Origin of the sequence: Enterococcus sp. DIV1067f, from assembly GCF_050543505.1 — a bacterium.
In the GTDB taxonomy this organism is placed as follows: Bacteria; Bacillota; Bacilli; order Lactobacillales; family Enterococcaceae; genus Enterococcus_D; species Enterococcus_D entomosocium.
The window spans coordinates 1,463,700-1,579,042 of record NZ_CP172940.1 but is presented as its reverse complement, the minus strand read 5'-3'; the positions used below and the strand labels follow the sequence as shown (position 1 = coordinate 1,579,042).

Sequence of the window (115,343 nt, the reverse complement as noted above, 5' to 3'; positions counted from 1 at the left end):
AAAACGCCCTGTGATCGATTGGGTCGGCACAAAGTTAATAAACGCATTGCCGTCTGCTTCTAAAACGGCTTGTTCTAAATCGTAGATCTCGTAGCGGGTCACGACCATCATGATCATATTGCCTGGTACGCCTGAATACCCTCCGACTGAGGGGAACAAAGTCATGCCACGAAACACATGCTTAGAAATATTTTTCCCAACAGCTTCCGCATTTGTCGTAATAATCATGGCCGTTACCTTTTGATGACTTGTGTGCAGCATGTCCACAACGTAGCTCATTGCGAAAATCGAAATGATCGTGTACAACGCACTTTCCCAAGAAAAGACGAAACCTGAGACCATGACAATGATGCCGTTTAAAATAAACATATATTTACCGACCGTTTTTCCAGTCGTTTTTGATAATATCAACGAAAGGATATCCATTCCGCCGGTGGTAAAACCCATTTTCAGTGAAAACGCAACGCCGACGCCTAACAGTACGCCACCGAGCAAAGCGTTAACCAAAATATTGTCAGTGATTGCTCCTTGTGGAAGGATTATCGTTAAGACAGAAACGACAACGACATTGATAAAGCTCAATAGTGTCGATGATTTCCCGAGTTTGATGAACCCGAGAACAAAGATAGGCAAGTTTAATAGGAAAATAAACAGCCCTGTACTAAGGTGAACGCCAAAATGTTCCAAGGCAAGTGCCACGATCAATTGGGCGACCCCGTTCATCCCAGCAGAAAGAACGTTTGCGGGAATCAAAAAGAAATTTAAAGCAATGGCTGCGGTGATACCTGACAGCAAAATAACCCCTATTTTTTTCAATCGTTCTGATTGTTCGTGCTTCGTTAATAACTTACTCACAATGATCTAGCTCCTTCACTAAAAATCTCCTTCCAAAGAATAGCAGTTTGTGTGAAAAAATGAAACAATTATTTGCAAAAATTTACTTTTGATTCCCGCATCGTTCGCCTCCATGTTAAAATCATAGGTAAGAGATGAGAGGAGTGATTGATTTTGGCAAAAGAAGCAAGTTTTGATGTCGTATCTGAGATCAACACGGAAGAAGTGAAAAACGCCATTCAACAGGCGGAAAAAGAATTGAAAAACCGATTTGATTTTAAAGGCTCCACGGTAGAAATCAAGATGACTGAGGGCAAACTGACGATCGTTGGAGATGACGAATTTAAGTTGGAGCAAATCAAAGATGTGCTCTTTGCGAAGCTGATCAAACGGAATGTACCAACGAAAAATATACAATTTGGCGAAACGGAGCATGCCTTGGGAGCAAAAGCTCGTCAAACAGCAGAATTGATCAATGGCATCGATAAAGAAAACGCCAAAAAAATAACGACTGCGATCAAAAACGCCAAGCTAAAAGTTAAAACTCAAATTCAAGACAATCAAATTCGGGTAACCGGCAAAAGTCGTGACGATCTGCAAGAGGTGATCCAATTATTGCGTAAACTGCCTTTAACGATCGATTTACAGTTTACAAATTATCGCTAATCAAAAAAACTAGAACAGAGTCTAACGTGTTGGTTAGGCAAAATCAGCTTTATCTGCTGATTTTGCACAACCTCTCCTGAAAGCTCTGCTTCTAGTTTTTTTCTTGCCAAAAATGAGTCAATGCCTTTGATAACTCTTGCGGCCGACGAATGTTTAAGGCATGCTGCCAGTGCAGTGGGAAAAGTTCTTGGTAACGCGGTGTCCGAAAACGTTGATCCAGCAATAACACCACGCCGCGATCGCTGACATCCCGGATCACTCGACCGGCTGCTTGCAGGACTTTATTCATCCCGGGCAGCTGATAGGCATACGCAAAGCCAGCTGCTTTTTTCTCATCGTAATATTCCCGAATCAATTCTTGCTCGTGATTGATTTGCGGCAGTCCGACTCCTACCACTGCCGCACCGATCAAGCGATCGCCTTTCAAGTCGATCCCTTCAGAAAAAATTCCACCAAGGACACAAAATGCCACTAATGTTTTTGGCTGGCTCTCTTGTCCGTCTTGACTTGTTTCTAGCAAGGATGATCGTTGCCGCTCAAGAGATTGAAACTGTGCAAGAAACGCCTCGCGCTCTGCTTCGTTCATGGCTGTCCCCTGAATCAAGACCTCCACCTCTGGCGCCTGTTGGGAAAATGCTGCCGCCACATCATCCAAGTAACGATAAGAAGGGAAAAAGACCATATAGTTTCCCGCTTTCGCTGCGGTCATTTGCTTGATTGCATCAACGATTGCAGGAGTGCTGGCTTCACGTTGGCGATACGTTGTTTGGATATAGTCTGCAATAAAAATCCCCTGATTTTTCGGATCAAAAGGACTTGGCAGGCGATAGCGCAAAGCTTCATTGCCGCCTCCTAATACCTCTTGATAATAGGACAAAGGAGTAAAGCTCGCAGAAAACAACAGGCTGGCCTTGCCCTTATCTAGCACAGATTCCAAAAATGGCGCTGGTTCGATGCAAAATTGCCGTAGTTTGATATCATAGCGGTCGATCTCCACCGTCGTTTCGTAGTGATCATCATAAAATTCACTGATCTTCAAATAATGGTTAGCTTCAAAATACACTTGCAGCACTTCTTCTTGCAATTCATGCTCAGGATTTGCCGGCAACCATTCCTTCATCAATTCAGCTACTTTGTAGAGCTGATTGACCATCGTTTCATGGGGAGCTGCTTGATGGTGGTATTCCCACTCTTCCTCTTTTGCTATTTGAGCAATAGCCGCAAATTCTTTGTCAACTTTGTTTAGGGCGTGTTTTAATTTTTGCTGGTCATTGGATAGTTTCTTCTTTAATTCCTTAAATGGCTGCCGGGTAATGGTTGCCGAATACATTTCTTTGGAACGGTTGACTAAGTTATGGGCCTCATCCACTAGAAAGAAATATTCTTCATCCGGCTCCTCAAAAAATCTTCGCAAATAAACGGTGGGATCAAACAAATAATTATAATCACCAATAATGACATCGCAAAAGACACTGACATCCAGTGAAAGCTCGAAGGGACAGACCGTATGTTTCTTTCCGTAGGTCTCGATCACTTCTCGGGTTATTTGGTTCTCGTGATGCAACAGATCCCATAATGCTTCATTGATTCGATTGTAATAGCCTTGCGCATACGCACAGTGTTCTGGCGTACAGTTTCGTTCATCTAAAAAACAGATTTTGTCTTTGGCGGTAATCGTGACACTTTTGGTTTCACTACCGTTGTCTGCTAACTTGCTCAGTGCATCTTCGGCCACTTGTCTGGTGATCGTCTTCGCCGTCAGATAAAAGACCCGATCAGCCCCTTCTTCCCCTAGCACTTTTAATGCGGGAAACAGCGTTGACATGGTTTTTCCAGTTCCAGTTGGCGCTTCCGCAAAAAGTCGCTTGCCATTTTTTAGTGTTTTATACGCCGCTGCTGCTAACTCTCGCTGCCCTTTGCGAAAGGTTTCAAAGGGAAAAGACAGCAGCTGCAAAGACGTATTGCGGACACGGCGCCAATTCTCTTGAAAAACTAACCATTTATGATATTCCTGAAGTAATTCTTCATAAAAAACAGCTAATTCTGAAAACTGAAATGTTCTTCTCGTACGGGTGGTCAGCTTTTCAGTGGTTTGATAATAAGTCAATTGTACGGCGATTCGATCGATGGGTCTCTTCGGATCATTACCTTCAGCAGTAGGTTCTGCTTCTGGTTTCTCTTGATTTTCACTGTCACTAAGCGCTGCTTGTTCATTTACTTGTAGTAAAAACAAATAAGCATAAACCATTCCCTGGGCAAAAAACAAATCGATTTGATCTTCAGGGATATCTTCGAACGCTGGTTCTGAAGTTTTGATCTCATCGATCACCCAAGAATTAACAGTTGCATCAAAAAAGAGACCATCGGCACGTCCTTCGACAGTGATCGAATCTTTCTCAATTTGGCTTTCTCGTTTGAAAAAGACTTCTTTTTGATACGCATCCCCAGCCTCTTTTTGTAGTTGGCGATGGATACGGGCGCCTTCTTGCGCGGTATGATTACTGACTTTGCGGCTATCAATATCGCCTCGGCGCAAAATAAATTCTACGATTTTTCTAACCGCAACTTTTCCTTTATACACGTGTTCACCTTCTCGTTTGCCATTATAGCGGATAGATTACTTTTGGAAAAGCGAACAGAAACAGCTTTTCATCCTCTGCTGAGAGTATCCTATCCAAACAGGTTTTATCACCATGAAAAAACCACTTGCAACAAAACACCTACTCATCAGATAATTGACTTCATTTTTTCTTCCAGAAAATGGGTTTGGCGAAGGATTTACAAAAAAGCCTACTCTACTCACCTAAGCAAGTAAAGCAGGGCTATTTTTTGAAAGATATTTATTGATCGACTTGAATATCATAACTGACACCATTTTGGTCAAAAGCTTGTTGATTGTCTAGATCTAAGGTGAACTCAAAGGTCCGTCCATCTGCTTTGATCGTCAAATGCTTCCCTTCAACCGTGTATGATGCATCTTGATAGGTGATCTCATAAATTTGATAAGGGTCGTTGGACAACTGTACCTCTGAATGGGAAAAATGACGCTGAAAATCACTTTCGATTTGTCCTTCATACAAGGCAACATCACTAAAGCTGGCTGAACTATCTTCTAAATCTGCCATCGGCAAATACTGCTTAACGATCGTCAACTCATTCTCATGAAAATCATAAACCCCTTGGCTTTGCGGAAAGATGACACTCTCATCTTGGATCAGCATCAAATCAAGGTCGCCATTTTCAACCGTTTTTGAGGCGGAAGTAACAGTTTCAGAAACTTCTTTCGAATCGTTGATGGTTAGCTCCTCTTGGCCACAGCTCACTAAAGCGAGCGCGGCGAAGCATAGAGTGAAAAAAAATTGCAGGGATTTTTTCATAAAAACACCTTCTTACAAAGAGTTGAGGTATACCAATCAAAACTAACGCAAGATACAGATCACACACTTTCCTCGAAGTTGGTCACGAAGAATGTTCATGCTTTCGTCAAAAACTAGACCCGTTTCAAACGAATCAACGCTTTCTTATTTTAATTAGTATAACAGCAGTTTTTTGCTAATGCGGTTTCTTAGAAAAATTTTCGAATTCCCACAATAATTCTAAGCTTTTCTCTCATCAAACTATTGGTTATCCTTATCACCTGCCTGCCAAAGGTTGATCACAGCATCTTCACGAAGTAAAGCCTATCCGTGCCAAGCACAGGTGTATCCGTAAGCACAGCAAACGGTTCGAAGCCGACTGCTTGGTAGAATTGCGGCGCTTGGTAGTCTTGGGTGGTAACCGTCACGGAACGACACCCCGCTTTTTTACCGTGATCAAAAAGTGCTTTTATCAATTGTTTCCCGATCCCCTGATTCTGATGGCTTGGATCAACTGCTAACAATTGAATATGGATCGTATTGCCTGTCCGTTTTCCAATCACCCCACCAAGTTGATCCTGATTGTCAAAAAAAGCAAATGAAAGCTGCTCTTGATCGGAAAAGGCACTCACTGCCTCTGTTTTTTTCGTTGAATGATTTAGCCATTGACAGACTGCCTGACGATTGTCTTCTGCGTTTATCGTTTTTATCATTAATTTTTCACTCCTAAAAACCTTTCTTTGTTTCCTCTTATACTTTAAGCTATACTTATAGTCAGACACAAGTATTTGTGATCCTAGGAGGTTTTAGCATGAAAATCATTGGTTTAGTGACAGGACCCGTTCAAGAAAATTGTTACCTAATTTGGAAAGAAGATGTTTTGTTGATTATTGATCCTGGAGCAGAAGCAGCGAGATTGATCGCTGAGATCGAAAAAACAGGCGCAAAACCAGCAGCGATTTTATTGACCCACACTCATTATGACCATATCGGCGCAGTTGACCATTTGCGGGATTATTATCAGATCCCCGTTTACGTGAGTCCGCTTGAGCAAGGATGGCTAAGTGATCCTATGAAAAACCTTTCTGGCCGTCATCCTGAATTAGGAACCATCACCGCACGTCCAGCTGAATTCGAGCTAGAATTGAAAGAGTACGAGATAGCTGGCATGTCCTTTAAGGTTGTTGCAACCCCGGGTCATTCCATTGGTAGCGTCAGTTTTATTTTTGACAATTTTGTCGTTTCCGGAGACGCCTTATTTAAAGGTAGCATTGGTCGGACAGACCTGCCAACCGGAAATTTGGAACAATTGCTGGCCAGCATCCAAACGCAACTCTTTGTTTTACCGAATCAAATGGCGGTCTATCCTGGCCACGGAGAACCAACAACGATCGAAATTGAGAAACGGACCAATCCGTTTTTTAACGCATAAACGTATGACGAATCAAAAGGAGGAATAACTAGTTATGGCAAAGACGGAATTGTATGTCGTGCGTCACGGAAAAACAATGTTTAACACATTGCAGCGGGTGCAAGGCTGGTGTGACACACCATTGACTCGAACCGGTGAACAAGGCATCCACTATTTAGGCCTTGGGTTACGCGATGTGGATTTTGTAGAAGCAGTATCCAGTGACAGCGGTCGAGCGATTGAAACCATGCGTCTGATACTGGGTGAACATGTCAGAGGACCGGAGATCCCTTATCACATCGACAAACGGATTCGTGAATGGTGCTTTGGCTCACTTGAAGGGGCCTATGATGCAGAAATGTGGGGCGTTCTGCCGCGGATTCTTGATTTTCCTGATTATGATGAGATGATTGCTAATCATGTCACGTTTGAGGCGATCGCCAATGCGATCTACCACGCCGATACAGCCAATTGGGCGGAAACCTTTGATGTTTTGACCGAACGTGTCAAAACAGGGTTTGAAGATATCGCCTACCGCGTTGAGAAAAAAGGCGGCGGCAATGCGTTAGTTGTGTCTCACGGCTTAACGATCGCTTTTCTTTTGCATCTGATCAATGATGAGAACAATGTTCGTATGGATATTGAAAATGGTTCGGTCACTCGACTGATCTACGAAGACGGCAGCTTTACCATCGCCGAAGTTGGTAACACAGAATACATCAAAAAAGGCTTAGCGCTCTCTCAAGAGCTTTTGTCCTAAGAGAAACCTCTGACGGCTAATCAATTTCTTCAAGAAAGGAGCAGTTTTTGTTTTAAAAACTGCCCTCTTTTTTTAGGAAAAAGATTGGTATTCGAATCAGGAAACGGTATACTAAGAGTTGTATTTTGTCATAGAAAGGACTGGACCAATGTTTTTTACAAATTTTATAAAAGCGATTTTATTTGGGATCATTGAAGGGATCACGGAATGGCTGCCAATTAGCAGCACTGGTCACTTGATTCTTGCCGACGAATTTATCGGTTTGAATGTTACCCCCGAATTTATGACGATGTTCAATGTTGTCATTCAATTGGGCGCGATACTAGCGGTCGTCTACTTATATTTCCATAAACTGAACCCTTTTTCCCCACAAAAAAATGAAATAGAGAAAAAAGATACGTGGACGTTATGGTTTAAAGTTATTGTTGCGGTCTTGCCATCGGTTATTATCGGATTGCCGTTAGATGATTGGTTAGATGCGCACTTCTACAACTTTTTCTCCGTTTCGATCGTCTTGATCGTTTATGGGATCGGCTTTATCGTAGTTGAAAAACGAAACAAGAATAAAGCACCGAAATGTACCGATTTGAACAAATTCACCTACAAAGCGGCCTTGATTGTCGGCATGTTCCAGGTATTGGCATTGATCCCAGGAACTTCTCGTTCTGGTGCTACTATCTTAGGTGCTATCATGATCGGCGCTTCTCGTTATGTTGCTGCTGAATTTTCATTTTTCTTAGGTATTCCCACCATGTTTGGTGCCAGTGCCTTGAAAATCTTCAAGTTTTTGAAAGATGGCAATGCCTTTGATTTCCAAGGAACCGTCATCTTATTAACAGGAACCATCGTCTCATTCATCGTTTCGATCATCGCGATCCGTTTCTTGATGAACTACATCAAGCGTAACGATTTTACCGTATTTGGATGGTATCGTATCGTTTTAGGAATCATTTTGATCGGCTATTGGCTGATCCAATTATAAGCAAAAAGAGCAACTCTTGTGGCACTTACCTGCCCAAGAGTTGCTCTTTTTTTGTTTGAAAGGTCTCTAGTTCCTCACGTGTTTTTGATTACCATACCGTCAATAATATCCACCGCACTTTCGGTGTCGTTGATAATTGATTCAAAACGATCATAAACATCTTTCCATTTAATGATTTCAAGAACGTCCGTTTCGTCTGTGAATAACGCTTTTTTCATTTTTGAATACAAACGGTCTGCTTCTGATTCAATCGTATTCACATCATTAATCATTTGACGCAATGTTTTTGAATTTTTGAACTTAGGAAATTCTTTTAAGGCCGTTTCAACGCCTTGTGTCGCTTGAACGATCATTCCAGCAAATAAGTTGGTTTCAGGGCGGATCTTCGTAATGACCAAATTCTCAAATAAATAAGTCAGTCCCATAATGCCATCCAAAATATCATCTAGACGCTCTGAAATGACTAGGATGTCCTCGCGATCGATAGGGGTGATAAATGAATCATATAACTCATTGGTTAGCTCAGCGATCACTTTATCCCCTTCTTTTTCCAAAGCATGAATCTCAGCTGCTGCTTCGGTCAATGCTCGTTCAGAATAATCGTTGATCAAAAGCGAAAAACGTTTGGCAGCTAAATGGCCGTTCGTCGCCAACTGCTCCATTGCTGCAAAATAATCGAATCCTTTTTTTCGTGCCATTACTTTCTCTCCTCACAAAATTAGCAATAAAAATTTGACCATTAGAAACGCAATCAATCCACAGCCAGGAAAGGTTAAAATCCAAGCATAGATCATTTCTTTTACAATGCGCCAATCAACGCTAGAAAAACGCCGAGACGCTCCAACGCCCATGATAGCGGTCGTTTTCGTGTGCGTTGTTGAAACTGGGATACCAAATACGGAAGACAAGAACAAACAGATTGCTGCAGTAACATCTGCAGAAAATCCTTGGTATTTTTCCAGTTTTACCATATCCATCCCCACTGATTTAATGATCTTCATCCCACCGACCGATGTACCGATCCCCATGGTCAAGGAACAAAGAACCATCACCCACAGTGGGATGGCAAAGCCATTGCCGGTCTTTTCAGCAAGATTGTTGTAAAAAAGGCCTAACATGAACACACCCATGAATTTTTGTCCATCTTGGGCACCATGCAAGAAGGCATTGGCACCAGCCGCGATGGCTTGACCAACCGTAAAAATTTTGTTGGCTTTTCGCCGTTGGGTATCGCGAAAGAGCCATACGATCAGTTTCGTGATCAAAAATCCACCAATAAACCCCATTAACGTAGACACAACGAGACCGATTAAGACTTTCATCCATTCTTCACCGTTGACTGCATGTAAACCACCCAGAGCCATGGCAGCCCCTGTCAATCCCGCAATCAATGCGTGAGATTCACTGGTTGGGATCCCAAAATACCAAGCTGCGACCGTCCAAACAACAATTGAAAACAAGGCAGCGGCTAATGCGATCTGTGAGACCCGAAAACTCCCGCCTGAGTCAAAAGTCACAATATTACTGATGGTTTCTGCAACTTGCGCATTAAAATACGTCATCACCAGCACACCTAAGAAATTCATGACGACTGCCATGCCAATGGCGATATTCGGGCGTAAGACTCTCGTGGAGACAGCGGTTGCAATAGCATTCGGCGCATCCGTCCACCCGTTGACGAAAATCACCCCTAATGACAAGACAATCGTTAGAAACAAAGCGATATTCACATAGATTCCCCCATTTAAAAATTCCGAAGTAATCATAGCATAGAAAGCTCTTTCTGTGTAAACTTTTTATAACTATTCAGTAAAAAATGTGTAAAGAAGCATTTTTCAAAACCATAAAGCAAAAAATAGCACGGCCAAAAAACAAATTTTTGTGTTAAGTAAAATTTCTTTACAACTTTTATTGCAATCACTCTTGGCATTAGGTATAATGACTAGTGTTGATTTATACGTTTTCTAAACGTAATTGAACTTTTTTTTCGGAGGTGAAATACATGCCAAACATTGAATCTGCAATCAAACGTGTTCGCACAAGCGAAGCGGCTAATGCTAAGAATTCATCTCAAGTAAGCACAATGCGTACAGCAATCAAAAAATTTGATCAAGCTGTTGAAGCTGGTGCTGATAACGTAGATGCGTTATATAAAGATGCTGTTAAAGCAATCGATATGGCTGAGACTAAAGGATTGATCCACAAGAACAAAGCTAGTCGCGACAAATCTCGTTTAAGTAAAAAAATTGCAAAATAAGCAAATTAAGAAAGGCGCAGCAATCATCGATTGCTGCGCCTTTCTTTTTGACTTACTGTTTGCCATGTTTTAAAACAAATAGCTGGAACAAATACTCTTTGTCCATCTGGCCACTTTTTACTAAGTAATCATTTTCGATCAATTCGTTATAGAGCGCCGCTAATTGCTTTTCTCCAAAGCCTCGCGCTTGCTGCATCGCTAACTTCACTCGGTACGGATGAATCCCCAACGTTTCTGCGATATTGGCTTGCTGGTAGCCAATTTTCATCAAAATCGCCGCCTGTAACAGCAGACGGACTTGGCTGATCAAGATAGCATTGATCTTGATCGTCTCTTCCCCTTGCAATAATAGATCGTCATACAAGCGCAACGCATCCGATACGTTCCCCTTTAAGACATCACTGGTTAATTCAAAGACATTATGTTCCAACGTCTTAGGGATCAACTGCAAGACGATCTCTTTCGTGATTTTATTGCCGTTTCCTGCATACAATCGTAGTTTCTGTAACTCCTGCATCGCTTTTGATAGTTGCAGATCCGTTAACCGTAAAAACAAATCAAACGCCTCTCGGCTCATCTCGATGCCATCATTGGCCAACGACTGTTGGAGATACTGACGCACGTCGGCTTCTTTCATAGGTGCGACATCAATCACAACTGCGGCTTTCTTCAGCTGCTTAGTAATTTTTTTCCGTTCATCTAATTTATCGACATCTGCAAAAATCACCATTACCGATGATTCCAATGGGTCTTTGATGTAATTCAAAAAATCATCTAGGTCATGCTCAGGTGCATTGCTCTTTTTTTCAGCCGTTAAGAAAAATGGCCGCTCAACGAAAAGTAATCGCTGATCGCCAAAAAAAGGCAACGATTGAGCTTCTTGGATCACCATATCAAGGGGATCTTTCTCCATGTCAAAGGAAGCAAAATTCAGATCATCTTTCCCAACGGAAAAACGCTCCAAAAAGGCCGTGCGAACTTGCTCTTGTAAAAACATTTCACTGCCGATGACTAGATAAATCGATTGCAACTCCTTGGTTCGAATTGCTTGCAACGCTTTTTGTAATTCCATCGTTCCCCCCGCTTTCATTCTTATCCTACCATTAGTCAATCGGATAGTCTAGCAGCGTTTTTATCAAAAATGATTGTTGTTTTTCAGACCAAATAAATTGGATCATGCCTTGCTGATCGGTTCGCAAAACGGTCTGATTTACCAACGTTTCAAGCACCTCTTCATGAGGATGCCCGTACCGATTGTTCCGTCCACTTGAAACGATCCCGAATTGGGGATCGATTGCCGCAACAAACTCAGGTGCCGTCGAGGTTCGACTGCCATGATGCCCTAGTTTCAATACATCAACTTTAAGATTCGGATAATCATGAATCAACTTTTTTTCCCCTGCTTGTTCGAGATCGCCAGTAAATAAAAATGTTTTATCCCCTACCTTGGTTTTAATCACCAGCGAATCTTCGTTTTGTCCTGCACCTGATTCTGGTGCCAATACTTGCAACTGAAGGAAATCACCCACTACTTGGCCAACCGTCGTCCAAACAACGCTTGTCTGCTTAGGCAGTTCGTTTAAAAGCTTGGCGATGCGGTGATCTTGTTCACTTCCTGGTACGAGATATAACGTTTCAACGGGGATCGCCTTCATCAATGCTAGCGCATCTCCCATATGGTCCGTGTCGCCATGAGTTAGAAACAAACCGGTGATCTTCCTGACTCCCTCCCCTTTCAAAAAAGGAATCAATGTAGATTCCCCAGCAGCTTGTCGTTTGCGCTCTTGCCAGTTTTCTTTCGGAAAAGACAGAGAACCTCCAGTATCGATCACATAAACTTCGCGATTTTTTTCTGCCTGCAAAACGATACTATCGCCTTGACCAACATCGACATAACTAATGGTGGATAAAACGCGATTCTGCTGAAAGACGATTGGTACAACAAGCGAAAAACAGATCACCAGCAGCCACCTTTTCTTTTGGTAAAAGAGCATGCTGAACAAACAACAACTGCCAGCCAATCCTGCAGGAACGACACCCACCGTTATCGATACGCCTCCTACAGCGCCCACGACAACTTCCATAAGCAGCAAAAGCCCTTCAAAAAGTGCAATCAGCCCACTGATGGTTGGAAAAAGAGTCCCAGTAACGAACATTAAGAAACAGGCTGGCAGCAAAACCATTTGAAAAAATGGTAAAAAGACAAACGTCAAAAAGCCCCCAAATAATGGGAATTCATAAAAGAGCGAGGCAATGACAGGCGCAGCCAGCACCGTGAGGAACTGACTACGCCAAAACCACGTCAATTTGATCGGTTGCTGCATTACTATCAGGAAGGTCATCAAAAGACTTAGTTGCCCCGATGTTTGAAGCAATACTTTGGGATCAACGAATAAAAGAGTCGTTAAGACGATCCCATAATGATCACTTGCCGATAGCCGTTGTTGATAAAGAGTTGTTACTTGAGTAACCGATAATGCCAAGACAGCACGCCAGACACTAGTGCCGCCGCCACAAAGACCAATTACGGCTAAGAAAAAGACCCCCATTGGCAACAGCATCTCTTTTTGCGTAAACCCCAATCGGCAGAAGCATCCGCGAAACCATTTGAAAAATAAGACGACATGCATTCCTGAGATCGTAAAGAAATGCAATAAGCCACTAGCATGATACATTTGACGTACTTCTTGAAAGCTATGGTCTTTAAAACCAAAGAGCAATGCATTGATATAGGCAGCTGAGCGTTCAGGAAAGATTCGTTGAACAGAAGAAATAACCTCTGCTCGAACTTTTGCAAGTGAAAAGCCTGCATCTGCTTCTTCCATACCTACCATTTGCTCGATATGGACTGTGCCAATAATTGATCGACTAGCCAGATAGGCAGAATAGTCAAATCCATGGCGGTTTCGTGGTTTTTCAGGAAGAGAAAAAAATCCTTTCACCAGCAGCTTTCTCCCCCAATCGGATCGATCCTGCCATTGCTGTTTTTCAGTCTCTGAAGAAATTGTGTAACGGCCAATCACTTTACCTGCAGAGGATTTTGCTTCAAATGTAAGTAGATCGCCATTGATTTTGATCGTGTCTGGCAGCACATTGACTACCCCTTGATACTCACCTTCTTGTATGTTCCCAGTCCGAGAAAGAGAAACGCGGACACTTAACAGCAACAGTCCGACAAAACAAATCATGCACAAAAATGCTTGTCGTTTTAAGACAAGCATCCCGAAATAATAAAGTGCAATGAGTCCCAGTAAGATGGACTGCCGATAGTAAGCAGTCACCGAACAAGCAAAAATAATACTAAGAAATAAAAATGAATCAGTTCTTTTTTGTTGGTTGTGCATCATTCAGCACACCAAACGAAAGTTTTTCAAAATACACCGGATCGAGTTCAACTTGGTGGACGGAAGCACCTACTTGTTGAATCAGTTCCATTGCATACTGATTGTTGCGATAGTCATTCAAATAATGGATCTTTTTGACCCCTGCTTGCAAAATTGCTTTCGTACAGGGAAGACAGGGAAAATGCGTCACATAGATTTCCGCATTGTCTGTTGACACCCCTAATTTTGCACATTGCAATAAGGCATTCATTTCTGCATGAATCGTCCGAATACAATGGTCATCGACAACATAACAGCCATCGTCAATGCAGTGTACATCGCCACTGACGGACCCGTTGTAGCCTCCAGCGATGATTCGGCGATCTTTGACTAATGTAGCGCCGACTTCAAGTCGGGAACACGTACTGCGTAAAGACAGTAATACAGCTTGTGCCATAAAATACTGGTCCCATGGAATTCTCGTATTGCTCATTCGTTTGCTCCTTTGTCATTGATTAGTTCTATTCTAATCGAATTTCTTGAATTTTCAACCGTCATTTCTTAGTATTTCTTACATTTATTTGGTTCAGTCCGCCACTGTAATCATCTCTTTCAAGGACTCAAAGGTCTTCTCTCCGATGCCTGTGATCTTTTTTAGGTCATCAATCTGTTTAAAAAAGCCATATTCTTCTCGGTAAGCGATGATTGCTTCTGCTTTTTTGGCACCCACACCTGGCAGTTCTTGCAGTTGCTGCGCATTGGCTTGATTCAGATTGATTTGTGTCACTGCTGTTTGGCTGCCACCTACTCCTGAAGCATTCATCTCCATAAACGCTTGATCCTCTTTATGAGGGACGATCACCATCTGTTGATCTTGCAGCACTTGTGCTAAGTTTATGGCTGTTTCTAACGCCTCTTCTGTCAGACCACCTGCTTGTTCGATCAATTCATACATCCGCGCACCTGATTTCAAGCGATAAATTCCCGGTTGGTGCACTTCCCCTTTGACATCTATAACGATCTCATACTCTTCATCGTGAAGACTATCTTCTTGAAGGGCTCCACCTTCCCCCATTTCAGACGATTGACCTGCTGCATCTGCCATTGAATGCCAGTTTGTTTCTTTTTTTTGCGAGAACGGTACAAACCAGATGATCAGCAACACCATCAAAACAGCACCACCAACTGCAAATCGCCAATAGTCTTTGAACAGCTTCCATCGATCCATATTCACCACCTCATAGATGAAATACGCAAAAGATAGTAAACGACAGAAAAAAAGTCAACACTTTCCACGTGTCGACTTTTTCACTAGCTAAGTAGTAATCGTATATAGGCAGGAAACTTTTTTTCGCCCCCCCTCATCTTCTATTTTCTCACTGACTATTCTAAAACCTTTCATCTGACTGATTTCATAGCCACATGTTCGTGGCAACTCCACCGTTAAGCGAACGGTACGATCAGTCTTTTCCCAGCTTAAAGCTACTAATCCAAACGTACTTTGTAAGGAGCCTTTGACATGGGCTATAGGTACATCGAAGGCTGGTTGTATCAGTATCCCAGCGCTTGTCATCTGAATGCCTAATAAATGACGGACAAACCAATACCCATAAGAAGCAAACATGGCATGATTCAACGAACCCTCGTAAGTGGCTGAATGTTGCGGCGTTGGAAAATGTTCCATCAAAGTGCCGTTTCCGCTTGCCAGCATTGCTGCATAACTAGGCGCAGATTTCCTCGTTAACCAATCAAAAATAATATCATTATAGCCAGCTTCAGCCAGCAACTGATAACTCCATGCCATCCCGAAGATGCCGAAAGAGAAAATACCCTCTTGCTGCTTGATCCGTTGTACTAGTTTTGGCAATATTCGTTTTTTCTCACTGAGTCCTGTCTTCATTGCAAAGATCATGCTAGACAAGGTGCCCGCACCGTATTGCTCATTTTCTTTAGAAAACTTCTGTTTGATTTGCAGTGTCGTGTACTGGATCGCTGCTGTCACTCGCTGACAATAGTCCTCTTTACCAATGATCCTCAAGTCGATCAATTCTTGGTAACGCTGTAGTAAAAGCAGATACATGCAGGCAGAGCAAAAGGACTGATCTGGCGAAGTAATAACCCCGTTTTGCTGAGTTTCATCAATTGCTCCCCAATCGCCGAGACAGCACTGGGCGATATAATCAAAATCAAAAGCGAGTAAATAGTTGAGATGCCTTTCCAACTGTGGACGCAGCTTGGCAACCGCTGCTTGTTTTCCATAGGTCTTCACCAAGGCCAAAGCAAGCTCTGAAACTACCAATTGCCACCCTAACGCACCACCACCATTTGATGGACCATTTGTCATGATTCCTACAAATGGCGCAGTTGCAGTCATTGCACCATCCGGTCGTTGGTCGTAGGCAAAATCCCACAACACTTTTTCCAACAACGGCTCAATCGCCAGATCTGCCATCTGCGTTGGTAGTAACGCAACGATGTCCCCACCATAACCAAAGCGCTCACGAGTGCAGTCCTCAAAATACGAGTGGATGTTGTTCAACCGCGTGGCTTGTCCAACCGCCCATAACTGATCCAAGAAAGGATCGGAGGTTTCAAGTGTCACCAACGATTTCACATCCGTATGCAAGCGATAGGCTTTGATTGCTCCTACAATCGATTGAAGGTTGTCAGCAGGTTTCGTCTCGATCAACGCATAGCGAAAGGAATGATACGTGTAGCGGTTTTCAAAAACGAACGTCTTCGCTGCCGTTTTCTCAATGATGTCTCGTTGAACGATAGGATCATCTGGCTGCTTCCCTTCATAGGGATCGTAGACGCCATAAGTTCCACTGATCGTAGACGTATAATCAGGGTTGCCTTGCTCGTCTAATGTTTCTGCATAGCTGATTCTGATCTGACCAATGAAATCTTCCTCAAGAGTACAAGCAAATTGACCGCTGATGATTTGACCGAAGTCAATGAGCAGTCCCGCTGCAGTTTCGGTCATTTTTTGGGGAACGATCGATTGTGTGCGCTTGATTTTTGGAATAAAGCTTGGCTTAAAACGTCCCGCGGGTCCAGCAATTTGTACCGTTTTTCCTTCTGGACGAGGATCAGGTACATCGGTAACGATTTCTCCTATATAAAGATTGTTTTGCAAATAAGGCCCAAAACTGCTTTGCCACTGATTGTCTGAGTAAATGTAGCGATTCTCTCCTCCATCATTTAACTGAAGCTCCCCCCAGAAACAGGGTTTGCCGATCGCTAGTTGTTTGCGAATGTTATACCGACCTAAAATCTCAATCGGAGCAGGGTTGTACCAGCCATTCGCAAGTTCAACTTCGATCCGATTGTCTCCCTTCTGTAAAAAATCAGTTAACTCATAAGTATCATAGTAGACGACTCGATCATAGTTCGTTACATCACTGTTTAAATGAACATCTGATACCGTTTTTCCATTAACTGACAAGCGATAAAAACCAAGCCCGCAGCAATCAATCACTGCATAGGAAGGACACTTTTCCAGTGTGAAAGAGCGAGACAAGCAGCTATTTTTCTCTTCTGAAAAGTAAAATCGTTCTTTTTTAATGGGATCATCTAAGCGAGTGATCCACTTGCCCATGGTTTCTTTAGGTTTCTCACGCTTTGCTATCGTGAAAAACACACTACAGTAACTGGTGACATCGTTTCCTGCTCCGGCGGTCAATTTGACTTGATATTTTTTTCGCTGCGGATGCTGTGGCAAGTGGACCGCCATTTTATTCTCAGAAGCGGCTATGTTGGAAACGTCATACACTGCTTGCTGCTGTTCATTGAAAATTTGCAATCGGTAGCCTTGGTGATTGGTCATCGACCATTCAATAAGGATCGGATCATTTAAATCCACTGTTAATGGCTTTGTCATTCCGTTGATGGTTATCGTTTCTTTCATAAGCTGCTCCTTTCGTGGGTTATTGTGCTTCTTCAACACAGATCTGCTTATCAGCAACTTTGATAAATGGCAACCAAATCATCGTTGCGATCACGATCAAGACGATTTGTAACAATGCGCCCATGATACTACCAGTGACAAAATAGCCGCTAATGATCGGCGGAGTCGTCCACGGAATTTGCGCAAGCCCAGTTGGGATCGGGACTAGCCCGAAATAAAAAGCAAAGTAAGCGACGATCGTTGTGACGGCATTTGCAAAAACAAAAGGAATGATAAAACTGAAATTCAGCATCAACGGTATCCCGAACAACGCTGGTTCACCGATATTGAAAATATAAGGAACACTAGCAATTTTTCCAACCTCTTTGTACTGTTTACTTTTTGCTACGATCAAAATAGCAATGATCGCACCAACGACGCCAATCGAAGCAAAATGATTCCGAAAACTCATACTGATAATATTCGTTGGAATCTCTCCCGCCACTGATGCCACACGATTTTGGTCTTCAAGGACTTGATGGATTGGGTCCATCACTGCTTGAATGATCGAGGTTCCATGAAGGCCAAAAAACCATAGGAATTGCTCGAAAATTTTCACAACGACCATTCCAACTAGGGAGCCACCTAACATAGTTAATGGAATCCCAAGGGTCCCATTGATCAACGTCATGGCATCACTGTTAAATAAGGCTTCGATGATGAGTCGGATGACCCAAATCGTCGTGATGACAAGAAAAGATGGAATCACCGATTCGAATGGACCAGAAACAGCTGGTGGTACCGCTGCTGGCATTTTGATTTTGATTCCTTTACCCTCAATTTTTTTATAAAGAACTGTACTAAAAATACCGACAATAATCGCTAAAAACATCGATTGCGCGCTAACGCGGGTGATATCTAAAAAAGTCCCTGCTTCCATTGCATCCAACGGTGTTAATAGTAAAAAGGAAACAAAAGCAGTTAAGACACATTGCAAAACGTTTGTTTCAAGTTTTTCTGCGAGTGATTTTGCGAGGGAAATGACAACTAGCAAACCACCGATTGCGAGTGTGGCATTGTTGACATAGAGCAATTTCTCTTGCCAGACACTAGCATCTTCTGTTCGCAACACCATAGTAATAAAATCGGTCACTTGTTGGATCGGAAAAAAAGCAATAATTAAAAAGATCGACGCAATAAAGGTGAATGGCATGTAAGCTAACATTGCATCCCTAACTGAAGTAATATAAATATTCCCATTAACTTTACTTGCAAATGGACCAAGGGTACTTTGGATCTTATCCCCTAATGATGGTTTGTCGTGGTTCATGGTGATTCCCCATTTCTTTCGAATTTGCTGGTACTATTGACTATTATTATCATCCGGATTATGATAATTGATAACGCTATCATACAAGTATTATATACTATCTCTACCTGTCTTCAATGACGATACTCTACTATTTCATTGACTATTTTTTACCTAAGGAGAAAGCGATGGATAAACAGAACATTCTGCAGCAGTTACAACAATTGACGACTACCGAAGAAATAGCCCTTAAAAAGACGCAATCCCTTCCATACAATTATGAGGATTTCAAGAAAGTCTACACTGAGAAAAATGAGCCAATTTACCAATATACATTCGAAAAACACCTTTCTCGTCTCATACGAAAACGGCCGCAAGATAGCGGATTTCTTAAGACAAGCCAGCTTTTGATTTTAAAACATGCACGCTTTTCTTCTACGCCGCTACATCAGCATGATTTTATCGAAATGAATTATGTTTTTTCTGGAACAGTCACGATCATGATCAATGAGAAAAAAGTGATCCTAAAGGCAGGTGACTTTTGCTTACTAGATACTGGGGTGATCCACCAAATTATCGAAACAAATCAAGACGACATTGTTATTAACTTTTTGATCAGCAAAGAGTATTTTTCTACCCAGATGCTCAGTCGGTTGGCATCCAATAGCATGATCGCCGACTTTGCCATCAATGCGTTATCTGAAAGTCAAAAGCACAATCAATACCTAGTGTTTGAAACGAGTAACAACGACTATTTGATTGATGCGATTTTCGGGGTCTTGGCCCAGTTCTTCAATCCCTCCTTCGGTTCTCATGAGGTCATCCATTCCTATATGATCATTATTTTTTCCGAACTCGTTCGTAACTTCCAAGAAAAACAACGGATCGAGTCGCAAAAAAGTGACCAACTGTACCTCGGAGAAGTGTTGGACTATCTGGAGAAACATTTCGCTACTTGCACACTAGCTTCGGTTGCGGAGGTATTTGGCTACAACCCGAGCTATTTGAGTCGCCGTATCAGTCAGCAACTTGGTCGTTCCTTTGTGACGATCCTTCAAGAATTAAAACTCAATCAAGCCAGTTTATTGTTGAGAAACTCTCCCCTACCTGTGGAACAAATCGCACACCAAGTCGGCTATAAAAATGTCTCATTCTTCTATAAGCTGTTTCAAAAGAAGTATCAGTGCTCTCCTCATGCCTACCGTCAAAACTAAACAATACTGCTGCACACCATTTTATCGACAAAAAAACACTACTCACTTGATGCTGCTAACGCAGCAATCTCAAATGAGCAGTGTTTTTTAACTAATCAGTTTCAAGCAATTCAGGAATTCACGACGCTGATCCTCGGTGATACAACGTTGTATAATATGGCTGTTCGCTGGTATCGATCGCAATACCGATCCCGAGAAATTGATACTCATCGTTTAGAATCGTTGCCCGATGTCCCTCTGAATTCATTAAACCTTGATGGGCGTAAATACTGCTGGCTTGGCCAAATGCCAAATTCTCCCCTGCAGCAGTGAAGCTGATTCCGTCTTCTTGCATCCGATCAAATGGAGTCGATCCATCTAACCCAATATGGTCAAAGTATCGATGTTCTGCCATATCTTGGCTATGCTTGACGGCAGTCTCACTGGTTGCTTCACTGAATCCAAGGGGCGACAAACCAAATTTCACTCGGGTGGCATTCGTTAATTCAAATAACTGTGTTCGTAAGCCGCTTAAAATGGCGGCTTGATTTTGGCGAAAATCATTCGCATGGCGTGTTTCTAGCGAGCGATTGATGATTTGAATCGCAGTCACTGTATCTTCGGCATGAACATCATAGAAAAAAGTAATCAATTGATCGTCTTGTAAGAACAGATCATAGTCGGCATCGGAATCGATGCGATACCGTCTTGATCCTCGTTGTAGACTTTCTTGGCGCGTACCCATCTGATTACGAACGCTTGCTTTTGAAGACCCGATACCTAGCGTGTCATCGATAAGAATCGTGTCTTGATTCGTATAGATCCCTTGCGCAATATCATGTTCATCATACATCACCATCATGAAGTTACGAAAATCATCGTGATAGGAAGTCCAGTTCAGTCCATATCGATTCGCTGATTCATTGATCGCTTCTCCAAAGGTTTCTTCGATCACTTGTCGTGATTCATTATATAAATATGTCTGGACAGGTGTTTCTGCCGCTGGCCTGGCTGAAGTGTCTTGTGAAGGAGAAAATTGGGACGAGAGAGATTGAGTGATCTCGTTGAGTCGAGCATCCCGAAATGCCAAGCGCCCGTCTTGCCATGTAATCATCTGGCTTACAAAATAAAGAAGCCCGATGAGAAAAATGCTTTTGATTAAGAATTTTATTTTTTTCATATGACACCTCCGTCAATGAATCATTATGTGTTAGCTGTAGCGCGATCGTTTATCCACTCATTCATCCCTAGATTGGATCGCTGATAACCCGTCCTGCCTTTTCTAAAGACTATCATTCCTGTGGAAAATTGACCAGCTGCAGCATGAAACTTCTTAGATGGTCTATGTCTTTTTAAGCTCCTGTTAAGAAACTTTTTTACTCACGAAAACTTTGCAGCGCCATCGAACGCTCCATCAAAGGATTGGCAATTTTAGCTAAGGTATGACGATCGTATTCTTCTGGTCGCTTGATAGTGAGGTAAAGAATAAACTGTGGATCATCCGTTGGATAGATCGAGACCGCCGAATAAATATAATCAAACTCTCCTGTCATGTAACCTTGACCATTCTCATTGGCGATCTGAGCAGTCCCAGTTTTGACAGAAATCTCATGGTTCGTCAGTTGGTATACATCATAAGCGGTGCCATAGCGTTCATCCGTCACAACATCGGTCATGTATTCCAATACAGCATCAGCCGCTGTTTGTGAAATAGGCTGAGAAACGACTTCTGGAAAAACTTGGGTCTCTTCTCCCACTTGCCGAATCAATTGCGGACGAATCATCTCGCCACCATTGGCAAATGCGCTAAATAACTGCATCATCTGCATCTGATTGACCCCAATCGCATGGCCATAAGAACTCATGGCATAATCCACCCGATTTCTTGAAGGTAAGATCCCAGGCACTTCCCCAGGAAGCTCACTTCCGGTAACTTTCCCTAGTCCAAAATCAGTTAAATACTGTGCCCAATTATCAAAACCGATCCGTTGCTGAAGTCGAACCATCCCAGTGTTGCTTGACCAAGCTAACGCTTGCCGCATCGTCAACTCACCATTTGCTCCTGAGTCGTGGTCATTGATGACTCGATCTTCAATCTGCATACTCACAGGATTGTAGCGTTCCGTCGGATCAAAAACACCTTCATCAATAGCGGCCGAAACGGTTGCCAGCTTCAAGGTCGAACCAGGTTCATACATCTCTTCCGTAAAAAGATTACGCCAAATAAAGTGTTCATCCGCAATTCCTTCTTGGGTCTCTGGATGAAAACTAGGTCTTTGAGCCATCGTTAAAATCTCCCCAGTTTTCGCATCCATCAATAAAGCCGTTAGATTTTCTGGTCGTGTTTGTTCCATAACTTCATCCATCACTGATTCAGTGAATAACTGCAGATGAGCATCTAATGTCGTCCAAACATCATTCCCATCTACTCCTTCTTCTACGGTTTGATTGGTTGCGGGAACAGGATTCCCTGAAGCATTGACTTGAAAGGACTCTCGCCCATTTTGATTCTTCAAAAAGTCGTTTAGTACATATTCTAATCCAGAAACTCCGACTCGAATCTCTTCATCATCTGACGTTGTCCCTATCAAATGTGAAGAAAAGATACCATTCGGATAACTGCGACTTGAACGAGCATCGAAATAGATACCGTTGATTCCAGCTGCATCAAACGCCGTTTCGATTTGATTTCGAGTAGTCACACTTAGACCACTGCCAACATTGCCAAATTCCACTTGAAAGACAGGCGGATCTGTTTGATTCGCACCATCTGACAAGATTGACAAAACTTGCTCGTTAGAAATAGGTAAATACTCCGAAAGAATCGTTGCGGTCTCCTCAAAGCGCGCTCTGTCTAGATACATGGGTCGTCCATTGTCAATGTAATCTTCAGAAAGAACCGCTCGAACAGTATAGGAAAGAATATCTTGTGCGATCACTGTCCCCTGCCGATCAAAAATCGCCCCTCGACTTGTTTCGATCGATCTTGAACTATAATACAAATTTTCTATTCTTTCAGACAAAGAGACGCCTGCGATCACGCCGACTTGAACAATGTAAATCAAACGTGCAGAAAACCCCATAAAAAGCGCAAGACTGATTATGTATAACCAATGACCGACTAGCTTACGATTTTTCTTTGCTTTTTTCTTTCTGACCATATGATAGTCATACATCGCCAAAGCGCTCCTTTCGATTGAATATACCTCTATAGTATTGGGTATTTGTGATGATCTTGTGAGGGAAAGAACAATTATTTTTCAAAGAGTCATTTTCCTATTAAATCAGCGATTATGCTGTGATATACTTTAAAAAATATAAATTATTTTTAAGGATGTGAATAAATTTGCAAAAAATATTGATCGTTGATGATGATACTCATATGCGTGCCTTAGTGAAAACTTATGCGGAGATCGAAGGCTATCTATGTTTTGAGGCAGCGGATGGAAAAGAAACTTTGGAAAAATTAACCAATCATTCATTCGATTTGATCCTCCTAGATGTCATGATGCCGGGAAAAGATGGCTTTCAGACGCTTTCGGAAATCAGAGGCAGCTGTAACACGCCAGTCATTATGATTACCGCTCGAAAGGAAGAGTATGACAAACTCTTTGGCTTCAATCTTGGTGCCGATGATTATATTGCCAAGCCATTTAGCCCTAAAGAGCTGATGGCTCGCATCAAAGCTGTGTTGAAACGAAGCAGTCAGTTTCAGTTCGAAAAGATCGTTTTTGGTGATCTCGAAGTCAATGTTTTTTCTCATACTGTAATGATCAATGGGAATCCTCTGCCGCTTACGCCAAAAGAATTCGATCTGCTGGTCTATTTGACGAAAAATAATCATATCGCTTTGAGCCGAGAATCAATTTTAGAAGGTGTCTGGGGCTTTGATTATTTCGGAGATACCAGAACAGTGGATACACACATCAAGTCCTTGCGAGAGCGTCTAGGGGATTACCGAGAGTTGATCCAAACGGTTTGGGGAGTTGGGTATAAATTTGATTATGAAGACTAGTCGGTTAGGTTTTACTTACATCAAAAGTAAATTACTCGTGCGGCTTTGGTCCGCCAATATGCTGCTGGTCATCATTGGCATCGCTTTTTTGTGGACTGTTCAAATTTTGCTCTTTGAACCAAATTATATCAATGTAACGAAAGAATCACTTTTAGAAACAGTTCAGGAAACAGCTGCCGCTATTGAAGAAATGGCAGTAGATCCAGATGATTTACCAGAAGAGCCATTACTTTTCCTCAGTAAAACGATCGTTGGGACTCTTTTCTTAGTCGACGAGGATGGCGAAATTCTGGCGGCATTTAACAATGGACAACAATTAAACATAGATGGGTTGAGCAACGAATACAACTGGTTGTTATCTCACGCACCAACTGTCCTTGATGGTGAGAGCCTGAGTGCTGTAGAAGACTTTGAAAAGTCTTCTGCCATTCTTATTGGCGTTCCTACCACTCTTTTCCAACGCCCAGCTGCCCTTTTGCTCTCCAATACGATCACTCAAATCGAAGCGCTTCAAAGCTTGAATCGACAGCAACTCTTTCTATTCACCATCATATTAACTATTTTTGCGTCAACGATTTCCTTTTTTTTAGCACAGCATTTTATTCGCCCGATCAAAACCATCAAAGAAGCCATCATCCGCTTAACCAACGGCGAGCTTTATTCCGTACCCAAACTTAAGCGTAGTGATGAATTAGGTACACTTTCTGAATCGGTTGCGGACTTAAGCACAGAACTTCAGCGAGTAGACGTCTTGCGAAAAGAAGTGATTGCCAATGTTTCTCATGAACTACGCTCCCCCCTCGCGTTGATCACGGGCTATGGGGAGATGGTACGTGATGTATCTGGAAGCGACGAACGCCTTCGAAAAGAACATATGGAACTAATTATCAGCGAAGCCCACCGTATGAGTGCCATGGTTGATGACATCATGGATTTCTCTATCATGCAAGCAGGCTATACACAGCTTAAAAATGAAATCTGGAATACATACGAGGTGGTTTCCTCCGTCGTTGCCTACGCAAGAGGGATCGCCAATCAATATGACATCACTGTCGATTTTGAAGCAGATAGTAAGAATGGAATTGCTCTTTTTGATCGCATCAAAATGGAACAGGTTTTGCGTAATTTAATAAACAATGGCATCAACCATACACCTAAAAACGAGCGTCTTTTGATCAAATTAACGAATACATCTACAAGAACAAAAGTTGCTGTCATCAATCCCGGAAAAGATATCCCTCCAGAACAACTCGAACTCATTTGGGAAAGATACCAACGCGTCCAACATCAAGCAGGACATAAAGAAGGAACCGGCATCGGCTTAGCGATCGTGAAAACCATTTTGACTTCTCACGCCTTCGATTATGGCGCTGAGTCGAAAAATGGCGTGACTTCTTTTTGGTTTGTTGTGCCGAGACTAGAAGACCAATGAGAACCACGTTTATACCGTTCATCATAAGTAATGAATGTCTTACTTTCTTTGCACAAAAAAAGCCTTGATTTCTCAAGACTTAATGATTTCTTGTATTTCAGCCATGGATTGGACGGTATGGTCGGCGGATACATCTTTTAAGATACCTTCTATATCATAAAATATCGTCTTGACACCTGCTCCTTGTCCTGCAAAAACATCCATCGTACGATCGCCGATCATGACGGTCTGATCTTTGTCTAAATGATATTTTTCGACAAGATAAATCAATGAAGTTGGATCAGGTTTACGGGGAAAGTTGTTTTCCGGTCCTACGATCTCAACGATCAGGTCTGCCATCTGTTCTTTTTCTAACAGCTCTTTTGTTGAAACGACATCGCGGTGGGTCAAAATGTAGTTCTTGCCACCAGCAGCAACCACGGCTTCTAATGTTTCTTTGGTTCCTACAAAGGAAAGCGGCAAACGATCATCCAGCGCTTCATTTGCTTTGAATGCTTTAGTGAACTCTTGAAAATCTAAGTTGTATTTTTCAGCAACTTTTTTGGAAGATGAATCTTTCAATATATAATAAATCTCCGCTGGATCTGGATCGAAGCCATACTCCTTCAATGTCTTAATAAAAGCTTTTAACATGATTGGGTAGCTGTCGTAAAGTGTTCCGTCAAAATCCCATATGTAAGATTGGTACATGATATCCCTCGTTTTCTCCCTTTTTCAAATGAATGAAAGTTCCATTCATTTTCTGTAACTCTAAAAAGTTTACCACACTTTGTTTGGTTTGTCTTATTTATCAAGGGATTTCCTCCACAAGAAAAAAGCCATTAACCTTGTAACAATTCCATTTGCACAAACCAAAATACAAAGGAATATGTTACAGGTTAATGAACGTTCATCTTTACTAAAAAAGCATTTGAAATAATTACCAGCTACCAGAAACACCGCCACCGCTGCTACTTCCTCCGCTAAAACCGCCAAAATCATTCGAAGAACTTTGTGTATCGGCAATGACTTGTTCTTGATGGGACACGTGATTATTCATCATCACAAAGAACAACGCCATATTCATCCCATGCGGGTCATACTCTTGGCGAGCATTATTTAAAACTGCTGCTCGATCAGAAGCATCAAATGAGGATAATTTGTTTGCTAAATCTGGGTGATTTTGATAAACCTGTTTCAAGTCAACTTGGAACAAGGCATCTGTTTTCACTTCCGCTAGAACATTAGAAACTTCTTTCGGAATGGCTTGTACCATCTCAGCATAGGTCGCTTTTTCCGTCACAAGTTGCGCTAAATAACGCCCCTGCTCATTGCGTCTTCTGATCTCTTCTTTGGCTTGCTTAGCTATTTCTGCTCGATACGCATCTGCTAAAGGCAAATTCTCAGGTAACACCGCATCAGATAAATCATAGTCTGCCATCCGTTCAGACACTTCCCTGCCTAATTGGGCTTCATAGGTTTTTAAGGTGTCATGTTGTGTAAGGATCACCTGACCGAAATGTTTGACCGTGGTTTTTTTCTTCATCAGCAAGTTTGAAAAATAAGAGCCAATTGCTGGATTCGTCAAGGCATGTTGGATAACTCGTTTATCCGCAGTCGACAATCCGGTGATCGAACTCAATTTCGCTGGCACGTAAGTACTCGTCACATACTGCGTAAATGCTTGTTGACAATCTTTTGCTGTCTGATACTGATGGTAACGCTGATAGTTCTTTCTATTGCTAGCCCATTTCAAGAAATCTTTCTGTTGGAAGTAACTATCTTCTAACAGATGTTTCGGCAACGGCAGGTGCTCTTCAAATCGCCGTTTGGTTTTAAGATGGCGAAAACTGATGTACCCGACAAGGCCTGCAGCTGCTGCCGCTACGACACCACTGACGATTTTTCCAATAGTGAACCACATTTGCTTAGTGGCTTCTGCTTCTTGTGCCTGTTTTTCTGCTAACATTTGATTGCCATCTTGATAAATCGTCCCTAATCCAATCGTTTCATCCGCTTCTTTCATTCGCTGATAGACTTCATTAGAAGCTGCCAATATCGCTGTATCATAATCTTCATCTCGTAATGCGTCTTTGGCATCTTCATCCACTAAATCATCTTCCGATAGCTCACTGAAGACATAGGATAGTCCATCGCCATAACCCAGACGAAACTCACGATCATCAATGGCAAAGAGAAACAATAGTCCATTATTGTCCTCTGGATTCCCTAAACCATATTCATTGAACAGTTCCAAATTACGCTCTTCAATCGATTGCCCATCTAAGGAAGGGATCGTGATCACAGCATATTCTGGCGCGCCAGTCAATGATTGGAACCCCTCTTTATTCAAGGCATCGATCTGTTCGATCGTCTCTTGTGAAAGGACCCCGGCATCATCGCGAACAAATGTCTGTCCAAAGGCAATTGATGGTTGAAGGACAAAAAATCCCATCAAACCAACAAAAACCAACATCCCAAGTTGGAAGATTTTCTTCATTTTACCACCCCTTTTTATCGTGTTATCTTTCATTGTATTCGATTCCAAACAAAAAAACATCCGCCTTAGGAATGAAAAAAATAGTAACAGGACCAAAAAACCTTTAAAAGACAGCATTCTGATTAGTCTTTTAAAGGTCACTTTATCATATTTTCTTACAAAATGAACACGAGCTAGTTTTTAAATGAATGGATCGGTGCGGGAATACGGCCGCCACGCAAAATGAAATCAGTAGACTTCGCAGGATTGGTTTTCATCACTGGCGCTGTCCCTAATAAACCACCAAACTCGATGCGATCGCCGATTTCTTTGCCTTTCGCTGGAATGATTCGGACAGCTGTCGTCTTGTGGTTGATGACACCGATCGCTGCTTCATCCGCGATCATTGCGGCGATCGTCTCAGCCGAAGTATCTCCCGGAATCGCAATCATATCTAAGCCGACAGAGCAGATCGCCGTCATGGCTTCAAGTTTTTCTAAATTCAATAAACCAGCTTCTACTGCTTTGATCATTCCTGCATCTTCAGAAACGGGGATAAAAGCACCCGACAGACCACCAACATGGTTGCAGGCCATTACGCCGCCTTTTTTGACTGCATCATTTAACAATGCCAAAGCAGCTGTCGTTCCGTGGGTACCGACAGATTCTAAGCCCATTTCTTCTAAAATCAATGCCACACTATCGCCGACTGCAGGAGTTGGCGCCAGCGAAAGATCGACGATCCCGAATGGAACGCCCAAGCGCTCTGAAGCCACGCGCCCGACCAATTGCCCCATCCGCGTGATCTTGAAAGCTGTTTTTTTGACTGTTTCCGCCACGACATCAAAGGACTCGCCTTTGACTTTTTCCAAGGCACGTTTGACGACACCAGGTCCGCTGACACCGACGTTGATTTCCACATCAGCTTCACCGACCCCATGAAAAGCCCCCGCCATAAAGGGATTGTCTTCCACTGCATTCGCAAAGACGACGAGCTTCGCACAGCCCATATCTGATGCCTCAGCCGTCTTCTTGACTGTTTCTCCCATCAGACGTACTGCATCCATGTTGATCCCAGCTTTCGTTGATCCAATATTGACCGACGAACAGACAAAATTGGTTTGAGCCAAGGCTTCTGGAATCGATTCGATCAATGCAAGGTCGCCGCCTTGATAGCCTTTTTCTACTAGTGCGCTATAGCCGCCGATGAAATTTACTCCGACTTCTTGCGCCGCTCGATCCAAGGTCTTCGCAACTTTGATACAGTCTGCGGGTGTCGGCTGGCAAGCTGCCACTACGATCGCTACAGGGGTAACCGAAATCCGCTTGTTAATAATCGGAATGCCATATTCACTTTCGATCTCTTCGCCGACTTTGACAAGATCTTTCGCTTTTGTTGTAATTTTTTGAAAAATTTTCTCACAGGTACGATCAATATCGGCGTCGATACAATCCAATAATGAAATCCCCATCGTGATCGTACGAATATCTAAGTTTTCTTCTTCCACCATGCGAATGGTTTCAAGTATTTGATTTGTCTCCATAGTGCCTCCTATAATTTATGCATGGTATCAAAAATCTCTTGATTTTGAATGCTGATTTTCACACCTAATGCCTGACCTATTTGGTGAAGCTCCTCACGAACACCGTCAAAATCCTGATTGGCATCCATGTTTAAAAGCATCATCATCGTGAAGTAATCTTCCATGATCGTTTGGGACACATCTAAAATATTGATTTCTAATTCTGCTAATTTCTGGCTGACACCGGCGATGATCCCAACCTTGTCTTTTCCAATAACGGTTAATACGGCTTTCATATTCTCCCGCCTTTCATTAAATTTTTCTTATTATAGCACAACAAAACCACATTTTCGATGTAACATCAAACGAAAATGTGGTTTATTCTTCAAATGTTCGTTATTACGCCCGTTCAATCAAGTTTGCTTGGCTATCAAACTCATAAATGATCGGCTGTGCGTTAGGAATATCGATCGTATCCATGTCATCTTTGGGCACGTCCTCCAAGTATTTGACTAACGCCCGCAAACTGTTCCCATGACCAGTAATGAGAATATTCTTATGATCTTTAAGTAACGGAACCACCTGATCTTGCCAAAATGGAACCACTCGGGCCACGACCATTCCCAGATTTTCTCCCTTAGGAATCAAGCGAGGATCCAAAGAATCGTAGCGTCGATCGAAATCATTTTCCTCCACATATAAAGGCGGTTCATCATATCCTCGACGCCATTTTTGCACCTGTTCTTTTCCATATTGTGCCACCATCACATCTTTATTGACCCCAACCAGTTGCCCATAATGACGCTCGTTTAAGCGCCATGTTTTGTGTACAGGGACCCAAAGCTGATTGCTAGCTTCCAAAACGGCATCACACGTGATGATCGTTCGTTGAAGCACAGATGCAAAGGCAAAATCAAAAGTAATCCCCATTGCTTTGATCTGTTCCCCTGCTACCCATGCTTGTTGCCGGCCTTTCTCGGTCAGCGAAACATCCAGCCATCCTGTCCAATAATTTTCGAAATTTGCTTCACTTTCTCCGTGTCGAATCAATACGACCTTCATCCTACCGCCTCCTCTTCACTTTTATTATCGCAAGAAATCAAAAAAATGTCTTATGTTTCGTTTTTTTTGGCTTCTTCTGAGACCATTTTCCATTTGTTCATTCAGTGTGGTCACATTGCTCTTGGTTGGATTGCAAAAAAATTGAATAAATGGTTTTACGCTCTACAACATTTTTTGACTTTTTTTCTCTGACTTATTGACTTCAACTGATGTTATGCTATGATAGTTTCTATCACTTATATGTATTTTTATACATTTATTAGTTATTATTTGCATTTTTAATAGATGCGCAGAAAAAGTTAAAGGGGCGTTTACATGAAAAGGTTTAGTAAGGGTACTGTTTTATTAGGGATCATCACAGCATTGCTGCCGTTTTTCTTTGTCGGACAAGCACATGCAGAAGAAACTGATCCAATCTATGAAAAAGTCAAAGAAAATGGTGTATTAGTCGTGGGTTTATCTGCCGATTATGCACCTTATGAATTCCGTGCCAATGTTGACGGAAAAAATGAAATCGTGGGAATCGATATTTCCATTGCCCAAAAGATTGCAGATGACTTAGGGGTCGATCTGAAAATCGAGGAACTTGGATTTGATGCGTTGTTAGGGGCGTTAAAAACAGGCAAAATTGATGTCGTCATCTCTGGGATGGCTGCTACGGATGAGCGCCGCAAAGAAGTCAATTTCACTGACACCTATATGGAAGTCCAACAAACTGTTCTGGTTCGAGCGGAAGACGCGGATCGTTTCCAATCGACGGCTGATTTTGATGGTGTAGCTGTCGGTGCACAACGACAAACCACCCAAGAAGAGCTGGCAAATACAGAATTGACTGGCGCGACTGTCACCTCTTTGCAAAGGGTGCCTGATTTGATCACCAATCTAAAATCACGCAAGATCGATGCGATCGTGATGGAAGGTCCCGTTGCCGAAGCATATGTGACGGCGAATGATACATTGGCATTAGCCGAAAATGTCACGTTTGAAAACGGTGTGAAGGAGACCGCCATCGCCATCTCGAAAGAAGCGCCAGTTTTACTGGAAAAACTCAATTCCTCCATTGAAACCATCATTAGTAATGATCTTTTAAGCCAATACAAAGAAGATGCCTATCGATTGATGTTTACCGAAGATGGCACGATCGATGAAGAGCAAAGCTTTTGGGAAAAATATCTGCCTTTTTATATCACCGGAACTGGCTATACCATCTTCCTAGCCTTGGTTGGGGTATTATTCGGCTCTATCGGTGGCAGTTTGTTAGCCTTTATGAAGCTTTCTAAATCAAAAGCACTGAAAGTCATTGCCGCTGTCTATATTGAATATGTTCGAGGAACACCTTTGTTAGTACAAATATTTATTGTATACTTTGGAACAGGCGTGTTAGGCTTAGAGCTTTCGAAATTAGCTGCCGGCTGTATTGCCTTAGCACTAAACAGTGCCGCCTATGTGGCAGAAATCATTCGTGCCGGGATCAATGCCGTCAACAAAGGACAGCTGGAAGCCGCTCGTTCATTAGGAATGAATCAGATCCAAGCGATGCGCTTCATCATTTTCCCGCAAGCCATCAAAAACATCTTGCCTGCTCTAGGAAATGAATTTGTCACGGTCATTAAAGAGTCTTCGGTCGTATCGGTGATCGGTGTGTCTGAACTGATTTTCCAAACAGGCGTCGTTCAAGGGGCCAGCTTCAAACCGTTTTTACCATACGTTATCGTATCATTGATCTACTTTGTATTGACCTTCGCCCTCTCACGTCTCTTGGGTGTTGCTGAAAGGAGAATGAAAACTAGTGATTAAAGTTGAAAAATTAGTGAAAACATTTGGCGAGAATACCGTCTTAAAAGAAATCGATCTTGAAGTGACACCTGGTGAAGTCGTTGTGATCATCGGACCATCAGGAAGTGGAAAAAGTACTTTCTTACGCTGCTTGAACCTTCTTGAACAGCCGACCGGCGGGAAAATCACCTTCGAAGGCAATGATTTATTGGCAAAAGGTGTGAAAATCGATCAGATTCGTCAAAAAATGGGAATGGTTTTTCAAAGCTTCAATCTATTCCCTCATAAAACGGTGTTAGAAAATCTGACTATCAGCCCGATCAAAGTCAAACAGCAAGAGCAAGCCGCTGCCGAAGAGACAGCGAAAGGATTGCTGGAGCAAGTTGGCTTAGCTGAAAAAGCGGATAGTTACCCCTCTAGCCTTTCTGGCGGGCAGCAGCAACGGGTCGCTATTGCTAGAGCGTTGGCAATGGATCCTGATGTAATGCTCTTTGACGAACCAACATCGGCTTTGGACCCAGAAATGGTCGGAGAAGTGTTGACGGTCATGCAAGCTTTAGCAGAAAAAGGCATGACGATGGTGGTCGTTACCCACGAAATGGGCTTCGCTAAAGAAGTTGCCGATCGTGTCATCTTTATGGCTGACGGTATCATTCAAGAACAAGGAACACCCGAACAAATCTTTGAGCATCCGCAAAATGCGCGGACACAGGATTTTTTAAGCAAAGTTTTATAGAAATTGGAGATGACAAAATGAACCGTCCGTTGATTGCAGAACGTTTTTTACAACCAGAAGAAAATCTTTTAATGGAGATCGCCACTCTTGCGAAGAAAACCCCAAATTTGATTGATTTGTCGATTGGTGATCCTGATTTGATTACAGATGCGACGATCATTGAAGCAGCTTTTGCTGACGTCAAAGCGGGTCATACAAAATACACCGCTTCAGACGGTAGTGCTGATTTTATCCAAACTGTCGTTGATTTTTATCAAAAGCAATACCAGCTTACTTTTTCTCCTAGCCAAGTACGAGGAACTGTCGGTGCATTGCATGGCATGTACTTAGCTTTGGCTGCCATCATTGATCCTGGTGATGAAGTGATTATTCATGAACCATACTTTTCACCTTATAAACAACAAGTCGAACTAGTCGGTGGTGTGCCGGTCTTTATCCCGACCTTTGAAAAAGATGGCTTTCAAATCGATGTCGAGGTCTTAAAATCCGCCATCACTGAGAAAACTCGGGCGATCATCATCAATTCACCAAACAATCCTACCGGTGCTGTTTTTTCTCCAGAAACTTTTGAAAAAATCGCAGCAGTTGCCATTGACCATGACTTGCTGGTCCTCTCGGATGAAGTCTATGAAGCCTTTTGCTTTGATGATACCTTTGTACCGATGGCAGCCTTCGCACCTGAGAACACCATCACATTCAGCAGTTTCTCAAAAGCCTTTGCCATGACTGGCTGGCGGATCGGCTACATGATCGCACCTGAATCGATCAATCTTACGGCAAAACTGATCAATGAGGCGATCGCCTATTCGGCACCAACCCCTTCACAACGGGCAGGTATTTACGCATTGAATCACTATGATACCCTCGTGCCGCAAGTGGTTGCTGTCTTTAAGGAACGACTGACTTACATTGAACAACGGGTTGCTGAGATCCCATTCCTTTCCTTATCCCCTGTCAAAGGCAGCATGTATGCCTTCATCAACATTGAACAAACAGGGTTGGACTCTGTCAGCTTTGTCGAGAAATTATTAAAAGAAACCAGTGTGCTGATGATCCCTGGGAAAGCCTTTGGAGAAACGACCGGCGATGGCTATGTTCGCTTAGCTGCCACCCAATCGTTGGACTTGTTAAAAGAAGCTTTCGACCGGATTGCCGCGTGCTCATTTGAATAAAGAAAATCCCACTCACTACTAGTGTGTGGGATTTTTATTGTTGATGGACACGACCAACATTTAGCAGCTGTTTCGCTAAATCACAAGTTTCATGTAGAAAAAGGGACAGAAGAATCCGATTTGATTCTTCCATCCCATGACTATCTACTCGTTTTTACTTTTTTGCTTCTTCAAGCAGTTTTGCCATCGCTTCTTTTTGATAAGCTTCTGTCAATTCAGCGATTTTTGCTTTTTGGGCTGCCTCGTCCATAGTTGGATCAGCCATTAATGCAGCTTGCATTTTTTCTTGGACATACGCTTGTCCTTGTGTTTTCATGGTGTCCGCTTGTTCTTTCGCTAAAGAAGCCAGTTTTTTTGCTTGATCCACACTCAAGACTTCCCATGAATCTGGTAATGAGAACGTATTGGTACGGCTGACATATTGGCCATCGTTATCAGCGATTCCGAACAAGAAGCGTGATAGGTCACTTTTATAAACCCAGCGCGTCGTTTTTGTTTCTAATTGAGCTGAATCAGCCCCTGTTTCCACGACATTGGTCACTTTATCAGTACCGGTTTGTTTTGGTTCCTCTTGATCAGTATCCGTTTTATACAGGTAGATTTTTTCCGTACCATCTCCTAATGGCTGATACAATAGTAAATCAAAATTCTCGTTATCGGCACTAGAAACCAGTGCTGTTGTTTTAGCAGTCGTTTCTTTTTCCATTCCAAAATGGTAAGTCAAATTGGCCATCAATGCGACGACACTTGCTACGAAGACTAGACCTAAGACCAATGATAAACCTGTTTGCAGCTTGTTTTTGGCAAAAACATTCAGTACCGCAAACCCTAACACGCTAAGAACGATCAAAAGCAAGATCATTTGTCCGCACCTCCTTCAAGAACCGTCAATCGTGGTTCTTTTTTCTTTAAGGAGAAGGCGATCAAGAATCCTAAGAAGCTAAAGACCGCTGCCACATAAAAAGCGGCATGGTAGCCAGATAAAGTCGCTTCGATTGCTTGTTCTTTGTATGCCAAAGGCGTTGCATCCAGCAAAGAATCACTTGGCAAGTTGCCTTTGGTGACGTTTGTCAAGACACTGATCAAGATAGCCGTACCAATTGAGCTGGCTACTTGACGGAACGTATTGTTTACTGCGGTACCATGACTGATCAGATTACCAGGCAATGCATTCATTCCTGAAGTCGTTACTGGCATCATCACCATTGAGATCCCGAACATCCGAATCCCATAAAGAATGATGATATGCAAAATCGGTGTATCTTTTGTTAAGAAAGCAAATGGTAAGGTTGCGGCGGTCAAGATAAACATCCCGGTGATAGCTAAACGTTTTGCACCATACTTATCAAAGATCGCACCAGTGATCGGCATCATGATCCCCATAATCAACGCACCTGGTAATAACATCAATCCTGAATGGAATGCTGATTCACCACGAATGTTTTGGATATACAATGGGAGAACCATTTCAGCACCGATCATCGCCATATTCGTGACCCCGGAAAGGATCGATGCCAAGGTAAAGGTTGTTGATTTGAACACGCGCAACTCTAAGAAAGGATGCTCGATGTGCAATTGACGCCATGCAAAGAAAGCAATGAAAAAGACACCGGCTGCTAGAAAACCGATTACTTCAATACTGCCCCACCCTTTGTCACCGACACTTGAAAAGCCATAGAGCAATGTACCAAAACCAAGCGTTGATAAAATCGCTGAGAAAAGATCGATTCTCGGATGCGACAATTCAATCACACTCTTCATTAGAAAGAGCGCTAAGACTAAGACTAAAACGACGATAGGAATGACCATTCCGAACAAATAACGCCAGTCATAATGATCAATGATCCAACCAGATAACGTTGGGCCTAAGGCTGGTGCCAACCCAATAACGATTCCAGACATGCCCATAGCTGAACCGCGTTTTTCTGGTGGGAAGATCGACAACATGATGTTTTGCAAAAGCGGCATGGAGATCCCTACACCAGCAGCTTGCACTAAGCGGCCAATCAATAATGTAGAAAAGTTCGGTGCTGCAAAACAAGCGATCGTTCCAGCCAGGAAGATGCTCATTGCCGTTAAGTAAAGATTTTTTGAGCTGAACTTGTTGATCAGCCATGCGGTGATCGGGATCATGATCCCATTGACCAGCAAGAAACCGGTGGTTAGCCATTGGACATCAGATGCAGAGATGTCAAAGGCATCCATCAAGGTTGGAAAAGCCGTTGTTAACAATGTTTGGTTCAAAACAGTACAAAACGTACCGATCAGCAAAACCATAACCAGTAAGGAACGATTGTAAGGTTTGCCGTAGATATCTAAAGGACGACTCGTTGACATATTTCACACTCTTTTCAGTATATTTTTCATAAAACCTTCTTTACTTTAAATCTTTCCCTAACATTTGTCAACCTACTTGACATAAAAGTAAAACAAGTTACAATGTTAACAAATACCTTTACAAGAATGGAGTCCGTATGTCTCATCTTTTTCGAAAACTCGTTGATAATGAAAACTTGTTGGTCGGCATCAGCGAACTTAGCCAAATGTGTGATATCTCCCCTCGCCAATTGCGTTATTGGGAACAAAAAGGATTTATTCAATCGGTCCCACAAGAAGAAAATGCCCCACGAAAATACCGACTGCCCACGGTCGTCAAAGTGGAAATGATCAAAACGTTTTTAGATGAAGGCTTTACGTTAGCCAAGGCTGTTGAAAAAGCAGACAAAAAAATCAAGACCGCCCATCATATTCGCAAAGTGTTTTCTGGGGTTTTACAGAATTTAGAAGTCATCAATGAACGGTTTACGATCATCAGTCTGGGACCAGTAGACGAAGACGGAAAAATCCTCCATATCATTCACGATGAAGAAACAGAACGATTGCAATACGAAGTGCTGTCTGCTAATCAAACGATCGATTTTGAGAAGTTCAAGCAATGCACGTCAAAACAAGCAGAATAAAAAATCTGCCTAGCCTATTCGTTACGTGCAGCAAGTATCCATGACAGTGATGCTTGCTGCACGTTTTTTGAATGTCTTGCCTTTGATTCAAAGAGGTGTTGATTCATTTACAAGCAAAAAACCTCATGATATAGTCGAAGGGAGAAACGAACCTTTATCAGAATGGGAAGTGTCATATAAATGGAAAAAGAAGTCTTTACCCAACAAATCAAGGGCGGGTTGATTGTTTCTTGTCAAGCATTGCCTGGAGAACCCTTGTATACCGAAAAAGGCGGTGTCATGCCCCTATTGGCAAAAGCAGCTCAAGAAGCTGGAGCTGTTGGCATCCGTGCCAATTCCGTTCGCGATATTCGCGAGATCCAAGCCGCTGTTGATTTGCCGATCATCGGAATCATCAAAAAAGACTATCCACCGGAAGAACCATTTATCACAGCAACCATCAAAGAGGTACACGAATTAGCAGCTTTACATATTGCGGTGATCGCCTTGGACTGCACCTTGCGCAAACGTCATGATGGCTTGACGGTCAATGCCTTTATCAAGCAAATCAAAACTCTTTATCCCCATCAACTACTCATGGCAGATATCGCCACCTATGAGGAAGGCATCAATGCCTTTGAAGCGGGCGTCGATTTTGTTGGTACAACTTTGTCAGGCTACACGGCGAACAGTCCTACCAATGACGAACCGGACTATCAGTTGATCCAGCAATTGGTTGCGGCGAAGGTTCCGGTAATAGCCGAAGGCAAGATCCACACACCGGAACAAGCAAAAAAAATTCAGGATATGGGTGTGACCGGTATCGTGGTTGGTGGTGCCATCACCCGACCAAAAGAGATCGCCAGTCGATTCGTGCAAGAGCTTCGCAACTGAGTCGTTCATTTCCTAAAATAAGTCTTTCTATGCGCCTTGTGACAGAAGGCGCATTCTTTGTTGTCTTTTTGAGAAACGTTTATACTTAAAAGAGAACGAATGACAACAGAGAAAGCGAGTGAAGAAAATGACAAAAATCAATGCTGGTACAGCAATGATCAAGATTTTTGAAGCGTGGGGCATCGACCATATCTATGGAATCCCCGGTGGATCTTTCAACTCAACGATGGATGCTTTGTACCATGAACGGCAATCGGTCAAATATGTTCAAGTACGTCATGAAGAAGCGGGTGCGCTGGCAGCGGCGGCTGATGCCAAGCTAACGGGAAAAGTCGGTGCGGTTTTTGGTTCTGCTGGTCCGGGTGCCACCCATTTGATCAATGGCTTATACGATGCTCAAATGGATAATGTGCCCGTCGTTGCCTTGTTAGGACAAGTAGCTTCGAGCTCGATGAACTACAATGATTTTCAAGAAATGAATGAAAATCCGATGTTCGCTGATGTCAGTATCTACAATCGCACGGTCATGTCCCCTGAAAGTTTGCCCCACGTGGTGGACGAAGCCATTAAAGCAGCCTACAAATTTAAAGGAGTCGCTGTGGTAACGATCCCGGTCGATTACGGGTTTGCAGAAATCGACGAACAGGAGATTGCAACCGCAAAAAATCATAAGACAGGTGTTCTCCAGCCTGATGAAGAGGGTTTACAGGCTGCCCTTCCTTATTTTGAACAAGCAAAAAAACCCGTCCTTTATATCGGACAAGGTCTCTTTGGTCATTTTGATGCCATCGATGCTTTTTCTAAGCATTTCTCGATGCCTATCGCAGCTTCTGTCTTAGCCAAAGGCATCGTGCCTGATCTTTATGAAAACTTTCTTGGATTTGCTGGACGGGTTGCGACAAAACCTGCCAATGAAGCTTTGGCAGAAGCCGATCTCATCGTTTTTGTCGGCAGTGACTTCCCTTTTGGCCGCCGCTTTTTCAATCCTGGTGCCAACTTTGTCCAAGTTGATATCGACGCCTCGAAATTTGGTCGTCGTCATCAGACGGATGTCTCCGTTTTAGGAGATGGTGCGACCGCTCTTAGAAAATGGACAGAGATGGCAGCCCCTCGTCCTGCAGATGCTTGGTTAAAAGCCAATCAAGAAAACTGTCGCAATTGGCATGCATGGCGCCATCATTTTTACCATGATTCGCAAGTTCCTTTGCGTCCTGAACCTGTCTATCGAGAAATCAACCGGATTGCAGCTCCTGATGCCCTGTTTGTCACGGATGTCGGTAATGTGACGATCCACAGTATCCGTCATTTAGAAATGACGGATGAACAGCGTTTTATAACGTCTGGCTGGTTTGCGACAATGGGTAATGGTGTACCTGGTGGGATCGCAGCTCAATTGAGCTATCCGAATCGCCAAGTATTTACCTTTAGTGGGGATGGCGGTTTTGCGATGCAAATGCAAGACATCATCACCCAAGTGAAATATGATTTACCAATCATCAACGTGGTCTTTTCCAATGACTCATTCGGCTTCATCGAAGCGGAGCAAGAAGATACCGAGCAAACCAAGTTCGGTGTCCAACTAGCCGGTGCTGATTTTGGTAAAGTTGGGGAAGCATTAGGTGCGAAAGGCTTCACGGTAACGAAGGAAGATGAATTAGCATCCGTCTTTACACAAGCTAAAGAAATCAACGGACCTGTGGTGATCGATGTCAAGATCGCTAACGAACGACCTCTTCCTGTCGAAGAACTGAAACTTGATCCGAACCGCTTCAGCGCTGAAGAAATCGCAGCGTTTAAAGCAAAATACCAAGTCCATGATCTGCCAGCTTTGAGTGAGTTGTACGTGAATTCTGAGGAATAAAAAAAAAGAGAGAAAGACAGCAACCCTGTCCTTCTCTCTTTTTTTAATCGCTCATTTCGTATTAATAATCCATCGCCTTACTTATTATAAATTTTCGGGCCTTTACGCATGTTTTTCCGATCATTTTTTGGGGATTCCATCTTTTTTGAACGGCCGCCGCCTTGTTTTTTCTTGATTAGTTCTAACATTTTTTCTTTTTGATCCATCGATTCCACCTCTATTTCTTAGCAATACGATCTGTCGGTTGAAAAGAAGTGTTCCTGACTTCTTTTATGTTTGCGAACAACTACTTTATTTCGATTGGGTTAAAAAACAAACGCTGCCTATTGACGTGTCTAGAGTCAGCAGTTCCTTTTGACATTTTTACTACCCTGATTTAATCTACTTTGATTTTTATTGTTTGTCAATGGCTCTTGAAAAAATCATGTGCTTTTGTTGCCTTTTCCCAAATAACAAACCACCATTTATTATATTATTTTATCATTTTATCTTATTAAATCGAATATTTTTATTATTTATTGGTATAATTATAACAGAATCTCTGTTCCTTTCTTTTGCTTCCTTCGTTCTTCTTCCGATTGTCTCCTAACTTTCGTCGTTCTCACAAATCACGCTATTTGAAAGGAGGTGGATATGTGCTGCACACTTATGCACCTGAGCAAATTTATTTGTATGTTTTGATTGGCTGTGCTATTTTAGCCTTTTTGCTGCTTCTGTTTGGGGATATCTTCGATTTCGACGGACCAGTCGATCCGATGTTAATTATTCCATGGTTTGCCTTTACAAGTCTCTTCGGTTACTTAGGAGAAACTTTTCTGTCTGGCTATTCGCTCCTACTTTTCGTCATTAGCGGCTGCCTTGCTACAGGGCTCGTTTTTCTCTTGAATTTTTACGTGCTGATTCCCATGCGAAATGCGGAAGCGACACTGTCAAGTTCTGAGAAAGATTTTGAAGGTCGCATCGCAACGGTGCTGACGCCGATTCCTTGTGAAGGAATGGGCGAAATTCAACTCACAAGTGTCACTGGTTCAAGCAATCGACCAGCTACGGCTTTCCAACCAATCGATGAACCATTAGCAGCTGGATCGAAGGTTTTGATTATTGAAGTCAAAGAACGAGTTTGCTACGTCGTTCCTTACACAAAAAAATTTTTGGATAACTAAACTAAATCACTAAAGAGGTGTATCTATGGATATTCTATTATCACCATTCGTTTTCCCGATCGCCATCGTGGCATTCATTTTATTAATGCTTTTGATCGTCTTTGTCACGAAATATCAAACAGCCAAGCCCGATGAAGCATTGATCATCAGCGGAAGCTATCTAGGTAGCAAAAATGTACACGCCGATGAAAGCAACAACAAAATCAAAATCGTGCGTGGTGGCGGAGCCTTTGTTTTGCCAGTGTTTCAACGATCGAATCGAATCAGTTTGCTCTCCAGCAAGCTGGATGTCTCAACGCCGGAAGTCTACACTGAACAAGGAGTTCCCGTTATGTGTGATGGAACTTCCATTATCAAGATCGGCTCCTCCGTGGAAGAAATCGCAACGGCAGCGGAACAGTTTCTAGGAAAAACCCGTGAAGAATTAGAAAATGAGGCACGAGAAGTCTTGGAAGGTCACCTGCGTTCGATACTTGGTTCGATGACCGTCGAAGAAATCTATCAAAATCGCGACAAATTCAGCCAAAGCGTGCAAGAAGTGGCCTCTGTCGATCTAGCGAAAATGGGCTTGATCATTGTCTCCTTTACGATCAAAGAAGTACGAGACAAAAATGGCTATTTAGATTCTCTTGGAAAACCTAGAATCGCCCAAGTCAAACGGGATGCTGAAATTGCAGAAGCCGAAGCGCTGAAAGAAACCCGTATCAAAAAAGCCCAATCGGAACAAGAATCGCAAACAGCGGAATCAAAACGCATGACCGAGATCGCTGAAGCATTGAAGGAAAAAGAATTGAAGCTGGCACTTTACAAGAAAGAACAAGACATCGCCAAAGCCGATGCCGATCAAGCCTATCATCTGCAAAGTGCCATCATGAAACAAAAAGTTCGAGAACAAGAGATTGAAGTTGAAGTCGTTGAACGACAAAAACAAATCGAATTGGAAGAAAAAGAAATCTTGCGTCGTGAACGCCAATTTGATTCTGAGATCAAGAAAAAAGCCGATGCCGATCGTTATGCGCTTGAACAAGAAGCATTAGCGAAAAAAGCGTCTGCGTTAGCAACCACTGAAGCTGAGCAGTTTCGAACAGAGTCGTTGGCAAAAGCTGAAGCCGATAAGATTCGTCTGATTGGTTTGGCAGAAGCCGAGACGACCTTGGCGAAAGGAACGGCGGAAGCTGAAACGAAGGAAAAAATCGCTGAAGCCTTCAAGAAATATGATGAAGCAGCGATCCTTAGCATGATCGTTGAGATCATGCCGCAATTAGTCAAAGAGGCTGCCGCCCCATTAGGCAATATCGATAAAATTTCGGTCGTTGATACAGGATCAGGTGAAGGCGGCGGTGCCAATCGTGTCACCAATTACGCCACCAATCTCTTATCGACCACACAAGAAACGTTGAAAGAAACCCTCGGTCTGGATGTGAAATCGTTGATCGAAAACTTCGCCGGTTCCACTACGAGCGAGCCGCCTCAAGAATAAGAAAACTGCTGTTCGTCTTCATCGCTTCAAAAGCGACAAGGCGAACAGCAGTTTTTTTCTTACTCATTGCTATTGTGCTTACTCAGTGACCTCTTTGACATAGTTTGCAGGTACACCAGCCACGATCGTGCGTTCAGCGACATCTTTGGTCACCACTGCCCCAGCAGCAATGATCGCATGGTCACCGATGGTCACACCGGCAACGATCGTTGCATTTGAGCCAATCCAGACATTCTTCCCAATCGTAATGGGGGCTGGATAAAGCGTGCTACGATCTTCAGGGTGAAGGCCATGATTCAAGGTAGCTAGAACAACGTTATGCCCAATTAGGGTATCATCACCGATCGTGATCCCTCCTTGGTCTTGAAAATGACAACCCGCATTGATAAAGACATCTTTGCCAATGCTGATATTCTTGCCATAATCTGTATAAAAGGGTGGAAACAGCGAAAAAGTCGGCTCAACTGGTTTTCCTGTTAATTGGGCAAAAAGTTCTTGTAACTCATCAGACTCATGGTAGACTGTATTGATTTTCATCGTGATTTTTCTCGCCTTAGCACTCAGAGCTACCATTTGTTTGGAAGCTTGCGAACCGGCAAGTAAGGGTTCGCCACTTGCCATGAGTTTGTTTAATTGATCGATCGTCATGTGTTTTTCTCCTATTCATTTGTTATTCACGAGGATTTCTTAACGAAAAAATAACCTCTACGTCTTCCGCCCCAAGTACTTCTTTTAACCCCGTCGGATCTTCAATGACACCGATACGATTATAGCCACCATAAGAATTGGTAAAGGTCTGATAAAACAGCACCAACGTATGACTATTCCAGCTCATGATTTCTCCTTCGTGAATGATCTCCGGCCGTTCTGTAGTCATTTCTGGCAAATTCTCAGAAAAACGATAATATTTCTCATTGTTGTTCAAATCACTCATTGTCACCGTAAAGGGCATTTGATTCATTAGGTGCTCAGACACCTCATTTTCATAAAACTTCGCTAGAAAATTCTGTTGACCAACCGTAATGACGACAGCTGTTGCTGCTGAAAACTGCTGGACATTCTCTTGGCTAGCTTCCGATGAAGTTTCGTTAGCGGATTGCATATTGGTTCTCTCTGTTTCGCTTGTCCCACAGGCACTTAATAAGAACAGCAAAATAGCGGATATCAATTTTATAAGTATCTCTTCGCTCCTTTCTGGTGATGATTCTATGTAGAAGCGGGCAAATGAATGCGTATTTTCAAAAAAACACGACTGCTCAGCAGAGGCAGAGTGACCGAACAGTCGTGAAGATCGTTGTGGCTATTTAGTTCAAATGTTCTTGGAAGAATTGGGTCATTTGATCAAAAGGAATTACGTCTGTTTGATCATATAGATCAACGTGCGAAGCATTAGGAATGACCGTCAACTCTTTGTTATCGCCTTGTAATTGCTCAAAGGCGTCTTGACTGAAGTAAAGAGAGTGGGCTTCTTCTCCATGGAGTAATAAAACGGCGCTTTGGATCTCATCGATATACGACAAGAGCGGCATATTTAAGAACGACAGCGATGATGTCACGTTCCAACCGTCATTGGAATTTAACGAACGTTCATGATAGCCGCGTTCCGTTTTGTAGTAATCAAAATAATCTTGCATAAAGACCGGTGCATCCTCCGGTAGTGTATCTGGCACTCCACCTGCTCTTTCGTAGCTACCGTTAGCAAAATCAACTGTCCGCTGGGCGTTCAGCTGTTGGCGCAATTCATGACGTCCTTCAGCCCCCATCTCATCAAAATACCCCTGAGCATTGACTCTCGACATGTCATACATCGTGGCGGAAACCGTCGCTTTCACACGGGTATCAATGGCTGCGGCATTCAATGCCATCCCGCCCCAACCGCAAATTCCGATCAAGCCGATTCTTTCTTCATCTACATTTTCTTGGACTGACAAAAAATCGACTGCTGCCTGAAAGTCTTCTGTATTGATATCTGGTGATGCCACATAGCGTGGTTCCCCACCGCTTTCGCCTGTGTATGAAGGATCAAAAGCGATCGTAACAAAACCTCGTTCAGCCATCGTTTGGGCATATAGACCAGATGTCTGTTCTTTGACTGCCCCAAAGGGTCCGCTAACCGCGATTGCTGGAAGTGGTCCTTGCGCATCAATTGGTTCATAAAGATCAGCAACTAAAGTGATGCCGTAGCGATTTTCAAAAGTTACTTTTCGGTGATTCACCGTGTCACTTTCTGGGAAAACTTTGTCCCATTCATCTGTAAATGAAACATTTTCTGTCATCGTTTCTCCTCCTGAACTGGCTTGTGTTGCTTCGTTTGCCGCCTCGTTATTGCTGCTGCAAGCACCTAAAATAAGTGGTGCTAGCATCAATAGTGATACAAGTGTCTTTTTTTGCCAATTTTTCATTTCATTCGCCTTCTTTCATGGTCAATCATCCTGTACCTTAGGGCGAAATATACAACTCCTTTTCTCTTTTGATCTTTTGTTGATTACCGGTAACTCATAGATCAAAAGAGTGATTCTCGGATTAAATCTATTGTACTTCGCGGTCTTTTCCATGTAAAATATCAATATCAAATACCTAACTATTCATTAAACGAATAGAAAGAGGAGCATTTCAAGAGGAGCATTTTAAATGGAATTAAAAAATCTGACCACCTTTTTAGCAGTTGCAGAAAAAGAGACAATTTCGGCTGCCGCAAAACATCTGCATCTTTCTCAACCTTCCTTGTCCCGACAATTGATGGAGCTTGAAAAAGAATTAGGCGTGACGTTGTTCACCCGAGGCAATCGCAAAATCACACTAACAGAAGACGGACTGTTGTTTCGTAAACGGGCGGAAGAAATCGTAGAATTATTAGAAAAGACCCGCTCAGAATTTTTGTCGCCTCGAGATACGATCGCCGGCAATGTATCGATCGGAGCTGGAGAAACTTATGTGATTCAGTTGCTAGGAGCAATTATCAAAGAAATCCAAGTTGAATACCCCAACATCAAATTTCACTTTTATAGCGGCAACGCCGATGAGGTCAAAGAACGATTGGATAAAGGATTGTTGGATTTTGGTGTCGTAATCAGTCCAGCAGACGTCAAAAAGTACCATTCCTTACGCTTACCTGCCAAAGATACATGGGGCGTGTTGATGCGAAAAGACAGTCCTCTAGCTGTCAAAGAAGTCATTACCCCAAAAGATCTCTGGGACGTTCCCTTGATTACTTCGCGACAAAGTTTGGTCAGCAGTGAACTTTCTAAATGGTTGAAAAAAGACCTGAAAAAATTGACGGTCGTCGCCACATATAACCTTGTTTACAATGCATCAAAGCTGGTAGAAGAAGGTGTTGGTTACGGATTGACTCTAGATAAACTAGTCAACTTCGCCCCAGATAGCCAATTGTGTTTTAGAAAATTGAGCCCAGCACTGGAATCAAACCTTGACGTCATTTGGAAAAACACCCAAGTTTTTTCAAAAGCTTCTGGACTTTTCTTGGAGCGGATGAAGGAACAGTTTTCGGAGGATAGGTATTGAAAAACAAAAAACGAAGTGTTTCATCTTTCACATGAAACACCTCCTTTTTTTTTATTAAATGAGATGATTTATTGGCTAAAATCAGTTAAGGCATTCCCGTTCTTTAACTTGGACGTCTTTTTCCATCCACTGAAATAGATGAAAAAATAGCCTATCTCCTTTAAATCACGACTCTTTATTACGAGACTTCCTAAAAAGCCATTGCGCATTCCGATAGCTATGGGTAAAAATATACAAATTTCCTTAGCTTTTAAGAACGACAAATATAAGAATTTTATTTTTTCGAAAGAAAATTGCTTAAATAGAATGCTTTCGAAACTCAGCGATTTGGTAAATATCACTCAAAGGAACGTCACTCGCTACATCAAAAATCACAGAAAAAAACGTCATTTTCGTGCCATTGGTCGGCGCCTTATGAATCCTTTCTTTTGTGTCATCACTGATTGGTAGAGACAATAACTGTGTTCGGACTTTCTCGCTAAAGTGAAAGGAGACTTTGAAGAAGCCCTCCCACATCGAGAGCCAAAAAATTGGTTTCACTTTATTCGTTCCACGAGTCGTTGTCCATTTGTATTCGCCTTTGGATAACCACGCTTTCCCATCTTGGTAATAGCGCCAATCCATAAGAAAGATTCCCTCGTTTTTAAGCGTTTCGACAAAACGTTGATAAATGGCATATTCCTCTCCCAATGATTCAGCAATCAGCTGCTCTGTTGGTTTCACGTTTTTGTCTCGAAACAATTGCTCTTTGCCTTCCATCCTCCCACTCAACTCCTTGCGCTTTTTTTAGGTTTTTGCTACGTTACAATTTAATTTTGTTGATATCGTCTGTGATGACCCAATCGTCCATATTTTTTTCACGATTGTACTGAAATGGCGTTATTTCTTCTAATTCAGCGATTTCATAGACAGCTAGATACTTTTTCCCTGCCCAACGATCGACTTGCTTTTTCGATAGATTCAACTCTTTTTCATAGCGTTCTACAAAATCTATGGATTCTTCTTTCGTCATCTTTTCAGATTCAGTCACATTGGCAATGATGCCCCGATGAGTGATGGTCAAATCGCCGCCGGTCTCCACAAAATAAACAAGATCGTTGATTTTGGCTCTTCCTCCTAAGGGTGATTTTCTGCCAGCTGCCCCCCGAATGATCATTGTTTTGTCGCCATGAATCAGTTTCTCAAGCTCTTTGGCTTCCTTATTTAAATAGACCAAATGTTCTGCCCGCCCAGCTTTTCCTTGATACCATTCTGCTGTTTTTGTCATAAGAAGTTCCTCTTTTCATATGAATTGTTTTTTAGCGTTGTCCATTCCATGCTGAATGGTTATTGGAACATTTTTTCAATCGTGTATAGGTGAGAGCTGCAACTGTTTCGATTGATGAATGAATAAAAACATTTGTGCAAAGGCATCTGGGATACCGCATTGGTCAAATGTTTCCGCATCTTCTTTCGTTTCGAACTTGGTGATGTCAGCCCAAGTTTCTCAATCTACTAATCATTCAAAAGAAAGGTATCCTCTTTGTTTGAAAATGTATTCACGGTTGAATTGTTCAACGACTGGAACAAATTCTGCTGTTGAAGCACCTTTTATTAATTTGTATAAGTTATGAAATGCAACCTGTCCCATCGTGTGTTCCTCCTTTCCGATTCCCTCAAGAAACAGAGCATTTAAACAACTAATAGTCGTCGATTCAACATTCGAATGACTTTTTAACATCCCGTTGTATTTTTCCCTATAATTTCTAAACAGTTGCAACAAAAAGTCCGTTCATCTGAAGAGCATCCGATACTAAAACGATCACTCAATCACTTCCCCTAAAAGCTTGTCGTGGGGAACGATCAAACATTTCTCGATTGCTTTCCAATAGCTTTCATACAGCCTTTTTTGGGCTTTGCCATAGTTTTCTTCGGTATCAAACTCCCAATAGTGGGCATATTTCACACATTTTATGACTCTTGTCAATGGATCAGGCAGGCGTCCTTCCTTGATGGTGCTCATTTCTTTAATGTAATGGGTTCGTTTCATTAATCGAAAGAACAAAGCCCCCTCCATGGCCTTCATTGCCTCTGTTGCTTCCTGCATGATTGCTTCAAAGGTATCGACTTCACTTGGTTTTACTTGATAAATACTGATTTCTGAAAACACTCCGACCGCTCCTTTCACTTGTGATTTTCTTCTCAATTATAGTATACCAAGTTTACGCCGTTGATAGTTTGGTCATTTTATTCATTTCTCATTTATCTTCCGTTTATTATTGATTTGGCCTCCTATATGCGGGATCAAATTGCTAGATTTTAAATTCATAAAAGACTAGCAGCCAAGCTTTATCCGTAGTCACCTGCTTGCCATAGTCATTAAAAGGATCATAAAGCTTTCGCCTACAAAAAAAGCAATCAACTTTTGACAGTAGACTGCTTTTTCTTAACGCTCATTATTGCAAAAGGAACGGTTTTAGCTCTGTCTCGATAAAGTCGATTCGATCAAAGACAGTTGGCTTAAAATAAGCCGTAATAGCAATGACGCAATCTGATTCGGGATCAATATAAAGGACATTTCCGCTATTACCGATGGCGGCATAGGTGCTTTTCTCAGTATCCAAAATCCACCACAAATATCCATAACTCATGTTTTGAAATTTCTCTGTGTTTGTCTCTAGCGGATTGACCATTTCAGTGAGCCATTGTGAGGAAATCACTTGTTTCCCTTGATGGATGCCTTGGTTCAAGCATAGCTCACCGATTTTGGCTAAATCTTTTGCTGAAAGGCATAGCCCGTAACCTGCCGCCCCAATATTTAAAGGATCGCAAAACCAAACTGGTTTTTTTGGTGCCTTGCTCATTGTAAAGTGCTTATGTTCTTGTGCCGTTTTCGCATAATAATTGGTTATTTCGGCTACACCAAGAGGGCGAAATAAATAATGGTTCGAATAATCAACGGTCGTCATTCCAGAAGCTTTCGCTAACAAACCAGTGAGGATCTGCAGACAAACGGTTTGATAATTGAATTCATTTGTCACTCCTTTTCTTCCTCCCAATAAATCAAGGGAGGCGCTGGTCCAGTCGTCACTCGAACAAACTTTTGTCCATGGATCACCTTTGCATTTATACGGGGCTCGCATCGTTAATAGGTGTTTGATGGTAATATCGTGAATCGTTTTTTCGCCCCGTTTTACGGAATAGTCTGGAAAATAATCGAGTACTTTGTCATTGACACTCCTGATGAGGCCTTGATCTATCGCTATTCCGACTAGTAGAGAAACGATACTTTTCGTAGCGGACATAAGGTGGCAAGTATCGTCTGGCTTATACTCATGCCATTCATCCGAGTAAACTTCCTTTCCATTTTGGTAGGCAGAAATTTGGCAAATATTGGGCTGGTTTTTACTGATACATGCATGCAGTTCTTGTCTGTTCATTTGTGAAGCCTCCCTTCAAAGATAAGCATAGTACCATTAAAAATTGTTTTCAATGTTATTTTTAAAATTTTTTTTGAAAGGACTTTTAAAAGACTACTTCAGAGGAACAAACAAAAAAGGCCCTCAATGATAGAGGTACCTTACATAAAACTTTCGAATATCGATTTTTGATTTCTATCCAGTTTTTTTGCGAGTATCGTTATCAGCAATTCTTCTAATGCTGAAATAGTGCCGATGACTCCCAAAATCAAGACAACAATTCTTTCATGGAATATTATGAGCAGCAATGGAAAAATACATAAAAGAAATCCGACTGCTTTGTTGAGCCATGTATGCAGACTGCTAAAAGACTGAAATTTTACATAGCCAATCAGATAACTGACGAAGCGGATGATAGCGATCATCAAGATCCAAACCATGATCGTTTGGGTTTCCAAAAGCTGCGGTAGAAAAGAAAGAAAAACGGCGAGAAAAAAGCTGACATCTGCGAAACTGTCTAGTAAGGCACCCACCTCACTCGTAAGATTCATCCTTCTTGCAAGCAGCCCATCGACGAGGTCGCTTAAAAAACAATAGGAATAGAGCAGCCAAAACCAGCCAGACATTGGCTGAAGGAATAGTAAAAGTGGTGCGAGAATCAGTCGAGAAGTAGTAATGATATTGGGTAATTGCTTCATTTGTTTCCCCCTGAGATACATTTTCTGAATACCTAAGATTGTTGCAAGTTTTTTAAAGAAGCTCAGAAACGTTTAAATGTTCTTTCTTATAAGCATTTCGGCGATGCCCCCTATTGAAGTCTCACAGCTAGTCCCTAATGCTCCTATAAAAATCGTATCCGTTCTGTACTATCTGGTATCTGATTCCGAACTTTTATCCATCGTCCTGCTCGGTAAACCTCGTATTCTTCAAAGCGACAAGGCAGCCCTTTTGCATGGGCGATATCGTTACTGTCCATCACTTGAAAATGCAAATGAGGTGAAGTCGAATTGCCGGAATGCCCGACATTGCCAATCACCATCCCTTTGGTGATTTTTTGTCCTACGGAAACTTTGATGGATCCTTTTTGCAAATGGACGAATGCCATATATACGCCCTCAGAAGCTTTTATCACAATGTAGTTGCCAGCTATTTGTTGATACTCATCTTTTTGTTCATTAAAAAACAAGCCATTTTTTAAAGCGATCGAAAAATCGACAACCCAATGAACGACTTTGCGTTCCTGATAGCCCTCTCTTACAACAATCACTTCACCATCACAGGGCGCATAGATTTCTTTGCCCCAACAATAACAGTTCTCAAGGGGAACTCCTAAGAAGAAATAGCGCAGAAAGCTTCGGTCGTGAAAAGCTTTTGTTTTCCCCTCAAAATCGACTTGTAAAAAATCAAACGCATAACGTAACCCCATTCGATCGGTGCCATGACTAGGAATCTTCTTGGCTGGTGTAGTCGGCGCAAGCCACTCACCTCTTAAGGGAAATTCAATGGTTATCGGCTGCTCTTTCATAGGACTTTCTCCTTTTTGGATCACATGATCTCTTTTATTTGGAAATGACTATCAGCCTCGCGGCAATCTATACCTGTGCTTTACTCCTTTTCACTATAGGTCACCTAAGCCTTTTTTTCAACTCTAAAAAAGTGGGCTAATAGGAGTAGCTAAAAAAAAACACCTCAATCATATAGTGATTCCAAAAAGTTAGATCAAAAATTCTAACTTCTAGAAGTCGCTTCATGGATGAGGCGTTCTCACATTCTATTTTACTGTAGGTCCTGTCGGTGACGACTCGTTCGACTAACTTTTTTTAACGGCTATTGTTTTCGCTCCACAAGTCGGTAGTAGACTCTTGCAGTGATGAAATACACCATTAAATAGATCATTGTAAACAGCAGAACAGAGATAATCAATACCGTGATCAATAAGTTGCGATCTGTCAGACCAAAAAGAAGCAACAACTTCCGAATCATCGGCAAAGCAAATGCGAGATGGATGATCGCTGCCGCCAATGGAAATGAGAAAATCATCAAGACTTGCTGCTGGATCACTTGTTTGACTTCCTTATGGCTTAACCCAACTTTTTGCAAGATCTCGAAGCGTTCTTTGTCCTCCATCCCTTCGGAAACTTGTTTATAATAAATGATCAATGCGGCAGCTAAAATAAAGACCACACCAAAAATCAAGCCTAAGAAGAAGAAGCCGCCGGTAAAGGTTTTGGTCTCACCTTCAAAAAGATCTTTTGACTGAACACTCGCATGAGCATCTGCTGCCAGAAGTTCGCTGCGAATCTCTTTTGCGATCGCTTCGCGATCGCTTGCTTCTGCTGCTTGAAAATTAAAGACTGTTGTTGTCATTGGTTGCTGGTAAAGTTGAAAATCTTCTTTTTGATACCAAGAGCTTAGCTTTTCAGTAAGCCACTGATCATCCGCCACAAGAACAAGATGCTGAACCGGGTTTTCTGTTTTCGTGAATGTTGGCAGTTCCTTCAATTCCCGCAAACGAAATTGACGATCATCGATCGTGGTCTTTTCTGGTAATGCTTGTTGGGTCCAAGTTGCGGGAAAAACAAATAATTCATCTTCAGCAGGTCCTGTTTTCCCGCTGATTTCATGGTATTCAGACCTGGTAAGAAAAGTAAGGTACACGGCTTTATCTAAACTATCACTATTTTCTTCAAAAGTGGTTGAAGGAACAAAGTTTAGGCCCTCAAAGGTAAAAAGCAATGGTCTTGTTGTAGTGACTTGCTGGCGCTCTTTGATCGTTAGCTTCTCTTCAAGTCCATCAATCACTGTGTTGATTTGCTGGGAATCAGCCGCTGACTCAATTTGAACATCGTATGGAAAACGAGTTTCGATCACATTCTTTTGTCCAAAGTAAAGACTGGCGGTCGTAGCAACTGTCACTAACACCATCGTTGATAAAATACAAATACTTGCTAAACCAGCCGCATTTTGCTTCATCCGATACAGCATGGTAGAGATATTGATAAAATGGGTCGTTTGATAATAATAGGTCGTTCGTTTTCTTAAAAACTGCAATGCTTTGATACTACCAGCAATAAACAACAGATAGGTAGCCAAGATTACGAGGATGACGGCGACAAAGAACAGGCCTAAGGCACTGATGGGAGACTTGATCGTCACAGAGATCGTATAGCCCGCCACTAAACAAAGGACACCTAATAGTGCTAAAATGCCTTTCGCGCGAGGCTCTTTTTCATTACGCTTGCTTCCCTGTAGTAATTGAAGTGGATTGGTTTTGCGTACTTGCAACAGGTCAAATAAAAATAGACAACCAAACACGCACATAAAATAGAGGATCACAAATCCAATGCTCTCAAATGAAAGTTTAAAAACAAAGAATTCACCTACGGCTAAGATTTTCTTCAGAATCAAAAATCCTAATCGTGCAAACAATAAGCCGCTGATCAACCCGGCCGCAAGACTAATAAGAAAACTGTAAAAGAGTTCCCAAAAGACCACGAAGGCTATCTCGCGTTTTCCTAGTCCCAAAACATTGTAGAGACCAAATTCTTTTTTTCGCTGCTTGATCAAAAAGTTATTGGTGTAAAAGGAAAAGATCGCCGCAAAGATCATCAGGATGATATTTCCTAAATGAAACATGAAAATGGCGCTTTGACTACTAGGAAGTTCCTTCATCCCCGGATTGTTCACGATGATTTGCGTCATCATCAAAACAGCTACCAAGAAACTCATGGATACTAAAAAGGGTGTGTAGGCTTTGGCATTTTTACGTAAATTGGAGAAGGCGATTTTTTGAAAGAACATTCGTTACTCCTCCTTCGCAAAAACAGCAGTCATTGTTTCGGCGATTGCTTCTAGAAAAGCGGTATCACTCCGTTCTCCTCGATACAACTGGTGAAATACATACCCGTCTTTGATAAACAAGACGCGTTGTGCGCGACTGGCTGCGATCGAACTGTGGGTGACCATCACGATCGTCTGTCCGTTTTGATTGATCTGCTGAAATAATGTCAGTAGTTGATCAGAGGTTTTCGAATCCAGCGCTCCGGTTGGCTCATCTGCTAATAGCAGTTCTGGTTTTGTGATGATCGCTCGTGCGACGGCAACACGTTGCTTTTGTCCGCCAGACAATTCATACGGGTAATGCTGCAATAAATCGGCGATCCCTAAAGTTTGTACAATAGGCTGAAGCTGCAATTCCATTTGTTTGACGCAAACTTTCGATAAAACTAATGGCAATAAAATATTGTCCTTTACCGTAAAAGTGTCCAATAAATTAAAGTCTTGAAAGACAAAGCCTAAGTGATCCCGTCGAAAACTTGCTGCATCTTTTTCTTTGATGGTGGTCAAATCGATGCCATTCAGCTGCATCTCACCCGCTGTCGGTTGGTCTAACGTCGCCATCAAGTTCAGTAGCGTACTCTTCCCCGAACCTGATTCCCCCATGATGGCTACATATTCCCCTTCTTCTACCTTAAAGGTGATATTCTTCAACGCTTCGACAGGTTGCCCATTCAGCTGGCTTTGATAGATTTTTTTTACTTGTTGAATGTTTAAAAGTGTCATCTTGTTCCCTCCTTCCTTTTTAGAATAAGCTGACTGGCAGAAAAAAGCGACTTACAATAAAAACCGCAAACTTACAGTGTTGAAAGTTTGCGGCTATCGGTTATTTGTGGTGGGAAAATGAAGTGTGACGATGGTTCCCTGTCCCACTTCAGAATCAATCGCTAAACGGCAGCCGATTTTTTCAGCCGCTTGTTGACTCATATATAAGCCTAGCCCGCTCGCTCGTTGCTGAAAGCGACCATTTTGTCCCGTATATCCTTTCTCAAACACCCTTGGCAAGTCTTCCTTACGAATACCAATGCCGCTATCTTGAATCACTAAGGCATTGTCTTTAGTGAAAACATTAATGCCACCGGTTTCAGTATACTTCAAGCTGTTGAAAAGAACCTGTTCAAAAATAAAAATGAGCCACTTTCGATCAGATGTCACCGTCAAATCCACTGCCATATCCAGTTGCAGATTCTTTTTCGAGAAAAACAAGGCATACTTTTTGATTGTTTGACGAACAAGGGGCTCTAAAGCAATCGACTCAAAGACAAAATCATCATTCGCTAAATTTTGTCGCAAATAATTCAACATCATTTGCAAGTAATCGTTCACCTTAAATAATTCCGCTTTGACCTCCGTCGGTGACAGGGTATCGCTTTGAACCAAAAGATCCAACGCCGCTAGAGGCGTTTTGATTTGATGAAGCCACAAGCCGAAATCTTCATAAATTTCTTCATTTTTCACGGTCGCTTTGTATTCAGACAGAGTTTTTTCTTTTGCCATCTGCCTAAGAAGCGTTTGATACTCGTCTTCTAGCCGATTTCGAGTGGTCGGCAAGAACGCCAACGCCGCTTCCGTCATACGTTCTTTTCTTAATAAATGCTGTAGCTGCTTTCTTTTTTGTGCGTAACGAAAATAATGAAAAAGGGAAAGACCTCCTAAAATCACCCCTGAAAAAACCGCATAGTCAATGAAGGGTTCTAATGGAAGGCTGTGAAGAAAGAATAACCCTAGTAGACCCGCACTAAATAGCAGGTAAACGAGATAAAACTTTCCATACAACACGAAATATTCTTTCACATTAGTCATAGGCGTGTTCCTTTTCTATCAAATAGCCTTTATTCTTTACCGTTTGGATCAAATCGGATAGTTCGATCTGGCTCAATTTTTTTCGCAAACGAGTCATATTGACTGCTAATGTATTGTTATCGATGAACTCTTCACTATTCCAGAGCATTTCAATGATGGTCTCTTTGGCTACGATCTTCCCTCGATGCTGCAAAAGCAAGGAAAGAATCCGAGCTTCATTTGGAGAAAGCGGCAACTGTTCCCCCTGATTTTTTAATACATTTTCTGTTGGATAAAAGGTTACTTGCCCTATGTCAAAGGTCAGCGCTTGTTGGTGGCTATACTGATAGCTGCGCCGTAGCAACGCTTGGATTTTTGCCAAAACGAAGGCTAAATCAAAGGGTTTTGTTAAATAATCATCCGCCCCCATGTTCATCGCCATGATTTGATTCATCTGCTGATCCATCGACGAAAGAAAAATGATCGGTACTTCTGACTCCTTGCGAATTTCTTGGCACCAATGATACCCATTGTAATAAGGCAAGGAGATATCTAAAAGAACGAGATCAGGTTTGATGTCGTGAAACTCTTGCAAGAGTTCAGCAAAATTCTTGGCCGAATGGCATTCGTATCCCCACTGCTGCAAATAATCGGCTAAAACAGAGACGATCGTCGCATCATCTTCAACCAGATAGATTTTTTGCATGTCTTTCTCCCCTCTGTTGATTATTCGGTCGGTTCTTTAGAGACAGTGTACCAGAAAAGAAAAAGAATCGTCTAGATGGAGGAACATTCCAAAGGACTGTTTTTTCCTTAATCTTCTGCCAAGTGAGCAAGGATTTCTTGGTACCGTCGGGTGGCGAAGGAACTAATTTGTCCTTTTTTACAAAAATTCAGTTTCCCCAGTTTTGGTACAACCCGTTCTACAATAACATTGCCATTTTTAACTTTCGATTCAAACTGCTGCAAAGCCTCCAGAAACCGTGCGTCTTTTCTGGCAGAAGGATAAAAAGACAAGACATACAGATAATAAAAAAGATTGTACCCTCTAAAGGGGTATTCTGTCTGCATAAACAATGTGCCCATTCCGTAATGACAGGGACTGATTGGCTGACGAATCTCCCAATGAGCAAGCAAGCATTCGATTGCTTGATTAAGTGTTTCCATCTGTTCACGATCATGAGTATATCGAAAGGCATCAAGGACCGTTAACGTCGTCATCGGGGTTGAATAGCGGGTCTCCGGGCCGCGACCAAAACTGTATTTATTGCACTTCCAGCCGCCATCTGTTTCCTGAGTAGCAAGAAAATAGTGAAAGGTCTGTTGTAGCCGCGGGTCCCTTGCGTAACCAAGAGCACACAGCGTTCGCAAAGCCAGCGCTGTATGACAGGGATAAATCCCCCCTGATGGCGAAATTTTAAATCTGCCATCTTCTCTCCATCCTTGAAAGATCAATGCAGCGGTCTCTTTTAATAAGTTCTCCTCAGGCGACATACCAAGTTCAAGCAAATAATGAGGACACTCTAAGGTTGTAAAGGGTGCTCCTTTCAGTAATTTATGGTCTGGCGTCGACCATAAATCGGCGCCATGATCATATTGACGGGAAATGATCGCTTCGATATCTTGCTGAACCGTCTGATCCATATTGTTCCTCCTCCATTTCTTAAGTGCCCTGCAATCAACGCAACAATCCTTATTGACCCACAATGCAACAGCTTCTAGAATGATAAAATCGACGTTTTTCAACACATGAGTTAGATTTTTGTATTCGAATTGTCCAAATAAATTTTAGGAACCAACGAGTTTTTCAGGATGGACGTACTTAAAACAAGAGTGTACAGATTTTCCTGATGACAGGTTCTAAAAAAGTTTCTCTCTAAACTCGCCTGATTATGCTAGCCCCTTAATGAAAGATCACCTTAATAAGAACGCGCTCACGCAATAATTTAATGCCACACTCTTCTAGTTAAAGGAATCAGGCATAATGAAATAGCTCAAAACGAATGCCTTCTGGGCTTTCAAAGAATAAGGCATAGTAGTTAGGAGCGATGCGCTCTTTGTACTCCATTGGTCGATCGTGAAGGATCTTTACCCCTAAGGTTTTTATTTTGGGAAAGATCGCATCTACTACTTCGCGGCTTTCCGCCTTAAACGCCATGTGCTGAACCGAGCCAGGTTTTCTTGAATCGATTTTCTCCTTCTTCCATTCTTTTCGTGGGGAACAAATACCGAAATCAAATGAATCCCCTATATATTCTACTACTTCCATCTCGGCATGTTCTAAATACCCAGAATATTTCTTCTGAAGGTCGAAACCTAATAGTGCAAATAATTGATCATAAAAACCTTCTGCTTTTTTTACATCATTGACTGTGATTTGGATATGGTGAAACTGAATGTTCATAATCGCTCCTTTCTGGCTAACAAAGTAAGTGTTTCAGGAAGAAAAGCCGCTTGCGGAAGTTTGATTCAATGGAATTAGCTAGGAAACTCATTTAATGTAGAAATCACATTTTCCATTGCCTTTGCTACCTCTTTAGGCAACTTATTATAGCCATCATTTTCTGTTTCTTGAGCCAAAATAAAGTCCAGCCGTCCTTGCATCCGCTCTCTTAAATGAGAAACATAGGAGGCATCTTGAAAATCGACTTTAAAGCCTGTTACTGGCAGGAAACTCATTTCGGTGATCCCACCGAAATTTTTAAATTCAGCCTCGCCTTCCACAATTTTTTCAATCGATGTTAGTGTGACTTCAGGCGTGACTTTCTTGCCTTTGTAAAAGCCTGTATTTAGAATGTAACAAGCCGTTTGGTTTTCTTTAAACAAGTGCATGAAATGGGCAAAATCTTCCCCTAAAGGATAGACCCTAAATGGATTGGCATAAGGTTCGATGACCAGTTTATCTATATCCGTGGTCTCGACAATATGTTCAGCTGTCGTGCGCTTCGTAGCTAAGGTCAAACCAAAAACAGCGGCTAAAATCGGATCGTCAATTTTTACTACAGGAGGTAGCGTGTCATCTTTCATGATCCAAAATACTGCATCGATCGGCGAATCTAAATGATCCACCCGGTTAGGTGTGACATACCGTGATTTGACGGTTCGACCATTCCCGTTACGAATATCTTGGGTGACGATGACCTTTTTTCCTTCCTCGTCTAAAGTAACCCCAACATTTTGACAGGTGATAAAGTAGCGGACATTTGGGTTGGTTAATGGATAGTCTTGCGTTTTATCAAAATAAGAAGGCTCCAGAGCAGTGGACGCACCATTTGTTTGATTGATCACAAACGCATCGTCATGCAGAACCTTGATATCATATTTGCCATCATGTTCTGCCAATGTAATGGTCGATTTTCCTGATCCTGAAAGACCAAAAGCAGCTATCGTAAATGTTCGATTCGGTAGCTGATATTGCTTCATTCCTCCATGACACGCCACAAAGCCATTGCGATGCGCGGTAGCCCAAGCCAAAGTTAATGTCGCTTTTTTCAATTCACCAAAATAGTTTAAGCCTAAGACTGCCGCAACATTGTGTTCAGGATCAAAGAGAGACAGCCCATAAGGAAAATCAGGATGTGTCCAGTCCGGATCAGCGTACAAGAAAATATCTGTCTCTGGATAGTTCTTGGAATGTTGATACCTTTCCTGCCATGATTTCGTCAGCATTTGAAAATTCAACAAATAAGAATAAAAATTGGTTTCATAGTACTCTGGTAGCAACAGGTGTGCTTTGACCATAAACGCTTCGTCTAACCCTACAACAACTTCACCGCCATAGAATTTTTTACGTGTCCCTTGAAATAAAGCATCTCTTAAAATCCCTTCATACAATTTTCGATCAATCCCGGGATGTCCGATGATGCGTCGAGCTGCCGCTGTCCGTCCAACAACTTTTCCGTCATTAAACACGATGACTTTAGCATCCTCCGGTAGTCCTAACTCCTTGGTGTGTGTGACCGGCATATCCGTAAGAATAGCGCCAGAAGATTCTTTTGCTAAGCGATAGGCCGTGGCTAGATCATGAATCCAAGTGACATTGTTCCCATAAAAAGCTGACTCTATCAACACTTTAAAACTCGACAAATGCGTATTCTGCGGTGTAATCTCTTTGTGTGAAAATGCACGAATCGTTGCCATGTGTAATCCCTCCTAACAAAAATTTTCTATTCACTACGTTTATTATAATACTTTCTAATCACCACACGCCATATTTTTATACACATTAACTATAAATTGCCGATAAACCATTTTGTTAAAGGATTTGGATCTCTACATATTTGAAGCTTCACTGCTTTTTGCATTGATTTTTTCCCCGCTCATCAATAGTGAGAAAGAACAAAAAAACTGGCACAGAAAGAGTATCTTTCAGTTCCAGTTTCTGGTTTTATATTTCATCCATTCTAAACGTCACAATCGACGTAACTAGATAGACAGATGGGTTTTAGTTGCTTATTTCTCAATTGACTTGCTTTCTCTAGTAACTTTGCTATCGTAAGATTTTATGACATTTACCATAAAAAGAATTCAAAATCAAAATTGCTGAAAAAACTTGTTGTTTCTTAACCACGTTCTAACAACACGACACACTCTACATGGGTCGTTTGTGGGAACAAATCAACAGGTTGGACTTCTTTTGTCACATACCCTTCTTCCGCAAATAACGCGAGGTCACGAGCCAAAGTTGCTGGATTGCAGGAAATGTAGACGATGCGCTCTGGTTTAACCGCAGCAGTCGTTTCGATAAAGCTAGCATCTAAACCTTTGCGAGGTGGATCAACGAAGACGACTGTCGGTTGAATGCCTTCGCGTAGCCATTGCGGCATGATTTTTTCGGCTTTACCGATAAAGTAATGCACGTTTTCGACACCATTTCTTTTGGCATTGGCTTTGGCATCGTTCACTGCTTCAGGAATGACTTCCATCCCTAACACTTCTTTCACGCGATCAGCCAAACTAATCCCGATCGTTCCGATTCCTGCATAAGCATCCACAACGACATCATTTTCAGACAGTTGCGCCATCTCGAAGGCGGTTTGATACAAGACTTCTGTTTGCGCTGTGTTGACTTGGTAGAAAGATTTCGCTGAGATTTGGAAGGTTTTACCTAATAATTGATCATCGATCGATGACTTGCCATACAACACACGCTCGAATTCCCCCATGATCACATTGGTTTTTTCTTCATTGATGTTTTGAATGACAGAAACAACTTCTGGAATCTCTTCGTGGATCACTTCCGCGATTTCTTCTCCTTTGAAGAATTTCGGTTTACGTGTCACTAATACGACCATCATTTCACCTGAGTGATGCCCACGACGAACGACAATGTGGCGTAAGAACCCTTCATGGGCTTCTTCATTGTAGGCTTTGACATTGAACCGCTGCAAAATATCTCTGACTTTGATGATTGCTTGATCGATGTTTGGATCTTGAATATAAAAGTCTTCGATCGGTACCAGAGTATGGCTGTTTTTGCGGTAAAATCCAGTCGTTAATTCCCCATGGATTTTTTGCACAGGGATTTGCGCTTTGTTGCGGTAACCAAATGGTTTTTCCATTCCGATTGGCGCATTGACTGTGATTTCAGGCAATTTGGCGATTTTAGCCAAAACATTCTCTACTTGCTGCTGTTTGAAGGCTAATTGTTTGTCATAGCTCAAATGACTCAATGGAGCGATCCCGGTGCGCAACAATGCTTCATTCGGCAATTCTTGCCGATCAGGACTTGCTTGCAACAATTTCATCACTTTGGCAAAACCAAATTTGTTGCCGACTTTCAACACTTTGACTAAGGCACGTTCATTTGGCAGGGTGTTTTCAATAAATAATAAGTACCCATCGACTTTGGCGATCCCATTTCCTTCATGGGAAAGATCCAAAATATCAACTTCAAGTTCCTGATTCTTTTTAACAGGATAATTTTTCATAGATTTCTCCTTTGTGCTTGCTTTCTTCATTTTAAAAAGGAATGGCCGAAATTGCAAGCGGTGTTTATTCTAACGGTTCAACTTGACTTCGAGCAAAAAAGAACCGAAGGAGGGAAATCGGCTGATTGCTTTTTCTGGGTCCTGCGGCGAAGAGCCGCTGCAACACAGGAGCAATCCCTTTTCCATCCTTCGGAAAATCGAACAGATCAGAAGTGTTTAAAACTTTTGATCACTGTTTTAGTTATCAGTTATTTTTCTTTTTCTGTGATTTTTCCCGTTCGCTCTTGTTCAAGATTTGTTTTCTTAAACGAATGCTTTCTGGTGTTACTTCACAGTATTCATCATCATTCAAGAATTCCAGTGATTCTTCCAAAGAAAGAATACGAGGTTTCTTGATAACTGAGGTTTGGTCTTTGTTTGCAGAACGGACGTTGGTCATTTGTTTTGCTTTCGTGATATTGACCGTTAAGTCTTTGTCACGAGAGTTTTCACCAATGATCATTCCTTCGTACACTTCGGTACCTGGTTCAACGAAGACCGTTCCACGTTCTTCAATACTCATGATCGAGTAAGTCGTTGCTTTTCCTGTATCGATCGATACAAGTGCGCCTTGATGACGGCCACCAATTTGTCCTTGGATCATTGGCAAATATTGATCGAAGGTGTGGTGCATGATGCCGTAGCCGCGAGTCATTGATAGGAATTCTGTCGTGTAACCGATCAAGCCACGAGCTGGTGCCAAGAAAATGATCCGTACTTGTCCATTCCCTGTATTGATCATATCTTGCATTTCTGCTTTACGCATTCCCAATGATTCGATTACTGATCCCATGTATTCTTCTGGGGTATCGATTTGCACCCGTTCAAATGGTTCGCATTTCACGCCATCGATTTCGCGTTCGATAACTTCTGGACGAGAAACTTGCAATTCAAAGCCTTCACGACGCATATTTTCGATCAAAATTGACAAATGAAGTTCGCCACGTCCAGAAACGATCCATGAATCAGGTCCGATTGGATCCACACGCAATGAAACGTCTGTTTGCAATTGCGCCATTAAGCGTTCTTCAATTTTACGAGCGGTTACGAATTTTCCTTCGCGACCCGCAAATGGTGAATTGTTCACGATAAAGGTCATTTGCAAAGTTGGTTCATCAATGTGTAAAACAGGTAATGAATCTTGATGATCGATTGGTGTAACAGTTTCACCAACGAAGATATCTTCCATCCCAGAAACAGCAATCAAATCACCGGCTTTGGCTTCTTGGATTTCCAAACGTTTCAAACCGAAGAAACCGAAAAGTTTCGTCACACGGAATTTTTTAACTTCTCCGTTTAATTTCATCAATGCAACTTGGTCGCCGACTTTGATTGATCCGCGGAAGACACGGCCAATACCGATACGTCCAACGTAGTCATTGTAATCAAGCAATGATACTTGGAATTGCAATGGTTCGTCGCTGTTGTCGATTGGCGCTGGAATATGTTCGATGATCGTATCAAACAATGGTGCCATCGTTTTTTGTTGATCAGCAGGATCATCTGATTCACTTGAAGTTCCATTGATCGCAGAAGCGTAGATCACTGGGAAGTCCAATTGGTCATCGTCGGCACCTAATTCAATAAATAGTTCTAAGACTTCATCGACAACATGCTCAGGACGAGCAGATGGTTTGTCGATTTTGTTGACAACTACGATTGGCACTAAGTGTTGTTCCAACGCTTTTTTCAATACGAAACGTGTTTGAGGCATCGTTCCTTCATAAGCATCAACAACCAAAACAACACCATCGACCATTTTCATGATCCGCTCTACTTCACCACCAAAGTCCGCGTGTCCTGGGGTATCCATGATATTGATTTTTGTACCGTTGTATTCAACCGCTGTATTTTTCGCTAAGATCGTGATGCCACGTTCTTTTTCGATCGCATTTGAATCCATCGCCCGTTCTTGTAATTGGGTATGGCTATCTAACGTTTGGGATTGTTTCAATAATTCATCAACTAATGTAGTTTTTCCGTGGTCAACGTGGGCAATAATAGCGACGTTGCGGATATCATTTCTAATATTCAATTTATAAACTCCTTTTTTGGTGACATTGCACTCGACAAGCCATTATACCAGAATTTCTTTCTGAAATATAGTGCAAAGTTTTCATTTTTACAGAAAAAACCAGATATTAATAAAATATCTGGTTTTTTTCTTATTGATTAACGATCGCCAATAATTCTTCAAAAGCTTTCGGTGTACCGCCGATAAACAATTCCCGTCCATTCAAGGATAGCGGCTCTCCTTTGATGTTTGCCATTTTTAATCCAAGGGTTTCTAACAAAACGCCCCCTGGCGCATAATCCCATGGCGCAAGATGAGAAAGATAGCCTGCTCTTTGTCCTTTAGCGAGGGCGATCAACTCTACCCCAGCACATCCAGTCATACGAATGCCTAATGCTTTGTCACTGACTTCAGTTTCGTGGTGGCGGTTATGGATCAACATGGGTGAATTCAAGCCAACGAGACCCTCGGATAAGGCAATATCTTTCGGCGGTTCGATCTTCTTGCCATTGTTATAAACACCAATCTCTGGACCCCCCCATAAGAATTCATCTTTCATGACATTATAGACAAAGCCAAAGCGCCCTTTGCCCTCTTCGTAGATCGCGATCATGATACAAAAGTTTTCTTTTTCCAACACGAAATTCATGGTTCCATCGATCGGATCAATGATGAAGACCCGTCCACTCATGTCGGCAAGTGTGTCCAGTCCGTTTTCTTCACCTAAAATTTTGGCATCCGGATCATAGGATTGGATCTTACCAATCAGAAAATCTTGCGTGGCTTTATCCAATTCTGTCACTAAGTCTTTCCGTCCTGATTTTGTCTCGACCACCAAGTCTTCTTTATTTAAATTGTCTTTGATCCTTTCGCCTGCAGCGATCATCCACTGGCGAACTTCATTAACGATTTCATGCATTCGTTGATCTACCCTTTCATTTTTAGTTTTCCCTCAGTCTTTTTCGCTGCCTGCACGGCATGGTATAACGAATAGCCTGATAGTTCTTCAAATTCTCTACCTAAACGGCGTTCCTCGCCAATGCTGGGAACGACTTTCTTAAAGGCTTGATACGCCTCAAGAAACGTGCTGCTAGGAAGGCCTTTTTCATAGGCTTGTTCTAACCGTTCCCACATCTTCATGACGACGACCATTTCATCCGTCGACCAATCTAAGTCCAGAGGATATTGATAATCCCGCATATTACCACTCCTATTCATCTTATTCAGTGTACCACAAAATTGAAAATAGGTCAGAGCCTCCGCTGCAAAAAAGGTACATTCTGGCAATGAATGTACCTCTGGTTTACAAACTATTTGGATTTCTAGAAGCTGAACTCCATGAATCTCAAATAAGAAGGAAATTCCTTTGTTCTTTCAACGAGATCGCTGATTAAAAGATGACCGATGTCAAAAAGGTTCGTCTAGAAAAGCCCGCAAAAACAAAAAATTTTTAATGATAGCAATTGATTTCCACCACTGTTTACTAATGAAAAACTCTGGGTAATCCGTTCCCCATTGCCATGGAATGACAAATGATCCGTCTGCTTGTTGGTGTTCTAAAATTTCTTCGGCTTCTTTTTTACATATTTCTTCACTAAAAATCCCAAGCAGCTGCTCTCTTGTAAAGAAAAAATTTGAAGGTTTGCTGACATAAGATGTGAACCACTCTTCTGGCTCGTTTGAGACTGCATGGCGAATTTGCCAGAATAAGATCTCGCGAAAGCGGTCATTTGCTAAAACAGGCTGATACTGGATTTCTTCACAGTCTTGTAATAATTCTAGATAGACGACTAATGTGTGCATTTCACTGGTTGGCTCCTTAAGAAAACTTGCAACTGCTGTTTCGGCGATTTCTTGTGCTTTTTGATAGAGGGTCGTTTCCCCTGTTCTTAAGATCGTACCAGCTAGACTGACCGTTGGGTTGTCTGCTGGCACGCCCACAGGACTCTCCCACCAAATCGCATGCGGATAGGATACCGTTGACGGCACTTGGTTGAGCCATTTCCCTTCAGAAAATTCTTTTCCACTAGCTAAATACCTTAGAATCCCTTGGACTTGTGGATTTGACGAATGAAGGCATTCAAGCTCTCGTAAAATTCGACATGCCTCCCACACTGCAATCGGTGTACTATTGGGATTCCAATAATCAGGTTCCAAACCATGCCCATAACCACCATCTTCATTTTGGTAGACTTGTAACGCCTGTAATACAGCCTCGCGAGATCCATTTTCAAAATGGTACTGCCAACGAGCAAGGTCTAAAGGGCGCGCGTTTTTGTAAATAAATTTTCGTGCTTTTTCGAATGCTTCCATATCTTCGCCTCCTTTGGCTTTCTTTTATTATCGCTTACTCCCCTAATGATTACAACGCTTACATCAATATCATTTCTCTGAACGACCATTCTCAGAATAGCTTCTTGGCATTTTTCAGGAAGCATACTTTTGGTGTTTCCCTTGGCATGATGTTACAGTAAGAATAACAAGAAAAAGGAGGAATTCTCTTGCGTTTAGAAAACAAAAAAATCATTGCCTTAGTCGACAATGATTTCGAAGATTTAGAACTTTGGTATCCGGTCCATCGGTTACGGGAAGAAGGCGCACAAGTCGATTTAGTCGGTGAAGAAGCGCATAAAACGTATATTGGCAAATATGGTGTACCCGCAGAATCAGCCTATGCTTTTTCTGATATTCACGCCGATGACTACGATGCCATCTTAGTTCCGGGTGGTTGGGCACCTGATAAATTACGGCGTTTCCCAGAGGTCATCTCTTTCGTGCGAACGATGGACAAAGACCAAAAAATCATTGGACAAATCTGTCATGCAGGCTGGGTCTTGATTTCTGCGAATATCCTGCAAGGCAAGACGGTTACCAGTACACCAGGCATCAAAGATGATATGACAAATGCTGGAGCCACATGGGTCGATACACCTGTGGTTACGGATGGACATATCGTTTCCAGCCGCCGTCCCCCAGATCTACCAGACTATATGCGGGAATTTATTGCTGTTTTAGAAAAGAAATAGTACCCATTGATCAGATTCAAAAGAGTTGCGACCGAAGGAAATACGGCCGCAACTCTTTTTTCTACCTATCGATCATTCGCTTATGATCGCTAATTTTTTGTTGCTTTTAGGGATTTTTTTCACACCGATAAAGGTCAATGTAGCACCCAAAACGGCAAACCCAGTCCCAATCAAAAGCATTTCCCAGACACCAAAGCTTTGGATCAGCATCCCCCCTAAAAGGTTGCCGATCACGCCACCGATCGTGGTAGCGATAATGATGATCGTTTGTCCAAAAACCCGGTCTTCATCTGCCAAACTATGGTTGAACAAATAAGCAGAAGCAGGAATAAACAAGGCAAAACTAACCCCTTGCATCAAATGGCTCATTTCCATCAGGATGATGGAGCTGATCAACAGCATCAGCACCCCACGAATGGCAAAGGCAACACTGGACAGCAACAGCCAAAAACGGCTAGACCGTATCCTCACTAACTGTTCAAAGAAAATCATGCCCGGCAATTCGCATAACGCCGCAATCATCAGGGCGATGCCAACTTCCTTACTGCCACCGCCAATATCGGCAAAAATTTGTGCCAAAAAACTGTTGATCATCGTGTGGAAGCTGAAGAGAAAGCTAAATCCGACAAAGAGAAAGAGTAAAAAAGGATATTTTTTCAAAAAGGCACCTGAATGACTTTGTTCTGTATGCATCACGGGCATTTCTGGCTTCTTGATCGCTGGCAGCAAAAGCAAAATAATGAGAAACAAAACGGCTTGCCCGATAGCGATCATTGGTAAAAGGGCTGCCGAAAACTCCTCTAAGAGCTGCCCCAGTAAAAAGGAGGTACCCGCAAATCCTAGTGACCCACCGGCACGGGAAAAGCCAAAATTGATTTTGTTGCCGCTATTTGTGTATTCAAACGCCAAGGCGTTGAGAAAGGACTGCATGGAAACGAGCAAAATCCCTCCTAAAACATAGGTCAGTATTGATAATCCAGGGACCATCACACCTGCTAAGAGCACCGCGACCACGCCGATTGTCATCGTTTTCAAAACAACGATCAGTGGTACTTTGCTTTTTTTGAAAATGACTTGACTGATGAAGGGCTGCAAAATCGTAGACGCAATATTGACTAGGGCTAAAATACCGCCAATTTTTGCTGGATCGACCTTGAAATAAATCAAAAAGAGTGTCGCAAAGCCATAGATTGAGCAAAACATCATCCAATAAAGAAATTGCAAACTTGTGTAGTAAAACCGAATCCTCTTGTCACTTGCATGATTACGCATACATCCCCCACCTTATCCATATTCCTTAGCAACTAAATATAGCATAGAACCGATGGATTTACTATCCTTCTATCAACAGAAACCGCAGTTTTATTTGAAACACTAACCCACAACAAAAAAGCGCAGCATAGTATCCTGCGCTTTTCCTACTGCTTCAACTATTTAGAGCTGTTGGAAGGCTTGCGTGAGATCTTCCAATAGATCGTCGATGTTTTCCAATCCAATGGATAAGCGAATCGTCTCTGGACGAATTTTGGCTGCTGCAAGTTCTTCTACGCTAAGCTGAGAATGGGTCGTCGAAGCTGGATGGATGATCAAGGACTTTGCATCGCCAACGTTCGCCAGTAGCGAGAAGAGCTTAGTTGCGCCACAAAAGGTTTTGCTTGCTTCTGCCCCACCCTTTAATCCGAAGGAAAAGACCGAACTGGTCCCTTTGGAGAAATACTCCTGCGCCCGCTTAAAATAAGGACTGTCCGGCAGGGTTGGGAAATGAACCCAAGAAACTTCCGGGTGCTTGGCTAAAAATTCAGCAACTTGTTGCGCATTTTCTACATGACGTTCCATCCGCAACGAGAGGGTCTCGATGCCTAACAGCAACACCCATGAATTGAAGGGAGAAATCGCAGCACCTGTATCCCGTAAAAGAATCGTTCGGGCCCGAGTGATATAGGCAGCGTTACCAGCGGCTTCTACCCATGAGATTCCATGGTAACTATGATCGGGATTGACCAGCTTGGGAAATTTGCCGTTTGTCCAATCAAAGTTGCCACTATCAATAATAGCCCCTCCTAAAGCAGCCCCGTGACCACCGAGGTATTTTGTCGTGGAATAAACGATGATGTCCGCCCCGTGCTCAAACCCTCGAAACAGATAGGGAGTCGCAAAGGTGTTGTCAATGATGAGGGGAATCCCGGCTTCATGAGCAATCGCTGCAATCTTTTTAAAGTCGGCAATATCAATATCTGGATTGCCTAAAGACTCTAGAAAAACTGCTTTGGTATTTTCTTGGATGGCTGCTTTTAGTGCTGGTAGATCTTCACTATCGACAAAGCTTGTGGTGATGCCAAAATCTGGCAATGTATGGGCGAACAAATTATAGGTACCGCCATAAATTGAAGCAGCAGAAACGATATGATCTCCTGCTTGCGCGAGATTTAAAATTGCATAGGTGATCGCTGCTGAGCCAGAAGCCGTAGCTAACGCACCGATACCACCTTCTAATAGGGCTAATCGCTCTTCTAGAACCGCGGTCGTCGGATTGGTAATACGGGTATAGATATTGCCGCTCTCACTAAGACTAAATCTCGCTGCCGCTTGGTCAGCATCATCAAACACATAGGATGTGGTTTGATAAATGGGTACGGCGCGACTTCCTGTGGTAGGATCTGGTGTTTGTCCTCCGTGTAATTGAATCGTCTCAAATCTTTCTGTCATACTATTCCTCCTTAATAATGCAAATAAAAAAGCCCTCTGATATCGAGATATCAAAGGACGTGTTTACGTGTTACCACCTTTATTCAAGCAAACTTTCCAGCATGCTTCTCAGCAAGTACGCGACAAATAAACGTCGTTATACTCTGACGCGATAGCGGGCGCACCCGGATCTCCTTATCTTTCGTACAAGTTCAGAAGATCACCTTAGAGGCCATTTTCGATTGATTCTACAAGTTCTTCTTGCACCTTACGAAGACTCTCTAGGCTTGCCAAATCAATTTACTTTCCTCATCAACGGTTGAAATATTAAGAGCATCGTATCATTTCCAGAAGATTCTGTCAATAGCATAGGATCGCTTTATTTCTGGTGATAAAAAAACTCGTTCACCAAATGATGAACGAGTTTCACAAAGCTTAAATGTGGATTGGTAATCCTAGAGCTAACTCAGCAGCATCCATTGTGATCTCACCTAGAGATGGATGTGGATGGATCGTTAACGCGATATCTTCTGCGTTCATGCCAGATTCAATAGCAAGAGCAAGTTCTGAAACCATATCGCTTGCTCCTAGACCAGCAATTTGCGCACCGATGATCACATTGTCTTCAACCGTTGTTACTAAGCGGATGAATCCTTCAGTTTTTCCTAGAGTTAACGCACGACCGTTACCTGAGAATGGGAATTTGAATGCTTTTGCTTCAATTCCAGCATCTTTGGCATCTTTGATCGTCATACCCACAGAAGCCAATTCTGGGTCAGTAAAGGCAACTGCTGGCATTGCTTTGTAATCAACGGCAACTTTTTTACCAGAGATTGCTTCAGCAGCGATTTTTGCTTCGTAGCTAGCTTTATGTGCTAATGCAGCACCAGGTACGATATCACCAATTGCGTAGATATTTGATACGTTGGTACGGCCTTGTTTGTCAACCGTGATCAATCCGCGTTCGCCTACTTCAACACCTGCTTGTTCTAAGCCCATGTCATCAGTATTTGGACGACGACCAACAGTAACCATCACGTAATCAGCAGTAACTGATTCTTCTTTACCATCTACGGCATATTTGACAGTTACGCTATCGCCATTGTCAATTGCTTCTTTCGCCATTGCGTTGGTAACGACTGTTACACCTTTTTTCGCAAAGTCTTCTTCAACCAATTTGACCATGTCTTTTTCATAGGTTGGCAAGATTTGAGGAGAGCCTTCAAGGATCGTTACTTCTGCCCCTAGGTTTGCATAAGCTGCACCTAGTTCAGAACCAATGACACCGCCACCGATAACAACGAATTTTTTAGGAACTTCTTTTAATGCCAATCCGCCAGTTGAATCAAGAACACGACCGCCGAATTTGAAACCAGGGATTTCAATTGGACGAGAACCTGTTGCGATGATTGCATTGTTGAAAGAGTATGTTTGTGCTGAATCTGGGTGGATGACACGCAATGTGTGATCATCAACGAAGAAAGCTTCTCCTTCAATCGTTTCTACTTTGTGTTTTTTCAATAGGAAACCAACACCTGAAGTTAATGTTTTAACGACTTTGTTGTCTTTCCATTCTTGAGTTTTGGTAAAATCAAGGGAAACATTTTCACTTGTTACACCAAACATTGTTGAATCCAAAGATTCTTGATAATGATGACCTGCAGCGATCAAGGCTTTTGAAGGGATACAACCAACGTTCAAACAAACGCCGCCGATGTATTCTCTTTCAATGATTGCTACTTTTTGTCCCATTTCAGCAGCGCGGATGGCAGCTACATAGCCGCCAGGTCCCGCACCGATTACAACTGTATCTAATTCAACAGCAAAATCTCCAACTACCATTTGTTAATCATCCTTCCATCATTAATAGCTCTGGATCAGCTAATAGACGTTTGATATTATTCATTGCTTGTTGCGCTGTTGCGCCATCAACGATACGGTGGTCGAAGCTTAATGAAAGTTTCATCACACGTCCGACAACGATTTCGCCTTCAGCGTTTACGATTGGTTGTTGCGCGATTGTACCTACACCCAAAATAGCTACTTCAGGGTAGTTGATTACTGGAGTGAACCAGCCGCCACCAACTGAACCGATGTTACTGATTGTGATGGTACCATTACGCATATCATCTGCAGCCAATTTGCCGTCATGAGCAAGTTTTGCTTTTTCGTTGATTTCATCAGCGATAGCAAACATGCCTTTACGATCTGCATCTTTTACGTTTGGTACATACAACCCATGGTCAGTATCTGTTGCGATACCGATGTTGTAATAGTTTTTGTATACAATCTCTTGTTTTGCATCATCGATCGACGCATTCAAGATAGGGAATTTTTTCACTGTTGCAGTCAATGCTTTCACAACATATGGTAAGAAAGTAAGTTTTGTGCCGTTTGCAGCAGCAACTTCTTTGAATTTCTTACGGTTATCCCAAAGGTTTGTTACTTCAACTTCATCATGCAAGGTTACATGAGGTGCTGTTTGTTTGCTGTTTACCATCGCTTTAGCGATTGCTTTACGTGTAGGTGTTAAGGCAACACGTTCTTCTAAATCACCTAAGTTTGATTTGAAGGCTTTTGCTGGAGCTGCTGGTTTGCTTTCAGTTGCTGCAGCTTTTGTTTCTTCTTTCGCAGGAGCTTGAGTTTCAGCTTTTGCAGCTTGTCCGCCACCTGATAGGAAGTTTTCGATGTCTTCTTTTGTTACACGTCCGCCTTTACCTGTTGCAGATACTTGGGAAATATCCACATCTTTTTCGCGAGCGAATTGACGGACAGAAGGCATAGCCAAGACACGTTTGTTAGGATCTGCTGCTTCAACAACACTTGCTGAACCAGAAGTTTCCACTTTTTCTTTTGGTGCTTCTGCAGGTGCGCTTGATGAAGCAGGCGCACTGTTGTGACCAGGTGCGTCGATTTCAACTAAAACATCACCAACATTTGCAACTGTTCCTTCAGCAACAACGATGTTTTTCACTGTTCCTGTTACTGGAGATGGAATTTCTTCGACTGATTTGTCGTTTTGAACTTCAAGCAACGTATCGTCTTCATTGATGGTATCTCCTGCTTTAACGAACCATTTTACGATTTCGCCTTCTGCAATTCCTTCACCGATATCTGGTAATTTGAATTGGAAAACGCCTGCGCCTTCAGAAGAACCAGCTGATGCTTCAGCCGTTTCCGTTGTAGGTTCTGCTGCTGGTTTTGCTGGTGTTTGAGACTCTGCTGCTACACCTGCATCGCCTTCGTTGTCTTCATGTCCTGGTGCATCGATCTCAACAAGGACATCTCCAACGTTTGCGACTGTACCTTCAGGGACAACGATGTTTTTCACTGTTCCTGTTACTGGAGATGGAATTTCTTCCACTGATTTATCATTTTGAACTTCTAGTAAGGTATCATCTTCATTGATGGTATCCCCTGCTTTGACGAACCATTTTACGATTTCGCCTTCTGCAATTCCTTCACCGATATCCGGTAATTTAAATTGAAATGCCATTTTCTATTCTTCCCTTCTTCAACTATTAAAAGTTCACGATTTCTTTCACTTTGTCTTCGATGTCTTTTGCATTTGGCAACCAAATGTTTTCAGCTTGACCGAATGGGAAGATCGTATCTGGTGCAGACACGCGTCCGATTGGAGCTTCTAGTGATAGAACCGCACGTTCAGAAATTTCAGAAACGACTTGAGCGCCAACACCTGCTTGTTTTTGTGCTTCTTGAACGACAACCACACGACCAGTTTTTTCAACTGATTTGATGATCGTTTCAACATCAAGAGGAGCAACTGTACGCAAGTCGATAATTTCAGCGTTGATGTTTTCTTTCGCTAAGTTGTCAGCAGCTTTGATTGCTTCACGAACCATTGCACCATATGTGATGATTGAAACATCAGAACCTTCACGAGTTACTGCTGCTTTGTCTAAAGGAACTTCGTATGCTTCTTCTGGCACTTCTTCACGGAATGAACGGTAAAGTTTCATGTGCTCTAAGAAAACAACTGGGTCATTGCTGCGGATAGAAGCAATCAATAATCCTTTTGCATCATATGGGTTTGATGGAATAACGACACGGATACCAGGTGATTGAGCGATCAATCCTTCCAAGTTATCTGAGTGCAATTCTGGTGTGTGCACACCGCCACCAAATGGTGAACGAATAGTGATTGGTAAATTACGTGTACCACCCATACGGTAACGAGTACGCGCCATTTGACCAACGATTTCGTCAAATGTTTCAAATACGAAACCAAAGAATTGGATTTCTGGAACTGGACGGAAACCTTCTAATGCTAAACCGAAAGCCAAGCCGCCGATACCAGATTCAGCAAGAGGGGTATCGAAGACACGATCTTCGCCGAATTTTTCTTGTAAACCTTCTGTTGCACGGAAAACCCCGCCGTTTTTACCGACATCTTCACCAAAGACTAAAATCTCTTTGTCATTTTCCATTTCAACAGCTAAGGCATCTGTAATTGCTTGAATCATTGTTTTTTGTGCCATGACTATTTCGACTCCTTCGCTTCGTAAGTTGCAATTTGTTCTTTAATGTTTTGTGGTTGTACTTCAAACATGTTTTTCAAGAAATCTGAAACTTTTTGTTTTGGCACGCGGTCCGCTTCAGCGATCGCTGCTTTGATTTCTTCTTTTGTTTGTTCAATGACTTGTTCTTCTTTTTCTTCAGACCAAAGTCCTTTTTCAGTTAGGTAAGTACGGAAACGTACCAATGGATCTTTTTGTTGCCATTCGCTGTCCATGTCTTTTGAACGGTAACGGGTTGGATCATCACCAGACAATGTATGTGGACCGTAACGGTAAGTCAAGGTTTCAATCAATACAGGACCGTTGCCGTTTGCTGCCCATTCACGAGCTGCTTTAGAAACATAGTACACTGCCAATGGATCCATACCGTCAACTTGGATACCAGGGATCCCAGCTGCTGCAGCTTTTTGTGCCAATGTTGGTGCCGCACTTTGTACTTCACGAGGTGTAGAGATCGCAAAACCATTGTTTTGGATATAGAATACAGCGTTTGCATGGTAAGCCCCTGCAAAGTTGATTGCTTCATAGAAGTCCCCTTGTGAAGAACCGCCATCACCTGTATAAGTGAATACAACATTTTTCTTGTTGCGTTTTTTCAATCCTAAAGCAACGCCGGCTGCTTGGACGTATTGTGCACCAATAATGATTTGTGGTGGCAATGCTTTTAAATCTTCTGGATAAAGGTTCCCAGCAACGTGGCCACGTGACCATAAGAAAGCTTCTTTCAATGGCAGACCGTGTTGGATCAATTGTGGTACATCACGGTAACCAGGTAATAAAACGTCTTCTTTTTCAAAAGCAAATTGACTTGCTAATTGGCTTGCTTCTTGTCCAGCAGTTGGCGCGAAGAAACCTAGACGACCTTGACGGTTTAACGCAGTTGAGCGTTGGTCTAATACACGAGACCATACCATACGAGTCATCAATTCAACTAATTCGTCGTCACTTAAATCTGGTACTAACTCTTGATTTACAATTTTCCCGTCTTTGTCCAAAGCTTGGTAAGTTGGAAAATCCGCATTGACTTGCTCCAAAATCGCTTGGAAATCAAGTGCTTTTTGTTTTTTTGCCATCTTGACACACTTTCCTCTCTGATATAAAAATTCACTTTCGTATGTAACAGGGTTTAAATCTGTACTATCGAAATTTCATTTACTCTTATAAATTATCATTTAACTTCGAAAATGACAAGTGAAAAGGGTATTTTTTTTAATAAAAGAATTCCCACTGTAGCAACTCTTAAGAAAACATTAGTGAAATTAATCACATTAAAGCAATCGCTTTCTTCAATTTTTTCTTTTCAGATTCTTTTTTTTATTTAAGAATAGTACAGCATCCACCATTCCGCTAAACAGATTTATCATTAACCTCCTTTTATCACTTGTGAAGGATTCGACTTGAATCAAAGAGAAATTTCTTAATATGAGAAAAAAATAATACAGAGAACAGATAAAAAGAAACAGATCGGCGATTCTCCCCCTGTTAGGAAGAACGCCGACCTGTTTTTTTAAATCCATTCTCTCGTGACATGAATGTAAATGCGTTTCGCAAACTCAACTGTTACTAAATAAGCTAGATTGATACCGACATACCATGGCCAGTAACTTGATGGCAGTGCTGCAAAATCAAAGACGGTATGCAATGGCGTCAAGATGACCAAGAAGCCAACTGCAATCGCTAGAACACTTGAAATCAAAACTGCAGGTGATGCGATACTTTTGATAAATGGTAATTTTCTCGTTCTGATCATGTGAACGACTAAGGTTTGTGTCGTCAAGCCAATCATAAACCATCCTGCTTGGAACAAGGCTTGCTCTTGGATGGTATTTGCACTAAAGACATGCCACATCATAAAGAAAGTCAAAATATCGAAGATGCTGCTGACAGGTCCAATGCCGACGGTAAACTTCAATAGTCCACCCACTTGCCATTTAACTGGTTTTTCTAACTCTTCTTTATCTACGTTGTCCCATGGGATCGTCAATTGGGCCATATCGTACACCAAGTTTTGAACCAACAGTTGAATGGACAACATTGGTAAGAAAGGTAAAAAGGCACTAGCAACTAAGATCGAGAACACATTCCCGAAATTCGAACTCAACGTCATTTTGATGTACTTCATCATATTGGTAAATACTTTGCGGCCTTCGATGACCCCTTTATCAAGGACATTCAAACTTTTTTCTAATAAAATGATCGAGCTGGCATCTTTGGTGATATCTGCTGCGGTATCAACCGAGATACCAACATCTGCCGTACGTAAAGCAGGCGCGTCGTTAATGCCATCTCCCATAAAGCCGACCGTATGGCCTGCCGCTTGAATGGTTTCAATGATTCGGGATTTTTGCATTGGATTTAATTTTGCAAACAGATTAGTTTTTGCAGCTTTCTCTGCTAACTCTTCATCTGACAGATGATCTATATCGGTTCCTAACAAATATTCATCTGCATCAATACCAACATCTCGACAAACTTTTTGTGCAACGATCGCATTATCTCCCGTTAACACTTTGACATTGATGCCATGACCGTGTAAAGAAGCAATCGCTGTTTTTGCTGTTTCTTTTGCTGGATCTAAGAAGCCCATAAAGCCAATCATGATCATATCTTGTTCATCTTCTACAGAATAAACGGCATCTGCGTGGGCATCTCGTTTTACAGCAACAGTCAATACGCGCATTCCTTGTTTGTTCAAGCGCAAATTCACTTGACGCAATTGTTTTCTCAATTGAGGAGTCAATTCCATCACTTTGCCATCAACTTCTACGTACTTGCAGACTTGTTCCATTTCCTCGGCGGCACCTTTAGTGACCATCAGTTGATGACCATCTGCATTGACAACAACCGTCAAGCGGCGACGTGAGAAGTCAAACGGAATCTCATCGATTTTTGTCACATCGTTAAATGGCGCTGCCAAGCCTTCTTCTTCATAGTAGTTTAAGACAGCAATATCCATCAGGTTTTTCCACCCTGTTTGATAGTAAGAATTTAAATACGTCATATCAAGGACTTGTTTATCTTCTACGCCAAATGGGTTTAAATGCTGTACCAGTACAACACGATCTTCGGTGATCGTACCCGTTTTATCGGTACATAGTACATCCATTGCACCTAAGTTTTGAATCGAAGGCAATTCTTTGACGATCACTTTTTCTTTTGATAAAGAGATCGCCCCTTTGGCTAAGTTACTGGTGACGATCATTGGTAGCATTTCTGGCGTCAAACCAACTGCTACTGCAATCGCGAAGAACAACGCTTCGCCCCAATCACCCTTGGTCAAACCATTGATCAGTAAAACGATTGGGAAAAGAACCATGACCATTCGCAACAATAGCTTGCTGACTTTTGTTAAGCCATCTTCAAAGGTTGTTTTACCCCGTTTCGTCGTCGCATTTTTGGCAATATCACCGAAGAAAGTACTTTGACCGGTTTTCAAAATAATGGCTTTTCCTTGACCACTTAAGACATCGGTACCCATGAAAACAAGATCTTGCATATCTAGTGCAGAAATTTGTTCATCGCTTTCTTTGATCCCAGCATCGACAAATTTTTCAACTGGCATTGATTCGCCTGTTAATGAAGATTGATTGATAAATAAATCTTTGGTCCAAATCAAGATCGCATCCGCAGGAATCATATCGCCGGTTGCTAAGGTGACGATGTCTCCTGGAACGACTTCATCCATTGGAATTTCTCTCGTGATTCCATCTCGAGTGACGGAACAAGTATTTTCAATAAGTTCTTTTAACGCTAAGCTTGCTTTTTGGGAACGGTATTCTTGGACGAAAGTAATCATGACACTGGCTAAAATCATGATTCCCATCACGATCACTGCTTCAATATCGCCTGTTACAAAAGAAATAACCATTAATAATGCCAAAACTAACACAAAAGGATCTTTGAAAGCACCTAGGATCATCAACCAAGCAGGTGTTGGTTTTTGCGCATCCACTTTGTTTGGACCGTACTCTGCCAAACGTTCTGCAGCATCTTCTTCCGATAGCCCTTGGAAGGATGTCCGCATTTCCATCAGCAGTTCTCTTTCGGTCAATTTTGCCAGTAATTTTAGTTCTTGATCTTTCGATAGTTTTTTTAACATCTTTTTTTCCTCCTAGCACTTAGGAGTTGCTTACGCCACCCCTAGCGATTCGATAATTACTCCGCTGTTTCATCTGGGGACTGGGGTATTCCATGTGAATCTTCCTTTCTTTTTATTAGGTAAGTCACTGTGGAACATGCGTAAAAGACACAAAAAAACGCACGCTCCCAATAAGCATGCGTAAAAAACTCATGATCATTGTAGAGCTTTAGCACTATAGGGCGTAGATAGCAAATCTGCTATCAGCTACTTTGGGTTTAACCTTCACGATTAGACCTGTCCTACCAACTAAGTATCTCTCGATACTTTTGCGGCAGCAGCTTGTGTCCATATAGGAGCCTCACCTAACAATTATTTGTATAAAATGTCAGTTCGCCGGAAGTCTATCTTCCAACTACCCACATAATAACTGCTATCCTAGCCAATGTCAACCGCAACAATGGAAAAAAGCACCCTTTTTTCATAGATTTTCGTTGGTTTTCAAATGAAAGGTCTTACAATAAAATAACAACGTTAAAGAACTGGTGTGATTTTATATGTGACAAAACTTTTTTTACACGAACAGATAGAGAGAAATCCTCTCAGGGCAAAACCCAGAATTCATCAAGTCACTTCGGCTATCCCATTGAAGGAGAGAATGTAATAAATTTCCGAACTCGAATAAAAAATAGACAGCCATTTAAATAAACAGCTGCCTATTTCTCTTTCACATCCGATTCTGAAAAATGATTTTTTCGGTATTCTTTCGATCTAGCTCTCACGAAAAATGATCTGCTAAAATTTTCAAGATTCGCCGACTAGCTTTCCCATCGCCATAGGGATTTTCTGCATGTGCCATGGCATTGTAAGCTTCTGGATCCTCTAGTAGTCGCTTCGTTTCTTGATAAACCGCAGCTTCAGACGTACCGATCAGTTTTAACGTACCTGCAGCAATTCCTTCTGGGCGCTCTGTTGTATCTCGCAAGACCAAAACAGGAACGCCTAACGACGGTGCTTCTTCTTGGACACCACCAGAATCCGTCAAAATCAATGTGCTTTGATTGGCAACATTGTGAAAATCAATGACATCTAAAGGCTCAATCAGCGTGACATTTTCTAGTTCCCCAAGTATCTCCATAGCAATCCCTCGGACTTGAGGATTTTTATGCATAGGAAAAACCACTTTGATGGTTGGTTTCTCCTTAGCGATCTTCGCTAAAGCGCGGAAGACTTGCTTCATCGGAACACCTAAGTTCTCGCGACGGTGCATTGTCAGAAGAATCATGGTTTTATCTGCTGCAGAAAGTTCTGGATGCTGATAGTCCTCCGAGATCGTATAACGCATCGCATCAATGGCGGTATTTCCCGTTACAAAAATTGCAGCTTTATTGCGATTTTCCGCTAATAAATTTTCTTTGCTTTGGACAGTTGGCGCAAAATAAAAATCCGCTAATACATCGATCAGCTGACGATTGGCTTCCTCCGGATAAGGAGATTTTTTGTTCCATGTACGCAAACCGGCTTCCACATGCCCCACAGGAATCTGCTGATAGAAAGCTGCCGTCGCGGCTGCATAAGCTGTGGTCGTATCCCCGTGAACGAGTACGATATCAGGGGTTTCCTTTTGCAAGATAGGTTCCAGATCCAGCAAAACTTTGGTAGTGATTCCTGTCAAAGTTTGCCCTAAAGTCATAATATCCAGATCATAATCTGGTATGATTTCAAAAACCGTTAAAACTTGATCCAACATTTCTCGATGCTGCGCCGTCACCACAACGATCGATTCAAAACGCGGGTCGTTTTCCAATTCCTTTACTAGTGGCGCCATTTTGATGGCTTCCGGTCTGGTACCGAACACAGACATCACTTTGATTGTCATTTGGTCACCCGCTCCTCTACTTCTCATTGCTTCTATTATAACGAAGAAAACAGAAAAACAAAATGGTTGTTCCAACAAAAAAAAGAAACGACCGCTAAAAGGCCGTTTCTTCAGTATCCAGCTTAAATAGTATCTCCATTGAAAATCGAATTTTTCACGATTACGTAATCCACTTTACGAATCGATTCTAAATCTTTTCCACCTGCATAAGAGATCGATGACTGCAAGTCTTGCTGCATTTCAACTAACGTATCTTTTAAAGAACCTTTGTATTGAATCCAAATTTTCTTTCCTTCTACGTTTTTCTTTTCACCTTTTTGAAATTCTGATGCAGAACCAAAGTATTCTTTCATTACAACGCCATTTTCTACCTTGGTTTCCCCTGGTGATTCTTCATGCCCAGCAAACAATGAACCGATCATGACCATGGTTGCACCAAAGCGGACAGATTTAGCGATATCGCCGTGTGTCCGAATGCCACCATCTGCAATGATTGGTTTGCGAGCAGCTTTGGCACACCAGCGTAATGCTGCCAATTGCCATCCGCCAGTCCCGAAACCAGTTTTGATTTTTGTGATACAAACTTTCCCTGGTCCAATACCGACTTTTGTTGCATCTGCGCCAGCGTTTTCCAATTCACGAACTGCTTCTGGCGTTCCAACATTTCCAGCGATCACAAACGTTGCTGGTAAATGCTTCTTGATGTGTTGAATCATATTGATCACGGCGTTTGAGTGACCATGGGCAATATCGATCGTGATAAAATCAGGAACAAGCTCTTTCTCAGCTAGTTCTTCTACAAAGGCATATTCATTTTCTTTGACACCCACGCTGATTGAACTAATCAAGCCGCGGCTTTTCATTTTTTTGATGAATGGAATCCGTGCTTCTTCATCAAAGCGGTGCATAATATAAAAATAGCCATTTTCAGCTAAAAATTCTGCGATTGAATCATCAATAATTGTTTGCATATTTGCAGGAACAACAGGCATTTTAAACGAGTGTCCGCCTAATGTCACCGTGGTATCACATTCTGAACGGCTGTTCACGATACACTTGTTAGGAATCAGTTGTATATCTTCGTAATCAAAAACTTTCATGTCAAACATAAAAATATCCTCCAAATCTTACTAAGAGTGAAGCAAGCATCAAATGGCATCAGCCTATTTTTAACGCCCACAACAATTTAAACCACCTGGAAATGAAATACAAGCTTTTTAGAAATACTTTTTGAAAAAAAAGGATGAATGTTCGTCTTTCGCGAACATTCATCCTTATAACAACTGAATAAAACGGAATTTACGTATAAATTAAGGCAATATGTTCCCTGCTGCTTTATACACTTCATACCATTCATGGCGGGTCAATACGATCGAAGAAGCTTGCGCAATTTCTTCAATTCGATGTGGGGTCATCGTTCCGGCAATCACTTGCATATTTGCTGGATGACGTAAGATCCACGCAGATGCGATGCCAGTCGGCGTTGTTTGATACTTGTTCGCTAGTTCGGTTAATTTTTCGTTTAACTCTGGGAATTTCTCGTTACCGATAAAGACCCCTTCAAAGAAACCATACTGATACGGAGACCAAGCTTGGATCGTCATCTCATGCAAACGAGAATATTCCAAAATTTCTCCATCATGGTCGACACTGCCAGCATCCGTCATATTGACATGAATCCCTTGATCGATCATCCCTGTATGCATGATCCCGAATTGCAGTTGATTCGCTACTAAAGGTTGCGAAACATATTTTTTCAATAGCTCGATTTGACCAGGTTTTTGATTGCTGACACCGAAGTATTTCACTTTACCGTCTTTTTCTAATTGGTCAAAGGCTGCTGCCACTTCTTCTGGTTCAAACAAAGTGTCAGGGCGATGCAATAATAACGCATCTAAATGATCAGTTTTCAATCGTTGCAAACTACCTTCCACAGAAGAGATAATATGCTCTTTCGAAAAATCAAACATTTCACCTGGAACGATGCCGCATTTTGATTGAATAAACAAATCTTCTCTTTTAGCTGCCGTTTTTGCTAACGCTTCTGCAAAAATCGTTTCACATTCACCGCGACCATAAATATCCGCATGGTCAAAGAAGGTAATGTCATTTTCAATCGCAGTCGTCAAGACCTTCACAGGATCTTTGGCATTGTTGATTCGCATCAATCCTAAAATCACGCTGGATACTTCTAAATCAGTGGGACCGAATTTAATTTTTTTCACGTAAAGTTCCTCCTTATTTAAACTACATTCCTATTTTATCACAACAAGATGAAAACGCTATACCAACGTCAAAAAAACCTCCCATAAAACGAAAACCACCAGCACAACCGATTGGTTCTACTGGCAGCCCTCCTTTTTTTCAGGTTGTGTTATGCACAGAAATATTCTTTACTTCATCGCCTTTGATGAGTTGCTATATTGCAAGGCTTTATCGCCGATATCGTTTCGGTAATATAAGCCAGATAAAGACAACCTGCTGATTGCTTCATAGACGTTCTTTTGTGCAGCAGCTAAATTCTCAGCTGATGCTTCCACAAGAAAAACGCGCCCACCAGCTGCCGTCAAACCACCTTGGTCGGCAGCTTCATCCACTCCTGCATAAAAGAATTGCGTTCCTTCTCCTTCTGGGCTTGGGACAGGCATTCCTTGCTGATACTTGCCTGGATATCCTTGAGAGGCAATCACGACACCGATCGAAGCCGATTGATTCCATTGGATCGTAGGTACTTGGTCCTGTAAGAGATCATCAATGATCTGGGCTAGACTGCTTTCTAAGCGACTTAGCACGACTTGTGTTTCTGGATCGCCAAAACGCGCATTGAATTCGATGACTTTCGGTCCATCATTGGTAGCAATCAGACCTGCATAGAGAATCCCCGTAAACGGTGTATTGTTGCGAATCATCCCTTTTGCTGCAGGAAGTAAAACTTCTGCTACCGCTTGATCGACCATTTCTTGCGGAATCTGCGGTACCGGCGTATAAGCCCCCATACCTCCTGTATTCGGACCTAAATCGCCATCGAAGGCACGTTTATGGTCTTGGGCAATGACCATTGGATAGACGGCTTCGCCCTTCACAAATGCCAATAGCGAAAACTCCTCGCCAGCCAAAAACTCTTCGATCACCACTTTTGCACCACTTTCACCGAAAGCATTTTGCTCCAGCATCGCTTCGACTGCTGCGTTTGCTTCTTCAATGGTTTCCGCGACAACCACGCCTTTGCCCGCCGATAAACCATCTGCTTTGATGACGATTGGCGCACCTTTACGTTGGATATAGGCTTTTGCCTGGGCACTATCTGTAAAGCTTTGATAGTCTGCTGTTGGAATGTGATTGGTTCGCATCAATTCTTTGGCAAACTCTTTTGATCCTTCAATCATCGCTGCTTGGCGATTGGGGCCAAAAATTTCCAAGCCCGCCCCCTGAAAATCATCTACGATGCCATTTAGCAACGGAACTTCCGGACCAACGAAGGTCCAATCAACCTCCTGCTCTTGAGCAAAAGCAATTAGGCTTTCATGATCGGACTCTTCAATTGCGACTGTCTTGATCCCGTCTTTTCGCATACCGGGATTGCCCTTCGCACAAAAGACTGTTTCCACTTGAGGATCCTGCAGAAACTTTTTTGCGACGGCATGCTCTCTACCGCCACTACCAATAACAAGTATTTTCATCGTCTTCTCCTATTTCTTAGTGTTTAAAATGACGAACACCAGTAAAGACCATCGCCACACCGTATTTATCTGCCATGTCGATCGACTCTTGATCTTTGATACTGCCACCTGGTTGAATAATCGCTTTGATTCCTTGTTGCGCTGCATATTCAACACTGTCATCCATTGGGAAAAAGGCGTCGCTTGCCAGCACTGAACCAGTCAATTTATTGTTTTCACGAGCTTGTTCGACGGCGATTTTCACCGAACCCACGCGGTTCATTTGACCAGCGCCGATCCCGACGGTTTGCTGTTGATTGGCTAAAACGATGGCATTAGATTTCACGTGTTTCACTGCTTTCCAAGCAAAAGCCAAAGCTGCGATTTCTTCTGGTGTCGGCTTTCTCTTTGTCACCACGGTCCAATCTTCTGGTGTTTCCATTTGATCATCTGGTTCTTGCACTAATAAGCCCCCAAGGACAGAGACAACTTCTGGCTGTTTGGCTGCTTTCTGGAAATCAACAACCAGCAGGCGTAGATTTTTTTTCTTCGTTAAGATTTCTAGTGCTTCTTCTTCAAATGCAGGTGCAATGATGATTTCAAGAAAAATTCGCTGCAGTTGCTCCGCAGTTGCCACATCAACTGGACGATTTAAAACAATGATCCCGCCAAAAATCGACACTGGGTCTGCTTCGTAAGCTTCTTGGAAAGCTTCAGCAATCGTTTCTCCACTTCCGATTCCACAGGGATTCATGTGCTTGAGGGCTACTGCAGTTGGCTCTGTAAATTCTTCTGCGATCCGCAAGGCAGCGTCAGCATCTTTAATGTTGTTGTAAGACAATTCTTTGCCGTGGATTTGTTTTGCGCTGGCAATCGAATAGGGCACGGGTAATGCATCTTGATAGAAGGAAGCTTTCTGATGACTATTTTCACCATAACGCAATGTTTGTTTCAAAACATAGGTTTTCGTCAAGGTCTCTGTTTCTGTTTCAGCCACCGCTTTGGTCAAGTATTCACCAATCAAGGCATCGTAAGCGGCGGTATGGCGGAAGACTTTGGCAGCTAATTTCTTTCTTGATGCCAACGTCGTATTGCCTTCCTTCAGCTCAGTTAAAACCCAGTCGTAATCGTTGGGATCAACGACAACAGTTACTGAGGCATGATTTTTCGCCGCAGAACGTAGCATGCTTGGTCCGCCGATGTCGATATTTTCGATTGCGTCGGCTTCTGTGACGTCAAGCTTACTGATGGTTTCTTTAAATGGATAAAGATTGACGACAACAAGGTCGATCGGTAAAATGCCATGCTCAGCCATTGCCTCCATATGAGAAGGCAGATCACGCCGTCCTAACAGACCACCATGCACCCGTGGATGTAGCGTCTTGACCCTACCATCCATCATTTCAGGAAATTCTGTGACCGCTTCGATGCCGATCGGTTGAAGCCCCGCTTGTTCCAAGGCCGTTTTTGTCCCGCCAGTTGAGATAATCTCAAATCCTAAATTGGTCAATTCTTGGACAAATGGTACGAGTCCTTCTTTGTCAGACACACTGATTAATGCACGTTTATTCACGATTCGATAGCCCCTTTTCCACGATTTCAGCTAAAACAGCTGGATAGATTTGATGTTCTACTTGATGAATTTTTTCTGTCACATTTGCTAATGTATCGTCGGTGTCGATCCGAACGATTTCTTGGGCAATGATTGGCCCTGTGTCAATGCCGGCATCGACATAATGAACCGTCACTCCCGTCACTTTCACGCCGTAAGCGAAGGCATCGGCGATCCCAGATTTACCTGGGAAACTCGGCAACAAGGAGGGATGGATATTGATGACTCTGCCTTCATAAGCGGATAATAGAGTGTTGCCGATGATTCGCATATACCCTGCTAAAACAATAAAATCGATGGCATGATCCTGCAATTCTTCGATCAATTTATTTTCAAAGGCTGCTTTTGATGCAAATGCCGCTGGCTCTATGACAAGCGTTTCATAGTCTCTCGCGCGGGCTTTTTCTATTACTGGCGCTGTAGATTTATCGGAAAAGACCAACCCGATCTGCGCTCCTTTGATTTTATTTGCTTGGATCGCATCGGCGATTGCTGTAAAATTGCTGCCCGTTCCAGAAGCAAAGACGGCGATCCTCATCGGACTGCCTCTTTGAAGCAAACGGCTTCGTTGTTACGTTTGGTCACTTTACCGATCCGGTATGCTTGTTCTTCATTGGCGGATAGAAGTGCCATCACTGCCGCAACATTTTCTGGCGCAACGGCTAAGACCATACCGATACCCATATTGAAAATCTCGAACATTTCTTGATGAGGAATTGCGCCATGAGTAGCGATCAGATCAAATATTGGCAACTGCGGCCAAGTGTCTAAGGCGATTTCTGCCGCAAGTCCTTCAGGCAGCATCCGTGGGATATTTTCAACAAAGCCGCCACCAGTGATATGAGAAATTCCAGCTAACAATCCTTCTGTCAATAAAGGTTTCAGTGCATCAACGTAAATTCTCGTTGGCGTCAATAAACTTTCTGCAAGCGTTTGGTTACCAAGTTCCGCAAACGTTTCTGCTCCTGTATAGCCATGCTGTTCAAAAAAGATTTTTCTGACTAAAGAGTACCCATTGGAATGAATGCCTGAAGAAGGCAAACCAATCAGCTCATCGCCTTCTTTAATGGTTTCTCCAGTGATCAAGCGACTTTTTTCGACGATCCCTACGGCGAAACCAGCAAGATCATATTCTTCTGGCTGATACATCCCCGGCATCTCAGCGGTTTCCCCACCAATCAGGGCAGCCCCCGCTTGCACACAGCCCTCTGCGACACCAGCAATGATTTGTTCGATCTTTGCCGGATCGTTTTTACCAACTGCAACATAGTCAAGGAAGTAGATAGGTTCTGCCCCTTGAGCGACGATATCATTCACGCACATCGCGACGCAATCAATGCCGATCGTTGTGTGCTGTTCTTGTTGGATCGCCAACAAAAGCTTGGTTCCTACACCATCTGTCCCAGAAACGAGTACCGGTTCTTTCAATTGGTACGATGATAAGTCAAAACAGCCACCAAAGCCCCCGATTGCCCCCATCACGCCTAGCCGTTCTGTTCGTTTCACATGCTTTTTGATCCGTTCGACTACTTCATAACCGGCTTCGACATCGACACCGGCTTTTGCATATGCATTTGCCACGTTCGTTCCTCCTCAATCATTCATCCGCTTTTCTTCATTCAGCTCATTCGTCGTTAACGCAAGTAAACCAGCGGTCCTTCACTGCTTCGTTTGAAAAACCATTTTTGCCTACAATTTATTCAGCTAAAGACGCGAGATAGTTTTCTTCATAATCATACAAAGGGGTTGGATAATCGCCATTGAAATAGGCCATACACAATCCTGAGTAAGGTGCGTCGAAATCTAAACCGATCGCTTCGATCAACCCGTCTTCACTTAAAAAGGCCAAAGAATCTGCTTCGATTTTTTCGCAAATCTCAGCTTCCGTATATTTGGCTGCGATCAATTCTTTTCTCGTTTGAATGTCGATCCCGTAAAAACATGGATAGCGCAAAGGCGGCGAACCGATACGCACATGAACTTCTTTGGCACCTGCCTCTTTTAGCAGTTGCACGATACGGCGGCTGGTGGTTCCTCGGACGATCGAATCGTCGACTAGAATCACTCGTTTGCCTTCGACTACGCCACGAACAGCTGAGAGCTTCATTCGCACGCCTTGCTCTCTTAACTCCTGTGTCGGTTGAATAAACGTTCGTGCAATGTATTGATTTTTTACTAAGCCCAATTCATAAGGAATACCTGAAGCTTCTGCGTACCCGCTGGCAGCAGATAAGGATGAATTCGGTACACCAATGACCATATCCGCTTCGATCGGCGCCTCTTTTGCCAAGCGACGGCCCATATTTTTACGGGCACGATGAACATTGACGCCAGCGATGTTGGAATCAGGACGGGCAAAATAAATAAACTCCATCGAACAAATCGCCGGTTGTACTTCTTGGGTATACTGCTCGATTTGAATGCCTGCATCATCAATGATCACGACTTCGCCCGGTCGGACATCACGAATAAATTCCGCACCGATGACTTCCAACGCACAGGTTTCTGAAGCCACCACATAAGCACCATTGACCATTTTCCCGATTGACAATGGCCGAAAGCCATTGGGGTCTAGTGCTGCGATCATGGCATTTTCCGTCAGTAAAAGGTACGCAAATCCACCTTTAACTTGATTTAATGCCTCCTTGACCCGATCCATAAAAAGCGGTTCTTCGCTGCGACGGATCAAGTGCATGAGAATCTCTGTATCGGAATTCGAGTGGAAAATCGCACCAGCCTCTTCTAATGATTTCCGTAGACTTTTCGCATTCGTCAAGTTGCCGTTATGAGCTAAGCCAATCTGCTGATCAAAAAATTTGAATAAAAATGGTTGAATATTATCAACGCTACCATTACCAGCGGTTGCGTAACGAACGTGACCAATGGCAGCATCTCCTGTCAGACGCTGGAGGACACGTTCATCCGAAAACACTTCCGCTAGCAAACCTAAATCACGGTGACCATTGAGTTTTCCCGCATCATTCGTGACGATCCCAGCACCTTCTTGGCCGCGATGTTGCAAACTGTGTAGTCCGAAGTAGGTGACACGAGCGGCATCTGGATGACCCCAAACACCAAAAACCCCACATTCCTCGTTGAGGCTCTTTACTTCATTAAACATGGAATGGCTTCCTCCCATTTCAATTTCGCCTCAGTAAGGGGCATCTCGATCGTATCATCTTGTGCTTGCATGCGAATCTGGCCATCAGCAGTCACTTCCCCGATCGCTATTGCAGCAGCACCTACCAGTGCTTCAAAAGCTGCTTGCTTATCAGGTGCGACTGAAAGCACAAAACGGGATTGGGTTTCTGAAAACAATTGTGCTGCTGGCAATGACACGGTCACATTTAGACCAAAGCCCTTGTCAAAAGCGGATTCGGCTAAAGCGATCGCTAAACCACCTTCGGCACAGTCGTGGGCACTTTGAACAAGACCTGCTTGGATCGCTGCGGTAACCAATTGTTGGTTCATTTTTTCTGTTTCAAGGTCAAAGGACATTAAACGCCCAGCGATCTTTCCTGTCTGCAGTTTTTGCAATTCAGACCCATTGAAGTCAGCATGGGTTTCCCCTAGGACATAGATCACATCCCCTGCTGCTTGGAAATGCTGCGTCGTGATATGCGCCAGCTCTTCGATCAATCCGACCATCCCAATTACAGGCGTTGGATAGACCGATTGTCCGTCCGTTTCGTTGTATAAGGAGACGTTCCCAGAGATTACTGGTGTCTCTAGTACACGACAAGCTTCTGAGATCCCGTCAGCAGCCGTAGATAACTCCCAGAATCCTTCTGGTTTATCTGGCGAGCCGAAGTTAAGGCAGTCAGTGATCGCCAATGGACGCCCACCGGAAGCGACGATATTTCGAGCAGCTTCTGCAACTGCGATCTGTCCACCGACTTCAGGATCTAAGTAAAGGTAACGAGCATTACAGTCAGTCGTCATCGCCAAGGCTTTATTGGTTCCCTTGATTCGTAAAACGGCCGCATCACTGCCGGGTCCTACCACGGTATTGGTACGAACTTGCGAATCGTATGTTTCAAAAATCGAGCGTTTCGAAGCGATCGTCGGCTGCTGCAGCAGATCCGCAAATACAGACGTTGCTGAATGAATCACTGGAACAAAGTCCGGTGTTTCCTTAAACACTTTGATCCGTGCTGGTTCTGCCATCTCTTTGTAGTAAGTCGGTGCATCTTCAGCTAAAGCATCCACTGGTAAATTAGCGACTTCCTGTCCATGATGGAACAAACGATAGTTGCCATCATCCGTCACTTCACCAATCACGACTGCTTCAAGATCGTATTTCTTAAAGAGGGCTTCCACTTCAGCTTCATGCCCATTTTTGACACAGATCAGCATTCGCTCTTGGGATTCTGACAGCATCATTTCATAAGGCGTCATATTGGTTTCTCGCTGTGGGACATCATCTAACGTTAAGCGCAAACCTGATCCGGCTTTTGATGCCATCTCGGCACTAGAAGAAACCAATCCAGCAGCGCCCATATCTTGAATCCCGACTAAAATGTCCGAATGATCCACGATCAATTCCAAACAAGCTTCCAACAAGAGTTTTTCCATAAAAGGATCACCGACTTGTACGGCGGAACGTTGTTGTTCTTCTCCTTCGACAAATTCTTCCGATGCAAAAGTCGCCCCGTGTATCCCGTCGCGTCCTGTTTTTGCGCCGACATACATGATGGTGTTTCCAACACCTTTGGCTTGCCCTTTTTGAATATCCTTGTGAGCAATGATCCCTACACACATGGCATTGACTAATGGATTGCCTTCATAACAAGGATCAAATGCCACTTCACCACCGACGGTCGGAATCCCAATACAGTTGCCATAGCCACTGATCCCAGCAACGACTTCTTCCAAAAGATATTTCGTTCTTGGATTATCTAACTCACCAAATCGTAAGGAGTCTAAAACAGCAATCGGTCTTGCTCCCATACTGAAGATGTCGCGGATGATTCCACCAACACCAGTTGCTGCTCCTTCATAAGGTTCCACCGCAGAAGGATGATTATGGCTTTCCGCTTTAAATACGACAGCTAGATCATCGCCGATATCCACGATACCCGCACCTTCTCCCGGACCTTGCAGTACTTGCGGCCCATCTGTCGGGAATTTCCGCAAAACAGGTTTGGAATTTTTGTAAGAACAATGTTCACTCCACATCACTGAAAAGAGTCCAGTTTCGGTATAGTTTGGTAAACGTCCCAAAATATCTTCTGAGATCATCCGATATTCTTCTTGGGTCAATCCCCATTGCTCGTATAATTTCGTGTCTTTGATTTCTTGTGGTGTAGGTTCTTTTACGATCATTTTATCCATTTACCGGCACCTTCCCAAAATTTTTCAATAATGAAGCAAAAAACTTCTTGCCATCTTCTGAGCCTAATAAACTTTCCATCGCTCGTTCTGGATGAGGCATCATGCCTAGGACATTGCCTGCTTTGTTGCAGATACCAGCGATATTGTGTAGACTGCCGTTGACGTTATCTTCATAACGGAAAACGATTTGATTGTTGGCAACCAATTCCTGATAAGTCGTTTCATCACAATAATAATTGCCCTCACCATGAGCGACAGGAAGCGTAATGACTTGATCCGTTTCATATTCAGAAGTAAAAGCTGTTCGATTATTCACTTGCAGACGGACCGGCTTGCAAATAAAATGCAATGATTCATTTCTTTGTAAAACCCCTGGTAACAAGCCCGCTTCCGTTAAAATTTGAAACCCATTGCAGGTACCAAAGACAGGTTTGCCTTCATTTGCCAAACGAATGACCTCTGACATGATCGTAGAAAAACGGGCAATCGCTCCGCATCTTAAGTAATCACCATAAGAAAATCCTCCTGGAAGCAAAACACCGTCAAAACCGGCTAAGCTTTCTGCATCATGGCGCACATATTCTGCTTCTGCCCCCATGATATCTTTGATTGCCCACATCAAATCAACATCACAATTTGATCCAGGAAAGACGATCACTGCAAATTTCATAGGGCTGCTTCCTCCATTTGAACTATTTCATAACGGTAGGTTTCCATATTGATGTTTGCTAAAAGTTTGTCACAGATCGCTTCAATCTCCTCTGCTACTGCTGCTTGTGTTTGATTGTTGGAAGGTGTCACTTTGATTTCAAAGTATTTCCCGATGCGAATATCACTGACATCTTGATATCCTAAGCGATGAACAGCTCCTTTGACGGCTTCTCCTTGAGGGTCCAAAACAGATTCCTTATAAGTGACGTAAACTTTGACTAAATACATGTTGAATTCTCCTTTTCTAAACGATTTAAAACTTCTTCATAAACAGGAACGATGTCCCCTAAATCACGACGATAGACATCTTTATCAAGATGTTCATTTGTACCCATATCCCATAAGCGGCAAGTATCTGGTGAGATCTCATCAGCCAGGAGCAACTCGCCCTTCTTGGTTTTGCCGATCTCGATTTTAAAATCGATCAGTTGAATCTGGATACTTGCAAAGATTTCCAGTAACGCAGCGTTGACTTGTAGTGCCAGTTTTTTGATCAGGTCCAGTTCCTCTTTTGTGGCAAGACCCAAATAGAACACATGATCGTCATTGATAAACGGATCATCTAAGCGATCCTCTTTGTAGTAAAACTCCACGATCGGCTTTGGCAGTTTGGTTCCTTCTTCGATGCCCAAGCGCTTTGAAAAACTACCAGCAGCCGTATTGCGAACAACGACTTCTAAAGGGATCATGGTGACAGCTCGAATTAATTGTTCGTGTTTAGACACTAATTGAAGAAAGTGACTTGGGACATTTTTATCAGCTAAACGCTGAAAAAGATGCGCAGTGATCTGATTGTTTAGGGCACCCTTCCCTGCGACTGCATCTTTCTTTAAACCGTTCAGCGCAGTTGCTTGGTCCAGATAAAGGACTCTCAACACATCTTCTTCGTTGGTTTTAAACAATTTCTTGGCTTTTCCTTCATAAAGAAGCACTTCTGATTCCATATTCCACCTCAGTTAAGTATTATTTTTCACATAGCGATGACACACATCTTTATTTGTTTATTATTCTAACAACGCTGAAAAAGCAGGTCAACGATTATCTGTACATTTACACATTAATAAACACGAATGTTCGCCTTTCATCCCGTCAAGCAAGTTTACCTCTCCCGTTTGACTGGCGAAGGGTTTTATAAAGCGTTTACAACATTCTATTTTCATGCTATATTTAGGTCGTATTGTAGCTACATTCAAGGAGGAGTACTATATGTGGTCGCTAAAGAATCGTGCTGAACTTTTTTTAGCTCATCTAACAGACAAAGAAAAACAACAGCTCCATAACGAATTATTGGCCGTGCAGCAAATCCTTTCCATTAACCAACAAACGAGTTTCTATGTATTCAGTCCCTTCAAAAAAGGGGCACGTCCTCACTATGCAGAAGAACAAAAAAGAGTTCTACAATTTCAAAATGGCCGCAATGACGAATTGATCATTCACCAGATACATCGTCAAAGCTTATTTAAACATACGTATTCTTTCCGTATTTATTTTAATTTAGAAGAAATGGACTTTTCTTTTTTAGACGATCTTTTGCATCTTTTGAAGGAACAAAGTCAAGCCCCTACCTTTAACTTAAGTCACGCTACGCACTGACGGGTGATCACTAAATAAAAATAAGATAAAAAAAACAAAAGCCCGAAATTTTACGGGCTTTTTTTGTTATACTGTTTTCAGACAAAAGAAAGGACACGATTATGCTATTTACAAAACAGTCATTTGATGCTTTTGCTTTAGAAACATTAGAAGAAAGAATGGAAAAAATCCGTTCAGAGATCCAGCCGGTTTTCCAAACCATCGGCGAGGCAGCGATCCCATTATTTGAAGAAAGCTGTCAAGAACCTTTTTATTTGCATATCGCACAGCATCGGCGTAGAACCGTCTACCCTCCTGCCGAAACGTGGGCGGGGATCGGCCCTAACAAGCGTGGTTATAAAATGGATGCCCACTTTCAAATTGGGATCAATCAAGCGTATGTCTTTGTTTGGCTCAGTGTGATCGATCAACCGAAAAATCAAGCAACGATCGCGGAATCTTGGCTGGCTCAAAAAGAATTATTTGATCAATTGCCAGCAGACTTTACGCTATCTCCTGATCATACCAAGTATGACCACTCTCCAATCGCTAAATGGCCAACCTACTTAGAACGATTACAGAAAGTCAAAAAAAGTGAACTTCAAATTGGCAAGATCTTTCCAAAAGAAATGATCGAAGACGTTGAAATGGCGGATATTTTAGCAGTTTATCAAACGCTGTTGCCGCTTTATCACGCCCGTTTGTCGGCACTAAAGGAGGAACAATAATATGTCAGAAAACCGGCGCTCTCGCAAAGAAAAACCAGCGAAAAAACCTAAGCGTTTCGTCTGGCTGGCACTCCCTGCCGCCTTATTAGTACTTGGTGGCGGTTATTATGGCTATACAGTCTATCAAAATCGACAAGAAGAAGCAGCAGCAAAAAAAGTCCTCAATTCCTTTATCGGTGCTATATCTGATCAGAAGTACAGCGATCTATCTGCTTTACTGACCGAAGAAAGTTTGGAATCAAACGGCTTTACCGCAGACGAAGTCTCAGCAAAATACGAAGCGATTTTCACTGGTATCGGTGCCGAATCATTTAAAGCTTCAGGAATTGAGGTAACGCCCGATGATAAGGATTCCGATCAATTCAATTTCCAATACAACGGTTCCTTAACCACCTCGTTAGGTGAATTAACCGAGCTGTCTTATAGTGGCACGATTACTCTGGCTGATGACCAAGCCAAGATCGATTGGTCGCCTCAATTGATTTTTCCGGGAATGGAAGGACAAGACAAAGTTAGTATCTCTGTAGATAATGCCACACGTGGAGAAATCTTAGACCGAAACAACGAACCGCTAGCAGAAAATGGCACGCTCTATCAACTAGGCGTCATTCCAGGACAGCTGGGTACGGGAGACGAAAAAACCGCCAATATCAAAGCAATCGCGGAGCGTTTTGACCTAACAGAAGATGCGATCGATCAAGCATTGGCTCAATCGTGGGTCCAAAATGAGTTGTTCGTTCCCTTGAAGATTATCGAACCAACCGATGAAATGCCAACTGGAACAAGTTTAAAAGAAACGACGGGACGGACTTATCCTCTTGGAGAAGCCGCTGCCCAGTTGATTGGTTATCTAGGGAACGTGACTGCAGAAGATATAGAAAAAGATGAAACACTAGCAAGTAACGGACAAATTGGTCGTAGTGGTCTGGAAGCTGCCTTTGACAAAGAGTTGCGGGGCGAAAATGGCGGAAAAATCGCCATCACTGATGAAGACGGTGCTGAAAAATCGGTTCTTTTAGAAAAAGAACGGGCAGATGGTAAAGATATCCAACTGACCATTGACGCACAAGCCCAAAAGACAGCTTTTGACGCCTTACAAAATCAGGCGGGCTCCACGGTCGTCACAGAACCAAAAACCGGTGATCTGCTAGTATTAGCCAGCTCACCAAGTTATGATCCCAATAAAATGACCCAAGGAATCTCACAAGAAGACTATGATGCATATGAGCAAAATGAAGACTTGCCTTTCATCAGCCGCTTTGCTACGGCCTATGCGCCAGGTTCGACCTTTAAGACCATCACGGCAGCGATTGGCTTAGAAAACGGTACGATCGACCCTACCCAAAGTATTGCGATCGATGGATTGAAGTGGCAAAAAGACAGCTCGTGGGGAGACTACTTTGTCACCAGAGTCAGCGACGTAGCTTCTGTCAATCTAAAAGATGCACTGGTTTACTCTGATAACATCTATATGGCACAACAAACCTTAGCTATGGGTGAAGATGCTTTTCGTAATGGCTTGTCGAAATTGATTTTTGGCGAAACGTTTGATTTACCGATTGCGATGAATCCTGCTCAAATTTCCAATGAAGAGTCCTTCAACTCAGAGATTTTACTGGCAGATACCGGCTATGGGCAAGGAGAACTGTTACTGAATCCCATTCAACAAGCTGCTGCTTACTCGGTCTTTGCCAATCAAGGGAAGCTGGTCTATCCCCGTTTAGTGAAAGAGGCTGAGCAAAAAGACAAAGAAGTCTTTAAACCAGAGACGATTGAGCAAATCAATCAAGATTTGACAGCTGTTGTCTCAGATGCCAACGGAACGGCACACTCTTTGGCAGCGCTGAACATTCCGCTAGCTGCCAAAACAGGAACTGCTGAAATCAAAGAAAAGCAAGATGAAAAAGGCCAAGAAAACAGCTTCTTATTCACCTTCGATTCGCAAGATCAAGGATTTCTGATAGTTTCCATGTTAGAAGATCGCCAGGAAAACCAATCAGCAACTGGTTTAGCACCTGATCTATTGACCTACTTAGCTGAAAATTATTAAAAAAGCCGCAACCTTAAGACGGAGGTCTCAAGGTTGCAGCTTTTTTTATTCGGCTAAACCGACACGTTCAAAGATCGTGTCAACTTGTTTTAAATGATGGTTGTAATCAAAGGCATCGTCCAAATCAGCGTTGGTCAAAACATCCGTGATTGCTGGATCAGCTTCTAACAATGGGCGGAAATCCGTTTGTTCATCCCAAGCTTGCGCTGTTTTCGGCTGAACCAAGTCATAGGCTTGCTCTCTGGTCATTCCGTGATCGATCAATTTCAACATCACCCGTTGGCTGTAGATCAATCCAAAGGTCGCATTCATATTGCGCTTCATATTCTCTGGGAAAACGGTCAGATTTTTGACGATATTGCCAAAGCGATTCAGCATGTAATCGATCAAAATCGTCGTATCCGGAATAATGATCCGTTCTGCCGATGAATGTGAGATATCCCGTTCATGCCAAAGGGAGACATTTTCATAAGCCGTCACCATATGACCGCGAACGACTCTTGCAAGTCCGGCCATATTTTCAGAACCGATTGGGTTACGCTTATGGGGCATGGCAGAAGAACCTTTTTGTCCTTTGGCGAAGAATTCTTCAACTTCCCGCGTTTCTGATTTTTGTAGTCCACGGATCTCGGTGGCAAATTTCTCAATGCTCGTTGCGATCAACGCCATTGCTGAGAAATATTCAGCATGTAGGTCACGAGGCAATACTTGCGTGGAAATATCTTGCGCACGAATCCCTAGTTTTTCACAGACATACTCTTCGACAAATGGAGGGATATTTGCAAAGGTTCCAACAGCACCACTGATCTTTCCAGCTTCGACCCCTTTTGCTGCCCGCTCAAAACGTTCAACATTGCGTTTCATTTCTGAATACCACAAGGCTAATTTCAAGCCAAAGGTCGTTGGTTCCGCATGAACACCATGGGTACGTCCCATCATCACGGTATGCTTGTATTCTTTGGCTTTTTCGCCAATGATCGTCACGAAACGGTTCAAATCTTCACGAATCAAATCGTTGGCTTGTTTCATCAAGTAGCCATACGCCGTATCAACAACATCCGTTGACGTCAAGCCGTAGTGGACCCATTTACTTTCATCACCCAAAGATTCAGAGACTGCTCGGGTAAAAGCAACTACATCATGTCGCGTTTGCGCTTCGATCTCTAAGATACGGTCGATATCAAAGGATGCTTTTTCACGAATCAATGCAACATCCTCTTTCGGTATCTCTCCTAATTCCGCCCAAGCTTCGTCAGCTAAAATCTCGACTTCTAGCCACGCTTGGTAGCGATTTTGATCGGTCCAAATAGCACCCATTTCTGGTCTTGTATAACGCTCTAACATGTTTTTATCTCCTTTAATCCCAAATATTGGTTTGATAGATTTCTTCAGTGGTTTCTGCAATATCTTCCGTCAAAATAGTGATATGTCCCATTTTTCGACCGGTTTTTGCTTCTTCTTTGCCATAGTAATGAAATTGCCAAGCAGGTTTTGTGGCAATCAAATCATAGGTTTCTGTCAATTCATCTCCTAAGACATTGACCATGACTGCAGGTGAAAGCAAAGAAACTTCCGGCAACGGCCAGCCACAGATTCCGCGGATATGAGCGTCAAACTGACTCATGGAACAAGCTTCGATCGAATAGTGACCCGAATTATGCGGACGTGGCGCCAATTCATTGACATACAAGCCGCCGCTTTTGGTCAGGAACATTTCGATGGCTAAAACGCCTTGCAGATCTAATGCCTTCGCAATAATATGAGCGATCCGTTTGGCTTCTTCGGCAACTTCTGGATCAATGCGCGCAGGAGCAATCGTTTGATGCAAAATATTGTTGCGGTGGATGTTTTCTACCACTGGGAAAGTGGTAAAGGTTTCTCCATTGCCGGCAACTAAAATCGATAATTCTTTTTCAAAAGGAATCCATGCTTCTAATTCGCAAGTTCCTTCGCGAAGTAAATTCATGGAAGGCGCCAAATCAGCCGTACTGTAAAGCACGTGCTGTCCTTTTCCGTCATAGCCGCCTCTGGTGGTTTTTAATACACAAGGGTAACCAATGCTATCGATGGCATCTTGGATGTCTGTCGGGCTGATGATCGTGGCATAAGGTGCAATCACGATATTGTTTGCCTCTAAAAATGACTTCTCTAACAAACGATCTTGAGTGATTGCTAACAGATCGGTGCCTTGAGGGATATGTGAGTAAGGCAAAATAGAGTTCAATGCTTCAACACTGACATTTTCAAATTCATAGGTGATTACATCGGCACGTCGAGCCATTTCTTCTAAAGCAAACACATCATCATAGGCAGCAACAATATGCCAATCAGCGACTTGGGCTGTTGGACAATTGGCAGTAGGGTCTAAAACGCCAACCCGAAAGCCCATTTCTTTGGCACTCATTGCCATCATACGACCTAGCTGTCCTCCGCCAACGATTCCGATCGTTGCGTTGGGCATTAAAGGTTTAATCAAGTTGATCACTACTTTCCAATACGATTTCTTTTAATGTATTTCTTCGTGCGTCTAATTTCTCCGCTATCTCTAAATCATACATGGAAAGCATCTGGGCTGCAAGTAGTCCTGCGTTAGTTGCGCCAGCTTTTCCGATCGCCGTTGTTGCTACTGGTACACCACCCGGCATTTGCACGATCGATAAAAGGGAATCCAAACCGTTTAATGCGCGTGATTGGACGGGAACACCAATGACCGGCAATGTTGTTTTAGCTGCCACCATTCCCGGCAAATGGGCAGCGCCACCCGCTCCTGCAACAATGACTTTAATCCCTTTTTCTCGGGCTGTTTCTGCAAATTCGAACATCAAATCTGGTGTACGATGTGCCGAAACGACTTTTTTCTGATAAGGTATCGCTAACTCATCTAAAATCAAGCAGCACTCCTTCATTGTTTCCCAATCTGATTGACTTCCCATAATCACTGCAACTGCTGGTTTCATTCAATTTTCCCTCCACTGATTTTTTACGATTCTCTTCTGAATAAACCTCAGAAGTATTTTTCTTACGAAAATCATTTTGTTAGCAACCTTTTGAAGCTACGTCTGAGATATCCCAAAGGCACATGGCTCTGCTAACATTCACTTTCACCTCTAAATAGTAACGAGTTGCCCGAGCAATGTCAAAATATTTTCGAACTATTAACAAATTTTACTTTTCATTGTTCGCTTTTATCTCAAAGATATGTATTCAACACGTCAGATATCCGATAATAAGACAAATAAAGGAACAATACAAAAAATCCAGACGAATCCTCGTCTGGATCAAATAAACTTACTGTTGCAAGCTCAATTCCGTCACTTCGTCTGTTTCTTTCGGCAGTCCATTAAAGAACAGATTCAAAACAATGGCAGTCAAACTACTCATGACGATCCCATTGCCTGTAAACATTTGAACGGTTTCAGGCATTTGACTGAATAAAGTGGGCATCATATTGAACCCTAAACCAAAACCGATTGATACTGCAATCACTAACAAGTTCTTGTCATTCATAAAATCAACTTTGCTCAGCATTCTCATCCCTTGAACAGCCACCATGCCAAACATCACTAACATGCCGCCGCCAAGCACTGCCTCTGGAATGATCTGTGCGATGGCACCGACTTTTGGAAACAACCCTAATACGATCAAAAAGATTGCTGAAAAGAAAATCGGACGGCGAGTCTTAATGCCTGAAAGTTGAACCAAACCTACGTTTTGTGAAAATCCAGTATAAGGAAACGTATTGAAGATCCCACCAAGGATCACCGCCAAGCCCTCCGCACGATAGCCGCGCTTTAAGTCATTGCCTGTAATCGGTTTTTCAGTAATGTCTCCCAGTGCAAAATAAACGCCTGTGGATTCTACCAAACTAACGATGGAAATAATGATCATCAAGACGATCGACCACAGATCAAAGGTTGGTAAACCGAAATAAAAAGGCTGAGGCAAATGAAACACAGGTGCATGAGTGATGGCAGAAAGATCAACCAAGCCTAATAATGCTGCTAAAATAGTCCCACCGATCAAACCGATCAGTACGGCAATCGAGCGAATAAAGCCTTTGCCAAACACTTGCACGCCAATGATCAGCGCAATCGTCACAAAGCCTAACAATAAATTCGTTGGATCACCAAAGTTAGCAGCTGCGGCATCCCCTCCACCGATTTTGGTGATGGCGACTGGAATCAAGGTCAAGCCGATGACGGTAATCACCGTTCCTGTCACCAATGGAGGGAACAAAACTTTGATTTTCGAAAAAATGCCGGCGATCAAGACAATGAAAATCCCAGCAGCAATGATCGCTCCGTAAATCGCACTGATTCCTGATTTGGTGCCAATCAAAATCAATGGGGAGACAGCTTGGATGGCACAACCTAAAACGACTGGTAGGCCGATCCCAAAAAAGCGGGTGACGACTAATTGCAAAAGCGTAGCGATTCCGCACATGAAAATATCGATCGAGATCAAATACGTCATCTGCGCTTCATTAAAGCCGAGGCCTGTTCCAATCAACAAAGGGACGGCAACAGCTCCTGCATACATCGCTAGCAAATGCTGCAAGCCCAAAACTGCTGAACGGCTATTCGTCTCTTTCATTAGGCATCTCCTTCTAAAAAGCTAACTTGGCCTTCCGACAATGAGGCGATTCGTGCTAAGGAAACAACGGGGATTCCCATTTCTTCAAGCAATTGTCGACCAGTTTGGAATGATTTTTCAATGACGATCCCAATGCCAACGACTTTTGCGCCTGCTTGCTGACACAATTCGATCAATCCTTTTGCAGCTTGTCCGTTTGCTAAGAAATCATCAATTATTAATACCGTATCATCTGAAGATAAGAATTTCTTAGAAATCGATACTTGGCTGGTCACTTGCTTAGTAAAGGAATAGACCGATGCGGTCAACAACTCTTCATCCATCGTCAGACTCTTTGCTTTTCGAGCAAAGATCATTGGTACCTGCAACTTTTCTGCAGTATAAAGTGCTGGTGCGATCCCTGAAGCTTCGATGGTCACTACTTTGGTGATCCCACTTTCTTGAAATCGTTCTGCAAAAACTGTACCGATTTCTCTCATCAACTCATAATCCACTTGGTGGGTCAAAAACTGGTCCACTTTGAGAACCCCTTCACCCAAGACGTTCCCGTGTGTTTTGATACGCTCAACTAATTTATCCATCCTAGCTCTCCTCGTTCCTTTCTATTCCATCCTGAAAAAAAAGACACTCTTTTTGCCAAAGCAAAAAAAGTGTCTAACAGGCACGATTTTTACTTATAGTCCGATATTTACGGTATCGGGTAGAGACTGTCGACCATATTTCGACGATATACAAGTAATTTTTAAATGATAGATTCGATTATGCCTGTCTTTGATTAAAAACACAAGCATGGAATGCCCTTTATAAATAAAAATATTCTCATTTGTGGATCATTTGCTACTCTGGTTTCTCCATATCACGATAGTGCTCCATCTTTTTACTGAAAAGCTCCCCGTTGGAAGGCGGAGTGTAAGTGATCGCATTCGCACCTGCTTCAATCGTTTCTAAGATGCTCTCCTCAGTTGGACCACCCGTTGCAATGATCGGCAGCTTCGGATATTTTTTACGGAAGAAAGCCACGGTATCCGCTGTGTCCTTGCCGGCACTGATATTGATGACCTTCACACCAGCTTCAAGTTTGGCATCAATTTCAGTATACTTACTCGTTACGGTACTGATAACGGGAATATCCACGACTTTACAGACTTGCTCCACAGTTTTCAATGGCGTGGGTCCGTTTAAGACGACCCCGATCGATCCCTGAGCTTCAGCAAACATGCTCATATAAGAAGAGCGGAATCCTTGGGTCAAGCCGCCGCCGACACCAGAAAACACTGGAATATCTGCTGCTTCGATAATTGCTTTCGTAATTGCTGGGTGCGGTGTAAAAGGATAGACCGCTATCACAGCGTCCGCATTTGTATTACGGATGATCGCAATATCCGTAGTAAAAATAATGGAGCGGATTTGTTTCCCAAAAATTTGAATGCCGCTAGCCTCTCGAATAACTTTAGGCACTTTGACGATATCTTTGCGTAAATCAGTGGTGATTTTTGGCATATATTTTTCTTCCATAAGCAGCCAACTCTCTTTTCTTATTGATCAAATCGATTCAATTGGTAGGTTTCAATGACTTGAATGATTTTGCTGGCATAATCTGGATCCGTTGCATACCCTGCATCTTGTAAGGCTTGTGCGGCACTGCGGTAGTCGTTTGCTGTCAAGACATCTACATAAAGCGCAGGATTCCAATCAACACCATTTACAAACAACATCGTATGATCATCCATTGATTCTTCCCAAGTATCATAGACACGAAAATCTCCTTGAATCGTGACCCATTCTCCATTATAAAACTCTTGGGTATCTAATGTCACCTTTTTTGAATGACCAAATGACTTGATGCCAAATAAATTATTGTATTTGCTGGCTAGAGAACTCTGGCCCCAATCTGATTCAAGAATCGCCTGACCTATAATGATACTTGGTAAAATCCCATAGCCTTTTTGCAGTTCTTGCGCGTAAGGAGCAATGCGATCGATAAATTCTTCATGAGAGATCGCTTCAGTATTTGTTTCTTCCTCTTTCGGAAGAGGATCCGCCAAACTATTTAAGGAAAAAATAAAAGCAATCCCAATTAAGAATAACCCTAGAAAGACTAATGGGAAACGAGTCTTCTGTTTTTTTCGTCTTGCACTCATTTTTTCACTTCCTTTGTCTGACTAAACACGTTCTTAGCGAACAAATCGCCTCCACTCATCAACAACTCATCTTGTGGACGATCACTACTTTTCTGGCTTTTAGCAAGAGAATCCTCATAGATCCAGTTTTCTTCCAAAGGATTTTCCAATTCATAGTATGACAGTTCTGCTTCTTTTTTAGCGATGTGTTCTTTTGCTTCTTCGAGAAACTCTTCAAAGGTCATCTCATGTTCCTCAATGTATGTCGCCACTTCGACTCCTACATATCTTAGATGCCATGGCTCATAATCGATTTGGGTTATATCATGTTTTCCTTTCGGATAACGGATGATAAACCCATACTCCCTTGCATGAGCTTGTAACCATTTTCCCCCATCAGTATCACCGAACCCCTCATTGAGCAGTTCACCTGTATGATTTTGATACCAGTCCTGATCGACAACATCAACAGCAAGCCCAGTATGGTGTTCGCTATACCCGGGTTCAGTAAAGGTCAGTTTCGTGATACGAATTGCTTCTTCTTTTGTATGACCTTGACTCATTAGGGTGTTGACATTGGCATTGAATATCTCCTCTTGATACGCTACTGAACGGTAGGCAGAGACCATCGCCAAAGGATGTCCTGCAGCTTTTGCAGCGTCTGCCAGCTTTTCATATGCGGATACGATGCGTTGATCGACGAGATAACCATTCGACAACTTCCCCAAATCTTTTTGGGCAATTTCCTTTTCGATTTTATTGCTTGGTCCTACCAAAACCAATGACCAATCATCCAATGAAACGGTTGGGAAATTCTCTTCGTTCACTTCATCACTAACAGCTGCCTGCCCTTGGGCATCTTCTGCGTTTTCCCTAGAAGCTTGACTGCTGGATTCTGTTGTTGCGCTCGTCACCGTTTGATCGGTAGAACGAGCGATGTTTCCATTCTTAGTTGGGGTGACTGCGGTCACCCGGTTCACTTGAATGGTTAAAAGAACTAAGAACAAGAAGCCCGCCGCCGCAGCCATTCCATAATACTTTTTCAAAAAACCCCTACCTTTAATTATAAGTTTCTTCCAAATTCTCTTTGACCCACTCTAACAGTTCGATTTTTTCATTGCGAATTTGCTGTTGAACAATAGCCGGCAAACGGAAGTTTAATATATCATCATAACCCCATTCATCATACGTAATACTGACTCTCAAATCAAGGTATTGGGCTGTTTCTTCAGATTCTGTTAACAATTCGACTTTCGCTAAATCACTAGCTAACCACGTTCTGGCGATTTGCGTCTTCATTTTTTTGAACTCGACGACCGCTTGATTGCGTTTTTCTGGATAAATGACGGTCTGGCGAATGATTTTTTGGATCAGCATCCATTCATAATCCGAAAACAGCAGTTTCACTTTCTGATTTTCAGCAGGCGATAAACTCATTGTGCCGTTTTTCCAAGCTTCCCATTGCTCCTCAGTGATTCCTAAATGTGTCTCATAAAACTGTTTTTCTGATGTGTATTGCTCGATAATCGTATTTAGAATAATGGCTATTGATACATTATGCATATGTTATCCCTCCTCTTCTATATTTTACTGAAAGTCAGCCGTAATGGAAACTTTTTGCGATTGTTTTTGATTATTTTAAAGAATTCATTTCTTTTGTTATACTAAATATGAAGGAGATGATCAATGATGAAAAAATACCGTTGGGGAATGATTGGACTTGGAGACATCGCGACGCAATTTGCCGCTGGTTTTTCCAATGAAGCAAGTGAACTGTATGGAGTCAGCGCCCGCAGTTTGCCAAAAGTCCAGGCCTTTGCCGAAAAATACGCTATCCCCCATGCTTATGAAAGCACAGATGCTATGCTGGAAGATCCGCAAATTGATATTGTGTACATTGCAGTACCTAATGATCTTCATCACGAATTTATTATGAAAGCTCTAATGGCCGGAAAACATGTCCTCTGTGAAAAAGCCATTACGACCAGTGCCGATGAATTAGCTGAAGAATTGACCTTAGCCAAAGAAAAAAATCTGATCTTAGAAGAAGCTATGACGATCTTCAATATGCCGGTTTATGCACGTTTGAAAGAAGAGATCGATGCTGGACGCTTAGGAAAATTAAAAATGATCCAAGCACCATTTGGCAGCTATAAAGATCCTGATCCCACCAATCGTTTCTTCAACCCAGATTTAGGTGGCGGTGCGTTACTGGATATTGGCACATATGCCGTTTCATTTGCTCGCTTTTTCATGACGGATACGCCAGAAGTGGCGTTTAGCAGCATGAAGCCCTTCTCTACAGGTGTGGATGAACAATCAGTCACGATCCTCCAAAATCCAGCTGATGAAATGGCTAGTGTCACGCTGACTTTCCAAGCGAAAATGCCTAAAACAGGTATCGTTGCTTTTGAAGAAGGGTACATTACGGTGGATGAGTATCCTCGTGCGGACAAAGCCATGATTCATTTCCGCGATGGGTCAAATGAGGTCATCGAAGCTGGTGACAGTAATCAAGCCCTTAATTATGAAATTGCCAATATGATCAAAGCCATCAATGGCGATATCGAAGGATCAATCCACTTGACCACCGATGTCATTGACGTTCTTGATCAAATGCAAGCTTTTTGGGAACAACAGTAAAAGTGAAAAGACTCCTTTGCAGGAGTCTTTTTTTTAGCGCTCCATCGTCTGAATCTGTTCAGAAAAGTCGGCTTTGATTTCAATAAAACTTTTAAAGGTTTGCAGAAACTGAAACAGCTGGGCCCGATTTTCAAATTCTGCTCTTGTTTGCGGCAATGGTTTTTGTCGATAATCTTCGTATAAAGCTGCAATTTTTGCCAAGATCTCTTTTCCATCGTTATTTTCATGAAAGGACTGGGCGGTAAAGGATAGCAGCTCTTGAAACGCATTTGTATAGGCTTCTTCTACCCAAAACAATTGTAATAGATCAACCATTTCCAAGAGTAAGCGCGCTTGACTTTGCCGCATGGTGAAATACTCTTCATAATAAGAGGCTTCTCCTCGCCACTGGTTTTCACTATGAACCATCGCTTGCTGTTTGCCTTGCTTGATTTCTCCTAACAATGCTTGGCAAACATGAGGGAGCGTCGCCTTTTCTTTTTCTGTTAACGCGATCGACATGTCTTTTAAAAGACTTTTAAACGTTTCTTCCACCAACTGCTGTTTTTCTTTCAATGCCCGTTCGCCGTCTGGCATATACAAGTTAAATAAAAGTGCAAAGCCGATGCCAATACTCATCAACAAAAAAGCATTTCCAATCAATGGCCAAGCAAAAGAACGTTCCATCATATAATGGGTCACCAAGACCGAATTGACCACGATCCCATCGGTTAATTTGAAATAGACTGCCGTCGGAATAAATAGGAAGAGAAAAAGAACAAAGCCCAGCGGACCAAAGCCTAAAAGATGAAAGCTGACAAAAGCTAGGAGCGTCGCGATCGCCAAGGAAACCAAGCGACCGATTCCTGTAAAGAGCGAGGTTTTCTTTGTATTCCCAACACTCAAAATTGCGATGATCCCTGCGGCTGGTGCATACAATAGACCGATCTGCTGAGCAAGAAACATGGACAAACCGGAAGCAACTGCTGTCTTCACTGTTCTCAATCCAATTTTCATTTTTGTCACCTCCTTTGAAAAGTATACTAAATTGTGAGGAATAAGACTAGAATTTCTCAACAGCATTGGGTATGATTAAGTAAAGGGGGCATTCTACCATGAAAATGGGGCGTTTTCGCTTAGGTATGCGAACGATAAAAACAGCCATCGCTGTCATGCTTTGTATTCTGCTCTTTCATTTCCTTGATCGCGGCCAGCCTTTGATTGCTGCCTTGTCTGCTGTCTTTTCATTGCGACAAGACCTGACAACAACAATCTCTTTTGGGAAATCACGGGTGTTAGGAAATACGATCGGCGGCGGTACAGCCATTTTTTATTTTTTGACGAAGCAATATTTTCAAAATGATTTTCTGATCGAATTGTTTGTCCTGCCCGCACTGGTCATCTTTGTCATCGTTTTTTCAGATGGCATCAATAATAATTCTGGCATCATCTCTGCCATTGCGACGATGCTGTTGATCACTTCCAGTGTCCCACAAGGGGAATCGATCATCTTTGCATTGGACCGTGTGCTTGATACCTTTATCGGTACCTTAGTTGCCCTGTCAATCAATTTTGTTATTCGACCACCTGAGGAAGAGAAAAAAGATGAGATTCAAGAAGATTTGGTCGTGCTAAGGCAAAAAGAGCTTGAACTAAAAGCCATGCTAGAAGAAGTCCAAGGGGAAATCTCTGAGCAAGAAAAACAAGAAAAATAAAAACAGCCTTTTTCCAGAATGCTTCTGAAAAAAGGCTGTTTTTGTTACTCATTGGCTTTCAAGGCATCGATCATATTGACATGTTTCAACTTGAAATACATCGCGATCCCTACCACGCCTGAAAACAAGCAGGTCAATCCCGCTGCATACACATAGCTCATTGGTTCGACTGTCGGTGAAAACATGGCGATATCAACTTCGATGGTCTGTAAGACAAATTGATGCTGAAGCACCCCTAATAACAAGCCAAAACCAATACCGAAAATCGTTAAAAAGATATTCTCACGAAAGACGTACATCGTCACTTCTCGATCATAAAAGCCTAATACTTTGATAGTCGACAACTCGCGGATCCGTTCCGCTATATTGATATTGTTCAAGTTGTACAACACGATAAAGGCTAATGCCCCTGCTGACGTGATCAAGATCCAAATGACGATGTTCAAGGTTGCTGTCGTGTCATCTAAGGCATCCGCTGAAGCTGAGAGGAAGGAAACATTGATGACATTATCTTGTGCCATCAGGTCAGCTGCGATCGCTTCTTCATCTGTTTTGCTTAAGCGCTGATTGAATTTCAATAACTCACTATTGTAAGCAGGCGTTTCCTGAAAGATCTTTTCGTACGTTTCAGGTGTCAAATAAGCAAAATGGCCCGTGTAGTTTTCTGCGATGGCAGCTACCTTCAGTTGAAATTCCTCGCCGCTTTCATTCGTCAACGTTATCGTATCACCCACCGATACTCCAAACAACTTAGCAAGCTTTTCATTGATGATGGCGCCCTCTTCTTCTAGCACGTAAGCTTCTCCTGAAACCCGATCATTTAAATGGACAAATTTCGACAAACGTGCCGGCTCTTCTGGCACGGTGACGGTTACTTCTGGCTGCGTGACCCCCGGTTGAGCCAACGTCAGACTTTCGGTATGCAAAAACAACCCCTCTTCAAAGCCGTCGATTTTTTCTGCAGCAGCTTTTGTTTCACTCATTGCTTTGGAAGCCTCGTCATCAAAGGTAATCACCGCCTGATATTGCCAGATTTTCTCAAACTGCAAAGGAATGATATTGCTGATGGAATCTCTCAGGCCAAACCCAGTTAAAATCATCGATGTGCAACCAGCGATTCCTAAGATGGTCATGAGCATTCTTGACTTGTAGCGAAACAGGTTTCGCATTGTAACTTTTTGAATAAAACTTAAGTGCCGCCATAAAAAAGTGATTCTTTCTAAGAGAATTCGTTTCCCTGTTTTTGGGGCCTTTGGTCTCAACAAGGAAGCCGATGACTGCCTTAAATCAAATCGTAAAACCAGCAGCGTAATTCCGATGGTGCAAAGCAAGCTAACACCCACAGCAATCAATGAAAGCCGCAAATACCATGGGGTGTCATACTCCGTGAGATTGTAAAGCGGTCCATAAGCTTGAATGATGATTGCTGGAAAAAAGGAAAAGCCGACTGCTAAACCCAATACAGCACCTGTGATGCCTGCTGCAGAGGAATAAAGCAAAAATTTCTGTCCAATCTCCCAGTTACGATAGCCTAATGCTTTCAATGTACCAATCTCACTGCGTTTTTCATCGATCATCCGCGTCATGGTGGTTAGACTGACTAACGCTGCAATCAAAAAGAAGATAACTGGGAAAATCGTCGCTAACGAAGAAACCCGTTCCGCATTGTCTTGGTACTCTGAATAACCAGGATTCGTATCGCGGTTTTCGACACGATAAACTGCCGGTTTTAGCTCCAACAATTCCTGCTCTTTTTCAGCAACTTCTTTTTTGGCATCTTCAAGTTTTTCGCGTTCTTTTGGTGCTTTTTCTTTAAATTCGTCAAGCTTTTCTTGAAGGGTTGCTTCGTTTTCTCGGTATTCCAGCCAGCCCTTGTCTAGCAAAGACTGACCATTAGCTTGCTCAGAAGCTAAAGTCTCACGAGCAACACTCAGCTGCGATTCTCCTTGAGTGATCTGGGTCTGAGCCTGTGCCAATTCTTGGCGTCCGGCACTGACTTGGCTCCAGCCAGCGTTGACTTGCTGTTGCGCCCGTTGAAGTTGCACTTCTTGTTCATTGATTGCAGCCAGTTGTCCGCTTAATTGGGCACGTTGTTGCTCACCTTCAGCAATGAGTGGATTCAATGTATCTTCAGCTGCCGTCAGCATAGTAGCAATCATCGTTTCATCGATTTCCTCCAGATCAGGAATCGGACCAAGGACATCTGTCGGTAGGTTCAACTGTGCCAGAGCGGCTGTTACTTGTGCATAGACGGTAGGCAGCTGGGCCATTTGCTCCTCTGCAGAAAGTTGACCCACACTTCTGATTTGATCCATGCCTTGGTATGCCAGCGCAAGTTGCTCCTCCACTTGTTGGATGCCACTTTGTAGTTCTGACTTTTGTGCCGAAATGGGCGCTAACTGGGCTTGGGCTAATTTTACTTGGGCTTCTTGCTGAAGCAACGCTTGTTCGCTTTGATCCAGCAGTCGTTGGTTTTCCGCCAACGCTTGCTTACCCTCAGCTATTTTTTGTGCTTCACTATTCAACTGCTCTTGGGCAGCTTGAATTTCTGTTTGGAAAGCTGCTTCTTGTTCCGTCAGTTCCCGGTGCGCCTGCGCTAATTTTTCTTGTGCGTCGTCGAGTTCCCTTTGTGCTTCTTGCAGAGCCGTTTCTCCGTTGCGGATCTGTTCTTTGGCTTCGTCAATGGCTGGTTGTGCTTCATCGATCAGCTCTTGTCTGCGTCCTTGCGCCCGAGGAGCCAACTTTTTCTCAACTTCAGCACTTATTTGATCTCTTTTCGTCTGATACGCCACTGAATAGCTTTCCATTTGAGATAAGTCATCAAAGCGAACTAAAAATCGGGCGTACGCACTTTCTTTAAAATCCTCCTCAGGAATCACCGCAAAGTAATCCACTGTCCCATTACCAACGGTACTGTTCCCCCGATGAAAGTTCTCAATATATTCAGGACTATTGACAAAGCCCACGATCGTGAAGGTATGGGTTTTTAATTGATTTTCGCCACTTTCTGGCAACTCAAAGGATTCATCTAATTCGAAACCACCACTATTTTGTGCCGCTTGATCTAAGGCGATTTCCCCTGATTTTTGCGGCAATCGACCAGAAGTCACCTCATATTGATTGACAGGTCGATCAGTTGAAAGAGAGAAGACACGAATCACAGCACGATGATTTTCGGCATTGATATCAGCGATCTGCTCCGTCTCAACCGCTGTGACGCCAGGCATTTCCTCAATGATTTGCCGATCGGTATCCGACAACCCCAAAGTTGAAGCAATTGTAAGGTCGGCTAATTGTTGGCGAGAAAAGTAATCTTCAGCAGCTTGTTTCATATTAGGGCCGGTGGCGCTGATCCCGACAAAAAAAGCGACTCCTAAAAAGATAATGCCTAAAATGGACAAAAACCGCCCGGGTGCTTGCCTAATTTCACGTAAACTGGAACGTAATAATGTTTTTTTCATAGGCATTTACCAAGAAATAGAGGCAATTGGAATCGGATGAGTATTTTTTTCCATCTTGCGAACCTTTGCGTCATTGATATGGATCACGCGATCCGCCATGGGAGCCAAGGCACTGTTGTGTGTAATGATCAAAACGGTCGTCCCAGTCTCGCGAGCTGTTTTTTCTAAAATAGCCAAAATCTGTTTTCCCGTTTCATAGTCAAGTGCCCCAGTTGGTTCATCACAAAGCAGCAGTTTGGGCTTCTTGGCTATGGCACGAGCAATCGTGACCCTTTGCTGTTCACCGCCAGACAATTGTGCAGGAAAGTGATCCAAGCGATCACCTAATCCAACTTGGGTCAAAATCTCAGCTGCATCAAGTGCTTCGGGTACGATTTGTGCCGACAGTTCCACATTTTCTCTAGCCGTCAAGTTCGGCACCAAATTGTAAAATTGAAAGACAAATCCGACGTCTTTGCGACGATAGGTCGTTAGTTGTTTAGCATCAAAACCAGCAATATCCGTTCCATCGACAATCACTTGGCCGCTGTCACATTGATCCATCCCGCCTAGTATGTTCAAAACGGTGGACTTACCGGCGCCACTAGGACCAAGGATCAGCGCGATCTCGCCTTTCTCTACGGAAAAAGAGATGCCATCATTGGCAGCAATCACCGTATCGCCCATTGTGTATTTCTTCACTTCTTTCACTACTTCAATATAACTCATTTTATTCCTCCAAGAATTCCAGCGCCGCATGCGCTTTCTCGCTTAACAGTGTATCACACTTTTTCCCTTGAAAGAAACCGCAAAAAAGCAGCACAAGGTCGTGCTGCTAAAAAACAAGTCATTTATTCAAAGTGATCCAGATTGGCAAAAGCAAAACAAATCATTTTGTGTGGTCCGCAATTCTTTGTTGCGTTTCTTGCCATAGTTTCTGTGCTTGTTGCTGCTCCTTCGGGATCTCGGTTAGGACTGCTTGACGATCAACAAAGTAGCGGCCACTGATACCCGCAACGTCTGGACTTAGCGCTAAGTAAATCGCTGTATCTGCCCCTTCTTCGGCTGTTTTAAAAAAAGGCGTCAACATTTTATAAATAGATTGACCAAATCCTGTTTGTCGACTGACCCCTAAGCTGGTCGCCACAGCTCCCGGATGCAAGGAATTAGCAGTAACGGTCGTATTGCGTAGCTGAAACGCAAGCGCATCCGTAAATAAAATCAGGGCTTTTTTTGAGCGGCCATATTCCCGCCAAGGGAAAAAATCCGGTACATCGAAAAAGCGCTGATCCTTTTTCTTTACAAATTTGTAGGCGCCGGATGACACATTGACGATCCTGCCGGCATCGGCACGTTTTATTAGCGGCAATAACTGACGGGTCAGTTCAAAATGCCCCACGTAGTTTACGCCCAGCATTTGTTCAAATCCATCGGCTGTTCGCTCTTTTTTTAAATTGACGATGCCCGCATTATTGATCAGTACATCCAATTTCTCAAAGCGGGCGTTGATTTCAGCGGCTGACTTGCGTACGCTAGCCAACGACCCCAAATCACCGATCACTAGATCGATGCTTGGATTGCCTGTCTCTTCCTTCAAACGTTGCTGTGCTGCCTGCCCTCGTTCGGCAGAACGGCAATACAAAATCACATGCATCCCCAATTCTGCCAATTGTTTGGCTGTTGCAAAGCCCATACCGGCATTGGCGCCGGTAACTAAAATCGTCTTCAAATCCCCATCATCTCCTTCATAGGATGTCGTTTTCTTTCATCATAACTGAAAACAAAAAAATCTGCTCAAAAAACAGATCAAGAGAAGCTCTCTTCTTGTTTCTTTAAGCAGATTGTTTTATTTTACGCCTGGTAGCGGCAGACGCCATCTAAATAGGTGGCTGTTACATTCATTTCTTGATCCAAAACAATAAAGTCAGCTGGGCGACCTTGTTTGATCATGCCGCAAGCATGGTCAATTTTACAGCTGATTGCTGGAATCAAGCTGGCCATCATGACCGCTTCTTGAGGGGTAGCGATTCCCCAGTCTACTACATTTTTCACAGCTTCTTTTAGTTTCAAAATACTACCAGCAAGATTGCCAGTTTCCATTCGAGCCGTTCCATCTTTCACCACTACTGGAAATTCACCTAAAATATAATCACCATCTGGCATGCCGCCAGCCATCATACAGTCAGTGATCAAGGCAACATGGTCGTGACCAGCTTTTTCCATCAAAATCTCAGCTGCTTGAGGATGCACATGGTGGCCATCACAAATCAACTCTGAAAAAACTTCTTTTAATGAAAGTAGGGCACCAACCATTCCAGGCTCGCGATGGTTTAATCCGCGCATACCGTTGAATGCATGAACAAAAACGCTAGCACCAGCTTCAACTGCTGTTTGCGCTTCTTGTAATGTACCGTTACTATGGCCTAGAGCAACCACTACGCCTTCTTCCGTCACTTGCGAAACAAACTCACTCACACCTTCTCGTTCAGGAGCCAAGGCGATTTTTTTGATAATTCCACCAGAAGCTTCTTGCCATTCATGGAAGGTATCGATATCAGGATCACCAAAATAAATTGGATTTTGTGCACCTTTATGTTCTTCAGTAAAGAATGGGCCTTCAAAATAGATCCCTTGGATTTTTGCTCCTGTAACTTCGTCTTTGACTTTCCCAACGGTTTCAGCAACATCCCGCAACCGTTCTTTGCTGGATGTTAAGGTTGTTGGCAAGAAGGAAGTCACACCACATGATAAAAGGCCTTCCGACATGGCTTTAATGCCTTCTGCATCGTTGTCCATCACATCATGGTTCATAAATCCGTGGATATGAGTATCCACAAGACCCGGTGCTACCCATTTGCCTGAATAATCTTCTACGTCTGCACCAGAAGGGACTTCATCGACGATCGCTCCGAATTTCCCCTCTTTGACCTCCAGGTAACCAGGGCCATGAACCGCTGATTTTAGAAAGAATTTGTCTGCGTAAATATATTTATTCATCTTGATCGCTCCTCTATTTCTTTTCTTCCTTAAAAGTACTCTTATTTAGGGAAGAAGTCAAGAAAGGTCTACACCACTTTGTCAGATTGGCGAATATCCATGACAGCACGATACAGCTGAAAACTTTTTTCGGCTGCATTTTCTTCTTTCAGTCTATAAAGTAAGTGTCCCTTCAGTTCAAACAATTCTTCTAGAAAATACAAACTGTTCTTTTCTCTGGCTAAGGAAATGCCTTCGTTCGTTACCTTTAGCGCGAGGCAATCTTCTTGTTGCTCCTTTAAAAAGACCGCATAATTGTAGTAAATTTTGGTCAATGATGTGGAGAGACGTTCCGGTGGCAATGCGTGCATGGCATCGTATGCTTTTTCTAAGTAAAAACGAGCTTCACCCAGTTGCAGCAAATCACTATAGACGCGACCCATGCAGCTCAGGATACGAATTTCCATCACCGACACATTGGTCTTATCCTGTTGATAGGAATAGGCCAATCCTTTTTTCAGCGCCTCAAGGGCGGCATCATAGTTTTGATCGAGGAAATAATCACAGCTGCCTAGATAGTAGTAATACATTTGCATATCTGAATCCAGATACAAATAATCCTTGATCGCCTTATCTTCCATTTTTTCCCGCATTTCTTGAAACTGCTTATGGACAAAATGTGATTCGATTTCGGCAAAGATTTGATTGGTTTTGTTGATCTCTTCCGAATGAAGCATCATTACTTGATCTAAGGTGACTCCTAAGCGTTGGCAGATTTGATACATCACCCAGACATTCGGCAACTCTTCGTTGTTTTCAATACGGCTTAAAACACTTTGCGAACAAATATCTTCCGCTAACATCTTCTGTGTCATCTTTCGTTTCAACCGAATCGAACGGATATTTTGACCAAAAGATTCTTCTTTTTTCTTCATAATCGTCCTCCAGGGGGAATTCTTATAAAAACCGAACGTTTCTTGTCAAAAATGCGAATTCGCATTTTTAATTTTCTTTATTTTAGCACATAATGACAAAAAGGAAAGCAATTTCAAGAATGTCTTGTTATTTTTCCACAATTTCAAATGAGGTGTTAAGATGACGATCGACAGTACGATCTTTTTTACATGGGATGGCAAGAAGTATCAAGGGATCATCGAACGAGAATATGAGAACTCTGTTCTGGTTCAAGTCACCGATCCTAGTGCTGAAATGCTGGATAAATTTACCAATCGAATGATTGTGAGCAAAAAAATTTGTCAACCAGTTGCCGAATAAAAACATAAGCACCACTCCCTCACGGTTGTTGAAGGAGCGGTGCTTTTTTATATTTTTATTTCTGACGATAGGACGCCAAAAATTCTGTCATTTTTTCAGCAGTCGTTTTTAAGTCTTCCATATTAGGAAGATAAACGATTCGGAAATGATCTGGCTGTTGCCAGTTGAACCCACCGCCGTGAACCAGCAAGATGTGGTGCTCGTGTAAAAAGTCTAAAACAAATTGTTCATCATTGGTGATATTAAAGCGTTGAATATCAATTTTAGGGAAAATATAAAAGGCGGCTTTCGGTTTCACCGCTGACAATCCCGGAATGTCATTGATTGCCTTGTGGATAAACGCTCTTTGTTCATAAATACGACCACCTGGTAATAGTAACTCATCAGAACTTTGATAGCCTCCTAATGCGGTCTGAACGATTTGTTGCGATAAGACATTCGAACACAGTCGCATCGAAGATAGCATATTCAAGCCTTCGATATAGTCTTTCACATGGGACTTGTCGCCACTGAGGACCATCCAGCCCACACGGAAACCTGCCACTCGATGAGACTTAGACAAGCCACCTAGCGTCACAACGAATCGATCTGGCGCTAATGTAGCAATCGGCACATGGACATAATCATCCATGACTAACCGGTCATAGATCTCATCAGAGAAAATGATCAAGTCATGCTCACGAGCAACGTCGACGATTTGCTCCAAAATTTCTTTTGGATAAACGGCTCCTGTTGGATTGTTCGGATTAATAATGACGATCGCTTTGGTTTTGCTGGTGACCTTGGCTTTGATGTCCTCGATATCAGGATTCCAATCTGCTTGTTCATCACAAATATAATGGACGGGCTTTCCGCCAGCTAATGAGATCGAAGCAGTCCACAAAGGATAGTCAGGCATCGGCACTAACACTTCATCCCCATTGTTGCACAAACCTTGCATGCACATCGTGATCAGCTCGGAAACACCATTACCTGTGTAAATATCATTGATGGTCACATCAGGAAATTTCTGTAATTGATAATATTGTTCGATCGCTTTACGGGCAGAAAAAATCCCTTTCGAATCAGAATATCCTTCCGATTCTCGCACGTTCATAATCAGGTCTCTAACGATCTCATTTGGGGCTTCGAACCCAAAAGGCGCGGGATTCCCCGTATTTAATTTCAAGATACTGATGCCTTCTTCTTGCATCCGATCGGCTTCTTCTAAAACTGGGCCGCGCACATCATAACTGACCCCTTCAAGTTTTGACGACTTCGAAAATTTCTTCATATTCCATTTCTCCTTTAACCATAGGTCAACGTCAGGTTATTGGTTCTCGTCGTTGATCTCTTTTCAGATTGAACCTATTATAGCAAAAAACTTTTACCTATGGCGAAATTTTTTTGCTTCTCCTTCATCTGTGCTTGTCCCGCTCTCATCTCGTAAATAGTGCGACAGTCAGTAATTTTCAGGAAAATACGTCAAATACAATTCATTTAGTGCCAAGTGCCCCACAGAAAAATCAGTGATCCCTGCAGCGATAAACCGTTGCGGTAGCTGAGGATCGCTGATTTCTATCAGATAGATCCGTCCTTGCAGATCGATGGTCACCGTCGTTAATTCTGGAAAAGCCACCAAAAAATCTGCCGAGTCCGTTTTTAAGTACAACGGTTGATTGACTAACGACTTGCGACCAAAGTATTCGTGAATGATCTTGCCGTCTTTTAAAAACAA

At 42.6% G+C, this 115,343-nt stretch carries 104 protein-coding genes, 2 riboswitches and 1 other annotated feature (2 of these 107 cut by a window edge); of the genes, 24 read left to right on the top strand and 80 right to left on the bottom strand.

All coding sequences use genetic code 11. The features are described from left to right. A protein-coding gene (locus IGJ42_RS07325) for a YitT family protein (RefSeq protein ID WP_005236241.1) crosses the window boundary here: on the bottom strand, window positions 1-855 show its 5' portion. It extends 81 nt beyond the left edge of the window; 855 of the gene's 936 nt are visible here — the first part of the coding sequence; the start codon lies at window positions 853-855; the stop codon falls past the left edge of the window. A 153-nt stretch (window positions 856-1,008) separates the two neighbouring features. On the opposite strand from IGJ42_RS07325, the gene IGJ42_RS07320 reads away from it, so the two are divergent. Then, window positions 1,009-1,500 carry a YajQ family cyclic di-GMP-binding protein gene (locus IGJ42_RS07320; protein WP_005230187.1) on the top strand — a complete coding sequence of 164 codons (492 nt, stop codon included), beginning with the start codon at window positions 1,009-1,011 and terminating at the stop codon, window positions 1,498-1,500. A gap of 91 nt (window positions 1,501-1,591) precedes the next feature. Here the strand turns inward: IGJ42_RS07320 and IGJ42_RS07315 are convergent, their stop codons facing one another. The 3 genes from IGJ42_RS07315 to IGJ42_RS07305 all read right to left on the bottom strand — a co-directional run bounded on the left by IGJ42_RS07315 (window position 1,592) and on the right by IGJ42_RS07305 (window position 5,569). Next, window positions 1,592-4,081 (bottom strand): ATP-dependent DNA helicase, encoded by a 2,490-nt coding sequence (locus IGJ42_RS07315; protein WP_086332345.1) that lies wholly within the window; start codon window positions 4,079-4,081, stop codon window positions 1,592-1,594. A gap of 259 nt (window positions 4,082-4,340) precedes the next feature. Further along, window positions 4,341-4,877 (bottom strand): hypothetical protein, encoded by a 537-nt coding sequence (locus IGJ42_RS07310; RefSeq protein WP_005236248.1) that lies wholly within the window; start codon window positions 4,875-4,877, stop codon window positions 4,341-4,343. A 278-nt stretch (window positions 4,878-5,155) separates the two neighbouring features. Beyond that, window positions 5,156-5,569, bottom strand: coding sequence for a GNAT family N-acetyltransferase (locus IGJ42_RS07305; RefSeq protein ID WP_008381348.1), 414 nt, complete (start codon window positions 5,567-5,569; stop codon window positions 5,156-5,158). A gap of 98 nt (window positions 5,570-5,667) precedes the next feature. Between IGJ42_RS07305 and IGJ42_RS07300 the strand changes: the two genes are divergently transcribed. The 3 genes from IGJ42_RS07300 to IGJ42_RS07290 all read left to right on the top strand — a co-directional run bounded on the left by IGJ42_RS07300 (window position 5,668) and on the right by IGJ42_RS07290 (window position 8,009). After that, the gene (locus IGJ42_RS07300; RefSeq protein WP_086332344.1) at window positions 5,668-6,288 is read left to right on the top strand and encodes an MBL fold metallo-hydrolase; all 621 of its coding nucleotides are present in this window, start codon (window positions 5,668-5,670) and stop codon (window positions 6,286-6,288) included. A 34-nt stretch (window positions 6,289-6,322) separates the two neighbouring features. After that, entirely contained in the window at window positions 6,323-7,027 is a 705-nt protein-coding gene (locus IGJ42_RS07295) for a histidine phosphatase family protein (RefSeq protein ID WP_005236258.1), read from the top strand. 148 nt (window positions 7,028-7,175) lie between these two features. Continuing rightward, window positions 7,176-8,009, top strand: a complete 834-nt coding sequence (locus IGJ42_RS07290) for an undecaprenyl-diphosphate phosphatase (protein WP_005236259.1) — start codon at window positions 7,176-7,178, stop codon at window positions 8,007-8,009. Window positions 8,010-8,083: 74 nt separating this feature from the next. On the opposite strand, the gene IGJ42_RS07285 is transcribed toward IGJ42_RS07290, so the two are convergent. Beyond that, complete coding sequence (locus IGJ42_RS07285; protein WP_008381351.1) at window positions 8,084-8,707, bottom strand: DUF47 domain-containing protein; 624 nt, start codon at window positions 8,705-8,707, stop codon at window positions 8,084-8,086. Window positions 8,708-8,719: 12 nt separating this feature from the next. Continuing rightward, window positions 8,720-9,775, bottom strand: coding sequence for an inorganic phosphate transporter (locus tag IGJ42_RS07280; RefSeq protein WP_005236263.1), 1,056 nt, complete (start codon window positions 9,773-9,775; stop codon window positions 8,720-8,722). A 236-nt stretch (window positions 9,776-10,011) separates the two neighbouring features. Between IGJ42_RS07280 and rpsT the strand changes: the two genes are divergently transcribed. Beyond that, a complete protein-coding gene (rpsT, locus tag IGJ42_RS07275) occupies window positions 10,012-10,266 on the top strand; it encodes a 30S ribosomal protein S20 (RefSeq protein WP_005230162.1) in 255 nt (84 codons plus the stop codon). A gap of 52 nt (window positions 10,267-10,318) precedes the next feature. Here rpsT and holA read toward each other — a convergent pair whose 3' ends face one another. From holA to IGJ42_RS07245, 6 genes are all read right to left on the bottom strand, one after another. Continuing rightward, window positions 10,319-11,338, bottom strand: a complete 1,020-nt coding sequence (gene holA / locus IGJ42_RS07270) for a DNA polymerase III subunit delta (RefSeq protein ID WP_301389368.1) — start codon at window positions 11,336-11,338, stop codon at window positions 10,319-10,321. Between the two features lie 31 nt (window positions 11,339-11,369). Continuing rightward, on the bottom strand, window positions 11,370-13,613 hold the full coding sequence (locus IGJ42_RS07265; RefSeq protein WP_086332343.1) for a DNA internalization-related competence protein ComEC/Rec2: 2,244 nt from the start codon (window positions 13,611-13,613) through the stop codon (window positions 11,370-11,372). Beyond that, a complete protein-coding gene (locus tag IGJ42_RS07260; RefSeq protein ID WP_005236270.1) occupies window positions 13,585-14,082 on the bottom strand; it encodes a ComE operon protein 2 in 498 nt (165 codons plus the stop codon). The genes IGJ42_RS07265 and IGJ42_RS07260 overlap by 29 nt, the downstream gene beginning before the upstream one ends. 93 nt (window positions 14,083-14,175) lie before the next feature. Beyond that, the gene (locus IGJ42_RS07255) at window positions 14,176-14,817 is read right to left on the bottom strand and encodes a helix-hairpin-helix domain-containing protein (RefSeq protein WP_008381358.1); all 642 of its coding nucleotides are present in this window, start codon (window positions 14,815-14,817) and stop codon (window positions 14,176-14,178) included. Window positions 14,818-14,904: 87 nt separating this feature from the next. Beyond that, entirely contained in the window at window positions 14,905-17,499 is a 2,595-nt protein-coding gene (locus IGJ42_RS07250; RefSeq protein ID WP_176256993.1) for a family 78 glycoside hydrolase catalytic domain, read from the bottom strand. Between the two features lie 19 nt (window positions 17,500-17,518). Continuing rightward, window positions 17,519-18,808 (bottom strand): PTS sugar transporter subunit IIC, encoded by a 1,290-nt coding sequence (locus tag IGJ42_RS07245; RefSeq protein WP_016613379.1) that lies wholly within the window; start codon window positions 18,806-18,808, stop codon window positions 17,519-17,521. Between the two features lie 167 nt (window positions 18,809-18,975). Between IGJ42_RS07245 and IGJ42_RS07240 the strand changes: the two genes are divergently transcribed. Beyond that, window positions 18,976-20,001: an AraC family transcriptional regulator gene (locus IGJ42_RS07240; protein WP_176256992.1), complete on the top strand. Its 1,026-nt coding sequence runs from the start codon at window positions 18,976-18,978 to the stop codon at window positions 19,999-20,001. A gap of 118 nt (window positions 20,002-20,119) precedes the next feature. On the opposite strand, the gene IGJ42_RS07235 is transcribed toward IGJ42_RS07240, so the two are convergent. Together IGJ42_RS07235 and IGJ42_RS07230 are read right to left on the bottom strand one after the other, a co-directional pair. Further along, window positions 20,120-21,160 (bottom strand): CAP domain-containing protein, encoded by a 1,041-nt coding sequence (locus IGJ42_RS07235; RefSeq protein ID WP_086332339.1) that lies wholly within the window; start codon window positions 21,158-21,160, stop codon window positions 20,120-20,122. Window positions 21,161-21,356: 196 nt separating this feature from the next. Beyond that, window positions 21,357-23,156 (bottom strand): penicillin-binding transpeptidase domain-containing protein, encoded by a 1,800-nt coding sequence (locus IGJ42_RS07230; protein ID WP_086332338.1) that lies wholly within the window; start codon window positions 23,154-23,156, stop codon window positions 21,357-21,359. Between the two features lie 170 nt (window positions 23,157-23,326). Here IGJ42_RS07230 and IGJ42_RS07225 point away from each other — a divergent pair, with 170 nt between their 5' ends. Both IGJ42_RS07225 and IGJ42_RS07220 read left to right on the top strand, forming a co-directional pair. Then, window positions 23,327-23,995, top strand: a complete 669-nt coding sequence (locus tag IGJ42_RS07225; RefSeq protein WP_086332337.1) for a response regulator transcription factor — start codon at window positions 23,327-23,329, stop codon at window positions 23,993-23,995. Next, the gene (locus tag IGJ42_RS07220) at window positions 23,985-25,427 is read left to right on the top strand and encodes a sensor histidine kinase (protein ID WP_086332336.1); all 1,443 of its coding nucleotides are present in this window, start codon (window positions 23,985-23,987) and stop codon (window positions 25,425-25,427) included. Before IGJ42_RS07225 ends, IGJ42_RS07220 begins: the two co-directional genes overlap by 11 nt. Before the next feature lie 72 nt (window positions 25,428-25,499). Here the strand turns inward: IGJ42_RS07220 and IGJ42_RS07215 are convergent, their stop codons facing one another. From IGJ42_RS07215 to IGJ42_RS07195, 5 genes are all read right to left on the bottom strand, one after another. Next, complete coding sequence (locus IGJ42_RS07215; RefSeq protein WP_005236303.1) at window positions 25,500-26,117, bottom strand: HAD-IA family hydrolase; 618 nt, start codon at window positions 26,115-26,117, stop codon at window positions 25,500-25,502. Between the two features lie 229 nt (window positions 26,118-26,346). Further along, complete coding sequence (locus IGJ42_RS07210) at window positions 26,347-27,939, bottom strand: TPM domain-containing protein (RefSeq protein WP_086332335.1); 1,593 nt, start codon at window positions 27,937-27,939, stop codon at window positions 26,347-26,349. A 140-nt stretch (window positions 27,940-28,079) separates the two neighbouring features. After that, window positions 28,080-29,429: a PFL family protein gene (locus IGJ42_RS07205; RefSeq protein ID WP_008381372.1), complete on the bottom strand. Its 1,350-nt coding sequence runs from the start codon at window positions 29,427-29,429 to the stop codon at window positions 28,080-28,082. An 8-nt stretch (window positions 29,430-29,437) separates the two neighbouring features. Continuing rightward, window positions 29,438-29,704 (bottom strand): ACT domain-containing protein, encoded by a 267-nt coding sequence (locus IGJ42_RS07200; protein WP_005236306.1) that lies wholly within the window; start codon window positions 29,702-29,704, stop codon window positions 29,438-29,440. A 103-nt stretch (window positions 29,705-29,807) separates the two neighbouring features. Beyond that, window positions 29,808-30,470, bottom strand: a complete 663-nt coding sequence (locus IGJ42_RS07195; RefSeq protein WP_008381373.1) for a 2,3-bisphosphoglycerate-dependent phosphoglycerate mutase — start codon at window positions 30,468-30,470, stop codon at window positions 29,808-29,810. A 315-nt stretch (window positions 30,471-30,785) separates the two neighbouring features. Here IGJ42_RS07195 and IGJ42_RS07190 point away from each other — a divergent pair, with 315 nt between their 5' ends. Genes IGJ42_RS07190 through IGJ42_RS07180 form a run of 3 tightly spaced genes read left to right on the top strand, consistent with a single transcriptional unit; the run spans window position 30,786 to window position 34,154 of the window. After that, window positions 30,786-32,267 carry an ABC transporter permease subunit gene (locus IGJ42_RS07190; RefSeq protein WP_005236308.1) on the top strand — a complete coding sequence of 494 codons (1,482 nt, stop codon included), beginning with the start codon at window positions 30,786-30,788 and terminating at the stop codon, window positions 32,265-32,267. Next, window positions 32,260-32,982 (top strand): amino acid ABC transporter ATP-binding protein, encoded by a 723-nt coding sequence (locus tag IGJ42_RS07185; RefSeq protein ID WP_005230134.1) that lies wholly within the window; start codon window positions 32,260-32,262, stop codon window positions 32,980-32,982. The genes IGJ42_RS07190 and IGJ42_RS07185 overlap by 8 nt, the downstream gene beginning before the upstream one ends. A 17-nt stretch (window positions 32,983-32,999) precedes the next feature. Beyond that, entirely contained in the window at window positions 33,000-34,154 is a 1,155-nt protein-coding gene (locus IGJ42_RS07180) for a pyridoxal phosphate-dependent aminotransferase (RefSeq protein WP_008381374.1), read from the top strand. A gap of 154 nt (window positions 34,155-34,308) precedes the next feature. Here IGJ42_RS07180 and IGJ42_RS07175 read toward each other — a convergent pair whose 3' ends face one another. Continuing rightward, entirely contained in the window at window positions 34,309-35,016 is a 708-nt protein-coding gene (locus IGJ42_RS07175) for a DUF4811 domain-containing protein (RefSeq protein WP_016620846.1), read from the bottom strand. Further along, the gene (locus IGJ42_RS07170) at window positions 35,013-36,491 is read right to left on the bottom strand and encodes an MDR family MFS transporter (protein WP_430616050.1); all 1,479 of its coding nucleotides are present in this window, start codon (window positions 36,489-36,491) and stop codon (window positions 35,013-35,015) included. The genes IGJ42_RS07175 and IGJ42_RS07170 overlap by 4 nt, the downstream gene beginning before the upstream one ends. Before the next feature lie 137 nt (window positions 36,492-36,628). Here IGJ42_RS07170 and IGJ42_RS07165 point away from each other — a divergent pair, with 137 nt between their 5' ends. The 3 genes from IGJ42_RS07165 (at window position 36,629) to spxB (ending at window position 39,848) form a co-directional block, all read left to right on the top strand. Beyond that, on the top strand, window positions 36,629-37,114 hold the full coding sequence (locus IGJ42_RS07165) for a MerR family transcriptional regulator (RefSeq protein WP_005236312.1): 486 nt from the start codon (window positions 36,629-36,631) through the stop codon (window positions 37,112-37,114). Window positions 37,115-37,294: 180 nt separating this feature from the next. Further along, window positions 37,295-37,987: an N-acetylmannosamine-6-phosphate 2-epimerase gene (locus tag IGJ42_RS07160; protein ID WP_005236313.1), complete on the top strand. Its 693-nt coding sequence runs from the start codon at window positions 37,295-37,297 to the stop codon at window positions 37,985-37,987. A gap of 127 nt (window positions 37,988-38,114) precedes the next feature. Next, window positions 38,115-39,848, top strand: coding sequence for a pyruvate oxidase (gene spxB / locus IGJ42_RS07155; RefSeq protein ID WP_086332332.1), 1,734 nt, complete (start codon window positions 38,115-38,117; stop codon window positions 39,846-39,848). Window positions 39,849-39,925: 77 nt separating this feature from the next. Here spxB and IGJ42_RS07150 read toward each other — a convergent pair whose 3' ends face one another. Then, a complete protein-coding gene (locus IGJ42_RS07150; protein ID WP_005236316.1) occupies window positions 39,926-40,054 on the bottom strand; it encodes a hypothetical protein in 129 nt (42 codons plus the stop codon). A 411-nt stretch (window positions 40,055-40,465) separates the two neighbouring features. Between IGJ42_RS07150 and IGJ42_RS07145 the strand changes: the two genes are divergently transcribed. Together IGJ42_RS07145 and IGJ42_RS07140 are read left to right on the top strand one after the other, a co-directional pair. Further along, window positions 40,466-41,011 carry an NfeD family protein gene (locus tag IGJ42_RS07145; RefSeq protein WP_016613363.1) on the top strand — a complete coding sequence of 182 codons (546 nt, stop codon included), beginning with the start codon at window positions 40,466-40,468 and terminating at the stop codon, window positions 41,009-41,011. A 25-nt stretch (window positions 41,012-41,036) separates the two neighbouring features. Continuing rightward, entirely contained in the window at window positions 41,037-42,491 is a 1,455-nt protein-coding gene (locus IGJ42_RS07140; RefSeq protein ID WP_086332331.1) for a flotillin family protein, read from the top strand. 78 nt (window positions 42,492-42,569) lie between these two features. Here the strand turns inward: IGJ42_RS07140 and IGJ42_RS07135 are convergent, their stop codons facing one another. From IGJ42_RS07135 to IGJ42_RS07125, 3 genes are all read right to left on the bottom strand, one after another. After that, on the bottom strand, window positions 42,570-43,139 hold the full coding sequence (locus tag IGJ42_RS07135) for a sugar O-acetyltransferase (protein ID WP_086332330.1): 570 nt from the start codon (window positions 43,137-43,139) through the stop codon (window positions 42,570-42,572). A 22-nt stretch (window positions 43,140-43,161) separates the two neighbouring features. Next, window positions 43,162-43,671 carry a cyclophilin-like fold protein gene (locus tag IGJ42_RS07130; RefSeq protein WP_016613361.1) on the bottom strand — a complete coding sequence of 170 codons (510 nt, stop codon included), beginning with the start codon at window positions 43,669-43,671 and terminating at the stop codon, window positions 43,162-43,164. Window positions 43,672-43,795: 124 nt separating this feature from the next. After that, entirely contained in the window at window positions 43,796-44,893 is a 1,098-nt protein-coding gene (locus IGJ42_RS07125) for an alpha/beta hydrolase (protein WP_404832147.1), read from the bottom strand. 229 nt (window positions 44,894-45,122) lie between these two features. On the opposite strand from IGJ42_RS07125, the gene IGJ42_RS07120 reads away from it, so the two are divergent. Further along, window positions 45,123-46,013 carry a LysR family transcriptional regulator gene (locus tag IGJ42_RS07120; RefSeq protein ID WP_086332328.1) on the top strand — a complete coding sequence of 297 codons (891 nt, stop codon included), beginning with the start codon at window positions 45,123-45,125 and terminating at the stop codon, window positions 46,011-46,013. A gap of 297 nt (window positions 46,014-46,310) precedes the next feature. On the opposite strand, the gene IGJ42_RS07115 is transcribed toward IGJ42_RS07120, so the two are convergent. From IGJ42_RS07115 to IGJ42_RS07025, 19 genes are all read right to left on the bottom strand, one after another. Continuing rightward, window positions 46,311-46,772, bottom strand: a complete 462-nt coding sequence (locus tag IGJ42_RS07115) for a DUF3788 family protein (protein WP_086332327.1) — start codon at window positions 46,770-46,772, stop codon at window positions 46,311-46,313. Window positions 46,773-46,815: 43 nt separating this feature from the next. Then, a complete protein-coding gene (locus IGJ42_RS07110; protein ID WP_008381399.1) occupies window positions 46,816-47,280 on the bottom strand; it encodes a hypothetical protein in 465 nt (154 codons plus the stop codon). A 231-nt stretch (window positions 47,281-47,511) separates the two neighbouring features. Beyond that, a complete protein-coding gene (locus tag IGJ42_RS07105; RefSeq protein WP_008381400.1) occupies window positions 47,512-47,643 on the bottom strand; it encodes a hypothetical protein in 132 nt (43 codons plus the stop codon). 171 nt (window positions 47,644-47,814) lie between these two features. After that, window positions 47,815-48,180: a hypothetical protein gene (locus IGJ42_RS07100; protein WP_005236340.1), complete on the bottom strand. Its 366-nt coding sequence runs from the start codon at window positions 48,178-48,180 to the stop codon at window positions 47,815-47,817. A gap of 268 nt (window positions 48,181-48,448) precedes the next feature. Further along, window positions 48,449-49,432 (bottom strand): serine hydrolase domain-containing protein, encoded by a 984-nt coding sequence (locus IGJ42_RS07095; protein WP_086332326.1) that lies wholly within the window; start codon window positions 49,430-49,432, stop codon window positions 48,449-48,451. A 140-nt stretch (window positions 49,433-49,572) separates the two neighbouring features. Further along, complete coding sequence (locus tag IGJ42_RS07090) at window positions 49,573-50,109, bottom strand: CDP-alcohol phosphatidyltransferase family protein (RefSeq protein ID WP_086332325.1); 537 nt, start codon at window positions 50,107-50,109, stop codon at window positions 49,573-49,575. Window positions 50,110-50,252: 143 nt separating this feature from the next. Further along, window positions 50,253-50,936 (bottom strand): M23 family metallopeptidase, encoded by a 684-nt coding sequence (locus tag IGJ42_RS07085; RefSeq protein WP_086299506.1) that lies wholly within the window; start codon window positions 50,934-50,936, stop codon window positions 50,253-50,255. A 302-nt stretch (window positions 50,937-51,238) separates the two neighbouring features. Continuing rightward, complete coding sequence (locus tag IGJ42_RS07080; RefSeq protein ID WP_422705993.1) at window positions 51,239-53,212, bottom strand: ABC transporter permease; 1,974 nt, start codon at window positions 53,210-53,212, stop codon at window positions 51,239-51,241. A gap of 3 nt (window positions 53,213-53,215) precedes the next feature. Continuing rightward, on the bottom strand, window positions 53,216-53,974 hold the full coding sequence (locus IGJ42_RS07075; protein WP_086332323.1) for an ABC transporter ATP-binding protein: 759 nt from the start codon (window positions 53,972-53,974) through the stop codon (window positions 53,216-53,218). Window positions 53,975-54,067: 93 nt separating this feature from the next. Then, entirely contained in the window at window positions 54,068-55,051 is a 984-nt protein-coding gene (locus IGJ42_RS07070; RefSeq protein ID WP_086317327.1) for a sensor histidine kinase, read from the bottom strand. Then, window positions 55,044-55,736 (bottom strand): response regulator transcription factor, encoded by a 693-nt coding sequence (locus IGJ42_RS07065; protein WP_086332322.1) that lies wholly within the window; start codon window positions 55,734-55,736, stop codon window positions 55,044-55,046. Before IGJ42_RS07065 ends, IGJ42_RS07070 begins: the two co-directional genes overlap by 8 nt. Window positions 55,737-55,843: 107 nt before the next feature. Then, the gene (locus IGJ42_RS07060) at window positions 55,844-56,674 is read right to left on the bottom strand and encodes a prenyltransferase (RefSeq protein WP_086317325.1); all 831 of its coding nucleotides are present in this window, start codon (window positions 56,672-56,674) and stop codon (window positions 55,844-55,846) included. Between the two features lie 331 nt (window positions 56,675-57,005). After that, window positions 57,006-57,434, bottom strand: a complete 429-nt coding sequence (locus IGJ42_RS07055) for a VOC family protein (protein WP_086332321.1) — start codon at window positions 57,432-57,434, stop codon at window positions 57,006-57,008. 74 nt (window positions 57,435-57,508) lie between these two features. Next, entirely contained in the window at window positions 57,509-59,170 is a 1,662-nt protein-coding gene (locus IGJ42_RS07050; RefSeq protein WP_429946643.1) for a phosphoenolpyruvate carboxykinase (ATP), read from the bottom strand. 422 nt (window positions 59,171-59,592) lie between these two features. Beyond that, window positions 59,593-60,960, bottom strand: a complete 1,368-nt coding sequence (rlmD, locus tag IGJ42_RS07045; RefSeq protein ID WP_010749606.1) for a 23S rRNA (uracil(1939)-C(5))-methyltransferase RlmD — start codon at window positions 60,958-60,960, stop codon at window positions 59,593-59,595. A gap of 244 nt (window positions 60,961-61,204) precedes the next feature. Beyond that, the gene (gene typA, locus IGJ42_RS07040) at window positions 61,205-63,034 is read right to left on the bottom strand and encodes a translational GTPase TypA (protein WP_005236363.1); all 1,830 of its coding nucleotides are present in this window, start codon (window positions 63,032-63,034) and stop codon (window positions 61,205-61,207) included. Window positions 63,035-63,164: 130 nt separating this feature from the next. Next, window positions 63,165-63,932 (bottom strand): inositol monophosphatase family protein, encoded by a 768-nt coding sequence (locus tag IGJ42_RS07035; RefSeq protein ID WP_430616045.1) that lies wholly within the window; start codon window positions 63,930-63,932, stop codon window positions 63,165-63,167. Window positions 63,933-63,940: 8 nt separating this feature from the next. Beyond that, entirely contained in the window at window positions 63,941-64,213 is a 273-nt protein-coding gene (locus IGJ42_RS07030) for a UPF0223 family protein (protein WP_008381425.1), read from the bottom strand. A 207-nt stretch (window positions 64,214-64,420) separates the two neighbouring features. Beyond that, window positions 64,421-65,326: a hypothetical protein gene (locus tag IGJ42_RS07025; protein ID WP_086299514.1), complete on the bottom strand. Its 906-nt coding sequence runs from the start codon at window positions 65,324-65,326 to the stop codon at window positions 64,421-64,423. A gap of 188 nt (window positions 65,327-65,514) precedes the next feature. Between IGJ42_RS07025 and IGJ42_RS07020 the strand changes: the two genes are divergently transcribed. After that, on the top strand, window positions 65,515-66,039 hold the full coding sequence (locus tag IGJ42_RS07020) for a type 1 glutamine amidotransferase domain-containing protein (protein ID WP_005236373.1): 525 nt from the start codon (window positions 65,515-65,517) through the stop codon (window positions 66,037-66,039). A gap of 72 nt (window positions 66,040-66,111) precedes the next feature. Here the strand turns inward: IGJ42_RS07020 and IGJ42_RS07015 are convergent, their stop codons facing one another. The 19 genes from IGJ42_RS07015 to purC all read right to left on the bottom strand — a co-directional run bounded on the left by IGJ42_RS07015 (window position 66,112) and on the right by purC (window position 91,479). Next, the gene (locus tag IGJ42_RS07015; protein WP_430616044.1) at window positions 66,112-67,311 is read right to left on the bottom strand and encodes an MFS transporter; all 1,200 of its coding nucleotides are present in this window, start codon (window positions 67,309-67,311) and stop codon (window positions 66,112-66,114) included. 162 nt (window positions 67,312-67,473) lie between these two features. Further along, a complete protein-coding gene (locus IGJ42_RS07010) occupies window positions 67,474-68,745 on the bottom strand; it encodes an O-acetylhomoserine aminocarboxypropyltransferase/cysteine synthase family protein (protein ID WP_429960046.1) in 1,272 nt (423 codons plus the stop codon). 50 nt (window positions 68,746-68,795) lie between these two features. Further along, window positions 68,796-69,049 (bottom strand) — a binding site (T-box leader). Window positions 69,050-69,159: 110 nt separating this feature from the next. Further along, window positions 69,160-70,566, bottom strand: a complete 1,407-nt coding sequence (lpdA, locus tag IGJ42_RS07005) for a dihydrolipoyl dehydrogenase (RefSeq protein ID WP_430616042.1) — start codon at window positions 70,564-70,566, stop codon at window positions 69,160-69,162. 7 nt (window positions 70,567-70,573) lie between these two features. Further along, complete coding sequence (locus tag IGJ42_RS07000) at window positions 70,574-72,220, bottom strand: dihydrolipoyllysine-residue acetyltransferase (RefSeq protein ID WP_005236379.1); 1,647 nt, start codon at window positions 72,218-72,220, stop codon at window positions 70,574-70,576. A 25-nt stretch (window positions 72,221-72,245) separates the two neighbouring features. Next, the gene (locus IGJ42_RS06995) at window positions 72,246-73,223 is read right to left on the bottom strand and encodes an alpha-ketoacid dehydrogenase subunit beta (RefSeq protein ID WP_005230047.1); all 978 of its coding nucleotides are present in this window, start codon (window positions 73,221-73,223) and stop codon (window positions 72,246-72,248) included. Between the two features lie 2 nt (window positions 73,224-73,225). Beyond that, complete coding sequence (gene pdhA / locus IGJ42_RS06990; RefSeq protein ID WP_005231936.1) at window positions 73,226-74,335, bottom strand: pyruvate dehydrogenase (acetyl-transferring) E1 component subunit alpha; 1,110 nt, start codon at window positions 74,333-74,335, stop codon at window positions 73,226-73,228. 434 nt (window positions 74,336-74,769) lie between these two features. Next, entirely contained in the window at window positions 74,770-77,361 is a 2,592-nt protein-coding gene (gene mgtA, locus IGJ42_RS06985; protein ID WP_005236382.1) for a magnesium-translocating P-type ATPase, read from the bottom strand. A 187-nt stretch (window positions 77,362-77,548) separates the two neighbouring features. Further along, a riboswitch (M-box (ykoK) riboswitch) is annotated at window positions 77,549-77,720 on the bottom strand. 398 nt (window positions 77,721-78,118) lie between these two features. Beyond that, the gene (gene wecB / locus IGJ42_RS06980) at window positions 78,119-79,219 is read right to left on the bottom strand and encodes a non-hydrolyzing UDP-N-acetylglucosamine 2-epimerase (RefSeq protein WP_034872223.1); all 1,101 of its coding nucleotides are present in this window, start codon (window positions 79,217-79,219) and stop codon (window positions 78,119-78,121) included. 122 nt (window positions 79,220-79,341) lie between these two features. Then, window positions 79,342-80,319, bottom strand: a complete 978-nt coding sequence (gene guaC / locus IGJ42_RS06975; RefSeq protein WP_080555199.1) for a GMP reductase — start codon at window positions 80,317-80,319, stop codon at window positions 79,342-79,344. Between the two features lie 210 nt (window positions 80,320-80,529). Next, window positions 80,530-81,444 carry an aldo/keto reductase gene (locus tag IGJ42_RS06970; RefSeq protein WP_016613336.1) on the bottom strand — a complete coding sequence of 305 codons (915 nt, stop codon included), beginning with the start codon at window positions 81,442-81,444 and terminating at the stop codon, window positions 80,530-80,532. 168 nt (window positions 81,445-81,612) lie between these two features. Next, entirely contained in the window at window positions 81,613-82,899 is a 1,287-nt protein-coding gene (purD, locus tag IGJ42_RS06965) for a phosphoribosylamine--glycine ligase (protein WP_016613335.1), read from the bottom strand. 16 nt (window positions 82,900-82,915) lie between these two features. Beyond that, on the bottom strand, window positions 82,916-84,451 hold the full coding sequence (gene purH, locus IGJ42_RS06960; RefSeq protein ID WP_429967153.1) for a bifunctional phosphoribosylaminoimidazolecarboxamide formyltransferase/IMP cyclohydrolase: 1,536 nt from the start codon (window positions 84,449-84,451) through the stop codon (window positions 82,916-82,918). Then, window positions 84,444-85,028 carry a phosphoribosylglycinamide formyltransferase gene (gene purN, locus IGJ42_RS06955; protein ID WP_016613332.1) on the bottom strand — a complete coding sequence of 195 codons (585 nt, stop codon included), beginning with the start codon at window positions 85,026-85,028 and terminating at the stop codon, window positions 84,444-84,446. Before purN ends, purH begins: the two co-directional genes overlap by 8 nt. Continuing rightward, window positions 85,025-86,071 (bottom strand): phosphoribosylformylglycinamidine cyclo-ligase, encoded by a 1,047-nt coding sequence (gene purM / locus IGJ42_RS06950; RefSeq protein ID WP_016613331.1) that lies wholly within the window; start codon window positions 86,069-86,071, stop codon window positions 85,025-85,027. The genes purN and purM overlap by 4 nt, the downstream gene beginning before the upstream one ends. A gap of 115 nt (window positions 86,072-86,186) precedes the next feature. Then, a complete protein-coding gene (purF, locus tag IGJ42_RS06945; protein WP_016613330.1) occupies window positions 86,187-87,611 on the bottom strand; it encodes an amidophosphoribosyltransferase in 1,425 nt (474 codons plus the stop codon). Further along, window positions 87,596-89,824, bottom strand: a complete 2,229-nt coding sequence (purL, locus tag IGJ42_RS06940) for a phosphoribosylformylglycinamidine synthase subunit PurL (protein WP_413135540.1) — start codon at window positions 89,822-89,824, stop codon at window positions 87,596-87,598. The genes purF and purL overlap by 16 nt, the downstream gene beginning before the upstream one ends. After that, window positions 89,817-90,494: a phosphoribosylformylglycinamidine synthase subunit PurQ gene (purQ, locus tag IGJ42_RS06935; protein ID WP_016613328.1), complete on the bottom strand. Its 678-nt coding sequence runs from the start codon at window positions 90,492-90,494 to the stop codon at window positions 89,817-89,819. Before purQ ends, purL begins: the two co-directional genes overlap by 8 nt. After that, window positions 90,491-90,763: a phosphoribosylformylglycinamidine synthase subunit PurS gene (purS, locus tag IGJ42_RS06930; RefSeq protein ID WP_420657368.1), complete on the bottom strand. Its 273-nt coding sequence runs from the start codon at window positions 90,761-90,763 to the stop codon at window positions 90,491-90,493. The genes purQ and purS overlap by 4 nt, the downstream gene beginning before the upstream one ends. After that, a complete protein-coding gene (gene purC / locus IGJ42_RS06925; protein WP_005236408.1) occupies window positions 90,754-91,479 on the bottom strand; it encodes a phosphoribosylaminoimidazolesuccinocarboxamide synthase in 726 nt (241 codons plus the stop codon). The genes purS and purC overlap by 10 nt, the downstream gene beginning before the upstream one ends. 214 nt (window positions 91,480-91,693) lie before the next feature. Between purC and IGJ42_RS06920 the strand changes: the two genes are divergently transcribed. The 3 genes from IGJ42_RS06920 (at window position 91,694) to IGJ42_RS06910 (ending at window position 94,885) form a co-directional block, all read left to right on the top strand. Then, window positions 91,694-92,128 (top strand): hypothetical protein, encoded by a 435-nt coding sequence (locus tag IGJ42_RS06920; RefSeq protein WP_005236409.1) that lies wholly within the window; start codon window positions 91,694-91,696, stop codon window positions 92,126-92,128. A 101-nt stretch (window positions 92,129-92,229) separates the two neighbouring features. Beyond that, window positions 92,230-92,835, top strand: coding sequence for a DUF1054 domain-containing protein (locus IGJ42_RS06915; RefSeq protein WP_142424584.1), 606 nt, complete (start codon window positions 92,230-92,232; stop codon window positions 92,833-92,835). Between the two features lies 1 nt (window position 92,836). Next, entirely contained in the window at window positions 92,837-94,885 is a 2,049-nt protein-coding gene (locus tag IGJ42_RS06910) for a penicillin-binding transpeptidase domain-containing protein (protein ID WP_430616039.1), read from the top strand. Window positions 94,886-94,930: 45 nt separating this feature from the next. Here IGJ42_RS06910 and purB read toward each other — a convergent pair whose 3' ends face one another. From purB to IGJ42_RS06865, 9 genes are all read right to left on the bottom strand, one after another. Beyond that, window positions 94,931-96,229 carry an adenylosuccinate lyase gene (purB, locus tag IGJ42_RS06905; protein WP_275626160.1) on the bottom strand — a complete coding sequence of 433 codons (1,299 nt, stop codon included), beginning with the start codon at window positions 96,227-96,229 and terminating at the stop codon, window positions 94,931-94,933. 13 nt (window positions 96,230-96,242) lie between these two features. After that, window positions 96,243-97,370, bottom strand: coding sequence for a 5-(carboxyamino)imidazole ribonucleotide synthase (gene purK, locus IGJ42_RS06900; protein ID WP_244733536.1), 1,128 nt, complete (start codon window positions 97,368-97,370; stop codon window positions 96,243-96,245). Then, entirely contained in the window at window positions 97,354-97,842 is a 489-nt protein-coding gene (gene purE / locus IGJ42_RS06895) for a 5-(carboxyamino)imidazole ribonucleotide mutase (RefSeq protein ID WP_005236418.1), read from the bottom strand. The genes purK and purE overlap by 17 nt, the downstream gene beginning before the upstream one ends. A gap of 331 nt (window positions 97,843-98,173) precedes the next feature. Beyond that, a complete protein-coding gene (locus IGJ42_RS06890) occupies window positions 98,174-99,478 on the bottom strand; it encodes a nucleobase:cation symporter-2 family protein (RefSeq protein WP_008381472.1) in 1,305 nt (434 codons plus the stop codon). Continuing rightward, window positions 99,478-100,059 carry a xanthine phosphoribosyltransferase gene (locus tag IGJ42_RS06885; RefSeq protein ID WP_016613323.1) on the bottom strand — a complete coding sequence of 194 codons (582 nt, stop codon included), beginning with the start codon at window positions 100,057-100,059 and terminating at the stop codon, window positions 99,478-99,480. Before IGJ42_RS06885 ends, IGJ42_RS06890 begins: the two co-directional genes overlap by 1 nt. A 76-nt stretch (window positions 100,060-100,135) precedes the next feature. Beyond that, window positions 100,136-100,233, bottom strand: a riboswitch (purine riboswitch). An 82-nt stretch (window positions 100,234-100,315) separates the two neighbouring features. Continuing rightward, a complete protein-coding gene (locus IGJ42_RS06880) occupies window positions 100,316-100,993 on the bottom strand; it encodes a hydrolase (protein WP_008381475.1) in 678 nt (225 codons plus the stop codon). Window positions 100,994-101,013: 20 nt separating this feature from the next. Next, the gene (locus IGJ42_RS06875; protein ID WP_005236425.1) at window positions 101,014-101,619 is read right to left on the bottom strand and encodes a glycoside hydrolase family 73 protein; all 606 of its coding nucleotides are present in this window, start codon (window positions 101,617-101,619) and stop codon (window positions 101,014-101,016) included. Further along, window positions 101,616-102,626: a M15 family metallopeptidase gene (locus tag IGJ42_RS06870; protein ID WP_430616137.1), complete on the bottom strand. Its 1,011-nt coding sequence runs from the start codon at window positions 102,624-102,626 to the stop codon at window positions 101,616-101,618. The genes IGJ42_RS06875 and IGJ42_RS06870 overlap by 4 nt, the downstream gene beginning before the upstream one ends. A 31-nt stretch (window positions 102,627-102,657) precedes the next feature. Next, a complete protein-coding gene (locus IGJ42_RS06865; protein ID WP_077453804.1) occupies window positions 102,658-103,161 on the bottom strand; it encodes a hypothetical protein in 504 nt (167 codons plus the stop codon). A 123-nt stretch (window positions 103,162-103,284) separates the two neighbouring features. Between IGJ42_RS06865 and IGJ42_RS06860 the strand changes: the two genes are divergently transcribed. Beyond that, on the top strand, window positions 103,285-104,241 hold the full coding sequence (locus IGJ42_RS06860) for a Gfo/Idh/MocA family protein (protein WP_016613320.1): 957 nt from the start codon (window positions 103,285-103,287) through the stop codon (window positions 104,239-104,241). Window positions 104,242-104,274: 33 nt separating this feature from the next. On the opposite strand, the gene IGJ42_RS06855 is transcribed toward IGJ42_RS06860, so the two are convergent. After that, entirely contained in the window at window positions 104,275-105,237 is a 963-nt protein-coding gene (locus IGJ42_RS06855; RefSeq protein ID WP_086332307.1) for an aromatic acid exporter family protein, read from the bottom strand. A gap of 98 nt (window positions 105,238-105,335) precedes the next feature. Between IGJ42_RS06855 and IGJ42_RS06850 the strand changes: the two genes are divergently transcribed. Beyond that, entirely contained in the window at window positions 105,336-105,935 is a 600-nt protein-coding gene (locus IGJ42_RS06850) for an FUSC family protein (protein ID WP_005236440.1), read from the top strand. A gap of 44 nt (window positions 105,936-105,979) precedes the next feature. On the opposite strand, the gene IGJ42_RS06845 is transcribed toward IGJ42_RS06850, so the two are convergent. The 5 genes from IGJ42_RS06845 to IGJ42_RS06825 form a co-directional block, all read right to left on the bottom strand. Next, window positions 105,980-109,402: an ABC transporter permease gene (locus IGJ42_RS06845; RefSeq protein ID WP_086332306.1), complete on the bottom strand. Its 3,423-nt coding sequence runs from the start codon at window positions 109,400-109,402 to the stop codon at window positions 105,980-105,982. Further along, window positions 109,403-110,104, bottom strand: coding sequence for an ABC transporter ATP-binding protein (locus IGJ42_RS06840; protein WP_086332305.1), 702 nt, complete (start codon window positions 110,102-110,104; stop codon window positions 109,403-109,405). It abuts the gene before it with no gap. A gap of 160 nt (window positions 110,105-110,264) precedes the next feature. Further along, a complete protein-coding gene (locus IGJ42_RS06835; protein ID WP_008381487.1) occupies window positions 110,265-111,104 on the bottom strand; it encodes an SDR family oxidoreductase in 840 nt (279 codons plus the stop codon). Between the two features lie 122 nt (window positions 111,105-111,226). Continuing rightward, entirely contained in the window at window positions 111,227-112,372 is a 1,146-nt protein-coding gene (gene nagA, locus IGJ42_RS06830) for an N-acetylglucosamine-6-phosphate deacetylase (protein ID WP_005236444.1), read from the bottom strand. A 68-nt stretch (window positions 112,373-112,440) separates the two neighbouring features. Continuing rightward, window positions 112,441-113,286, bottom strand: a complete 846-nt coding sequence (locus IGJ42_RS06825; RefSeq protein WP_008381491.1) for a helix-turn-helix domain-containing protein — start codon at window positions 113,284-113,286, stop codon at window positions 112,441-112,443. A 160-nt stretch (window positions 113,287-113,446) separates the two neighbouring features. Here IGJ42_RS06825 and IGJ42_RS06820 point away from each other — a divergent pair, with 160 nt between their 5' ends. Further along, entirely contained in the window at window positions 113,447-113,626 is a 180-nt protein-coding gene (locus tag IGJ42_RS06820; protein ID WP_005236448.1) for a hypothetical protein, read from the top strand. A 55-nt stretch (window positions 113,627-113,681) separates the two neighbouring features. Here the strand turns inward: IGJ42_RS06820 and IGJ42_RS06815 are convergent, their stop codons facing one another. Both IGJ42_RS06815 and IGJ42_RS06810 read right to left on the bottom strand, forming a co-directional pair. Then, a complete protein-coding gene (locus IGJ42_RS06815; RefSeq protein ID WP_005236450.1) occupies window positions 113,682-114,899 on the bottom strand; it encodes a pyridoxal phosphate-dependent aminotransferase in 1,218 nt (405 codons plus the stop codon). A 168-nt stretch (window positions 114,900-115,067) separates the two neighbouring features. Continuing rightward, window positions 115,068-115,343, bottom strand: the 3' portion of a protein-coding gene (locus IGJ42_RS06810; protein ID WP_005236452.1) for an ABC transporter ATP-binding protein. The gene runs 600 nt beyond the window's last position; the window shows 276 of its 876 coding nt (coding positions 601-876); its start codon lies off the right edge, out of view; it ends in the stop codon at window positions 115,068-115,070.

What these genes read in the sequence shown, in the direction of transcription:
- purQ (WP_016613328.1), bottom strand. Translation starts at nt 90,494, where the DNA reads ATGAAATTTGCAGTGATCGTCTTTCCTGGATCAAATTGTGATGTTGAT.
- IGJ42_RS07025 (WP_086299514.1), bottom strand. Translation starts at nt 65,326, where the DNA reads ATGGAAGCATTCGAAAAAGCACGAAAATTTATTTACAAAAACGCGCGC.
- IGJ42_RS07170 (WP_430616050.1), bottom strand. Translation starts at nt 36,491, where the DNA reads ATGTCAACGAGTCGTCCTTTAGATATCTACGGCAAACCTTACAATCGT.
- IGJ42_RS06885 (WP_016613323.1), bottom strand. Translation starts at nt 100,059, where the DNA reads ATGGATAAATTAGTTGAGCGTATCAAAACACACGGGAACGTCTTGGGT.
- IGJ42_RS07180 (WP_008381374.1), top strand. Translation starts at nt 33,000, where the DNA reads ATGAACCGTCCGTTGATTGCAGAACGTTTTTTACAACCAGAAGAAAAT.
- nagA (WP_005236444.1), bottom strand. Translation starts at nt 112,372, where the DNA reads ATGAATAAATATATTTACGCAGACAAATTCTTTCTAAAATCAGCGGTT.
- IGJ42_RS07265 (WP_086332343.1), bottom strand. Translation starts at nt 13,613, where the DNA reads ATGATGCACAACCAACAAAAAAGAACTGATTCATTTTTATTTCTTAGT.
- IGJ42_RS07205 (WP_008381372.1), bottom strand. Translation starts at nt 29,429, where the DNA reads ATGGAGACAAATCAAATACTTGAAACCATTCGCATGGTGGAAGAAGAA.
- IGJ42_RS06820 (WP_005236448.1), top strand. Translation starts at nt 113,447, where the DNA reads ATGACGATCGACAGTACGATCTTTTTTACATGGGATGGCAAGAAGTAT.
- IGJ42_RS07015 (WP_430616044.1), bottom strand. Translation starts at nt 67,311, where the DNA reads ATGCGTAATCATGCAAGTGACAAGAGGATTCGGTTTTACTACACAAGT.
- holA (WP_301389368.1), bottom strand. Translation starts at nt 11,338, where the DNA reads ATGGAATTACAAAAAGCGTTGCAAGCAATTCGAACCAAGGAGTTGCAA.
- IGJ42_RS07165 (WP_005236312.1), top strand. Translation starts at nt 36,629, where the DNA reads ATGTCTCATCTTTTTCGAAAACTCGTTGATAATGAAAACTTGTTGGTC.
- rpsT (WP_005230162.1), top strand. Translation starts at nt 10,012, where the DNA reads ATGCCAAACATTGAATCTGCAATCAAACGTGTTCGCACAAGCGAAGCG.
- IGJ42_RS07000 (WP_005236379.1), bottom strand. Translation starts at nt 72,220, where the DNA reads ATGGCATTTCAATTTAAATTACCGGATATCGGTGAAGGAATTGCAGAA.
- IGJ42_RS07160 (WP_005236313.1), top strand. Translation starts at nt 37,295, where the DNA reads ATGGAAAAAGAAGTCTTTACCCAACAAATCAAGGGCGGGTTGATTGTT.
- IGJ42_RS07280 (WP_005236263.1), bottom strand. Translation starts at nt 9,775, where the DNA reads ATGATTACTTCGGAATTTTTAAATGGGGGAATCTATGTGAATATCGCT.
- IGJ42_RS06855 (WP_086332307.1), bottom strand. Translation starts at nt 105,237, where the DNA reads ATGAAAATTGGATTGAGAACAGTGAAGACAGCAGTTGCTTCCGGTTTG.
- IGJ42_RS06840 (WP_086332305.1), bottom strand. Translation starts at nt 110,104, where the DNA reads ATGAGTTATATTGAAGTAGTGAAAGAAGTGAAGAAATACACAATGGGC.
- IGJ42_RS07310 (WP_005236248.1), bottom strand. Translation starts at nt 4,877, where the DNA reads ATGAAAAAATCCCTGCAATTTTTTTTCACTCTATGCTTCGCCGCGCTC.
- IGJ42_RS07200 (WP_005236306.1), bottom strand. Translation starts at nt 29,704, where the DNA reads ATGAAAGCCGTATTAACCGTTATTGGAAAAGACAAGGTTGGGATCATC.
- IGJ42_RS07010 (WP_429960046.1), bottom strand. Translation starts at nt 68,745, where the DNA reads ATGACAGAAAGATTTGAGACGATTCAATTACACGGAGGACAAACACCA.
- IGJ42_RS07235 (WP_086332339.1), bottom strand. Translation starts at nt 21,160, where the DNA reads ATGAAAAAAATAAAATTCTTAATCAAAAGCATTTTTCTCATCGGGCTT.
- IGJ42_RS07110 (WP_008381399.1), bottom strand. Translation starts at nt 47,280, where the DNA reads ATGACAAAAACAGCAGAATGGTATCAAGGAAAAGCTGGGCGGGCAGAA.
- IGJ42_RS06910 (WP_430616039.1), top strand. Translation starts at nt 92,837, where the DNA reads ATGTCAGAAAACCGGCGCTCTCGCAAAGAAAAACCAGCGAAAAAACCT.
- IGJ42_RS07115 (WP_086332327.1), bottom strand. Translation starts at nt 46,772, where the DNA reads ATGGAAGGCAAAGAGCAATTGTTTCGAGACAAAAACGTGAAACCAACA.
- purL (WP_413135540.1), bottom strand. Translation starts at nt 89,824, where the DNA reads ATGGATAAAATGATCGTAAAAGAACCTACACCACAAGAAATCAAAGAC.
- IGJ42_RS07150 (WP_005236316.1), bottom strand. Translation starts at nt 40,054, where the DNA reads ATGGATCAAAAAGAAAAAATGTTAGAACTAATCAAGAAAAAACAAGGC.
- IGJ42_RS06850 (WP_005236440.1), top strand. Translation starts at nt 105,336, where the DNA reads ATGAAAATGGGGCGTTTTCGCTTAGGTATGCGAACGATAAAAACAGCC.
- IGJ42_RS07075 (WP_086332323.1), bottom strand. Translation starts at nt 53,974, where the DNA reads ATGACACTTTTAAACATTCAACAAGTAAAAAAAATCTATCAAAGCCAG.
- wecB (WP_034872223.1), bottom strand. Translation starts at nt 79,219, where the DNA reads ATGACAATCAAAGTGATGTCTGTGTTCGGTACCAGACCGGAAGCCATC.
- IGJ42_RS07035 (WP_430616045.1), bottom strand. Translation starts at nt 63,932, where the DNA reads ATGCATGAAATCGTTAATGAAGTTCGCCAGTGGATGATCGCTGCAGGC.
- IGJ42_RS07175 (WP_016620846.1), bottom strand. Translation starts at nt 35,016, where the DNA reads ATGATCTTGCTTTTGATCGTTCTTAGCGTGTTAGGGTTTGCGGTACTG.
- purS (WP_420657368.1), bottom strand. Translation starts at nt 90,763, where the DNA reads ATGTATTTAGTCAAAGTTTACGTCACTTATAAGGAATCTGTTTTGGAC.
- IGJ42_RS07220 (WP_086332336.1), top strand. Translation starts at nt 23,985, where the DNA reads ATGAAGACTAGTCGGTTAGGTTTTACTTACATCAAAAGTAAATTACTC.
- IGJ42_RS07255 (WP_008381358.1), bottom strand. Translation starts at nt 14,817, where the DNA reads ATGGATCGATGGAAGCTGTTCAAAGACTATTGGCGATTTGCAGTTGGT.
- IGJ42_RS07140 (WP_086332331.1), top strand. Translation starts at nt 41,037, where the DNA reads ATGGATATTCTATTATCACCATTCGTTTTCCCGATCGCCATCGTGGCA.
- IGJ42_RS07300 (WP_086332344.1), top strand. Translation starts at nt 5,668, where the DNA reads ATGAAAATCATTGGTTTAGTGACAGGACCCGTTCAAGAAAATTGTTAC.
- IGJ42_RS07135 (WP_086332330.1), bottom strand. Translation starts at nt 43,139, where the DNA reads ATGACGATCGATCAATTAAACAAACTCATGGCAAGTGGCGAACCCTTA.
- IGJ42_RS07190 (WP_005236308.1), top strand. Translation starts at nt 30,786, where the DNA reads ATGAAAAGGTTTAGTAAGGGTACTGTTTTATTAGGGATCATCACAGCA.
- purN (WP_016613332.1), bottom strand. Translation starts at nt 85,028, where the DNA reads ATGAGGATCGCCGTCTTTGCTTCTGGAACGGGCAGCAATTTTACAGCA.
- IGJ42_RS06860 (WP_016613320.1), top strand. Translation starts at nt 103,285, where the DNA reads ATGATGAAAAAATACCGTTGGGGAATGATTGGACTTGGAGACATCGCG.
- guaC (WP_080555199.1), bottom strand. Translation starts at nt 80,319, where the DNA reads ATGAAAGTTTTTGATTACGAAGATATACAACTGATTCCTAACAAGTGT.
- IGJ42_RS07060 (WP_086317325.1), bottom strand. Translation starts at nt 56,674, where the DNA reads ATGGATCAGACGGTTCAGCAAGATATCGAAGCGATCATTTCCCGTCAA.
- IGJ42_RS07080 (WP_422705993.1), bottom strand. Translation starts at nt 53,212, where the DNA reads ATGTTCTTTCAAAAAATCGCCTTCTCCAATTTACGTAAAAATGCCAAA.
- spxB (WP_086332332.1), top strand. Translation starts at nt 38,115, where the DNA reads ATGACAAAAATCAATGCTGGTACAGCAATGATCAAGATTTTTGAAGCG.
- IGJ42_RS06880 (WP_008381475.1), bottom strand. Translation starts at nt 100,993, where the DNA reads ATGGAAGAAAAATATATGCCAAAAATCACCACTGATTTACGCAAAGAT.
- IGJ42_RS07240 (WP_176256992.1), top strand. Translation starts at nt 18,976, where the DNA reads ATGGATAAACAGAACATTCTGCAGCAGTTACAACAATTGACGACTACC.
- IGJ42_RS06865 (WP_077453804.1), bottom strand. Translation starts at nt 103,161, where the DNA reads ATGCATAATGTATCAATAGCCATTATTCTAAATACGATTATCGAGCAA.
- IGJ42_RS07290 (WP_005236259.1), top strand. Translation starts at nt 7,176, where the DNA reads ATGTTTTTTACAAATTTTATAAAAGCGATTTTATTTGGGATCATTGAA.
- IGJ42_RS07095 (WP_086332326.1), bottom strand. Translation starts at nt 49,432, where the DNA reads ATGAACAGACAAGAACTGCATGCATGTATCAGTAAAAACCAGCCCAAT.
- IGJ42_RS07230 (WP_086332338.1), bottom strand. Translation starts at nt 23,156, where the DNA reads ATGTATGACTATCATATGGTCAGAAAGAAAAAAGCAAAGAAAAATCGT.
- IGJ42_RS07125 (WP_404832147.1), bottom strand. Translation starts at nt 44,893, where the DNA reads ATGAAAAATTGGCAAAAAAAGACACTTGTATCACTATTGATGCTAGCA.
- IGJ42_RS07285 (WP_008381351.1), bottom strand. Translation starts at nt 8,707, where the DNA reads ATGGCACGAAAAAAAGGATTCGATTATTTTGCAGCAATGGAGCAGTTG.
- IGJ42_RS07085 (WP_086299506.1), bottom strand. Translation starts at nt 50,936, where the DNA reads ATGAAAGAGCAGCCGATAACCATTGAATTTCCCTTAAGAGGTGAGTGG.
- IGJ42_RS07030 (WP_008381425.1), bottom strand. Translation starts at nt 64,213, where the DNA reads ATGCGGGATTATCAATATCCTCTGGACTTAGATTGGTCGACGGATGAA.
- IGJ42_RS06995 (WP_005230047.1), bottom strand. Translation starts at nt 73,223, where the DNA reads ATGGCACAAAAAACAATGATTCAAGCAATTACAGATGCCTTAGCTGTT.
- rlmD (WP_010749606.1), bottom strand. Translation starts at nt 60,960, where the DNA reads ATGAAAAATTATCCTGTTAAAAAGAATCAGGAACTTGAAGTTGATATT.
- purE (WP_005236418.1), bottom strand. Translation starts at nt 97,842, where the DNA reads ATGAAACCAGCAGTTGCAGTGATTATGGGAAGTCAATCAGATTGGGAA.
- IGJ42_RS07065 (WP_086332322.1), bottom strand. Translation starts at nt 55,736, where the DNA reads ATGCAAAAAATCTATCTGGTTGAAGATGATGCGACGATCGTCTCTGTT.
- IGJ42_RS06825 (WP_008381491.1), bottom strand. Translation starts at nt 113,286, where the DNA reads ATGAAGAAAAAAGAAGAATCTTTTGGTCAAAATATCCGTTCGATTCGG.
- IGJ42_RS07050 (WP_429946643.1), bottom strand. Translation starts at nt 59,170, where the DNA reads ATGGCAACGATTCGTGCATTTTCACACAAAGAGATTACACCGCAGAAT.
- IGJ42_RS07105 (WP_008381400.1), bottom strand. Translation starts at nt 47,643, where the DNA reads ATGGGACAGGTTGCATTTCATAACTTATACAAATTAATAAAAGGTGCT.
- mgtA (WP_005236382.1), bottom strand. Translation starts at nt 77,361, where the DNA reads ATGTTAAAAAAACTATCGAAAGATCAAGAACTAAAATTACTGGCAAAA.
- IGJ42_RS06875 (WP_005236425.1), bottom strand. Translation starts at nt 101,619, where the DNA reads ATGAGTGCAAGACGAAAAAAACAGAAGACTCGTTTCCCATTAGTCTTT.
- IGJ42_RS07295 (WP_005236258.1), top strand. Translation starts at nt 6,323, where the DNA reads ATGGCAAAGACGGAATTGTATGTCGTGCGTCACGGAAAAACAATGTTT.
- purD (WP_016613335.1), bottom strand. Translation starts at nt 82,899, where the DNA reads ATGAAAATACTTGTTATTGGTAGTGGCGGTAGAGAGCATGCCGTCGCA.
- IGJ42_RS07195 (WP_008381373.1), bottom strand. Translation starts at nt 30,470, where the DNA reads ATGAAGGTCGTATTGATTCGACACGGAGAAAGTGAAGCAAATTTCGAA.
- IGJ42_RS07250 (WP_176256993.1), bottom strand. Translation starts at nt 17,499, where the DNA reads ATGAAAGAAACGATAACCATCAACGGAATGACAAAGCCATTAACAGTG.
- IGJ42_RS06845 (WP_086332306.1), bottom strand. Translation starts at nt 109,402, where the DNA reads ATGCCTATGAAAAAAACATTATTACGTTCCAGTTTACGTGAAATTAGG.
- IGJ42_RS07305 (WP_008381348.1), bottom strand. Translation starts at nt 5,569, where the DNA reads ATGATAAAAACGATAAACGCAGAAGACAATCGTCAGGCAGTCTGTCAA.
- IGJ42_RS06920 (WP_005236409.1), top strand. Translation starts at nt 91,694, where the DNA reads ATGCTATATTTAGGTCGTATTGTAGCTACATTCAAGGAGGAGTACTAT.
- IGJ42_RS06870 (WP_430616137.1), bottom strand. Translation starts at nt 102,626, where the DNA reads ATGGCTGCGGCGGCGGGCTTCTTGTTCTTAGTTCTTTTAACCATTCAA.
- IGJ42_RS06815 (WP_005236450.1), bottom strand. Translation starts at nt 114,899, where the DNA reads ATGAAGAAATTTTCGAAGTCGTCAAAACTTGAAGGGGTCAGTTATGAT.
- purC (WP_005236408.1), bottom strand. Translation starts at nt 91,479, where the DNA reads ATGGAATCAGAAGTGCTTCTTTATGAAGGAAAAGCCAAGAAATTGTTT.
- IGJ42_RS07090 (WP_086332325.1), bottom strand. Translation starts at nt 50,109, where the DNA reads ATGAAGCAATTACCCAATATCATTACTACTTCTCGACTGATTCTCGCA.
- IGJ42_RS06890 (WP_008381472.1), bottom strand. Translation starts at nt 99,478, where the DNA reads ATGAAAGAGACGAATAGCCGTTCAGCAGTTTTGGGCTTGCAGCATTTG.
- IGJ42_RS07245 (WP_016613379.1), bottom strand. Translation starts at nt 18,808, where the DNA reads ATGAACCACGACAAACCATCATTAGGGGATAAGATCCAAAGTACCCTT.
- IGJ42_RS07055 (WP_086332321.1), bottom strand. Translation starts at nt 57,434, where the DNA reads ATGAACATTCAGTTTCACCATATCCAAATCACAGTCAATGATGTAAAA.
- lpdA (WP_430616042.1), bottom strand. Translation starts at nt 70,566, where the DNA reads ATGGTAGTTGGAGATTTTGCTGTTGAATTAGATACAGTTGTAATCGGT.
- IGJ42_RS07210 (WP_086332335.1), bottom strand. Translation starts at nt 27,939, where the DNA reads ATGAAAGATAACACGATAAAAAGGGGTGGTAAAATGAAGAAAATCTTC.
- IGJ42_RS07260 (WP_005236270.1), bottom strand. Translation starts at nt 14,082, where the DNA reads ATGAGCAATACGAGAATTCCATGGGACCAGTATTTTATGGCACAAGCT.
- IGJ42_RS07120 (WP_086332328.1), top strand. Translation starts at nt 45,123, where the DNA reads ATGGAATTAAAAAATCTGACCACCTTTTTAGCAGTTGCAGAAAAAGAG.
- IGJ42_RS06915 (WP_142424584.1), top strand. Translation starts at nt 92,230, where the DNA reads ATGCTATTTACAAAACAGTCATTTGATGCTTTTGCTTTAGAAACATTA.
- purB (WP_275626160.1), bottom strand. Translation starts at nt 96,229, where the DNA reads ATGTTAGAGCGTTATACAAGACCAGAAATGGGTGCTATTTGGACCGAT.
- IGJ42_RS07070 (WP_086317327.1), bottom strand. Translation starts at nt 55,051, where the DNA reads ATGACTAATGTGAAAGAATATTTCGTGTTGTATGGAAAGTTTTATCTC.
- pdhA (WP_005231936.1), bottom strand. Translation starts at nt 74,335, where the DNA reads ATGGCAAAAAAACAAAAAGCACTTGATTTCCAAGCGATTTTGGAGCAA.
- IGJ42_RS07215 (WP_005236303.1), bottom strand. Translation starts at nt 26,117, where the DNA reads ATGTACCAATCTTACATATGGGATTTTGACGGAACACTTTACGACAGC.
- purF (WP_016613330.1), bottom strand. Translation starts at nt 87,611, where the DNA reads ATGTTTAATGAAGTAAAGAGCCTCAACGAGGAATGTGGGGTTTTTGGT.